This is a genomic window from Pseudomonas azerbaijanoccidentalis (assembly GCF_019145495.1).
Taxonomy (GTDB): domain Bacteria; phylum Pseudomonadota; class Gammaproteobacteria; order Pseudomonadales; family Pseudomonadaceae; genus Aquipseudomonas; species Aquipseudomonas azerbaijanoccidentalis.
Genome location: NZ_JAHSTU010000002.1, coordinates 56,976 through 170,644 on the forward strand (window position 1 = coordinate 56,976; position 113,669 = coordinate 170,644).

The window sequence follows — 113,669 nt, forward strand, 5'->3', positions numbered from 1 at the left end:
GATCACCATGCCAGCGGTGTTCTTTTGCACTTATCAGACGGGGGCGTGGTTGTTGGACGTTCCTGCACGGCATTTGCCGGATGAGTTGACCTGGGAATGGATCAGCGGCGAGCTCTCGACCTTGTGGCAGCCGTTTTTGCTGGGGTCGGTGGTGACGGGGTTGGTGTTGGGGGCTTTGGCTTATTGTCTGGTGATGATGTATTGGCGGTGGTGGGTGGCGCGGCAGTGGCGGCGGCGTAAGCAGAGTCGGATGTGATTGGCGGTTTTTGGGGTTTTGATTGTGTACATATCCGTTGCTGCGGCAACGGCTGCTAAGGGTTCCGCCCTTACGGCGGGTCACTTGGAAGAGCGGAACGCCGCCCGGCCCCAAGTAACCAAGGGCTCTTGCCCCTTGCGTTCGGTGCCTCGCTGTGGCTCGGCATGCCCTCGCTCCGGTCCTACTCCGTGGGCCCGCGAGGCGGCCTACCGGCCGGCCTGACTCTTGAGGCATGCGCGCTTCTCTGTAGGAGCTGTCGAGTGCAACGAGGCTGCGATCTTTTGATGTGATCGCCTCCGCAAGATCAAGTCGGTTGTCAGGCCGCCATCGCGGGCAAGCCCGCTCCCACAGGTATCGAGGACAGCTGCAAAATCTCGGTCGGCTGTCAAGTTGTCATCGCCAGCAGGCTGGCTCCCACAGAAGAGCAAAGCCGCGTACTCCTCAGCTTTTCACCACTCCACAGGCCGAGCGTTAGCTCGCCTGCCGCTCTTGATCCACCCTCCCCCTCGGCAGGGGTTCATCCGGGGGTGGGCGCGTAGCGCCGTGCGGCGAAGCCATGATCAGGTCCGCATCCCCCGCCCACTCACCAACAACCGCGCACAACCAAAATACAAAACCACCGTCGCCACCACCATAAAGGCAATCGCCACACTGATCCGAATATCCGACACCCCAAGAATGCCGTAACGGAAGGCGTTAACCATGTGCAACACAGGGTTGGCCAGCGACACGGTCTGCCAGAACGGCGGCAGCAACGTGATCGAATAAAACACCCCGCCCAGATAGGTCAACGGCGTCAGCACAAACGTCGGGATGATCGAAATGTCATCGAAGTTGCGCGCAAACACAGCGTTGATGAAACCCAACAGCGAGAAAATCGTCGCCGTCAGCACCACCACCAACACAGTCACCCCCAGGTGATGCACCTGCAAATGAGTGAAGAACAACGACAACAACGTCACGATGATCCCGACCATCAACCCGCGCAGCACGCCGCCCAGGGTGTAGCCGATCAGAATGGTGTGCGGTGAAACCGGCGAGACCATCAGTTCTTCGATGGAGCGCTGGAACTTGCTGCCAAAGAAACTCGAAACCACGTTGCCGTAGGAGTTGGTGATCACCGACATCATGATCAGCCCCGGCACGATGTACTCCATGTAAGTGAAGCCACCCATGTCGCCGATCTGCCGACCGATCAGGTTGCCGAAAATCACGAAGTACAGAACCATCGTAATGGCCGGCGGCAGCAGGGTCTGCGGCCAGATCCGGGTAAAGCGCCGGACTTCACGGTAAACGATGGTGTTGAGGGCAACGAGGTTGGGTTGCAGCTCGGAACTCATACCGCCACCTTCGACAGATTTTTCTCCACCAGGGACACGAACAGCTCCTCAAGGCGATTGGTTTTATTGCGCAGGCTCAGCACTTCAATGTTTTGCTGCGCAAGCTGAGTGAACAACGCGGTGATCCCCATGGACTTGTCGACCTGGACTTCCAGGGTATGGCCATCGAGCAACCGTGATGGATAGCCGAGCAATTGCGGTGGCGCGCTCAGGCTGTTCTTCAAGTCCAGCAGGAAGGTCTCGACGTGTAGTTGGCCGAGCAACTGCTTCATGCTGGTGTTCTCGACAATGGTGCCGTGGTCGATGATGCCGATGTTGCGGCACAACTGTTCAGCCTCTTCCAGATAGTGCGTGGTGAGGATGATGGTGATGCCTTTCTGGTTCAGTTCGGTGAGGAAGGTCCACATCGAGCGACGCAGCTCGATGTCCACGCCGGCAGTCGGTTCGTCGAGGATCAACAGACGCGGTTCGTGAACCAGCGCACGGGCGATCATCAAGCGGCGCTTCATGCCGCCGGACAGCGAACGCGACGGCACATCGCGCTTGTCCCACAAACCGAGCTGGGTCAGGTATTGCTCGGCGCGCTCCTTGGCCACTTTCGGCGGGATGCCGTAGTAACCAGCCTGGGTCACGACAATGTCGAAGGTCTTTTCAAACTGATTGAAATTGAATTCCTGCGGCACCACGCCGATGGAGCGCTTGAGCTGCGCAGGATTCTTGTCCAGGTCGTGACCGAAGATATTCACCGTACCGCTGGTCTTGTTCACCAGGGTCGAAAGAATGCCGATGGTCGTGGATTTGCCGGCGCCGTTGGGGCCGAGCAAGGCGAAGAAGTCACCTTCGGCGACATCCAGATCGATACCACTCAAGGCCTGGAAACCGTTGCCGTAGGTTTTGGTTAGCTGCCGGATGGACAGAGCGGAACTCATATCGGATTACGCACCAAGAAGGGAAGAAAGAGATAAATATGGGCGGGCGGCGAGCAATGCAACCGCGGCGCACGAGCGCAATGGTGCTTGTCGCCGCCACACAAGTACAGTCAAGTGTGTCGATAGTGAGTATTAAGTCAACGCGGTCATAACCGCTTTCTGATAGGCCGGACGCTGTTTCAACCGCGCGTACCAGGCCTGAAGATGTGGCAACGGCGCACGCTCGATCGGCATCTCGAACCAGGCATAAATAAAACTGCCCAGTGGAATGTCGCCCATGCCGATCTCGTCGCCCGACAGGTACGGTTTGGTCGCCAACGCCTGATCGGCCATTGCCAGCAGGCCTTCGCATTCTTTGATTGCTGCCTTAATCGCAGGCCAATCCTGCTGATCGGCCGGAGTGCGTAGCACGCCCCAGAACACGGTGCGGAACGGGCTGGCGAAACTGGAGGTGGTCCAGTCCATCCATTTGTCAGCGGTGGCGCGCGCTTGCAGGTCCGACGGATACCACGCGGTATCCGCCGCATGTCTGGCCATCAGGTAACGCACGATGGCGTTGGATTCCCACAACACAAAACCGTCGTCTTCAATCACCGGAACGCGCCCATTGGGGTTCATGGCGCGGTATTCGGGCGTATCGACAACACCAAAGGCACCACCGGCATCGATGGCTTCATAAGCCAGCCCCAACTCCTCGGCGGCCCACAATGGTTTTCTGACATTCGATGAATTTTTCCGACCCCAGATCTTCAGCATGACCGCCTCTCGATTGATGAATGCGCAGGCAGCATACGCCGGATCAGGCGCGACTCAAATCGCTCTGCATGTCGCCCAACAGTGGCGACAGTTGTTCGCCGAACAGATGCGGATAGCACTTTTCCAGGTGCTCGAAAAAGAACGCCTCAGGCACATCGGCAAACTGGCCGTGATCGACGAGGTACTCCATCAGCTTCTCGCCATGGCGATTGAACGGGTGGAAAACACTGTCGTTGATGCCATCGAATTCCAGCGGCGCCACATTGAACAGCTCGCAAAGTTTCTGGTTGAACGCGGGGGTCGCTTTGACCCAGCGATCCTGCAGATAGAACTCGGTGTAGCCGTGCATGGCGAACATGTCGCTCTTGAGCAGTTCGAGCAGGCGCGGCGTCGACAAATGATTGCGCACGTCCGCCAGGCCGATCCGCGCCGGGATGCCGCAATGTCGCGCGGCTCCGGCGAGCAACGTGGCTTTGGGTACGCAGTAACTCTCCCCCGTGGCCAGCGCGTAGCTGCCGCACAGGGTCTGCGGGTCGCGGCTGAAGGTGTAGGGGTTGTAGCGCACCGCTTCGCGCACGGCATAGTAGAGGCTGATCGCTTGCTCGATCGGATCGCGACTGCTGCCACGGTGTTTTTCGGCGAACTCCACCACCGAGGGGTGGTCACTATCGATGAAGCGGCCGGGGCTCAGATACTCGTGCATGCGCGAAATCTCCTGGGGAAGCCTCGAGTCTAACGAGAGGTTCAGCACAGAGATAACGACGTTTCGGCCAAACATGGGCGCTTAGCCGCCCGTTCAATGAACGTTTTCCCAGGCCTGTTGCCAACCGGACCTACAGAAATCATCCGGGATTTCCCACGATTTCAATCACCTCGCTCCGACCACCCCGTTTTGCGGATGCCGTCTAAGCTCTGTGGGTTGGCTCGCCCTGGTTTCACGGAGGATTAAATATGCTGCTGTTGTGGATACTGGTTCTGGTTGTCGGGATCGCTTATTTAGCCCACCGTCGCATCTCGCCCCTGCCTGCCCTGGGCATCGTGGCTGTCTACCTGCTGGCTATGGGCATCTTCAGTCACGCGCCGGGTTGGTTGCTGGTGATTTTCTGGGTGTTGCTCGCTGTGGTGGCTGCACCATTATTACTGCCGGACCTGCGTCGCAAATTCTTCAGCGCGCCGATGTTCAACTGGTTCCAGAAAACCCTGCCGCCCATGTCGCAAACCGAGCGCGACGCCATTGAAGCGGGCACCGTGTGGTGGGATGGCGAGCTGTTCAGCGGTCGTCCGGACTGGAACAAACTGCTGTCCTATCCCAAGGCGCAATTGAGCGAAGAGGAACAGGCCTTCATCGACGGTCCGACTGAAGAGCTGTGCGCCATGGTCAGTGACTATCAGATCGGTCAAACCATGGACCTGCCGGCCGAGGCCTGGGCGTACATCAAGGAACACGGTTTTTTTGCCCTGATCATTCCCAAGGAATTTGGCGGCAAGGGCTTCTCGGCGTATGCCCACTCGCAAGTGGCGATGAAACTGGCCAGCCACAGCGGCGACCTCGCGTCCACCGTGATGGTCCCCAACTCCCTCGGCCCGGCTGAACTGCTGCTGCACTACGGCACCGACGAACAACGCAACCACTACCTGCCACGCCTGGCACGCGGCGACGAAATCCCGTGCTTCGCCCTCACCGGCCCCTTGGCCGGCTCCGATGCTGGCGGCATGCCCGACACCGGGGTGATCTGCAAAGGTGAATGGGAAGGTCAGGAAACCCTCGGTCTGCGCCTGAACTGGGAAAAGCGCTACATCACGCTCGGCCCGGTGGCCACCCTCCTCGGCCTCGCCTTCAAGGCGTACGACCCGGATCATCTGCTGGGCGATAAAGAGGACCTGGGCATCAGCCTGGCGCTGATTCCGACCGACATCCCCGGCGTGGAAATCGGTCGTCGTCACCTGCCACTGGGCGCAGCGTTCATGAACGGCCCTAACTCCGGCAAAGACGTCTTCATCCCGCTGGAGTTCCTCATCGGGGGCCAGGAAATGCTCGGCAAAGGCTGGATGATGCTGATGAATTGCCTGTCGGTCGGACGTTCGATTTCCCTTCCCGCCGTTGGCACCGGCATGGCCAAGTTCACCAGCCTGGTGACGGGCCAGTACGCGCAGATTCGCGAACAGTTCAACGTGCCGATTGCGGCATTTGAAGGCATTCAGGAATCCATGGCCCGCATCGGCGGCAACGCCTGGATGATGGATGCCGCGCGGATGCTGACCGCCAATGCGGTGGATCTGGGCGAAAAACCTTCGGTGCTGTCGGCGATTCTCAAGTACCACCTCACCGAGCGGGGCCGCGAGTGCATCAGCCACGCCATGGATGTGCATGGCGGCAAGGCAATCATTCAAGGACCGAACAATTACCTCGCGCGTAAATGGTGTGGCGCGCCGATTTTCATCACCGTGGAAGGCGCAAACATCCTTTCGCGCAACTTGATGATCTTCGGTCAGGGCGCCATTCGCTGCCACCCTTTCGTGCTCAAGGAAATGGCCTTGGCCACCCGTGAGGACAAGGATCAGGCCCTGACCGAGTTCGATGGCCTGCTGCTCAAACACATCGGTTTTGCCGTCAGCAATGCCGCTAGCACGCTGGTGCTGAACCTCGGTTTTGGCCACCTGGAACATACGCCGGGCGACAAGCTCAGCCAGGGTTACTTCCGTGCCCTCAACCGTCAGGCTGCCGCATTCGCGCTGCTTGCCGATCTGAGCATGATGCTGCTGGGCGGCGAATTGAAACGTCGCGAACGCCTGTCGGCCCGCCTGGGCGACGTGCTTAGCAACATGTACCTGGCCAGCGCCGCGCTCAAACGCTACAACGACCTTGACGCGCCGGAGTACATGGAGCCGCTGTTTACCTGGGCCATGGAAGAAAGCCTTGGCCAGGCCGAACGGGCCATGGATGAATTGCTCAACAACTTCCCGAACAAAGTGCTGGCGTGTCTGTTGCGGGTGATCGTGTTCCCGTTTGGCCGCCGCCACAAAGGGCCTTCCGACAAGCTAGGCGCACAAGTGGCGGCGATTATCGGTCGGGCCAAAGGTGACCCGGCACTGGAGGAATTGCTCCTCGGTTGCTACCGCCCTCAGTCCGAGGAAGATCCGGTCGGCGCCCTGCAACATGCCAGCAATCTGACGGGCGCTGCACAAGCCCTGCAGAAAAAACTGCATGTGGCGCTCAAGAGCGGTCAAGTCAAACCGGTCGCCGGTGAACATGTGATCGATGCGGCGCTGGAGGCCGGCGTACTGCAACCGGTGGAAGCGCAAACCCTGCGGGAAGCTGAAGCAGCGAGACGCAAGGTGATCGATGTCGATGACTTCGACAAAGAGGAGCTGGCGATAGCACCCGGGAAGGTCCGCTGATCAAACCGACCCTGTACACCATGTAAAAACGGGCGCGGGGGCTTTATACTCCCGCGCCCGTTTTGCTCTTGAGGACTTATCTCGTGTCCAACATCGTTGCCGATCATCTCGTATTGCTCGACCACCTGCGCAGCATCCTGGTCGCCGTAGGTGAGGCCGAACAAGTTCCCGACGAAAGCCATGCCTTGTTCCTGGAGCGCTTCGACGAACTGCTTGCACTGCTGCCGGTCGACCCGATCGAAAGTCAGTACCTGGGCCAGGACATCCTGTGCCAGGTGATCACCCGTTACCCGCAAATCGCCCACCTGGTCCCGCGCGACCTGCTGTGGTACTTCGCCGGCGACTGCCTGCACTACATGCCCGATGATGAAATCGACCTGTATCAGGCGCTGGAAGAACGTCGCTTCGAAGCTGAACAGAACGACGAACCGTTCGACTGGAACCAGGAAAAGCAGTTGCTGGCGATGTCCAACCAGGACAGCAAGCACTGATCTGAACGTTGTAATGCAAAGAGGCCCGCATGGTTGAACATGCGGGCCTTTTTTGTATTTCCGGGCAGATCGAAAGATCGCAGCCTTCGGCAGCTCCTACCTTGAAATACGTGCTTCCTGTAGGAGCTGCCGAAGGCTGCGATCTTTTGATCTTTATTCAAAACAATCCGTCACTCTCGGGCAACTCATACTCCGATACCGCCGTCATCAGGCTGCCCGACTTGCCGGGCTTGCCCAACGTCGGCTCCTTCGCCAGGCACTCCACCAAATAATCAATCAACACCCGTATTTTCGGCGGCAAGTATCGGGTCGGCGAATGCAGCAACCAGGCACCTCCGTGGTAGGACGCCAGAAAGGTCCAATCCGGCAACACTTGCACCATCAGTCCTTTCTCCAACGCGCGACGCGCGGTGAAATACGGCAGGCTGCCAATACCGATGTGCTGCAACACTGCGCCAAACCGCACGCCCGTGTGATTGGCGGCGTATCGACCACGCACGCCAACAGTGACCGACTTGCTGCCCTTTTTGAATTTCCAACGTGCATCGCTCGGGGTTTCGCCCAGATAAATGCAGCTGTGGTTGAGCAGGTCGTGGGGATGCGTCGGCGTGCCATGCTCGGCCAGATACTGCGGTGTGGCGCAGAGCAAATGGTCGATGGTCAGCAACTGGCGCCCCACCAACCCCGCCGGCGGTCGATCGGTGATGCGAATCGCCAGGTCGACGTGATCGTCGATCAAGTCCACCTGACGATCCTCAAGCAACAGTTCCACATCGACTTTGGGATACCGGCGCAAAAACTCCGGCATGTGTGGATGAATCACAATCCGGCCCACCGCTTTCGGCACACTGAGGCGCACCACGCCCTCGGGCTCATCGGTGAACTGACCACTGATTTCCATCACCGAGCGGGCGGCGTTGACCATCTCCTGGCAGCGCTTGAAGACCTCTTCGCCACCATCGCTCAAACGCAGCTTGCGCGTGGTGCGTTGCAGCAGACGCGTGGCCAGCGCTTTCTCCAGCCGCGAGATACTGCGACTGACCGCCGAGGGTGAAGAGCCCAATTGGCGTGCCGCTTCGGAGAAACTGCCGGTCTCGACGACCTTGACGAAAATCGCCATTTCACCCAGCAGCGGCAGTGGAAGATTTATGCTCACAACGCAACAGTCCTTTGATGTTTGAACGGATTATCACGCTATTCCACCCTTCATATAATAAAAAATAGAAATTTAAATTTGGGCATGGACTATGACGCTTCGCCTTTTTTTCCATAGTGATGACCTCAAGGCCAACGTGGAAGTCCTGGACTGCACACCCCACGAGAGCGAATTCGCTGTGGTGCTGCGCGCAACACTGTTTCACCCTCAGGGCGGAGGGCAACCCTTCGATACTGGCTGGATCGGCGAAAGCCGAGTACTGCGCGTCGTTCAGGATCCGGACCGGATCATCCATTTCGTCGACCGCCCGGTAAAAATCGGCATGACCCAGATCCACATCGACGAAGAGCGCCGCCAGTTCAATACGCGGATGCATTCAGCCGGCCACCTGATCGGTCATTTTGTCCAGGCCATGGGCTGGATGCCGATCAAGGCGCATCACTGGCCAGGCGAAGGAAGGGTGCAATTCAAGCCAACGGAATCGGCCCGGGAAGTTGAAACGCAAACCCTGCAACAAGGCATTGAGCAGTGGATCACCGATGATCTGCCACGCCTGATTTCACTGCGCGAAGGCGCTCGGGAAATCGGCTTCGGCGAACTGCCCGCCTACGGTTGCGGAGGCACGCATGTACGTAGCCTGAAGGATCTGGGCGCGGTCAAGATCGAATCCCTTTCGCAAAAGAAAGGGACGCTGTCCGTTCACTACCACGTGGACTGAGCCTTTCGTTCTTTGTCGGCTATCGCGGCACCGCTTCCCCCTGACCTTCTGGAGTTGAGATGCTTTCAAATTACCTGGGCGAGTTTCTGGCGCTGGCGATCATCCACTTTCTCGCCGTGGTCGCCCCCGGCCCGGACTTCGCCGTAACCATCCGTCAAAGCGTGCGTTTCGGCCGCTGGGTAGGGATCTGCACAGCACTGGGCATCGGCGCGGGCATTTCCGTGCATGTGCTGTACACCGTGCTTGGCGTAGGCGCATTGATGCATACCACACCGTGGCTATTAACAGTGGCCAAAGTCGTGGGCGGCGCCTACATCCTGTATTTGGGTGTGACCCTGGTGCGCAGCCAACCGAAATCAGTACTGGAGGGCGATAAAGCCACTGAAGAGCCGATTATCGAGCAAACGTTGCTGAAGGCCTTCACCACCGGTTTTCTGACCAACGCCACCAACCCGAAGGCCACACTGTTTTTCCTGGCGATTTTCACCACCCTCATCAGCGCCACGACACCGCTGAAGGTTCAGGCGCTTTACGGCGTGTGGATGTGCTTTGTAAACGCCCTGTGGTTTGTGATCGTGGCGTTGTTCTTTTCCAGCCCCAAGGTCAGGTTGTTGTTCATGCGCATGGGCCACTGGTTCGAACGCAGCATGGGCGTGATCCTGATTTTGTTTGCCGGGCGATTGATGCTGTCGATGTAAAAGCGCAGGACATGAAAAGGCCCGCTCAGTCAGACTGGCGGGCCTTTTTATTTGTCGCGTACAAATCACGCGCAAACAAAAACGCCGCTCAATGAGCGGCGTTTTTGTTAAATATGGAGCGGGAAACGAGACTCGAACTCGCGACCCCGACCTTGGCAAGGTCGTGCTCTACCAACTGAGCTATTCCCGCATTGGCGTCCCCTAGGGGACTCGAACCCCTGTTACCGCCGTGAAAGGGCGGTGTCCTAGGCCACTAGACGAAGGGGACACACTACAACATTCACTCCCTGCTTCGTTTCGCTGTGTGCTTTACGCTGCAAGTGGCGCGCATTCTATGGATGGATTGAGAGGTCGTCAACCCCCTGATATAAATTTATTTAAATCAATGACTTCGCCCTGCTTTCCAGCCTCAATCCGGATTTTCCGTCGCCCGGCGTTTGACGCCTATATTCTGACACTCGCCAAGGCGTTATAGTCGGCGACATCAGTGATGGCAATCAGCCTTATAGGTGCCAGCATTTATGTAAGCAGACTGCGGCCGATACAGATAGAGCCACATCGATCCAGCTCGTCGAGCAGCCCTAGGCGCTTATATAGCAAGCCACTACACTCGCACGCGAACCCTAAAAAGAGGTCTTACCGGTGACACCACTCATGATCACCCTGCTCGTCGTAGCCGGGATCGCATTATTGATCGCCATTGGCTACATCAACCATGTGGTGGAAAACAACAAGCTGGAAAGGGCCCGTACCAAGGTTGAACTTAACGATCGCCTGCGTCGTTGCGGTGAGATCACCGAGACCTTCCCCGGTCAGCTGATGACACCCGCGCTCAAGCTGCTGATTACCCGTTTGGAACTGAACGTGTGTCAGCGTCTGCTGAACCTGGAAAAAACCAGCTCTAACCTCAAGGCACGGATTTCCGAGCTGGAGGCATTGGTGGCACAAGGCGAATCGATCCCGGTCAACAACCCGCCGGCGCCGATCCAGACCGAAGCCAAGGCCAAGGACGTGCGCTTTCTGCTTGAGGCCTTGCACGGCCAGATCACCCGCGCCGCCCAGGACGGCTTCCTGCCGCCCAATGAAGCCAAGCGCTGGGTCCGCGAAGTCCGCCATATTCTGGTGCTGCTGCACATCGAGTTCTTCAACAACCTCGGCCAGCACTCGCTGCAACAGAATCAACCCGGCCAAGCGCGGCTGGCGTTCGAGCGCGGCGTGCAGTATCTGCGCAAACAGCAGGAGCCGCAGATCTACGCCGAACAATTGGAATACCTGGAAAAACTCCTGGCCCGCGCCAACGCCCAAGTCATGGACCGCATCGCCCCGGTAGACGGCGAAGTGAACCAACTGACCGAAGGCCTCAAGGACGTCGAAGCGGATGCGGACTGGAAGAAGAAAGTGATCTACGACTGATCAGCGACAAAAGAGAAAGCCACCGGGAGGTGGCTTTTTTTTGTGCTGGATTTAGAGGCTGTATACATCCGAGGGAAATACGTCGGCTTTCAGGCCGTCATCGCCGGCAGGCTGGCTAGTTCCTTTTTGGCGTTTGAAAAAGGGACTCGCCGTAAGGGCGAAACCATAAGCAGCCGTTACCGCAGCAACGGATATGTACCCAATCAAAAAAACTCAAAGCCTGAAATGCCCCACCATCCCCTTCAGCTCAACCCCCAACTGCGCCAACTCGATACTCGATGCCGCATTGCCCTGCATCGCCACCGACGACTGATCGGCGCTGGCACGAATACTCGTGACGCTGCGATTGATCTCCTCGGCCACCGAACTCTGCTCCTCGGCCGCCGCCGCGATCTGCTGGTTCATCTGCTGAATCAGCGATACCGCCGCCGCGATACTGCCCAGCGCACTTTCAGTTTGCAGGGCATCGCTGACCGCCAGTTTCACCAGTTCGCCGCTGCTCTGGATCTGCTGCACCGACGCCTGCGCCGCTGTGCGCAAGGCGCTGACCAGCCGTTCGATTTCCTCGGTTGATTGCTGAGTGCGCTTGGCCAAGGCTCGCACTTCGTCGGCCACCACCGCAAAGCCCCTGCCCTGCTCGCCGGCACGCGCAGCTTCAATGGCCGCATTGAGCGCCAGCAGGTTGGTCTGCTCTGCCACACTCTTGATCACGCCGAGCACCGTGCCGATGTTCTGGATTTCTGCACTCAGGCTTTCGATGCTGGAACTGGCCGAATTGGCCGAGTCGGCCAGTTGCTCGATCCGCGCCATGCTTTGGCGCACCACGTGCTGGCCGCTCTCGACTTTGCCGTCCGCCGTTTGCGCAGCCTGGGCAGCCTCTTCTGCATTACGCGCAACGTCGTGAACGGTGGCGGTCATCTGGTTCATCGCCGTGGCCACCTGCTCGGTTTCTTCTTTCTGACTGCTGACTTCAAGATTGGTCTGCTCGGTCACCGCTGACAGCGATTGCGCCGAGGTTGCCAGTTGCTCGATACCCGCCTGCAAACCGCTGACAATCTGGCTAAGCCCCGCGCCCATTTGCTGCATGGCCTGCATCAGCTGGCCAATCTCATCGCGGCGGGTGACTTCGACGGTCCCGCTTAGATCCCCCGAGGCGATCTGCTGCGCTACACGGATCACGCTGCGCAACGGTGCCACGATCAACCGGGTAATCACCCAGGCGGCGATCAAACCGACCAGCAACGCCAGAGCCGAAGAGCCGATGATCAGCAGCGAGTTCTTTTGCAGTTCCGTTTGCATCGATTGATCTTCGGCGCCGTACGCCTGATCCACCCGCTCCACCACTTGGCCTGCACGTTGATGCAGTTGCAGATAAACGGTTTTTTCCTGCTCCAGCAAACCGGTGTATTCGGCAAGCTTGTCATTGAAGCTGGCTATATGACCGGTCACTTCATTGAGCACCGTTTGATAGCCCTCATCCTTGACCGTGGTTTTCAGCTGCTCGGCCTGGGTCAGCGCCTGGCTGGCCTGCTCGATCTTGCCCTGCCCGGCGCTGTCATCACCCTTGCGACTCTGGTCCAGACGCACGCGCGCTTCGTTCATGGCTTGCAGCATCAGGCGTGAAACCTGGCTGACCTGGTTGGCTTGCTCGATGAATTGTGCGCCGTCCTTGCCTTCGGAATCCTTCAGGGTATAGGCCCCGTCATCGGCAAGTCCGGCCTGCAATACGTCCAGGTTATTGGCGACGCTGGACACCGACCAACTGGCCATTTCCAGTGCCAGGTCCTTCGCCTGACTGAGCGAGACAAACTCGTCAAACGCCTTGCGATACGCCGCCAGGGACTGCTCGACGTCGGTCATCACCGGCACATTGGCTGCCGACGCAGCCTTGAGCTGATTCGCCAGCGCGACCAGACCGCCCACGCCTTCACGCAGGGCATCGGCGGTTTTCGGGTTGCCATGCAAGGCGTACTCCTGCTCCAGCAGGCGCACCTTGAGCAAACCGCTGTTGAGCGATGACATCTGCTTGAGCCCGTCGAAACGCTGGCTGATGGTTTGCAGAGACCAGACGCCGATGGCCGCCACCACAGCAGTCAACAGCAGCACGAGCACAAACCCCACACCCAGTTTCTTTGCCATACCGAGGTTGGCAAAACGTCCTTGCACGGCCGAAATCATTGCGCGTAGTCCCCTGCCATAGTCTATAGACGCAGATTCGCAACGGGCCTCTACCAACACAAGTCTCTGGCGTCGGAATAATGGCAAAAAGCTACGTCCACGTCGTTTTCAGAACGATTGAGGTCGATTCGGAGCCGTGGCCTGAAAAAATGCCCGGGCTCGTTTATCGCAAGCGCAGGCCACATTAATGCGCAGCCAATCACAGGGATCACCAAGGGGGCTGAAGGCTGTGGCAGAAGACAACGCGACGCCATGGCGTTGCGCCTGCGCTCGCACCTCGGCACCCTCCAGCCATCGTGAACGTGCCCAGATGAACAGGCCGGCAGCGGGTTTGCCGAAAACCTCCCACTCGGCATCTTCAAGCAACTGCAAAGCAGCCTGCCTGTCGCTGCTCAGGCGCTGCCTTTGGCGCTTCAGCAACTTGCGATACGCGCCATTGCCCAGCAAACATGCCAGCACTGCTTCACAAAATCGTGAAGCGCCCATGCTGCTGATCATCTTGACTTCGGCCAGTCGCGCAATCACTTCGGCACTGGCCACCACAAAGCCGACGCGCAGGGAACTGCTGAGGGTTTTGGAGTAACTGCCAACGTAGATCACACTGTCATCCAGTGCTGCGAGGCGCACACCGGTGCCGCTGTGAAGATCAGCGTAGACATCATCCTCTATCAACAGCACGCCGTGTTTTTTCGCCAGTTGCAACACCCGTTGCGCCACCACCGGCACCAGACTGCCGCCTGTAGGATTGTGATGAAAGCTGTTGATGAACAGTCCGCGTGGCCGGTGCTTCTGCAACAGTTGCTCCAGTACGGCAACGTCAGGCCCATGGGGCGTTCGCGGCACCTCCAGCAAACTGATGCCGTGCAACCTGAGCAAGTCGAACAACAGCGGGTAACCCGGGCTTTCCACCACCGCGTAATCACCCGGCTTGAACAACGTTCGCACGATCAAGTCCAACCCCTGACTGGCGCCTGCGGTGGTCATGATGCGGCTGTCTTCAACGTCGATTTCCAGCGGTTTCAGGCGCTTGAGGATTTGTTCGCGCAAGGCCGGCAATCCCAAAGGCGTGCTGTAGTTGAACAGGCCGGTCATGTCGGTGCGGCTGACCTGGCGGATCGCGTAAATCAAATCATCCGTCTCTCGCCAGCTTTCGGGCAACCCACCGCAGCCCAGTTGCAGTTCGCACAACTGTCCCGATTTGGGTTCTGCGCCTTGAAAGCACAAATCATCCTGCCGAACCTGAGCGGCAAGTGTTGGAGTGGCGACAACGAAACCAGCGCCCTGTCGTGACTCCAGTACACCCTTCACTACCAGGCGTTCACAGGCCTCGACGACACAGGACTGGCTAAGCAGATTGATTCGCGCGATCTGTCGGACCGGAGGTAAACGCGCGCCCGGCGCCACCTCGTTGCAATGCAGCCAACAGACCAGTGCATCGACGATTTGCTGTACGACCGGCACCAATGCCTGTCGATCGATTCTCAATTCCATGAGCAAGAAAACTCCTGTGGGTTCTGCCGAAAACAGTTAATCACAGGAGCAATCGACGGGATGTGCGACAACGCCGCCAAAACCCGTGGTTTTAATTATTTGAAACACACTGCCGAGGTACTCAACGCAAGCAAAAAAACCTGTGGGAGCGAGCCTGCTCGCGATGCGATGTATCAGCCAACAATGATGTCGACTGACACGCCCTCATCGCGAACAGGCTCGCTCCTACAGGTTCGGTGTTTTCTATAAGGGGGGTTAGAACGCCGTGACGCCACCATCCACAGCCAGTGAATGGCCCGTGGTAAAGGCAGCGCCATCGCTGCACAGGTACAGCACCGCGCTGGCGATTTCCTCCACCTTGCCGATACGACCCACCGGATGCATGGCGTTAGCGAACTCGCCTTTCTTCGGGTCGGCCTCGTAGGCGCGGCGGAACATGTCGGTGTCGATCACGGCCGGGCAGACCGCATTGACGCGGATCTTTTTCTTGGCGTATTCGATGGCAGCGGATTTGGTCAGGCCGATCACCGCGTGCTTGGAGGCGGCATAGATGCTCATCTTCGGCGCGGCGCCGAGGCCAGCCACCGAAGCCGTGTTGACGATCGAGCCACCGCCCTGGGCCAGCAGCAACGGCAACTGATACTTCATGCACAGCCACACACCTTTGACGTTGACGCCCATGATCGCGTCGAACTCGTCGATCGTACCCTCGGCCAACTTGCCCTTCTCGATCTCGATGCCGGCATTGTTGAAGGCATAGTCGAGGCGGCCGTAAGTATTGACCACTTCTTCCATCAGATTTTTTACTTCGCTTTCGATGGTGACGTTGCAACGCACGAAGGTCGCTTCGCCGCCCGCCGTACGAATCAGCGCAACCGTCCCCTCGCCTCCCGCCGTATCCATGTCGGCCACGACCACCTTCAAGCCCTCGGCGGCGAACGCCTGGGCGGTTGCTCGGCCGATACCATTGGCGGCGCCGGTCACTACAGCCACCTGGCCGGAAAACGTCATGCTCATTGTTATGTCCTCGAAGAGAAGTTTGCGGGGGGATCGCGTGGTCCCAGTCTAGCCACAGCAGCCCGCGGCGAGGCAGCACTATCAAGTGGCCGGTTGGCTACCCATGCGTTGCAGTGATGGAACTGCCGTACCAACTATCACTGCACTGGATCGGCCTGCATTCGCCGCATCAGCCAAACTTGCGACATCGCCCGCGAAGGTCTATCAACAAGGCTTCATTCATCTTGAGTGCCTGCCATGACATCCCAGACCAATCGCCAGTTCCTGCTCGCCAAACGCCCGGTGGGCGCCGCGACCCGCGAGACATTCACCTATCAAGAAGTACCGGTCGGCGAGCCACAGGCTGGGCAGATCCTGGTCAAGAACGAATACCTGTCCCTGGACCCGGCCATGCGTGGCTGGATGAACGAGGGCAAGTCCTACATTCCACCCGTTGGGCTAGGTGAGGTGATGCGCGCTCTGGGCGTCGGCAAAGTCGTTGCTTCGAACAACCCGCAGTTCGCCGTCGGCGACTACGTCAATGGCGCGCTGGGCGTGCAGGATTATTTCCTCGGTGAGCCACGCGGTTTCTACAAGGTCGATCCGCAACTGGCACCGCTCCCACGCTACCTGTCCGCGCTGGGTATGACCGGCATGACCGCTTACTTCGCGTTGCTCGATGTCGGCGCACCGAAGGCCGGCGATACAGTGGTGCTGTCGGGCGCGGCCGGTGCGGTGGGCAGCATTGCCGGGCAAATCGCCAAGATCAAAGGGTGTCGTGTGGTCGGTATCGCTGGCGGTGCAGACAAGTGCAAGTTCCTGATCGATGAGTTGGGCTTCGACGGCGCCATCGACTACAAGAGCGAAGACGTCCTCGCCGGCCTCAAGCGCGAATGCCCGAAAGGCGTCGACGTGTATTTCGATAACGTCGGCGGTGACATCCTCGACGCGGTGCTGAGCCGTCTGAACATGAAGGCGCGCGTGGTGATCTGCGGCGCCATCAGCCAGTACAACAACAAGGAAGCGGTCAAAGGTCCGGCCAATTATCTGTCGTTGCTGGTCAACCGCGCACGGATGGAAGGCTTTGTGGTGATGGACTACGCCGCGCAATACGCCAGTGCCGCGCAGGAAATGGCCGGCTGGATGGCCAAGGGGCAGCTCAAGAGCAAGGAAGACATTGTCGAGGGACTGGAGACGTTCCCCGAGACGCTGATGAAATTGTTCAGCGGGGAGAATTTCGGCAAGTTGGTGTTGAAGGTTTAAAGCAAAAGATCAGAAGATCGCAGGCTGCGCCAGCGCCTACATGGGACTGGATTCCCCTGTAGGCGCTGCCGAAGACTGCGATCTTTTTACGCCAGTTCAGCCACCACCGAAGCCAACGCCTTGGCCGGATCGGCCGCCTGGCTGATCGGACGGCCGATCACCAGATAGTCGGAACCGGCGTCCAGTGCCTGACGCGGGGTCAGGATGCGCCGTTGGTCGTCCTGGGCGCTGCCCGCCGGACGAATCCCCGGGGTCACCAGTTGCAGCGACGGGTGCGCCGATTTCAGGGCCTGGGCTTCCAGGGCCGAGCACACCAGACCGTCCATCCCGGCTTTTTCCGCCAGTGCGGCCAGGCGCAGCACCTGCTCCTGCGGCTCGATGTCCAGGCCGATACCCGCCAGGTCCTCACGCTCCATGCTGGTCAACACGGTCACGCCGATCAGCAAAGGCTGCGGGCCGCTGCGCTTGTCCAACACTTCACGGCAGGCCGCCATCATGCGCAGGCCACCCGAGCAATGCACGTTGACCATCCACACCCCCATTTCCGCAGCGGCTTTCACAGCCATGGCGGTGGTGTTCGGAATGTCGTGGAACTTGAGGTCCAGGAACACTTCGAAACCCTTGTCGCGCAAGGTGCCGACGATTTCCGAGGCGCAGCTGGTGAACAGCTCTTTACCGACTTTGACCCGGCACAGTTTCGGGTCCAACTGATCGGCCAGCTTCAGTGCGGCGTCACGGGTAGGGAAATCCAGGGCGACGATGATAGGAGTCTGGCAGGCGGACATGAGTGGGCTCTCAGGCAAGTCGAAATCGGCGCGCATTGTAGCGGAACCAGCGCCGCTGCGGGACCCGATGATCGGTAAATCGTCGACAGCGCTCAGGCAAGACTAGACCTTGGCGCAATTGTGTCGAGTTCGGTACATACCCGACACGCCCACAACACCCTTGCCCGCTACCCTCGCCAACCGCAATACGTCCTTACAACAGCACTTCCCGCCCCCGGGCCGGACGCCTATGCTGGAACCACAACCTCGCAGCCCATCTTTGTGGTTGGCAGCCTACCTGGCAGATGAACGCACGCATGCACAACACCCAAGCCCCCGTTAACGACGATCAAAAAGCGCCCGGCGACGACAAACGCTGGAACATTCGCGCCCTGATCGTCGACGATGACGTCCCGATCCGCGAACTGATGATCGACTACCTGGCCCGGTTCAACATCCACGCCATTGGCGTCACCGATGGCGCGGCGATGCGCCTGGCCATGCAAGCGGAACATTTCGACGTGGTGGTGCTCGACCTGATGCTGCCCGGCGAGGACGGCCTGTCGCTGTGCCGCTGGTTGCGCGCCGAGTCGGACATCCCGATCCTGATGCTCACCGCCCGCTGCGAACCCACCGACCGGATCATCGGCCTGGAACTGGGCGCCGACGATTACATGGCCAAGCCGTTCGAGCCACGGGAGCTGGTGGCACGCATCCAGACCATTCTGCGCCGGGTGCGTGACGACCGCAGTGAACAGCGAGCGAACATCCGCTTCGACAACTGGCGCCTGAACAGCGTGTTGCGCCAACTGATCGCCGCCGACGGTCTGGTGGTGCCGCTGTCCAACGCCGAATTCCGCCTGCTCTGGGTCTTCATCGAACGTCCGCGTCGGGTCCTGAGCCGCGAACAATTGCTGGATGCCGCCCGTGGCCGTTCGATTGAAGCGTTTGATCGCAGCATCGACCTGCTGGTGTCGCGCTTGCGCCAGAAACTCGGTGACGACCCCAAAGCCCCTCAGTTGATCAAAACCGTGCGCGGCGAAGGCTACCTGTTCGACGCGCGAGACATCGGCTGATGCGTGGGCGCTTCGATACGCTGTTTGGCCGCCTGTTTGGCGTGCTGTTGGTGGCGATTATCCTGGCGCACCTGTTGGCGTTTGCCTGGTTTCACTATTACGGCCCTCCGCCACCGCCGCCGCCTCCGGAGTTTTCCGAAGCGTTTGACGAACAACGTCCGGCTACCGATCCGCGAATCAACAGCCGACCACCACGGCCATGGTTCGGTGGACCGCTGGTGCCGCTGACGTTTCAGTTGATCTCGCTGATCATTGCCGCGTGGTACGGCGCCAAGTTGCTGAGCCGGCCGATCCAGCGCCTGAGCGACGCCGCCGAGCGCTTGAGCGAAAACCTCGACAGCGAGCCTCTCGACGAATCCGGCCCGCGGGAAGCGCGGCAGGCGGCCCATACGTTCAACAAGATGCAGCGCCGGATCATCGAGCAAGTGAAACAACGCTCACGCATGCTCGGCGCGGTGTCCCACGACCTGCGCACGCCACTGTCACGGTTGAAGCTGCGGCTGGAGCAAATCGACGACGACAAACTGCAAGGTCAGATGCGCCAGGATCTGGACGACATGATCAGCATGCTCGACGCCACCCTCACCTATCTGCACGAACAGCGCACCAGCGAGGCGCCGCAATGGATGGATGTGCAGGCGCTGGTTGAATCCCTGAGCGAAAACGCCCAGGACCAGGGTGCCGATGTTCAGGCCACTGGTCACTGCGCACCGCTACAGGTGCAACCCATGGCGTTGCGTTCCTGTGTCAACAACCTGCTGGACAACGCGCTGCGTTACGCGGGCCAGGCGCTGATCACCCTGGAAGACCATCGCGAGCAACTGATCATCCGGGTCATCGACCACGGACCGGGGATTGCGGCGGAACAACGTGAAGCGGTGTTTGAACCGTTCTTCCGACTGGAAGGTTCGCGTAATCGAAATTCCGGCGGAGTTGGTCTGGGCATGACCATTGCCCGTGAAGCGGCGGAGCGCCTGGGTGGGCAATTGAGTCTGGAAGAAACCCCGGGGGGCGGGCTGACCGCGATCATTCGTTTGCCGCGAATCTAAATATCGCCCCGCTCCACTGGGCAAGCGAGCCTGCTCGCGATTGCGGTATATCAGCCAACATTGATGTCGACTGACACGCCCTCATCGCGAGCAGGCTCGCTCCCACATGGACCGGGGTAACCCGAAAACTCAGCGTTTACGCAGAATCACGCTACCGATCGAGTAACCGGCGCCGAACGAGCTGAGTACCGCCAGGGAACCGGCCGGCAGATCGTCCTGGTTCTTGTGGAACGAAATCACCGAACCGGCGGAGCTGGTGTTGGCGTAGGTGTCGAGAATCACCGGCGCTTCCTGTTCGGTGGCGTCGCGACCGAGCAGTTTCTTGACGATCAGGTGGTTCATGCTGAGGTTGGCCTGGTGCAGCCAGAAGCGCTTCACGTCGCTGACGTTGAGCTGGTTTTCTTGCAGATGCTCACCGATCAGCTCGGCCACCATCGGGCAGACTTCCTTGAACACCTTGCGGCCTTCCTGCACAAACAGTTTGTCCTTGGCACCGATGCCCTCTTCCGCGGCGCGGTTGAGGAAGCCGAAGTTGTTGCGGATGTTGTTCGAGAACTTGGTCAGCAGCTTGGTGCTGACAATGTCGAACTGATACTTGGACGTCGCCAGGTCAGCACGTTCGATGATCACGGCGGTGGCCGCGTCGCCGAAGATGAAGTGGCTGTCGCGATCACGGAAGTTCAGGTGGCCGGTGCAGACTTCCGGGTTGACCATCAGGATCGCCCGGGCATGGCCCAGCTGGATGCTGTTGGCGGCGGTCTGAATGCCGAAGGTCGCCGAAGAACACGCCACGTTCATGTCAAAACCGAAACCCTGGATGCCCAAGGCTTCCTGTACTTCGATGGCGATGGCCGGGTAGGCACGTTGCAGGTTGGAGCAAGCGACGATCACACCGTCGATGTCCGCGGCGGTCTTGCCGGCGCGTTGCAAGGCTTGTTCGGCAGCGCCGATGGCCATCTGGCAGAGCACCGACCATTCGTCGTTCGAGCGCTCCGGCAGGCGTGGCGCCATGCGTTGCGGGTCGAGGATGCCTTCCTTGTCCATGACAAAGCGGCTCTTGATGCCGGACGCTTTTTCGATGAACGCTGCGCTGGACTCGGTCAACGCTTCGACTTCGCCGCGCGCAATGGCGTCTGCGTTGTCGGCGTTGAATTGCGCCACATAGGTATTGAAAGACTGCACCAGCTCTTCGTTGGAGATGCTGTTGGCCGGGGTGTACAGGCCGGTGCCACTGATGACGACGTTATGCATGGTCGTGTCTCTAATCTGTTCAGGCAGAAAGCATTGGTACCGTCGTACCAACACACAAAGGGTTCGTTCCCGTGACGGGAAAGCCAACCTGGCATCGCTTTATTCCGTACCGCCCGAACCTGAGAGGCTCAAAACCGCGGGGCCGGCGTTTATAGGCGCGAAGTTTGCCATAAACGTGGGCATTTCGCCCCTTTTTGCTGGATGGCCCCATACGCAAATGTAGGAGCTGCCGAAGGCTGCGATCTGTTGATCTGGGTTTTAAAAATCAAAAGATCGCAGCCTTCGGCAGCGCCTACAGTAGATCCCAATGGATCATGGGAGTCGCGAAGCAGTCGGGATCAGGGCTCGACCTGGCTCCACTGCTTGTTCAGGCGCTTATCGGAGATCGGCACCTTGGTCCCCAATTGCTGGGCGAACAATGAAACCCGGTATTCCTCCAGCCACCAGCGATACAACTCCAGCTGCGGATCGCGCTTGCCTTCCTGAGCGTGCTTGTTGGCGCGGGTCTGGTATTGCGTCCACAGGCCGGACAACTCGCCGCTCCAGACTCGGTCGCGTTGCACTTGGGCACCGATTTTCTCGAAGCGCTGTTCAATCGCCTTGAGATAGCGCGGCAACTCCTTGAGCCATTGCATCGGCGTTTCCCGGACAAATCCCGGATACACCAGATGGCTGAGTTGCTGCTTGATGTCGTTCAGGGCCACGGCTTGTGCCAGGTCGATTTTGCCCTTGAAGCGTTTTTGCAGACCATGCCAGAGCTTGAGGATTTCCAGGGTGAGTTTCGCCAAACGCTCGGCGTGCTCAGTCCAGGCACCGCGCTTGCGCTCGGCCAACGACGCTAAACCGGCGCCATCACGGGGCAACGGGTCTTCACCGTCGAGAATGCAGCTGTCGAGACTGGCCAGCAGAATGTCTTCGACCAACGCATCAACGCGGCCCATGTCGCGGTACAACAGACCCAGTTCAGTCAGGCCTGGCAACTTGCCGCGCAGGAACTTCGCAGGCTCGGCCAGTTGCTGCATCAGCAAACGCTGCAAGGCGCGGCGATGCTGGAACTCGGCCTCGGCCGGGGTCGAGAAACGCCCTTCCTTGACCGTACCGCCCTCTTCCACCAGCGCCGGATAGACCGTCATCGACAGCCCGGCGATCTTCTGCTGGGTTTTCTCGGCCACAGCGGCGAACACTTTCGGCTCGACCGGTTGCTGGCTTTTCGCGGTTTGCGGTACGGCCAATGCGGCTTGGCTGGCTTCGGCGAAACGCGCCGTCAGTTCGGCCAGATCGCGACCTTCGCCGAGGAACTTGCCTTGAGCATCGACGATTTCCAGGTTCATCCGCAGATGGCTTTCAACCTGCTGCGCCGCCTCGGCCCAGGCTTCATCGCTGACCCGCGCACCGGTCATGCGCAGCAACTCGCGGCCCAAGGCCTGGGGCAGCGAGCCCTCGGCAAAGGTCATGCGTTGCAGCGCGGCTTTGACGAAGTCCGGCACCGGTACGAAGTTCTTGCGCAGTGCCTTGGGCAGGTTGCGCACCAACGCAATGCACTTGGCTTCGATGACACCCGGCACCAACCATTCCAGGCGCTCCGGCGGCAACATCGGCAGCAACGGCGCCGGCACGCGCAGGGTCACGCCATCGCGCGGATGGTTCGGTTCGAAGTGATAACTCAGGGCCAACTCCAGATCACCGATGTGCAAGGTGTCCGGGTAATGCTGGGCGGTGACTTCACTGGCTTCGCGGGCCAGCACGTCTTCTTCGCGCATGATCAGCAGCTGCGGGTCTTTCTGGCTGTTGATTCGATACCAACTGTCGAAGGTCGCGGTCTGGTGAATCTCTGCCGGCAATCGTGCGTCGTAGAAGGCGTACAGGGTTTCTTCGTCGGCGAGAATATCGCGACGACGGGCCTTGGCTTCCAGTTCGTCGAGCTGTTCCAGCAGTTGTTTGTTGGCCGTCAGGCACTTGGCCTTGGACTGGATTTCGCCACGCACCAGCCCTTCGCGGATAAACAGTTCGCGGGACACCACCGGGTCGACCGGGCCGTAATGCACCGGCCGACGGCCGACCACGATCAGCCCGAACAGAGTGATTTGTTCGAAGGCCACAACCTGCCCGCGCTTCTTCTCCCAATGGGGTTCGAAGTGGTTTTTCTTGATCAGGTGCCCGGCCAGCGGTTCGATCCAGTCGGCGTCGATCTTGGCCACCATGCGCGCGTAGAGCTTGGTGGTTTCCACCAGTTCGGCGGTCATCAGCCATTGCGGGCGTTTCTTGCCGATGCCCGACGACGGATGAATCCAGAAGCGCCGCTGACGTGCGCCGAGGTAGTCGCCGTCCTCGGTTTTCTGGCCGATCTGGCTGAGCAGGCCCACCAGCACCGCTTTGTGCAGTTTCGGATAATCCGCCGGCTCTTTATTGAGGCTCAGCTGCATGTCGCGGCAGATCAGGCTCAACTGGCGATGGGAGTCGCGCCATTCGCGAAGACGCAGGTAATTCAGGAAATTCTTGCGGCACCAGTTACGCAGCGGACTGGCGGTCAGTGCCTGGCGCTGCTCTTCGAAACCGCGCCACAGGTTGACCAGCCCGGCGAAGTCCGAGTCGGTGTCTTTCCACTGGGCGTGTGCCTGATCCGCCGCTTGCTGGCGCTCCGGCGGACGCTCGCGCGGGTCCTGGATCGACATGGCGCTGGCGACGATCAGCACTTCCTGCAAGCTACCGAGCTTGGCCGCTTCGAGCAGCATACGGCCCATGCGCGGGTCTACCGGCAAGCGCGCCAACTGGCGACCGAGCGGCGTCAACTGACTGTTGCGGTCCACCGCCGAAAGCTCTTGCAGCAGGTTGTAGCCGTCGCTGATCGCCTTGCCATCCGGCGGCTCGATGAACGGGAACGCGGTGACTTCGCCGAGGCGCAGATGAAGCATCTGCAAAATAACGGCGGCGAGGTTGGTACGCAGGATTTCCGGATCGGTGAATTCCGGACGCCCCAGAAAATCTTCTTCGCTGTAGAGGCGAATGCAGATACCCGGCTCGACCCGCCCGCAGCGACCTTTACGCTGGTTGGCGCTGGCTTGGGAAACCGCTTCGATCGGCAGGCGCTGGACTTTGGCGCGGTAGCTGTAGCGGCTAATGCGCGCCGTACCGCTGTCGATCACGTAGCGAATGCCCGGCACGGTCAGCGAGGTTTCCGCGACGTTGGTCGCCAGCACCACGCGACGCCCTGGGTGCGACTGGAAAATCCGCTGCTGCTCCGCCGGCGACAGCCGTGCGTACAACGGCAGGATTTCGGTGTGTTTGAGCTGGGCTTTACGCAGCATGTCCGCAGCATCGCGAATCTCGCGCTCACCGGGCAGGAACACCAGCACATCACCGGGACTGCGGCGTTCGCTGCGTTCGTAAGCGGCGATTTCATCGAGGGTGGCGAGGATCGCTTGATCCACCGTCAGGTCGTCTTCGACGCGGTTGCCCTCTTCGTCTTGCTCAAGCGTCAGCGGGCGATACCAGGTGTCCACCGGGAACGTACGCCCGGACACTTCGACAATCGGCGCATCGTCGAAGTGCTTGGAGAAGCGCTCCAGATCGATGGTCGCCGAGGTGATGATGACTTTCAGGTCGGGGCGACGCGGCAGCAGGGTTTTCAGGTAACCGAGCAGGAAGTCGATGTTGAGGCTGCGTTCGTGGGCTTCGTCGACGATGATCGTGTCGTAGCGTTCCAGATAGCGGTCGTTCTGGGTTTCCGCCAGCAGGATACCGTCGGTCATCAACTTGATCAGGGTGTTGGAATCGCTCTGATCTTCGAAGCGCACTTGATAACCGACCAATGCGCCCAACGGCGTGCCGAGCTCTTCGGCGACCCGACTGGCGACGCTGCGCGCAGCAATCCGCCGCGGCTGGGTGTGGCCGATCAGGCCATGCTGACCGCGACCGATTTCCAGGCAGATCTTCGGCAACTGGGTGGTTTTACCCGAACCGGTCTCGCCCGCGATGATCAGCACCTGATGCTTTTCCAGCGCTTTCTTTATTTCGTCGCGCTTGGCGGCAATCGGCAGGCTGTCGTCGTAACGAATCACCGGCAGGCTGGCCTTGCGCGCCAGCACCTGATCACAGGACGCCTGCATCCGCGCCACCCACTGGGCCAGCTTGGCCTCGTCGGGTTTCTTGCGCAGCTCAAGCAACTGCCGCCGCAGCCGGTGGCGGTCGGCGAGCATGGCGTGATCGAGGTTTTTCAGCAGTTTGTCGATGGAGGGCGATTCGTCGGTCATCGGGTACGCAATTCAGTCGTCTAGTGGCGCAGGGTCGGGGATTGTCGCAGATTTGCCATGGATTGGCTGTTTCTCCTGTAGGAGCTGTCGAGTGAAACGAGGCTGCGATCTTTTGATTTCAAGATCAAAAGATCGCAGCCTTCGGCAGCTCCTACAGGGTCAGTTTTCGGCGCTTTTACGCCGATACGGAAACACATCAATCACCTTCCCCGCCCGAATCGCCTCTTGCAGGCTCTTCCAGTAATCGGCGTTGTACAGCTCGCCATGCAACTGGTCGAACAGCTTGCGCTGCCCCGAATCGGCAAACAGGAACGGTGGAAACTCTTCAGGGAACACATCCAGCGGCCCGATCGAGTACCACGGCTCCGAAGCCATTTCGTCCTCCGGAGTGCGCGGTTGCGGGATGTGGCGGAAATTGGCTTCGGTCAGGAAGCAGATCTCGTCGTAGTCGTAGAACACCACCCGACCGTGTCGGGTGACACCGAAGTTCTTCAGCAGCATGTCACCGGGAAAAATGTTGGCGGCCGCCAGTTGCTTGATTGCCAGGCCGTAATCGTCCAGGGCCTCGCGCACCTGTGCATCGTTGGCGTTTTCCAGATAGAGGTTCAGCGGCGTCATGCGCCGTTCAGTCCAGCAGTGACGGATCAGCACCGTGTCGCCTTCCACCGACACTGTCGACGGCGCGACTTCCAGCAATTCCTCAAGGCATGCCGGATCGAATTTGCTCAACGGAAAACGGAAGTCGGCGAATTCCTGGGTATCGGCCATGCGCCCGACGCGGTCGACGCTTTTCACCAAACGGTATTTTTCGATCACCGTGGCGCGGTCGACGTTTTTCGACGGCGAGAAACGGTCCTTGATGATCTTGAATACGGTGTTGAACCCCGGCAGGGTGAACACGCTCATCACCATGCCGCGCACGCCGGGGGCCATGATGAACTGGTCGTCGGTGTTGGCCAGGTGATTGATCAGCGCCCGGTAGAACTCCGACTTGCCGTGCTTGTAGAAGCCGATCGAGGTGTACAGCTCGGCGATGTGCTTGCCCGGCAGGATGCGCTTGAGGAAGCCGATGAACTCCGCCGGCACCGGCACATCCACCATGAAATACGAGCGGGTGAACGAGAAGATGATCGACACGTCCGCCTCGTCGGTGATCAGCGCATCGATCTGAATGCCGCGCCCTTCGAGGTGCAACAGCGGAATCGCCAGCGGCCATTGCTCATCGGCGGTGTAGATGCGCCCCACCAGGTACGCGCCCTTGTTGCGGTACAGCACCGAGGAAAACAGTTCGACGCTCAACTCCGGGTCTTTGCACACCCAATCCGGCAGGTTCTCGCGCAGTTGTGCTTCGAGGCGCTTCAGGTCGCCGGACAAGTCGGCGTATTCCTCGCTGAAACGATAGTCGGCAAAGATACTCGCCAGCATGCCGGACAACTGGCCCTGAGGCTTGTAGGTACGGGTTTGTGCAGCGCGAGCCCGGCGCAGGCTCGGCCGAGTGGTGTGGATGAACATGCAGCCGTCGCTGATCAGGTCATGGCTGAAGAGCCCGCAGAAGATCGAGTTGTACCAGGTCTCGGACAGTTCATCGTCGAAGCGCAGGTCGATCAGGCTGATGTAGGCACTTTTCACCAGCGGCCAGCAGCTGACGTCGAGCGTGTCGGTATCAAACGCGGTGCGCAGGCGCTCCACGGTTTCGCTGACTTTTTCTTCGTACAGACTGATCCGCGCCGCCGACGCCGATTGCGTCTCCTGCCACTTGGCCTGCTCGAAGCGTGCCCGGGCGCCGTCAGTGATCTGGCGAAAATGCTCGCGGTAATCGTCAAAGCCATCGAGGATCAAGCGGGCGATGTCGGCGGCTGGCCATTGCTGCGGCATGGTGAGACCTCTGCGGGAATTCGTGAGTCTTGAGCTTAGCCAGTGAAGCGGGTGCAGGAGAAGCGTAATTTTGCGGGTGCCGCGTCATCGACGCCGCGATGGGTTCAATGCTCGTTTTCCGGTTGCCACGGGCAAGGCTGTCAGCAACACTCTCGCCCTCATCAAGGAAGGAACACGCTGTGAACCCCGTCGATATTTTCCGTTTACTGTCCCTGGCGGCCATTTGGGGTGCGAGTTTCCTGTTCATGCGCATCATCGCCCCGGTGATTGGCAGCATTCCCACCGCTTTTTTCCGCGTATCGATTGCCGCTGCCGGGTTGCTGGTGATTCTGGGGCTGATGCGCATCAGTTGGGATTTCAAGGGCAAACTGAAAACCGTGATGCTGCTCGGGGTGATCAACTCCGGGATTCCGGCGACGCTCTATTCGGTGGCCGCGCAGGTGCTGCCCGCTGGTTACTCATCGATTTTCAATGCCACGACGCCGTTGATGGGCGTGCTGATTGGCGGGCTGTTTTTCCATGAAAGGCTCACGGGCGCCAAACTGGGTGGGGTGTTTCTGGGGCTGTTCGGTGTTGGCGTGCTGACCCGCGCCGGTCCGGTGGCGTTCGACATGGAACTGCTGATGGGTGCTGTCGCCTGTCTTCTCGCGACCACCTGTTACGGATTCGCGGGGTTTCTCGCCCGCCGCTGGCTCGATCAGGCCGGTGGTCTGGACAGCCGTTTATCGGCACTGGGCAGCATGCTCGGCGCAACGTTGTTTCTGTTGCCGCTGTTCGGCTACAGCGTGATCAGCCAGCCACCAGCGAGCTGGGGCGGCTGGAGCGTGTGGCTGTCGCTGCTGGGATTGGGCCTGGGCTGCACGGCGTTTGCCTACATCATTTACTTCCGGCTACTGAGCTCGATTGGTCCGGTGAAATCGATGACCACAACCTTTTTGATCCCGCTGTTCGGCGTGTTGTGGGGAGGGCTGTTTCTCGATGAACCGCTGTCGATGGCGCATGTGTATGGCGGGGTGTTGATTGCAGTGGCGTTGTGGATGGTGTTGAAGCCGGCTGCCGTGAAGGTGGCTGAGGTGACTGCCAACAAGTAGTTGGGTGGTGTTGCTGATGACGCCATCGCTGGCAAGCCCGCTCCCACAAGGACGCGTATAACCCTGTGGGAGCTGGCTTGCCAGCGATGGCGTCAGTTCAGACACTACAGGGCCGAAGCACTGACCTCGCCATCCACCAACCGCCGAATCCCCAGCGGATTAGCGTTCTGCAACGCCTCGGGCAGCAACGCATCCGGGTAATTCTGGAAACACACCGGTCGCAGGAAACGGTCGATGGCCAGTGTCCCCACCGACGTACCGCGAGAATCCGACGTCGCCGGATACGGTCCGCCATGCACCATCGCCTCACACACCTCGACCCCGGTCGGATAGCCGTTGAGCAGAATCCGCCCGACTTTCTCCTGAAGTATTTCAGTCAACCAGCGGTAGTCCAGTAACTCATTGGCCTCGCCGATCAACGTCGCCGTCAATTGCCCGCGCAAGCCGTGCAGCGCCGCCGCCAACTGCGCGCGATCCTCGACCTCGATGACAATGGTGGTCGGCCCGAACACCTCCTCTTGCAACAACTCATCGCCCTTGAGCAACAGGCTGACATCGGCCTTGAACACTTGCGGCTGCGCTTGATTGCCCTGTTGCGGCTTGCCCGCCAGGTGCGTCAGGCCGGGATGCTCGTGCAACTCGCCCAGGCCTCGGCTGTAACTGGCCAACGCGCCGGCGTTGAGCATGGTTTGTGGCGGTTGCTGGTTCATGCTCGCGCAGAAGGTTTCCAGGAAGGTGCTGAACTGCGGCGAACGCAAACCAATGACCAGTCCCGGATTGGTACAGAACTGACCGCAACCCAAGGTCACGGAACCGGCCAGTTGCGCCGCGATCTGCTCGCCGCGAACCGCCAGTGCCTCGGGCAACAGGAACACCGGGTTGATGCTCGACATCTCGGCAAACACCGGAATGGGTTGTGGCCGGGTCGCCGCCATGTGACTCAAGGCATTGCCGCCCTTGAGCGAACCAGTAAAGCCGACTGCCTGAATCGCCGGATGCTTGACCAGCCACTCACCGACGCCACCGCCATAAATCATGTTGAACACACCCGCTGGCATTTCCGTGCGTTCGGCGGCGCGGATGATCGCGTCCGCCACCCACTCGGCAGTCGCCATGTGCCCGCTGTGCGCCTTGAACACCACCGGGCAACCGGCGGCCAGTGCCGAAGCGGTATCGCCACCAGCGGTAGAGAATGCCAACGGAAAGTTGCTGGCGCCGAACACCGCCACCGGCCCGAGGGCGATGCGATACTGACGCAGGTCCGGGCGTGGCAACGGCTGTCGGTCCGGCAATGCCCGGTCGATGCGTGCGCCATAGAAATCGCCGCGACGCAGCACCTTGGCAAACAAGCGCAACTGGCCGCTGGTACGTCCGCGTTCACCTTGAATACGCCCGGCAGGCAACGCGGTTTCACGGCACACGGTGGCGACGAAATCGTCACCCAGTGCATCAATTTCATCAGCGATGGCATCAAGGAAGGTCGCGCGCTTTTCAGCACTGAGATTGCGGTAAACCGGGTACGCGGCATCAGCGGCTTTGGCGGCGGCATCCACTTCGGCTTCGGATGCCTGAATGAAGAATCCGGGCAGCGCTTCGCCGGTCGTTGCATCAAGGCTTTGCAGCTGCATCGTGCCGTTGGCACTGCGGCGACCGCCAATGTAGTTGTGTCCGAGAAATTGGGTCATGTCGACTCCTACAAAGGTCAGAGTGTGCGGACCTGACCGATGGCCAGCGGCTGGGCACTCTCACCGATACCGTTGACCAACGGCGCGCCGAACTCATCGAGGCTGATCTGGAAGCGATCCCCCGGCTGGGTCTTCACGCCGTCGGCAAACGACAGCGTGGCAGTGCCGAAGTAATGCACGTGGACATCACCAGGACGCAAAAACTGCGCGTATTTGAAGTGATGAAACTCAAGGTTGGCCAGGCTGTGGCACATGTTGTCTTCGCCGCTGAGAAATTCCTTCTCCCAGATCGTTTCGCCATTGCGCTTGATGCGGCTCGTGCCGACCAGGTGCGTGGGTAACTCACCGACACGCAACTCTGGCCCATAAGCGCAACTGCGCAATTTTGAATGCGCGAGATACAGGTAATTGCGCCGCTCCATGACATGGTCGGAGAACTCATTACCCAGTGCATAACCGACGCGATACGGCTGGCCATCGTCGCCAATGACGTAAAGGCCGGTCAGCTCCGGCTCTTCGCCAGCGTCTTCGGCAAACGGCGGCACCGGGAAGTCCGCACCGGGGCGTACGACGATGCTGCCGTCACCCTTGTAGAACCACTCCGGTTGCGCACCGACCTGCCCCGCCGCTGGCTTGCCACCTTCAAGCCCCCATTTGAAGATGCGCATGGTGTCGGTCATGCCGGCTTCGACTTCACCGTCATGCTGGTGCATTTTGTCCCGCGCCGATGCGCTGCCCAGATGGGTCAAACCAGTGCCGCTGATCAGGCAGTGGGCCGGGTCTTCGTGGTCCAGTGGCGGCAGGACTTTGCGTTCCTGCAACAACGTCGCGTAATCCGGTCCCGGTTCGGTGCCGCGCAAGGCGACTTCTTCTTGCAGATTGCGTTGCGCACGAATTGCCGCCAACGCCAGTTCGCGAGTGCTACGGGTATCGCGAACCCGCAGAATCTGCGCCCCGGCGACCACGCCGACCTGACGCTCGCCCTCAGTGTTTTCAAATTGAATCAAGTGCATGGTGTGCCTCCAATCAGTCAACCGAACGCCGCCCGAAAGCGGCGTTTGAAGGTCATTCGATGATGTTGAAATCGCTCAGGTACTCATCGGAGATTTCCAGGCCCAGGCCCGGTTTGTTGTCGTCGAGCTGGATGTAGCCGTTGACCGGTTGCGGCTCGCCCTTGAACACGTAGTAGAAGAGTTCGTTGCCGACTTCGACGTCGAACACCGGGAAGAACTCGGCCATCGGCGAAGCGGTGGTGGACATGGTCAGGTGGTAGTTGTGCATCTGCCCGGCATGAGGAATCACCGGCACCGACCAGGCCTCGGCCATGGCGTTGATTTTGCGCGCGGCGGTGATGCCGCCAACGCGGTTGGTGTCGTACTGGATGACGTCGACGGCGCGGCGTTCCAGCAGGTCTTTGAAGCCGTAGGAAGTGAACTCGTGCTCGCCGCCGGAGATCGGCATGATCCCCATTTTCTTCAGTTCGATGTAGCCTTCGATGTCATCGGCGATCACCGGTTCTTCAAGCCAACGCGGCTCGAACTCGGCCAGTTTCGGCAACATGCGGCGCGCATATTCCAGGGTCCAGCCCATGTAGCATTCAAGCATGATGTCGACGTCAGGGCCGGCCAGTTCACGCAAGGCACGTACTTGTTCGATGTTGCGGCGCATGCCTGCCGGGCCGTCTTTCGGGCCGTAGCCGAAGCGCATTTTCAGCGCGGTAAAACCCTGGCTCAGATAGCCCTGGGCTTCTTCGAGGAACAGGTCGAGGTTGTCGTTGGCGTAGAGCTTGGACGCGTAGGTCCAGATCTTTTCCTTGGTACGCCCGCCGAGCAGTTTGAACACGGGCTTGTTCACGGCTTTGCCCATGATGTCCCAGATCGCGATGTCGATCGCCGAGATCGCCGCCATGCCGATGCCTTTGCGTCCCCAGGCGTGGCTCTGGCGGTACATCTTCTGCCAGATGTATTCGTTGTCGAACGGGTCTTCGCCAATGGCGATCGGTGCCAGGTAAGTGTCGATGATTTCCTTGGCCACACGCGGCGCCAGGGCGCAGTTACCGATGCCGACAAGCCCGGTGTCGGTCTCGACTTCCACCACCAGCCAGCCGTGGAAACGGAACGAGCCCATGGCGTCGCCGCGTTCGAACAGGATGTCGCTGGCGTTGGTGCAGAAGTGCGCTTGAGGCGGGACGACTTTGCCTTTCCACTCGAAAACGCGGGTACGGATCGCTTTGATTTTCATGAATACAGTTCCTTGGGCTGCCGGATTCTTGTAGTTGTCGGTCGTGTGCGCAGAGCCATTGAAACGATCGGCTCCGGCATTCGATGGGCCGACTGTAGCCAGCGCCCGGGGGCTGCGGATAATCACTTATGCGTATCCGGCGATAACCTGGGGTGATAGCAAAAACCGATTAATGCATTAATCGGGTTATCAGCCGAAAAACAAAAAGATCGCAGGCTCCGGCAGCTCCTACAGAAGAATGCGATCCCCTGTAGGAGCTGCCGAAGGCTGCGATCTTTTGACACTCAGCGCTTAGTAGCTGTTGGCGCCCATTCGGCAGGCAATCTCAAACGCCTGGCGAGTCGCGCCCACATTCGCCTTGCCCTGCCCGGCAATATCGAATGCGGTGCCGTGGGCCGGGGTGGTGATCGGGATCGGCAAGCCACCCTGCACGGTTACACCACGGGAGAAGCCCATCAGTTTGATCGCGATCTGGCCCTGGTCGTGGTACATGGTCACGACCGCGTCGAAGGCACTGGCATCACCCTGGACCTTGAGGAAAATCGTGTCCCCCGGATACGGCCCTTCCGCCGCGATCCCCAGTGCCTGGGCCGAACGAACGGCTGGGCCGATGATGTCCAATTCCTCACGGCCAAACGAACCGTTGTCGCCGTTGTGCGGGTTCAAGCCGCAGACGCCGATGCGCGGTTTTTCCAGGCCGTTGCGCTTGAGCGCGGTGTCGATCAGTTGAATCGCTTCCACCACTCGTGCCTGACTGAGCAGGCCCGGGACTTCGGCCAACGCCACGTGGGAAGTCACCCGTGACGTCCACAGATTGTCGAGCACGTTGAATTCGCAGAATGGCCCGTGGAAATCCAGCAACTCGGCGAACCAGTGCAGCTCATCGTTATGCGCCATGCCGGCCATGTGCAGTGAGGTCTTGTTCAACGGCCCGAACAGGATCGCGTCGGTGGCCCCCGCTTCGGTCAGGCGCAAGGCCTGTTCCAAAGTATCGAGGCTGTAGCGACCGCCAATCACACTGGCCTCGCTGCGCGGGAATTCACCGACCGCGCCACCACGAAAGTCATAGAACAGCGGCGTGTCATCGACAAACGCTAACGACTCCAGCGATTCCACCCGACGATAAGGAAACTCGGTGCCGGCAATGCGCATGCCGCGACGCATTTCCGCTTCGTCGGCGATCAGGATGACGTTGGCCTTGCTGCGCACTTCGGGCTCGGCGAGCAGGCGTGCGATCAACTCAGGGCCAATGCCCGCCGGGTCACCCAGGACCATGGCGATAGTGGTTTTTTTCATGCTTCACTCCTCAAGGATTCAGGCCACGCCCGGTCAATGGCGCACGGCTCGCAGCGATAAACGCGCTGCGCGTTGCTGTAGAACAGTCGCTCCTGATCGGCCAGAGGCAGATCGGCGACGATGGATTTGAAACCGCTGTAGATGTCATCAAATGAACCGCACAGGCTGTCCACCGGAAAGTTGCTGGCGAACATCGCCCGATCGCTGCCGAACATGGCGATGACTTCGCGCACGATCCAGGCGTTGTCCTTGGCGCGCCAGCGTTGGCCTCCCAGCCCCAGGCCGGAAATCTTCACCTGCACGTTAGGCCACCGGGCCAGCCGCACCATCGCCAGACGCCATCCCGCCAGGCCTTCGGCAGTGCGGTCGTTGGGCAACCCGGCATGGTTGAGAATCAGGGTGATGCCGGGAAAATCCCGAGCCAGGCGTTCGGCCTCGTGCAGGTTCCACCACGGTGTCTGCAAATCGAAATGCAGGCCCAGGCCTTCCAGCGCGGCGTAACTGCGGCGCCAGTGTTCGTCGCTCATCAGGCTGCGCATATGCCCGACCTGCTCCGGCGCGGTCGGCCCGCCGGGCTTGTGGCGAACGCTGCGTACGCATTTGAAACCGGCTTGTTCGGTGAGTACATCGATAGCGTCCGGATGATCGAGCCAGGCTTGCGCAACCACGGCATTCGGCACGCCGTACCGGGCGGCCAGTTGCTCGATGAAACGGGTTTCGCCAATCGGGTCCTGCGGGTTCCATTCGGTCTCGACGTACACCGTTTGCACGACGTTGTGCGGCCCGGCATCGGCAAAGTAATCCTCGGGGAAATAGCGGCGCTTGATCGCGCTGTAGTCACCATAGCGAAACGGGATATTGGCCTGCGGCGCGAGCCACGGGTGATCGTTGATGGTCGGGTCCCAGAAGTGATGATGGGCGTCGATGATCGGGCCGCTCCATAACGGTTTAGTCATGACGCACCTCATCCAGGCTGATAAACAACGTCGCCAGTACAAACACCGCCGAGCATGCCGCGAAGAACCCCAGCACCGGGGCAAAGCCACCGGACATTTGCAGGATCACCCCCACCAGAATCGGCACCGCAATACCGCCGGTGCTGCCGGCCATGTTCATCACGCCGCCGATCAAACCGACTCGCGCCGGTGCTGCCAGTAGCGCCGGGAAGCTCCAATAGAGGCTGCCCCACATCAGGAAAAACGCGGTCATGGCCAACAACGCCACCGCCGCAAAAGGGTTGCTCAAGGTCGGCAGCAACAGGAATGCCCCCAGTGCAACCAGGCCGGAAAACGCCAGCAGGCTCTTGACCGCTACGCCGCGTTTGACGCCTTTGCGGATCAACCCGTCGCAGAGGAATCCACCGGTTAACGAACCCAGCGCACCACAGACGAAAATCACAAATGTCGCCGCACCAATGCCCTTGATATCAAAGCCGCGAGCCTGGGACAGATAGCTCGGCCCCCAGGTCAGCAGACCGAAATACACCATCGCCCAACTGGCCCGGCCGATCAGCAAACCGCTCAGGGAACGGGTGGCGATGCCCAGGCCTTTGACCGGTGCGCGTGCGGCTTCGGCGGCCGGCGTGGCGCGTCCAGCGTTGATCTTTTCCATCTCCAGTTCATTGACCTGTGGATGGCTGGCCGGGTCATCGCGCAGATAACGCCGCGCCAGCCAGGCCAGGGCCAGGGTCGCGACGCCAGCGATCACAAACGCCAAGCGCCAGGAATCGAGGGAGGCAATCAGATAGGCAATGATCAACCCGCCCAACGCCACACCCAACGGGCTGCCGCTGTCCATCAACACCGCGCCGCGACTGCGCTCACTGGGCGCCAGCCACAGGGAAATCAACTTGCCGCCGGACGGGAACAAAGGCGCTTCCGAAGCGCCCAGCGCCACGCGGGCAAACAGCAACGACAAGCCACCGGAGGCAAACGCCGCCAACACCTGGAACGTGCCCCATAACCCGGTGGACCAACTGATCACGCGGTGCGGGCCAAAGCGGTCGATCATCCAGCCGCCGGGAATCTGCAACAGCGCATAGGCCCAGAAAAAACTGCTGAGGATCAGGCCTTGCATGCTCGGCGACAGGGAAAATTCATGAGCGATGGTTGGCATCGCGATGGACAGCGACACCCGGTCGATCAGGTTGACCATGGTCAGCGCGAAGATGATCGCGAAGATCCGCCAGCGCACATTGCTGGCCTTGGCGGTGGTGGCCTGCGGGACAGCGGCGGCGGACGGAGCTTCTGCGCCGGTCATATGCAGGGAAGCACTGGGACGAGCCATGGTGCGTACCTCGTTTTATTATTTTTGTGGAGACTGCAGCGCCGCTTCACGGCGACGTTTGTAAGCACTATCGAAGGCTCAGTGATAACCGTCTAATCAAAACTTGAAATAAGGCGATAGCCTCGGGTTATGTCATGCCGTGCTTTCAATGACCTTTCAGCCACAGAATTCAACCCGTAGCAGCTGGCGAAGCCTGCGTTCGGCTGCGAAGCCGTCGTGAAATCAGGGGCACGCGTTATTTCAAGAAGAGCTCGCATACAAAATATCTGACAGCCCCCCGAACGCAGGCTTCGCCAGCTGCTACAGACTTTCACCAACACAGCTTTAGCCCAAGGTATAACCCCAGGCTATCGGTGTATGTATTGTTTTGACTAGACGCGGCGACGGCACGTTCCCACACTCAGGCCAGGCTTGCGGCTTTACCGCGCAGACAAGTCACTCATAACAACTACAAAAAACGAGGCTCTTCCATCATGCGAAATGCATTCGTCCGTCGCACATCCCGTCTGTTTCTTGGTTGCACCCTGGTCGCCGCCGGCGCCCTTCCCGCTCTGGCTCACGCCTGGCAACCGGACAAGAATGTCGAAATCGTCGTTGCCGGTGGCCCCGGTGGCGGTACCGACCAACTCGGCCGCCTGATCCAGTCGATCATCACCACCCACAAGCTGCTCGACGTCAACACCATCGTCCTCAACAAGGGCGGCGGTAACGGCGCCGAAGCGTTCCTCGACATGAAGATGAACAAGGGCGATGCCGAGAAACTGGTGATCGGCACCAACAACATTTACCTGCTGCCGCTGGTGTCCAAGCTCGGCTACCAATGGCAGGAGCTGACACCGATTGCCGCCGTGGCCGAGGACGACTTCATTCTCTGGAGCTACAAAGGCGCGCCGTGGAAAGACGCAAAAACTTTCTACGAAGCGGTCAAGGCTGACCCGTCGAATCTGCGCATGGGCGGTAGCCAATCCAAGGATGTCGACCAGACCCTGACCCTGCTACTGAACCAGACCACCAACAGCAAACTGGTGTACATCCCGTTCAAAAGCGGCAGCGAAGCCGCCACCCAACTGGCCGGCAAACACATCGCCGCCAACGTCAACAACCCCAGCGAAAGCATCAGCCAATGGCGCGGTGATCAGGTCGAACCGCTCTGCGTCTTCAGTAAAGAGCGTATGGCCTACACTGAAAAAGTCGCCGGCGACAAATCCTGGGCCGATGTTCCGACCTGTCATGAACAAGGCCTGGGCATCGATCAATACCGCTTCCCGCGCACCGTATTCATGCCCGGCGATATCAGCGCCGAACAACGGGCGTTCTATGTCGAGCTGATGCGTAAAGTCACGCAGACCGATGAGTTCAAGGCCTACGTCAAACAGAACGCGTTGGTGCCGACCTTCCTCGAAGGCGAACCGTTGACCGCCTACATCGAAAAAGACACCGCCCGCGTCACCCCGGTGTTCAAAGAAGCCGGCTGGCTGAAAAACTGACGTTGCCAGGGCCGCTCGCCCACGGGCGGCCGTCACCTGCTGGAGGTGTTTGATGTCCCATTCTTCGGATTCACCGGCGCTGGTCGGCACCCGTTGGGTCGAACTCGGCCTGACGCTGTTCACCACCCTGATCGGCGCCGTGGTGATGTTCGGCAGTGTCGAACAAGGCATCGGCTGGGGTGATGCCGGCCCCGAGCCGGGTTACTTCCCGTTCTACATCGGCCTGCTGCTGAGCGCCGCAAGCGTTGCCAATGGCGTGCTGACGCTGGTGCGCTGGCAAGCGTTGAGCGTGGCCTTCGTCAATCGCGATGCCTTCAGGCAAGTGTTGTCGGTGTTCGTGCCGATTGCGCTGTTTGTCGCGGCCATGCCGTTCACCGGTATTTACCTGGCTTCGGCGGCATTCATTGCCTGGTTCATGTGGCGTGACAAGGTCCGCGCCAAGCCTTACGGCAAGTTGATGATCGCCAGCGTGTCCCTCGGTGCGGTGCTGGCCAGTTACCTGATTTTCGCATTGTGGTTCAAGGTGCCGCTGGATGCCGGCCCAATGGGCGACTGGATTGCCCTGGCCGGGAGAAACTTCAAATGAGCGAATTCGATTCCCTGTTGCAAGGCATGAACCTGATCCTCACCCCAGGCCATATCGGCCTGATGGTGGTCGGCGTGCTGCTGGGCATTCTGGTCGGCGTTTTGCCTGGCCTCGGTGCCCCCAATGGCGTGGCGTTGTTGCTGCCACTGACGTTCACCATGTCGCCGGTGTCGGCGATCATCCTGCTGTCGTGCATGTATTGGGGCGCGTTGTTCGGCGGCTCAATCACCTCGATTCTGTTCAACATACCCGGTGAGCCCTCATCGGTGGCAACCACCTTCGACGGCTATCCGATGGCCCGCGAAGGACGTGCTGCCGAGGCGTTGACCGCTGCATTCAGCTCGGCGTTGATCGGTGCGCTGTGCGGGGTGTTGTTGCTGACGTTCCTGTCGACCAAAATCGCCGCGTTCGCCATGTCATTCAGCTCGCCGGAGTTTTTCGCGGTGTACCTCTTGGCGTTCTGCACCTTCATCGGCATGAGCAAGAACCCACCGCTGAAAACCGTGGTGGCGATGATGATCGGTTTCGCCATGGCGGCGGTCGGCATGGACACGGTTTCCGGCAACCTGCGCCTGACCTTCGACCAACCCATCCTGATGACCGGCATCAGTTTTGAAGTCGCGGTGATTGGCCTGTTCGGCATTGGCGAAATTCTCTGCACCGTCGAAGAAGGACTGGTATTTCGTGGTGAGCACGCACGCATTACACCCATGGTAATTTTGCGCACGTGGGCGAAATTGCCGCGCTACTGGTGGACCATCGTACGCAGCACCCTGGTCGGTTGCTGGATGGGCATTACCCCCGGTGGCCCGACCGCTGCGTCGTTCATGAGCTACAGCCTGGCGCGGCGTTTTTCGAAGAACCGCGACAACTTTGGCAAAGGTGAAATCGAAGGCGTGATCGCCCCGGAAACCGCCGACCACGCCGCCGGCACCAGCGCCCTGCTGCCGATGCTGACCCTGGGCATTCCCGGTTCGGCCACCGCAGCGGTGATGCTTGGCGGCTTGATGATCTGGGGCCTGCACCCTGGGCCGACGTTGTTCGTCGAGCAACACGATTTTGTCTGGGGCCTGATTGCCAGCATGTACCTGGGCAACGTGGTCAGTCTGATCGTGGTCTTGGCCACCGTGCCGCTGTTCGCTTCGATCCTGCGCATTCCGTTCTCGATCATCGCGCCGATCATCATCATGGTCTGCGCCATCGGTGCGTACTCGGTGCACAACTCGTTCTTCGACGTGGTGCTGATGCTGGGCTTCGGTGCGCTGGGTTATCTGTTCAAGAAACTCGGTTACCCGATTGCTCCGCTGGTATTGGCGGCGGTGCTGGGCGACAAAGCGGAAGATGCGTTCCGTCAGTCGATGCTGTTTTCTGACGGGCAACTGGGCATTTTCTGGTCCAACCCCCTGGTGGGCAGCCTGACCACGGCCGCACTGCTGATGCTGTTCTGGCCTCTGATTTCCAAGGCGCTGGGTGCGCTGTTGGGCTTGCGCAAATCGCCTGTCGCCAAGGCAAAATCGGTGCTGTGACACAGCAATGCTGGCAACGCCTGACATTTGTTGTCAGGCTTGCCACAGACTTTTCTGCGAGCGCGGCCCATGACCCGAATTCCTGTTGCCAATGTCATCCACAGTCGACTGCGTCTGCGCCAATTGCGGCTGATGCTGGCGTTGCAGGAATTCGGTTCATTGCGTCGCGCTGCCGATCACATCGGCATGACCCAACCTGCCGCCACCAAAATGCTCCATGAAGCCGAGGATTTGCTCGGTGTCGAACTCTTCGAACGCCTGCCCCGAGGCATGCGTTCCACCCCGTTCGGGGAAACCGTCATTTACTACGCGCGCATGGTCTTCGCCGAACTCAGCGGCATGCGCGAAGAACTGGTCGCGCTTGAATCCGGCAACCTTGGCCGGGTCGCGGTCGGTGCGATTCCGGCGCTGGCTTCGGGGTTGCTGACACGCACCATCGCGACCTTGAAACAAAGCCATCCGCGCTTGTCCATGAGCATTCAGGTCGACACCAGCGACGTGCTGGTGCAGGCGTTGTTGCAGGATCAACTGGACATCGTGCTGGGACGAATCCCCGCCGGTGCCCGCGCCGAAGAATTGCTCTTCGACAGCCTCGGCGAAGAAGCCTTGTGCGTGATTGCCGGTGCTCAACATCCGTTGGCGAAAGCCACGCAACTGAGTTGGGCCGAATTGCAGAACATGACCTGGGTCTTGCAACAGCATCCAAGCCCAATGCGCGCGATCATCAATCAGGTGTTCCACAACGCGCGGGTAGACATCCCCAGCAGCATCGTCGAAACCACTTCGATCATGACCTTGCTGTCGCTGATACAGCAGACCGACATGCTTGGCGTCACACCGGTGTCGGTGGTTGAGGACTATCCCGGTCGGGACTTGCTGGCCGTGCTGCCGATCAAGTTCGAAGCACGCTTGCCACCGTATGGTTTGATCACGCGCCGGCATCGAATCCAGTCATCGGCGATGCAGGCCTTCATGAACTCGGTGCGGGCAGAACATGCGTTGAACAAATGAAAAAAGGCCCGGAGCAATGCTCCGGGCCTTTTCAGGGTCACGCCGTTTTACGGAACACAAACACCAGGCCGACGATGATCAACAGCATGCCCAGCATGCTCAACGTTGCCAGACGATTGCCGAAAAACAGGTAATCCATCACCGCCGTCACCGCGGGCACCAGGTAGAACAGGCTGGTGACATTCACCAGATTGCCCCGGGCAATCAAGCGGTAAAGCAGCAACGTCGCCAGCACCGACACCACCAGCCCCATCCACAAAACCGGCACGATAAACCCGACGCTGTGCTCGAAGTGAAACGGCTGGAACGGCACGAAGATCCCACACAGCAACAGCCCGGCGAGGTACTGCACCGGCAGCGTGCCGAGGGGGTTATCGGTGATGCGCTTTTGCATGATCGAACCGAACGTCATGCTCGCCAGCGCCAGCAATCCGAAGAGCATCCCGGCCATCGACATGCCGGCCAGACCGATGCCCTGGTAAACCACCATGATCAACCCCGCCAAACCCAGCGACAGGCCAAACATCCGGCTCCAGGAACGCTGGCGCTCCATCAGCACCACGGTGAGGATAGGTTGCACGCCCATGATCGTTGCCATGACACCCGGTGTGACTTTCAAATCCAGGGCCAGCAGATAGAAAATCTGATAGGCCCCCAACAACACCACACCCGTGGCCATCGCATACAGCATCGGCCTGCCGCCCTTGGGCAATTTCAGTTTGAACAACGGCACCAGCAGCACCAGACCGCACAAGGCAATGACGAAGCGAAACAACAGAAACGCAAAGGGTGATGCGTGGGCCAGGCCCCATTTGGAGAAGATCGCCCCGCTGCTCCACAGCAGGACGAACAGGCTCGTGGACGCCGCCGCGAGCGCGGTTTTTTTCGAAAGGACAAACATGAATACCACCTGTAGTCAGGCAAATAGCCAATTCAGTCAAAGCTGAAATTCAGTTGTTTTTCAGGTGTGCGCGGGGTTCAGCAGAAACGCTGATCAGCCCGAAACGCCAACACCCGGCGGCGAGACCACCGCGCAAACCGGCGTGCGACTGACAGGAGGGGGGTAATGACTGATCTGCCCCGGCTGCTGATTCCCGCACGGCACGACGCCAGCGTTGACCGCTGAATCGACTACCGCGTTGATGTGGGATGCAGGCATTGGGCTGATCTTTATTGGGGGGATAAAAAAGTGAGTCCTGAAACTCACTGAGCGTCGACTATAACCACGCGCCGACACGGTTTGCAATGACTTGGTCAAAGGGCCATTCAGTTACACCGCGATGCAACCTGTAGCATTGGGATATATCCGTTCTTATGACTCTCATCACCCAAACAACCAATACCCCAACAACGCCAACACCACCGCAGCCAACACAGGCCGCAGCACTCGGTAAGCCTTGGGATTGCTGCGTTTCCACTGTTTGACTGCGCCACTGAACTTGTCGCTGGCGTTCTTGCTCCAGGCGTAAGCCTGATTGATTCCGCCTACCCGTTCATCATCAAGGTTTTGTGGTGCGGTGGCGCGGCCCAGGAAAGCGCTGATCGAACGGTTGATGCGAGTCATCAATCGATTGCTCAGGGGACGCTCGATATCGCAGAACAGGATGACCCGAGTCTTGTTGGTTTCGTTCTTGACCCAGTGCACATAGGTCTCGTCGAACATCACGTCTTCGCCGTCGCGCCAGGCATATTCCTGACCGTCGACGAAGATGCGGCAATCGTCGGAATTGGGGGTCGACAGGCCCAAGTGATAACGCAGGGAACCGGCAAACGGGTCGCGATGCGGGTTGAGATGGCTGCCGCCCGGAAGCAGCGCAAACATCGCGCCTTTGACATTGGGAATGCTGCTGACCAGCTCCACTGTTTTCGGGCACAGCAGCTCTGCCGAGGGCAAGGGTTTGTCGTACCACTTGAGATAGAAACGCTTCCAGCCTTTCTTGAAGAACGAGCCGAACCCGGCGTCGTTGTTTTTCTCGGCGGCGCGGATATACCCCTCGTCGAACAGGTGCATCGCTTCGTCGCGAATGGCTTCCCAATTGTTCTTGAGCACATCCAGTTCAGGAAACCGGCTGCGGTCCAGATAGGGTTTTGAAGGCACGCCGGAGAACAGGTACATCAAGGCGTTGTAGGGGGCAAACAACGCCGAGTGGTTGACGAACTGACGCAGGACCGGCAAACGAGCCTTGCCACGTAAATGCACATAGAGGGTACTGCCCAGAAACAGCAGCAACAACGACGCCTTCGCGGCAAAGGAAAAGGTCATCAACAACTCCTTGGTAATAAACACGTTGCACAACGCCATTTACCCGGCGTCGCAGCGCCATGATAAACATTACCCACCAAGGGAAAAAACCGCCTGAGCCAACATTCAGTGTTAACAATTGCGCAACAAAGCCATTGTTAACAGAACGGGCCTGAACGCCGGCTGACGTAAATCAGCCTTGATGGAGAAGGCTTGTGCCCCTTCTCCACCATCACCCGAATACCCAGGTTTACTGCTGGTTCTCCTGCTCGGTAAACAGATCGCTGAACAGCATGCTCGACAAGTAACGCTCCCCAGAGTCCGGCAGAATCACCACGATGGTTTTACCCTGCATTTCCGGGGTTTCGGCCAACCGCACCGCCACCGCCATCGCTGCGCCGCAGGAAATGCCGCACAGAATGCCCTCTTCCTGCATCAATCGCAGGGCCATGGCCTTCGATTCTTCGTCGCTCACCAGTTCCACGCGGTCCACGATCGACAGGTCGAGGTTCTTCGGCACAAAACCGGCACCGATACCCTGGATCTTGTGGGGGCTCGGCTTGATTTCCTGCCCGGCCAGCGACTGGGTAATCACCGGCGAAACGGCCGGTTCTACCGCCACCGAAAGAATCGGTTTGCCCTGGGTATTCTTGATATACCGCGACACACCGGTAATGGTTCCACCTGTTCCGACACCCGATACCAAAACATCCACCGCGCCATCGGTATCGTTCCAGATTTCCGGACCGGTGGTTTTTTCATGAATGGCCGGGTTTGCAGGGTTATCGAACTGTGACGGCATGAAATAAGTGGACGGATCGCTGGCGACGATTTCCCCGGCCTTTTCGATGGCACCCTTCATCCCTTTGGCCGGCTCGGTCAACACCAACTCCGCGCCCAGCGCCTTGAGCACCTTGCGTCGCTCGATGCTCATCGATGCCGGCATGGTCAGCATCAATTTATAGCCTCGTGCGGCGGCAACGAAGGCCAGGCCAATACCGGTATTACCCGACGTGGGTTCGACAATGGTCATGCCCGGCTTGAGTTTACCGGTGCTTTCGGCATCCCAGATCATGTTGGCGCCGATGCGGCACTTGACCGAATAACCGGGGTTACGCCCCTCGATCTTGGCCAGGATGGTCACCCCGCGCGGGGCAATCCGGTTGATCTGCACCAGCGGTGTATTGCCGATGGAATGGGCGTTGTCAGCAAAAATACGGCTCATGGCTGGGTCCTTAACGACAGCATTGAAATAGGGCATCAAGGTAAGCCTCTTGCCCGTAGGCGTCCAGTCAGGTCGAACGTCCGGTTGCCGGCGCAGTCAATGGCTTTAGATCGCCAGAGATTTACCACTATGAAACGTCGATACCGCTGGCCGCTATGGACCCTCGCCGGCCTCGTTGTGGTGCTGATTGCCCTGCACTTCGCGTTGCCGTACCTGGTGCGTGACTACCTGAACGACAAACTGGCGAACATGGGTGACTATCGCGGCCAGATTGTCGATGTGGACCTGGCCCTGTGGCGCGGCGCCTACAAAATCAACGGACTGAAAATCGTCAAGGTCGATGGCAAAGTCCCCGTGCCGTTCGTCAATGCACCGCTGATCGACCTCTCGGTCAGCTGGCATTCGCTCTGGTACGACCATGCCGTGGTCGCCGAAGTCCAGTTCATCAAGCCTGAAGTGAACTTCGTCGACGGTGGCGCCAACAAACAGAACTCCCAAACCGGCCAGGGCACCGACTGGCGCGCCCAACTGGGCAAATTGTTGCCGATCACTTTGAACGAGGTGCGGATCAATGACGGCAAGATCACCTTCCGCAACTTCAATTCCAAACCACCCGTGAACATGAATGCCACAAATGTCGACGCCAGCATTTTCAACCTGACCAACGTGGTCGACACCAAAGGCAAGCGCGACGCCCGTTTTGAAGGCAAAGCCCTTCTGCTGGGGCATGCACCACTGGAAACCACCGCCACGTTCGATCCCCTGAGCAACTTCGAAGACTTCGAATTTCGCATGCGGGCCAAGGATATCGAGCTCAAACGCATGAACGACTTCGCTTCCGCCTATGGCAAGTTCGACTTCAACGCCGGCCACGGCGATGTGGTCATCGAAGCCGAAGCCAACAAAGGCCGACTCAAGGGCTACATCAAACCGCTGTTGCGTGACGTCGATGTATTCAACTGGCAGCAAGATGTGGAAAACAAAAATAAAGGACTATTTCGTTCCGTGTGGGAAGCTCTGGTCGGTGGCACCGAAACCGTTCTGAAGAATCAGGGCAAAAACCAGTTCGCGACGCGGGTCGAACTCAGCGGCAGTGTGCATCAAAGCGATATCAGCGCGTTCGAAGCGTTTTTGCAGATTTTACGCAATGGTTTCGTCCAGGCGTTCAATGCGCGGTATGAACGACCGAAACCGGAGGCCGACTGAGTCAAGATGTGACGCTCCATTCAGAGACTGAATAAGCCGTCTGCGTTCACAGTCGACCGGGCAGCGCGTTATAGTCGGGGCTGACCATTTATTGCGCCCCGCCCTGCCTCGTTCAGGTCGGCGTTACCGTTCGAGGATTAGCAGATGAAGTTCGAAGGCACCCAGGCCTACGTCGCCACCGATGACCTGAAGCTGGCGGTCAACGCCGCCATCACCCTGGAGCGGCCGCTGCTGGTCAAGGGCGAACCGGGCACCGGCAAGACCATGCTCGCCGAGCAATTGGCCGAATCCTTTGGTGCCAAGCTGATTACCTGGCACATCAAATCCACCACCAAGGCCCATCAAGGCCTGTACGAGTACGATGCGGTCAGCCGCCTGCGCGATTCGCAACTGGGCACGGAAAAAGTCCACGATGTTCGTAACTACCTGAAAAAAGGCAAGCTCTGGGAAGCCTTCGAATCCGATGAGCGGGTGATCCTGCTGATCGACGAAATCGACAAGGCCGACATCGAGTTCCCGAACGACCTGCTGCAAGAACTCGACAAGATGGAGTTCTACGTTTACGAGATCGACGAGACCATCAAGGCCAAGAAACGCCCGATCATCATCATTACCTCCAACAACGAGAAAGAGCTACCGGACGCCTTCCTGCGTCGCTGCTTCTTCCACTACATCGCCTTCCCCGACCGCACCACCCTGCAAAAAATTGTCGACGTGCACTATCCGGACATCAAGAAAGACCTGGTCAGCGAAGCGCTGGACGTGTTCTTCGACGTGCGCAAAGTGCCGGGCCTGAAGAAAAAGCCTTCGACCTCCGAGCTGGTGGACTGGCTGAAGCTGCTGATGGCCGACAACATCGGCGAAGCGGTGCTGCGCGAGCGCGATCCGACCAAAGCCATCCCGCCGCTGGCCGGCGCCTTGGTGAAGAACGAACAGGACGTGCAACTGCTGGAGCGTCTGGCGTTCATGAGCCGTCGCGGCAGTCGATAAGAGGCTGATGCCATGCTGCTCAACCTCTTCAATGAAATGCGCGCAGCCAAGGTGCCGGTCTCGGTGCGTGAACTGCTCGACCTGATCAACGCGCTGAAACAGCGCGTGACCTTCGCCGACATGGACGAGTTTTACTACTTGTCCCGGGCAATCCTGGTGAAGGACGAAAAGCATTTCGACAAGTTCGACCGGGCCTTTGGTGCCTATTTCAACGGCCTGGAAAAACTCGACGATCACCTGCAAGCGCTGATCCCGGAAGACTGGCTGCGCAAGGAATTCGAGCGCTCCCTGACCGACGAAGAGCGCGCGGCGATCCAGTCCCTCGGTGGCCTGGACAAGCTGATCGAAGAATTCAAGAAGCGCCTGGAGGAACAGAAGGAACGCCACGCCGGCGGCAACAAATGGATCGGTACCGGCGGCACCAGCCCCTTCGGCTCCGGTGGTTTCAACCCGGAAGGCATACGGGTCGGCGACGCCGGCAAGCGCCAGGGCAAGGCCGCCAAAGTCTGGGACCAGCGCGAGTACAAGAACCTCGACGACTCGGTGGAGCTGGGTACGCGCAACATCAAGGTCGCCCTGCGCCGCTTGCGCAAATTTGCCCGTCAGGGTGCGGCGGAAGAACTGGACATCGATGGCACCATCGACCACACCGCCAAGGACGCCGGTCTGCTGAACATCCAGATGCGACCGGAGCGACGCAACACCGTCAAACTGTTGCTGCTGTTCGACATCGGCGGCTCGATGGATGCGCACGTAAAGATTTGCGAAGAGTTGTTCTCGGCCTGCAAGACCGAGTTCAAGCATTTGGAGTACTTCTACTTCCACAACTTCATTTATGAATCGGTGTGGAAGAACAACATGCGTCGCACGTCCGAGCGCACCTCGACCATGGACCTGCTGCACAAGTACGGCGCCGACTACAAAGTGATTTTCATCGGTGACGCCGCCATGGCCCCCTATGAAATCACCCAGGCGGGCGGCAGCGTCGAGCACTGGAACGAAGAAGCCGGTTACGTGTGGATGCAGCGGTTCAAGGAGAAGTACAAGAAGCTCATCTGGATCAACCCGTATCCGAAGGACACCTGGGGCTATACCTCGTCGACCAATATCGTGCGGGACTTGATTGACGACCAGATGTATCCGCTGACCCTTCGGGGATTGGAGGAAGGGATGCGGTTTCTTTCCAAGTAACCGAATGACGGCCTCAAAGATCGCAGCCTGCGGCAGCTCCTACAGAGATCGGTGTAGGAGCTGCCGCAGGCTGCGATCTTTTGATCTTCAACGCGTAAAACGCTGCAAATACTCGACCTGTTCACGATGGGCCACATCCTGCACCACCGGCCGCAACCGCACCTGCGCCCCCGGCAAACACTGCGCCAATCGCGCCAGCGCCAACGGCGTCAACGCCCCCAGTCGTGGATAGCCACCAATGGTCTGCCGGTCATTGAGCAACACAATCGGTTGCCCGTCCGGTGGCACTTGAACGGCACCCAACGGAATGCCCTCGGAAATCATCGGTTTACCCTGATACTGCAACGCCGTGCCCAGCAGACGAATGCCCATCCGGTCGGCGCGGCTGTCGAGGCACCATTGGCTGTTGAACGCATCGAACAGGCTCTGCCCGCTGAACTCACCGATTTGCGCACCGAGGACCAGGTCCAACGGCGCATCAAGATTCAGATTTGGCCGCTGGTCTGCAGTCAGCTCCCGCAGCAACATCACCGAATTGCCCGAATAGCTCAAACCCGCGCCTTTGCTCAGCGCCCGGCCCATGCCATCCAGCCCGCCGAGTTCTTCGCGGACCACCGTCGCGCTGCTGCCCAACACCTTCGGCGCATCGAACCCGCCCGGTGCCGCCAGATACGAACGTGCGCCCAGTAACGGCTGGGTGAACTGCAAACACTGACCTTTGTGCAGTCGGAAACTGCGCCACGGTGCGAGCGCCTCGCCGTCCACTTGAGCGCCCAGGTCCGCCCCGGCCAGCGCCAGCACGCAGTCGTCCTCGGCCACCACGGTGAACCCGCCGAGGGTGATTTCGATCGCGGGCGCATCCAGCCCGTTGCCCAGCAGCCAGTTGGCCCACGACATCGAGCGCCAATCAGCCGCGCCGCCCTGTGTCACGCCCAGATGCCGCACGCCGAATCGACCGGCATCCTGCAACAGGCACAGCGGCGTACTCGCTTCAATCATCAACCGGCTCATGCCTGGGCCTCCAAAGGTGTGTCGTCGCCACCCAGATTGATGAACTCGGCATGACCGACAGCCTCAAACCGCACAGTGTCACCCGGTTGCATCAAGCTGTAGCCATCGCGGTTGCGGTCGAACAATTTTGCCGGTGTGCGGCCGATCAGGTTCCAGCCCCCTGGTGAGACCACCGGGTAAGCTGCCGTCTGTCGTTCAGCGATGCCGACACTGCCAGCGGCGACTTTCTTGCGTGGCGTGTTCAGGCGCGGTGCGGCCAACACTTCTTCCACGAGCCCCATGAACGCAAAGCCCGGCGCAAAACCCAGGGCAAACACCTGATACTCACGCTCGCTGTGACGACGGATCACCTCCTCCACCGCCACCCCACTGCGCTGCGACAACAGGCTCAGCTCTGGGCCGACGCTCAAGTCGTACCACACGGGCAGCACGTGACAGGTGCCGCGAGTGCGCGCATTGGGCGACAGGTCGATCAACGCGTCAGCGATCAACTCCCGCGCCTGTGCCGGGCTCAAAGCGTTCAGGTCGTAATGCACCATCAATGTCGTATAGGACGGCACCAGATCGATCAAATGTTCAGCAAACGCCGCCCGCAGACTTTCGCTGGCCGCGAGCATCCACGGCATGTTGGCTTCGGCTATCTCATCGAACAGGCGCACCATCAGGCAATCGAGCGCGACCACTTCCACCCGCAGTTTCATGACGCGCTCTGCTGGTTCAAGGCTTGGCGGATGCGTTGTACGGCGGCCACCGAACTGGCGTTGTCGCCGTGCACGCAAAGGGTGTTGGCCTGCAAATGCAGGGCACTGCCGTCGCTGGCGGTGAGATTGTCGCCACGAGCAATGGTCAGCGCCTGATCGATGATTTTTTCCGGATCGTGATGCACCGCACCCGGCAGCTGTCGCGAGACCAGCATGCCCGCGCTGTCGTAGGCGCGATCGGCGAAGGCCTCGAACCACAGGGTCACGCCATATTCATCGCCCAATTGCTGCGCGGCGCTGTTGTCCTTGGTCGCCATCAGCATCAATGGCAGGTTGCGGTCATAGGACGCCACGGCTTGCAGCACGGCGCGCAATTGCGCCGGGTTGGCCATCATGTCGTTGTACATCGCACCGTGGGGTTTGACGTAGCTCACCCGACCGCCCTGAGCCCGGCAAATGCCGTCGAGGGCGCCGATCTGGTAATGCAGAATGTCCTGAAGTTCCTGGGTGGCGTAGGCCATGGAGCGGCGGCCGAACCCCACCAGATCCTGATAGGCCGGATGCGCGCCAATCTGCACGCCATGGCTCAGGGCCAGGCTGACGGTCTTGCGCATGATGCTCGGGTCACCGGCGTGAAAGCCGCAGGCGATGTTGGCGCAATCGATGAAGGGCATGACCTCGGCGTCCAGACCCATGGTCCAGTTGCCGAAGCTCTCGCCGATGTCGCAGTTCAATAGCAGGCGGCTCACGATGAACACTCCTGTAGGTTTTATTCTTTTTAGCTGCGGGACATATCTGTCAGACAGGCCCGCAGGTTATCAGTTACTGGGCGTCGAGTTGCTTGCCACGGGTTTCCGGCAGGCTCAGGGCCGCCAGAATCACCACGCCGTAGGACACTGCCGCGAAGGCACCGATGCCCACGCTCAGCGGCACGGTCTGGCTGAGCAGGCCAATCAACAGGGGAAACAACGCCGCCAGCGCCCGGCCGATGTTGTAGCAAAAACCCTGGCCCGAGCCGCGAATGCGCGTCGGGAACAACTCGGTCAGGAACGCACCCATGCCACTGAAAATCCCCGAAGCGAAGAAGCCCAGCGGAAAGCCCAGCCACAGCATCACGCCGTTACTGACCGGCAGTTGGGTGTAGAGCAGCACGATGGTGAACGAACCCACCGCGAACAGAATGAAGTTTTTCTTGCGACCGAGGATGTCAGTCAAATAAGCGCTGATGACATAGCCGACGTAGGAACCGACGATCACCATCGCCAGATAACCGCCAGTGCCGAGTACGCTCAAGCCGCGTTCGTTCTTCAGGAAAGTCGGCAGCCAGGACGTGATCGCGTAGTAACCGCCCAGCGCACCGGTGGTCAGCAGCGAAGCACGAATCGTGGTGAAGAGCATGCCGGGGGCGAAGATCTCGTAGAACTTCGACGGGTTACTCGCTTCTTGTTTGGCCTTGGCTTCGCGGTAGATTTCCGGGTCTTTCACCAAGCGACGGACAAAGATCACGAAAATCGCCGGCACGATGCCAAGGATGAACAGCGCCCGCCAGGCATCTTCCGGTGGTAATACCGAGAACAACAGCGCGTACAGAATCGCCGTCAGCCCCCAACCGAGCGCCCAACCGGATTGCACCATGCCAACAGCCTTGCCACGGTCCTGGGCGCGAATCACTTCGCCGATCAGCACCGCGCCGGCCGTCCATTCACCGCCGAAACCAAAGCCCATCAGCGTGCGGGCGATCAACAGTTGTTCGTAGTTCTGCGCGAACCCGCAGAGGAAGGTGAAGAAGGCAAACCACAACACCGTCAGTTGCAAGGTGCGCACCCGGCCGATGCGGTCGGAGAGAATGCCCGCCACCCAGCCACCAATGGCCGAAGCGATCAACGTACTGGTATGGATCAAGCCGGCCTGGCCGGTGGTGATGCCCCACATGGCAATCAGGGTCGGCACCACGAAGCTGAGCATCTGGGTGTCCATGCCGTCCAGGCCTTAGCCGATCTTGCAGCTCCAGAAGGTGCGGCGTTCCTGCTGATTGATGTTGCGATACCAGTCGAAAGGTCCCGGACGGGCCGAGGCTTTCGAGACGAAGGGGGTGTCGGGCGCACTCATGGCAAATCTCCGCGCTGATTTTATTGGTATTGTTCTGAGCCCCGACGACGCCTATCGTGGGAACCGGATGCGTCGATTTTTGGTCGCGCCGCCCTGCCCCGTCCAACTAATAAAACCCCGTCCTAGCCATAAGAAAAACTTGATCCCATGAACCTGAAGTTCCTCGAGACCTTTGTCTGGGTCGCCCGACTCAAGAGTTTTCGCCTGACCGCCGACAAGCTCTTCACCACCCAGGCGTCGATTTCCAGCCGCATCGCCGTGCTCGAAAGCGAGCTGGGGGTGAAGCTGTTTCTGCGTGATTCGCGCGGCGTGAGCCTGACGCCCGAAGGCTTGAAAGTGCTCGATTACGCCGAGCAGATGATGGACACCATGCAGGCGCTCAAGCAGTCGATCGAAACCCGTTCGAGCAAGGCCGGGCGCATACGCATCGGCGTGATGGACACGGTGATCCACACCTGGCTCAGCCCGTTGGTGGCGCAGATGACGGATCACTATCCGCTGGTGGAAATCGAATTGGTGGCCGATACCTCGCTGAACCTCTGCGATCAGCTGCAAAAAGGCTTCCTCGATGTGATCCTGCAAACCGACCTGCTGCGTCAGGAAAGTGTGCGCAGCCTGGAACTGGCAAGTCATCCGATGGGCTGGATCGTTGCCAGCAACTCCCTCTACAACCGTGAGTATTCGGGCATCGCTGATCTGGCGAACGAACGAATCATCACCTACTCGAAAAACTCTCACCCACACCAGGAAGTGCTGGCGCTGATGCAGGCCAATGGCGTGACCGCGCCGCGCCTGAACTGCGTGAACTCGGTGTCGGCGATTACCCGGTTGCTGCGTGACGGCTTTGGCATTGGCGCGTTGCCGCCGGTGCTGGTGGCCGAAGAATTGGCGCGCGGGGAATTGACCTTGCTGGATATCGATCAGCGGCCACCGGACTTGCAGGTGGTGGTGTCGTGGCGGGTGGGCGTTGAGTGGGTCGAGGAAATTGTGGCGTTGTGTCAGCAGGTGCTGGAAGGGTATGCGCGGAAGGTTGGTGAGAATTACATCGTGTTGAATCGTTGAAAATCAAAAGATCGCAGCCTGCGGCAGCTCCTACAGGGGAACGCGTCGGGGGCGGATCCCTGTAGGAGCTGCCGAAGGCTGCGATCTTTTGATGTTGATCTTACAACCCGCGCAAATCGCGCTCTTCAATCGGCCGGCTCTGGCGCAGGCGTTTGCCGCCCAGCACCACCCAGTCGATCAGCCGGAACAGGCACTCGATCCCGAACGACAGCAGCAACGCGCCGCTCATGCCCCAGATCATCGCTTCCGGGGTCAGCAGGATCTGGTAGCTGTAGCCATTCCAGGTTTCCTTGCGGATGTCCGGGTCGGCCGCCAGCACCACTTGCAGGAACCGGATGTACCACGGGCCTTGCATCGCCTGGAACTGTTTATCCAGCGCCACCTGGCGGGTCAGCAGGTTGCTCAGGCTATCGGCATCGCTGCGAAAGATCGGGTCTTCGCTGGCGCGGTAATGGGCCACCAATGCCTGCATGTCACCCTTGAAAAACTGATTGGCGGTGTTCTGAAACCCGCTCAAACCGGTCTGCGCCTCGATCAGATGCGCTTCGACCCGCTTGGCGTAATCGTTGATGAACCCCGGCACCTGGACACCAATCAACAGTCCCGCCGCGAACAACACCAGCCGTAGATAACTGAGCAACATGGGGAGTAGTCCTTAAGAGGTCTGGCCCTGACTGACGCATTCACCGCGTCGCCACAGGCTCCATTGACCCGGTTCGTAACGGGTCCAGGTTTCGTTTTCGGTCAGCGGTTCGGTGGCGATCACCGTCACCACGTCGTTGGGTGTGGTTTCGGCCTGGAAATCGACGATCACATCGACATCCTTCAAGCGGGCCGGACCAAATGGAGCACGGCGGGTGATTTGCGCCAGCTTGGTCGAGCAATAGCAAAACAACCAGTCACCGTCGCTGAGCAGGCAGTTGAACACGCCTTTGCTGCGATATTCGGCGCAAGCGGCCACCAGATCCGGCAGCAGTTCTTCGACCTCGACCGGCTCAGGGAACGCTGCCCGCACGCGATTGAGCAAATCGCAAAATGCCGCTTCGCTGTCGGTATCGCCAACCGGGCGATAGAAACTGGCTTTCGGCTGAAAGTCCGCCAGCTGGCCGTTATGGGCGAAACACCAGTTGCGTCCCCACAGTTCACGGACGAACGGGTGGGTGTTGGACAGGCAGACCTTGCCGACGTTGGCCTGGCGGATGTGCCCGATCACCACTTCGCTCTTGATCGGATAACGCTGCACCAGGTTGGCCACTTCCGACTCGCAGCTCGCTGCCGGGTCCTGGAACAGCCGCAGGCCGCGACCCTCGTAGAAGGCGATGCCCCAGCCGTCACGGTGCGGGCCGGTACGCCCGCCGCGCTGCATCAGCCCGGTAAAGCTGAACACGATATCGGTCGGGACATTGGCGCTCATGCCCAATAACTCACACATGCTCGGACTCTCGCTCAATGGCAGGGGCAATGTTACAGACGGGGTTCGACTCGCATCCGCTGGGGATTGCTCGGCACCGGCGGACGACCGTAGCGATCATCACCGGCACCGCCGAACGCGTGCTCCTCTTCCTGATCATCGGCGCGGGCAGCGGCTTTGGCGGCGGCGGCCTGTTCCTTGCGGGCATTGGCGGCGCGTTCGAAGGGGAAACGAATGGCCACGAACACCAGGTAAATGCCGAAGGCGATCATGCCGTACATGAACAGGTCGGAAATCGCCCGCCAGGCGTTGTTGCCGACCTTGAACAGCAGGTCCAGAGCGGTAATGGCAATGGCCGGGGCGACCTTTTCCTTCACTGGGTCGATGATGGTCGGGCTGAAGAGCAACACCGCCACCAGCAACCGCAGCGGCTCACGCAGCCAACGCCACATCCAGCGGGTAATGCGCATCCACACCAACAGGCAGCCCAAAGCGGCAAAGGCGTAGAGGCCCCAAGCGATCAGATAGTCGTTCTCGGTCATGGTGTCCATGGCAAGGCAGGCAAAGAGGCGCTTATGATAACGGCTTTTCGCCCGTCAGGCTCCTTCATGTAGGAACCGCCGCAGACTGCGATCTTTTGATCTTGAAAAATCAGGATCAAAAGATCGCAGCCTTCGGCAGCTCCTACAGGTTGCCAACCCCTATTCAGTACATTGTTCGAGAGCCCTTCATGCCCACATCCGCCAACATTTGCGACGCCCCGATCGCCCACAAGGCCGAAGGCTCCGACCCGTATGCCTGGCTGCAGGAGCGCGACACCGATGCGGTGCTCGACTACCTCAAGGCTGAAAACAGCTATCAGCAAGCGCAAACCGCCGATCAGGCCGAACTGCGCGAAACCCTGTTCGAGGAGATCAAGGGGCGGATTCTCGAAACCGACCTGTCCCTGCCCTCGCCATGGGGGCCCTATCTGTATTACACCCGCACCACGGCGGGTGACGAATACGCCCGTCACTACCGCTGCCCGCGCCCGGCCGACGACAGCCTGACCCTCGACGAAAGCCGGGAACAACTGTTGCTGGACCCGAACGTGCTGGCCAACGGCGGCTTCTTTTCCCTCGGGGCGTTCAGCATCAGCCCCGATCACCAGCGCCTGGCCTACAGCATCGACGCCACGGGCGATGAGATTTACACGTTGTTCGTGAAGGAATTGTCCGACGGCCGGGTCAGTGAACTGGAATTCCAGGACTGCGACGGCAGCATGACCTGGGCCAACGACAGCCTGACGCTGTTCTTCGGCGAACTGGACGACACCCATCGCCCGCACAAGCTGTACCGCTATCGACTGGATGGCACGGCGGCTGAGGAAGTGTTCCATGAGCCGGACGGCCGCTTCTTCATGCATTGCTACCGTGCAAGCTCCGAACAGCAACTGCTGCTGTCCGTTGGCAGCAAGACCACCAGCGAAGTCTGGGTGCTCGACGCCAACCAGCCGCAACAAGACTTTTCCTGTATCGCGCCAAGGGTCGAAGACCACGAGTACGACGTCGACCACGGCGCACTCGACGGCCAATGGACCTGGTTCATCCGCACCAACCGCGACGGCATCAACTTTGCGCTATACACCGCTGTCGATACCGGCGTGGCGCCGATCGAGGCGCAATGGCAAATCCTGATCCCCCACAGCGACACGGTGATGATCGATGGCATGAGCCTGAATGCCGGCGCCATGACCCTCAGTCTGCGTGAAGGTGGCCTGCCGATCATCGAAGTCCATCCGCAAGACCTGCCGAGCTACCGGGTGCAATTGCCGGACGCGGCGTACAGCCTGCATGTGCAAAACACCCTGGAGTTCGTCAGCGAGCGGATCCGCCTGCGTTATGAAGCGCTGAACCGTCCGGCGCAGATCCGCCAACTGCAACTGGATAATGGCGAGCAGCAGGTCCTCAAGCAAACGCCGGTGCTCGGCCCGTTCGACGCCGATGCCTACGTCAGCCAGCGCCTGTGGGCCACCGCGCCCGACGGCACGCTGGTGCCGATCAGCCTGGTGATCAAGCGTGAAGCCCTTGGCAAACCGGTGCCGCTGTACCTGTATGGCTACGGCGCCTATGGCGAGAGCCTCGACCCGTGGTTCTCCCACGCGCGTCTGAGCCTGCTCGATCGCGGCATGGCGTTTGCCATTGCCCACGTACGCGGCGGTGGCGAATTGGGTGAAGCCTGGTATCGCGCCGGCAAGCAGGAACACAAGCAGAACACCTTCAGCGACTTTATTGCCTGCGCCGAGCACCTGATCGCCAATGGCCTGACCACCGCGCCACAATTGGCGATCAGCGGCGGCAGCGCCGGAGGCCTGTTGATCGGCGCGGTGCTCAACCAACGCCCGGAGCTGTTCGGGGCGGCGATTGCCGAAGTGCCGTTCGTCGACGTGCTCAACACCATGCTCGACCCTGATCTGCCACTGACCGTCACCGAATACGACGAGTGGGGTAACCCGGAAGAGCCGGAGGTCTATGATCGGATCAAGGCTTACGCGCCGTATGAAAACGTCACCGCACAGGCCTATCCGGCCACGCTGGTCATCGCCGGCTACAACGACAGCCGCGTGCAGTATTGGGAGGCGGCCAAGTGGGTGGCGAAATTGCGCGCCACCAAAACCGACACTCACCCGCTGCTGCTCAAGACCGAACTGGGCGCCGGCCATGGCGGGATGAGCGGGCGATATCAGGGATTGCGTGACGTAGCACTCGAATACGCATTTTTGTTCAAGGTTTTGGGGATTAACTGAGGAACTTGATTCGATGAGCCGGTCTTAATTCCCGACACCAAACCCGAAGACGGGCTCTTCTACAAAATGTCACCCGTTGCGAAATAACAAACACAAAAGACTGTCACGACATGTCAGAACCGACCTTATTGAACAACGAAATCCGCGACTGGCTGATGGACTGCGGCCTGTTCAACCAGCTGCTGCCAGCAGACTTTGCCGCGGCTTCGGGCTACTTCAGCATCAGCACCATTGCCCAGGGCGAAGAGATTTTCCACGAGGGTGATGCCGGCAGTTTCATGTGCATCATCCACACCGGCCAGGTGGCCGTGCAGAAGACCACCAGTGACGGCCAGCAGGTGACCATTGCCACCTTGCGCAGCGGTCGCTCGTTTGGCGAGATGGCCGTGCTCGATGGCGAACGGCGTTCAGCCAGTTGCGTGGCGGCGAGCAACTGTCAGTTGCTCAACCTGGGCAAGGATTCGCTGGAAAAAATGCTCAACGACGCACCGAAAATCGCCGCCAAGATCATCCGCGCCCTCGCTGTCGCGCTTTCCAAACGCCTGCGCATGGCGGATGGGCAATTGCTGACGCAGCAAGTCTAACCACCGGGCGACTTGGCTTTCGGCGGATTCGAATCAAGGCCCGGCAACGGCTGGTCCTTGACCGGCGGGCTCGGCCTTTCAATCGGCACCAACGGCGGCCCGCCACTGCCGGGACCGACCTTGGGCAAGGGCGCCGGGCTGATTTGCGGATACGGCGTAGGCGTCGCGGTCCCCGGTGAACCGGGCATGGGGGCGGGGCTGACGGGAAGGGATTGCAGCTGTTGGGCCTGCACTGCAGTAATCGAGAGCGCGGCCAGGGCAATGACCGTTAGAATGGTGCGCTTCATCAATGGCTCCGTTGGCCTTGTTGTCATTTGCAGGCTACTCCCAACTGCGTCAGTTTGCCTTCTCCCTGTACTGCCATTTTTCTTCAAGTGAGCCCCATGAAACGTTTCGTTCTACTCGATACCGCCCCCATTCCCGAGAACGGCGGCGCTTTGTGCCTGTTCGAGTATGGCGAGGATTTCGTCATCAAGATCCAGGGCGGTGACGGCGGGCAGTTGATGAACACGCGCATGCACGGGTCCGAAGATGCCCTGGCCGAGATTCCCTGCCGCAAGGTCGCCGGTCGTCCGAACTCACGGGTGTTGATTGGTGGCCTGGGCATGGGCTTCACCCTCGCTTCGGCACTCAAGCACCTGGGCAAGACCGCCGAAGTGGTGGTCGCCGAGCTGGTGCCTGGGGTGGTGGAGTGGAACCGTGGCCCCTTGGGCGAGAAAGCCGGCAACCCGCTACAGGACCCGCGCACGGTCATCCGCATGGAAGACGTGGCCAAAGTGCTGCAAGCCGAACCGCAAGGCTTCGACGCAATCATGCTCGATGTCGACAACGGCCCCGAAGGCCTGACCCAACGCGCCAACAGTTGGCTCTATTCTGCCGGCGGACTCAGTGCCTGCGCCAAGGCCCTGCGTCCCAAAGGCGTGCTGGCGGTCTGGTCGGCCAGCGCAGACCGGCAGTTTTCCGACAAACTGAAAAAAGCCGGCTTCAAGGCTGAAGAAGTGCAGGTGTTCGCCCATGGCAACAAGGGCACCCGCCATACCATCTGGATTGCCGAGAAGCTCAAGGGCTGAGCTAAACTGGTTGCATAACCGTCATTAGTCTTTCTACAAAGGTGAACCCATGAGTTCGTCCACCCCAACCAACACCTCGAAGCTGGATCGCATCCTCGCCGACAACCAGCGCGACAAGGAAATGGGTTACCGCGACAAGGCCCTGAAAATGTACCCGCACGTGTGCGGCCGTTGTGCCCGCGAGTTCTCCGGCAAGCGCCTGAGCGAACTGACCGTGCACCACCGCGACCACAACCACGACAACAACCCGCAGGACGGTTCGAACTGGGAATTGTTGTGCCTGTACTGCCACGATAACGAGCACTCGCGTTACACCGACCAGCAGTACTTCGGCGAAGGCTCGCTGAGCACGCCGAAAATCGCCAAGGCGACGCACAACCCGTTTGCCGCGTTGGCCGGGTTGATGAAGAAAGAAGACTGAAGCTCCTCATTGCTGATCCGGCCTCATCGCCAGCAGGCTGGCTCCCACACTGGATCTCTGGTGCACTGAAAATCCCCTGTGGGAGCCAGCCTGCTGGCGATGGCGGCCGCGCCTGCACCGTCAATCTCCGATCTGACCGCAGCTCCTCAATCCCCGTATAATCGCGCTTTTTTCCTGAAAGGCACCCCGCTCGTGGCAGACAAACGGTACAGCTGCATTGGTTTGTATAACCCCAAATCACCGGAGAACGTCGGTTCGGTGATGCGCGCCGCTGGCTGCTATGGCGTGGCTTCAGTGTTCTACACCGGCAAGCGTTATGAACGCGCCGCCGATTTCGTCACCGATACCAAGCGTGTCCACTACGACATCCCGCTGATCGGTATCGACGACCTGAAGAAAATCCTGCCGCTCAACTGCGTTCCGGTCGCCGTGGAACTGGTCGAGGGCGCCCGCCCATTGCCCGAGTACACTCACCCGGACCGCGCGCTGTACATCTTCGGCCCGGAAGACGGTTCGCTGGATAAAGAGATTCGCGACTGGTGCGAAGACGTGGTCTACATCCCGACCACCGGCTGCATGAACCTCGCCGCCACGGTCAACGTCGTGCTCTATGACCGCATGGCCAAGGGTCTCAATACCCGCTCCGGACCAAAATTCCGCTGAGAGGCCGCACATCCGATGGAACAAGCTGCCCGCTCGCGCAGTCAGCTTAACTATCGGTTACTTCCTGCCTGGAGACAGATCATGAGCGAACTCAAACGTGTAGAACGCATTGAATCCACCCCGTTCCAGAGCCACTCCGAGCAAAACGTCGAGGGCTGGGAGCGCATCGGCTCGCTGGCGGGTGGCGTCGTGATGGTCGGCAAGGGCCTGCGTCGCGGCGGCATCTTCGGTTTGATTCAAGTGGCCATCGGCGGCGTGGCCCTGGCCCGTGGCATCACCGGCCACAGCTCGGCGAAAAGCCTGCTGGAAAAAAGCCGTCAGGACATGAACAACGTGCGGGCGAAGATTCAGCGCGCGGGCGAAGAGTTGAACCGGCTGAAAGCCAATGCCGAGGCAGCGACCAACACCGCGACCGTCACCGGCAACGATTCCTTGAAGTCGCCTAAAACCGGGGTTTGATCGGGAATTTGCGCTAAGGCTTATGGCCTCATCGCCAGCAGGCTGGCTCCCACAGGGGATCTTCTTTGTTGCACAGGTTGTGTGAACAGCGAAGATCACTGTGGGAGCCAGCCTGCTGGCGATGGCGGTGTTACTGAAGCAACCCGGTATCCAGGACCTTGGAAGACTCACCAAGCACGCTCTCACTGAGCTGCACGAATTCCTTGGTATCAATGCCCCCCAGATGCATCGCACCGCGCAGCACATCATCCAGCGAACGCTTGTTACGCGTCTTCAAGCGAATCTCGCGATCCAGTTCCTGTAGCAACAACACCGCCTTGGCCACCTGCGCAGCATTGATCTGCTCGCCGCGCAAGGTGGTGACTTTCTGGCTGTCCTTGACCAGCTTCCCGTGCAAGCCCTCATACCGCTCATCACTCATGCCACCGGCCCGGCGCACCAGTTCGATGGCGTAGTATTCGGCAAAACCTTCACTGATCCAGTCGCTGCGCTGCTGATCGTTGATTCGCCCGAACACCTGGGCCAACTCGCGCACAACCGGGCTGGTCCCGCTTTCGCTGACCAGCGGCAGGCGACTATTCAGGTAGATCGATTCGTGCGCCGACAGGCTGCCGCGCCACATCGGATCGTTGGCGCCGACAATCAGCAACTTGGTCGGGTGACGAGGAAACACCGCCTGTACCTGGGGCCAAACAAACGTCAGCAGCGTCAGCACATCCATGCGCCGCATGCCCTGGCCACGCGGTGAAGCGACGGTGACTTCGGTTTCGCCCAAGCGGGTGCGACGGCTGCCGAGATGCCCGGCGAGCATCCAGCCCGTGGGCCGATCGAACAGCCGGGAAACGTTATCGATGCGGAACTTGTTCTTGCCGATGCGCGGCCAGGCGGTTTCGACGCTTTGCCAGCCAGTGGGCAACTCGAATTCAAGGCGTGAAACCAGCTCGATGCCGTCCTGCTGATCGAGCCTGGCCGGCGGCACCAGATCGTCGCCGCGCATCAGCGCCCAGGTCGGAGTCATGCGCGTGTCGAAGCTGCCGCTTTTGCGACCCTGGCTGATGCGCACGCGGTAGGTCAGGCTGGCCTTGTCGGCGGCCGGGTGCCAGATACCACGGGCCTGTTTGCCCGGCGTGAGCTGCCATTGGCCGTCGGCCTTGAAGTCGCTGTAACGGCTGCCGTCGCCGAGGGAAAAATCCAGGCTGCGTACCGCCGAGCCTTGGGCCAGAGTCAGGCGCACTTCCGCCTGATCACTCTGCGGCAACAGGCGCACGTGGTAGTCCAAATCGACCTTCTTCGCCGCCCACACCGGAAAGCTCAAGACCCACAACCCAACGATCAGCGCCCGCCGCCATCCCACAGCCATACACACTCCTTGGTGAAACCGTTGATTTGCGGGTGGGCTTAACCCGCGCGGAAAATCAGGTGATCTTCCCAATCATCTTCTGGCACGCTGCCTTCGGCGAGCATGCGTCCGGATTGGGAAATACGCTCGTGGTGCACCGCGTCGCGATCGCCACAAACCAGGTGATGCCACAGCGGCAGATCCTTGCCTTCACTGACCAGACGATAACCGCAGGTTGGTGGCAACCACTTGAACTCGTCGGCCTTGCCTGGCGTGAGCTGGATGCAATCGGGCACCGAGTCGCGGCGGTTCGGGTAGTCCGTGCACTGGCAGGTTTTCAGGTCCAGCAGTTTGCAGGCGATGCGCGTGTAATAGACGCTGTTGTCGTCTTCATCTTCAAGCTTTTGCAGGCAGCACAGGCCACAACCGTCGCACAGCGATTCCCATTCCTCTTGATCGAGCTGATCGAGGGTTTTGCGTATCCAGAACGGTTCTACTTTGGCGGCCATGGTTCGAGCATCAACATCAGGTGGTGAAAAGGCCGCCAGTCTAGTGCCCACAGCCCTGCGGGCCAAGCATTGGCGACTGTCGGTACAACGGGACTTGTCAGGTTGGGTGCCGCCACGTAGCTTGGCGGTCGCAAGGAGCCAGACCTGCATGCCATTAACGCACGTCCGCGTTGCATTGCGGTGAACCGCCACGGCTCCCGAAAACCTTATCGCTCAGCCCAACTGCGCCGGCAGGTTTCAGACGACTCTCACTTTCAGACGTAGCAAGGAATCTCTTGATGAGTGCAAACCCACGCGTTGCCGATTATGCCATTCACCCGCAATTCACTGATCGCTGGTCGCCCCGCGCCTTTACCGGCGAAGCCATCCCGGAAGAAACCCTGCTGAGCTTCTTCGAAGCCGCGCGTTGGGCGCCGTCGGCGTACAACTCGCAGCCTTGGCGCTTTCTTTACGCGCGTCGCGATACGCCAAACTGGGAGCGTTACCTGGGCCTGCTGAACGAGTTCAACCGCAGCTGGGCGCAACACGCGTCGGCATTGGTGATCGTGATTTCGAAAACCACCTTTACGGCGCCTGGCGCCAGCGAAGAGACCCCGGCGCTGTGGCACACCTTCGACACCGGTTCGGCCTGGGGTCATCTGGCACTGCAAGCGAGCCTGGCCGGCTGGCACACCCACGGCATGGCCGGTTTCGACCAGGAACTGACCCGCAAGGAGCTGAACATTCCTGAAGGCTACGCCCTGCACGCGGCTGTCGCGGTGGGCAAGCTGGGCGATAAGGCAACTTTGGCGGACTACCTGCAAGCCCGCGAAGAGCCGAGCCCGCGTCGTCCGTTGAGCGAGTTGGCGGCGGAAGGTAATTTCACCCTCTAAAAGTAAAAGATCGCAGCCTGCGGCAGCTCCTACAGGTGTACACACACCCCTGTAGGAGCTGCCGCAAGCTGCGATCTTTTTCGCTGCGCCTCAATACCCGCGATTGAAATCCACTTCCCCGCGCAACGCCTGACCCGCCTCGTACGCCCGCAGGTTCTCGACAAACAGTTTGACCATCAACGATGGCGACGTCGGTGCCGAGCTGTGCCCTGTCAGCAACAAGCCCCAGGCCGTCCAGAACGGATGGCGCTGCGGCAGCGGCTCCTGTCGGCAGACATCGATGACCGCACCCGCCAGATGCCCTTCTTTCAAGGCATCGACCAGGTCCGCATCGACCACCGCAACACCACGCCCGACGTTGATGAACAACCCTGTCGGCTTGAACCGTTTGAACAGTGCCGCATCATAAATATCGTGGGTGTTCGGTGTATTTGGCAGCAGATTGACCACGTAATCCACTTCACCAACCAAGCGCGGTAAATCCGCCATCGCGCCCACTTCGATAAACGGCGCCTGCTCCCGGGCACTGCTGGCAATGCCATACAACTCAACGCCAAATGGCAGCAGGAACTGCGCGACAGTCTGGCCAATATCGCCCGTACCGACGATCAGCACCTTGCGCCCCGCCAGGCTCTGGCCGTGGCGACTGTCCCATTTGCGTTCGACCTGGCTGACCAACCGCGCCAGTACTTCGCGCTCATGCCCCAGCATGTAGGTGAGCACGAACTCGGCCATCACCTGGCCAAAAATCCCCACTGCGCGGGTCAGGCGATAGTGCCGTGGCAGACCATCGGCCAGCAGCGGCGTTATACCGGCCCAGGTCGATTGCAACCATTGCGGCTGGTGCCCCTGACGCAGCAATGTCGCCAGTAAATCGGGCTGGCCGAGCCAGACCGGGCAATCAGCAGCCTGGCGGGCCAGTTCGGCGGAGTCGCCACTGGTCAGTACTTCCAGATCAGGCGCGGCCTCACGCAACAGTTGGGCGTACACCGGGTGGTCGTGTTCAGCAATCAGAACGCGCATGCATCAAACCTTTCGAAAACAGTGCAAACGGCCGCCGACAGAGCTTCGCTCCGTCATCGCGACCATCGCCAAAATCATTCCAGTGTTTCATCAAGACCCTGAACAGAGCCTGTCTGCCGATCACATAGGGTCGTTGCGTCGCAACAACTCTTCCGGCAAATGCTCGATGTACTCGTCTTCAGCCGGCGGCATTTGCAGGTGATAGCCCTGCGTTTCCAGATTTTCCAGCACGACCGCGATGTCTTCGCGCGACAGTTTGCGCTCGGGCGACAGCACCAGGTCGAAGGCGTGGATGGCCTTGCCGAACGCGACCATCAAGGGTTCCGGTACGCGCTCCAGAGCATCGCTCTTGAGCACATAGAGGTACATCTCGTTTCTCTTCGAACTGCGGTAGATGGAGCAAATACGTTTCAAGGCTGTTCTCCGGCGGTGGCCAGGCTGTCGAGCAGCGCCTGGCCCATCAATTCGCGGCGCCAGCCACGCAGCGAATCAGGCAATTGGTAAGGACCATTGGGGAAGCCGCTCTTGAGCAGCGCTTCCAGGGTTTTCTTGCGCAGCATCAGTTCTGGCGCCATGTTCAGGCGCTCGGCTTCAGCCTGACCGATGGCTTTCAGTTGCTTGAGCAGTGCGGCGGCGTCCACCGGCAAAGGCTCCGGCACGGCTGGCGGCCATTGATCTGGCGACACACTGCCAGAGCGTTTGATCAGATCAAGCAGAAATTCGCCGTCCTGACGCACGGTGCGCGGGTGCATGTCTTCGATTTTCGCCAATGCACCAAGGTTGTCCGGCTGGGTGCGCGCCAGCGGCCACAACGAATGCTCGCGGATGATGCGGTTGCGCGGCAGGTCACGGGCACGGGCTTCTTTCTCGCGCCAGGCGCAGAGTTCACGCAGCACGGCGAGTTGGGCGCGCGAGAGTTTCCAGGCCAGCTTGGCGTCGCGATAGACCTCGAACGGGTCGATCTCGCGGCGCAGGTTGGCCACCAGCTCGGCGCCGTCTTCCAGGACCCAGGCGTATTTGTCATCGGAAAGCTTCGGACGCAGTTTTACGAAAACTTCCGCTAGATGTACGGCATCTTCGGCGGCGTAGCTGATCTGGGTTTCGGAAAGCGGACGTTGCAGCCAGTCGGAACGGGTCTCGCCCTTGGGCAGGTCGATGCCGAGCACTTCCTGCACCAGCCGCGAATAACCCATCGAGAAGCCGAGGTTCAGGTAAGCGGCGGCCAGTTGCGTGTCGAACAGCGGCGCCGGCAGGCTGCCGGTCAGGCGCAGCAAAACTTCCAGGTCTTCACTGCAGGCGTGGACGACTTTGACCACTGCCGTGTTTTCCAGCAACGCGGCCAAGGGTTGCCAGTTGTTGATGGTCAGCGGGTCAATCAAGTAAGCGCGTTCGCCATCGCCGATCTGCAGCAGGCCTGCGATCGGATAAAAGGTGTCGACCCGCATGAATTCGGTGTCGAGGGCAACGAATGGCAGCTTTTGCCACTCGGCGCAAAATTGACCGAGGCTATCGTTGTCGCGAATCCAGTGAATATCGATGGCCACACAGCTCTCCCTTGAAGAATGGCCCGCAGTATATATCGCCCCCGGCGATTTCCGCGCATCCACTGAACAAGAGCTTTAGCGAAAACACCCGACATTCACCAAGAATAGCCCGTGATCCCTCATTTAACCGGCCTTGCAAGGCCTGCAAACCAGAAAAACTAAAGGTCACGCTGGCACTATTTATCAGCCAACACGCCATCGATCACCGCCCCACGGCATCCGGCAAACATATCCAGGTCCTGGTTGTAGACCTTGCTGTTGACCTCCAGCAGCCCCAGCATCGAGTGGAACAGGTTGTCCTGGCTCAGGGGTTTTTCGCGGCTCAGTTGCAAGCAGTGCGTGTCCACGGAGAACGACTTTTGATAACTGTCGGAGAACCAGGCCAGCATCGCCACGTGCTTCTGTTGATCCGGCGCCAACATGTACGGCGTGCCGTGGAGAAAAAGGTTGTACTCGCCCAGGGACTCACCGTGGTCCGACAGGTAAAGCATCGCGGTATCGACCTTGTCCTGATTGCTGCGCAGCAAATCGATCAGCGTCGACAGCACATGGTCGGTGTACACCAGGGTGTTGTCGTAGCCGTTGACGATACTGTCGCGACTGCAATTGTTCAGCGCATTGCTTTCACACACCGGGGTAAAACGCTCGTACTCTTTCGGGTAGCGCTTGAAGTACTCCGGACCGTGACTGCCCATCTGGTGCAGCACCAGTACCGTGTCTTTATCCAGGTTATCAATGAAGTGCTGAAGGCCTTGCAGCAGGATCTCGTCGCGGCACTCGCTGTTGGCGCACAACACCGGGTCCTTCAACTTGCTGACATCTTCGAGCGTGACCCGATCACAAGTCCCTTTGCAGCCAGACTGGTTGTCGCGCCAGATGACGTCCAGACCCGCACGCTTGAGCACGTCCAGCAGCCCCTCTTCATTCTTGGCCTTGCTGGCGTTGTAATCCTTGCGTCCCATGTTGGAAAACATGCACGGCACCGACACGGCGGTTTCAGTGCCGCAGGAATGCACATCGGTGAAGGCGATCAGACCGGCTTCCTGGCTGAGCTTCGGCGTTGTATCGCGGTCATAACCGAGAATGCCAAAGTTCTCTGCCCGGGCACTTTCGCCCACCACCAGTACGGTCAGGGATTTACGGCCATGAGTTTGCCATGCTGGATTTCGCTGGGCGTCCTGGCCCACGGCAATGAAGGGTTGCCGGGCAGACGCAACCTGCTCACTCAAATAACCAAACGAAGCCCCGATGTAGTTGCTCGGCACCACCATCAGGCGCAACTCGTGGTGATTACGAAACAGCGAAGACAAGCCTTGGTAGTTAACTAACGCAACAGTTCCAATTACCGCAACCGACGCAACACCGACCAAGACCTTACTCAACAACTCACGATGCCAGCGACGATAATTAACAGGTGTTTTCCACAACAACCACGAAGGCAGCACACCGAGCAAAACAATATAAAAAAGCAACTTCAGCGACAGTAAATCACGAACTTCCGTTGCATTGGTTTCCGCAAAATTACGAAACATGCCAGCGTCGATCAACACGCCATACTGAGCCATGAAATAAGCCACGCCAGCGCTGACCATGAACAACAGGGTCAAGACCGGCTTCATCACTGGACGGAACGCCAGCAGGGTCAACACAATGTTGAAGGCTGCGAAGATCATCGCCCCGAACGCCACACGCATGACGATCCCCGCACCATCGGATGCGGTGATTTCAAACAGGTGCTTCCACAAAACCAGGTTAAATCCGGTCAAGAGAAAGGCACTGGCAATCAGTGTCACCCACTCGGGGCGCACGGCTTTAATCTTCAACATGATGATCGGCTGTTCCTGAAAAGAAGTGCCTGCTGTAAATGTGAAAATTTCATTTACTGCGACAGCACTAACTCTAGGCAGCCATCCATCAATTTTTTGTGAAAAAGACGCCAACGATTAGTTGCCACCCATGAACACATTGAAACTTTCGACTTATTTGAGAATGGTTCAGCCTGGGTTCAGCGATTGATTCCCACAACTCGTTCGCGGGGATATTGAATTTCTAGATACCCCAGCGGACTTTCTGATTTGCGGCCCTTTGAAGGTGAGCGCCTAATCACCTCCCGGCTTCCCAAGGTCCGATGATGGAAAACGTTCGCGCCACTACCCGCCCTGCATTCCTGTTGATGCTCAGCATCATCCTCGTCGCCCTGAACCTGCGCCCCTCCATGGCCGCGATCGGGCCATTGCTGTCGGCCATTCGCCTCGACATCCCGCTGAGTTTCAGCCTCGCGGCACTGCTAACCATGTTGCCGGTGATGGCGATGGGATTGGCGATGTTTTTCGGGCTTGCGATCAGCCAGCGTCTTGGTGAACACCGCACAGTGGTGCTTTCACTGCTGATTGTCGCGATTGCCACCGTTTCGCGGCTGTTCCTCGACTCAGCGGCAGAACTGATCTTCAGCGCCGTGCTGGCGGGTATCGGCATCGCCTTGATCCAGGCCCTGATGCCGGCCCTGATCAAATCCCGTTTCAGCGACAACGTTGCCCTGTGCATGGGGCTCTACGTCACATCGATCATGGCCGGTGCCGCCATCGCCGCCTCTTTTGCGCCAGTGGTCATGAACCGTACCGGAAGTTGGCGCGTGGGCCTGGCGATCTGGGCAACACTGGCGGTCATCGCATTGCTGTTCTGGTGTGCCCAGCGCGTGGGGATGTCGACGCCGCCTGCAAAACCAACGACGAAAGAAAACTTCTTTACCAATTCCCGGGCCTGGCTGCTCGCCCTCTTCTTTGGCCTGGGCACGGCGTCCTACACCTGCGTCCTGGCCTGGCTGGCTCCTTACTACGTGGAAAAAGGCTGGAGCGAACAGAATGCCGGTTTACTGTTGGGCTTCCTGACTGCCATGGAAGTGTTGTCCGGTCTGCTGACTCCGGCCATCGCCAATCGCAGCCGCGAACGGCGCTGGGTACTGGCGGTATTGCTGGTGCTGATCATCGCCGGTTTTTTCGGGCTGATACTCAGCCCCCAGTCTCTGAGTCTGCTGTGGCCGTGCCTCTTGGGGCTGGGGATTGGTGGGTTGTTTCCCATGAGCCTGATCGTGGCGCTGGATCATTTGGATGAGCCCCGCCGCGCCGGTGGCCTTACCGCCTTCGTGCAAGGTATCGGCTACCTGATCGCCGGCCTCTCGCCACTGATTGCCGGGGTGATCCGTGATCAGCTCGGCAGCTTCGAATGGGCCTGGTGGTCACTGACCGGAGTGATGGCGCTGATGCTGATGATGGTGGTGCGCTTCAACCCTCGGCACTACGCCCGACACATTCACTGAGCCGCCAACCCCATCTGTGCCGTGAATGCCTGCAAGACATTCTCCCGCTGCCTTCATTCCGTTAGGATCTTTCGCACAAGATTGCGCATGATCAGCGCAATGGTTACCGCGGGACGGAATGGATGCTGAGCAGTAACGTACTAAGAAAGCTGGATATGCAGGACCTCATGGTGTTTATCGCCGTGTATGAGCAAAACAGCGTCACGGGGGTGTCCGAGGCGTTATGCGTCAGCCAGTCCACCGTAAGTTACTGCCTGAAAAAGCTGCGGACAGGGTTTGAAGACGAGCTGTTCATCAACACCCGCACAGGCATGCGCCCTAGTCATAAGGCCGGGACGATGTACCACCATGTGTTGAAGATCCTCGAAAGCATCAACTTGTGTCACGCCGGTGCCACCGCATTCGATCCGGCCTTGCAGCCGGTGACCTTCAACATCTGCGCACCGGAATACTTCGAACAACTGATCCTGCCACGCCTGCTGAAGAACTTCGCGGTTGCCGAACTGCCAGTCATGGTCAACGTGCACAAGCTGGAAACCGACATCCCGGCAGAAGCGTTGCGCGATGGCAGTCTTGATCTGGTGATTGGTTTCGGCCCGAACTTCCATCGAAACCACGGCGACTTCAACACACGAACCCTGCTGGAAGACGACCTCGTCTGCGTCTTCGACAAACGCGCCGCCCCGCCGGAGCCACGCCTGAGCCTGCAAGGTTTCATCGAGCGACGACACGTGTTCCCGACACCGTGGACGTCCATCACCAACATGGTTGACGGCTGGCTGGCGAAGCAGGCCCGGCAACGGCAGATCGTTGCGCGGGCCAATAGCTACAGCGCGGCACTGAAAACCATTACCGGCACCGACTTCATCCTGACCCTGCCCCGGCGCATCCAGCAGTTGTTGGCCAACGAAGCTGTGTTCAAGCACTGTGAAGCGCCCAAAGGGCTGCCGAGCTTCACCCTCGATATGCAGTGGAGCCAACGTGTCGATCAGGACAGCGCCAACACCTGGTTGCGTGAGCAGTTGATCAAGGCCTGTGCCGAGCCGGAAATCTGAAATTCAGACGCCGACAGTGGCTTTGGCGTACGACTCACGGTCGATGTCGAGGATTTCCACACACAACTGGATTTCAACGCCTGCCGGCCATTCACACAGGTCCTTGACCACCGCCAGCAGGCTTTCGGACAACTGCCGCTTGATCTGCGGCGAACGACCGCTCAACAACGCCAGCTTCACATGCACGAACGCCCGCTCCGCCAGCGCTGTTCCAACTTTGAATGTTTCGACTTTTACCGCACGACCCTTGATATCGAACTCGGCACCGAACTGACCGGACCCCACCAGCGCATTGTTCAGCCGCATCAATGCCACATCGGCGTTCAGATCTTTCAGGTTCGCGGTGTATTCCAGGTGCAGGTGAGGCATGGTTTCACTCCTGTAGGTCGGTGCAAAGATTGTAGATATAACACAGCGCTGCCCGGCTCATTGCGACAACGACAGCAGATTGCGCTCGCCCATGAATGCTTCAAGTCGTGACCGCAACCAGCGCTCGGCGGGATCGCTGTCGACATGGCTAAGCCAGACCATGGACAGTTCAAGGGTCGGCGTCTTGAACGGAAATGGCTCCTTGAACAACTGCCCGGAGGCGGCCATGGCTTCGGCAGTGTAATCAGGCAGGCTGGCGATCAGATCAGTCCCGGCCAGCAGCGCCGGTAACGAACTGTATTGCGGCACCGAGAGCACCACCTGACGCGAGCGCCCGATTGCCGCCAGCCATTCATCAGCGAAGCCACTGACATTGGCAATATGGGACACCAACACATGCGGACGCGAGCAATACTCATCGACCGTCAGCGGCTTATCGCTGGCATCGGCACGCAGGACACACGGATGAATGTGCCGAAGTAACTTGCGCTTGGCATTGGCCGGCAAACCGCGCGTCTGGCTGACACCGACCGTTATATCCCCTGAGGCCAGCAAGTCGGGAATCCGCCAGTAATCGACGTTCTGCACCACGAACACCACGTTCGGCGCTTCCTGGCGCAACGCCCTCAGCAACGGCGGCAACAGGCCGAATTCGACATCGTCAGACATGCCGATACGGAACGTCATGGTGCTGCTGCCGGGGTCGAAATCGTGGGTCAGGCTCAAGGCCACCGACAACGAATCCAGTGCCGGTGACAAGTGCCGGAAAATTTCCTCCGCCCGTGCCGTCGGCTCCATGCGATGGCCGACGCGAATGAACAACGGATCGTTGAACATCGTACGCAAGCGATTGAGCGCCGAGCTGATCGTCGGCTGACCGAGAAACAGCTTCTTCGCCACCTTGGTGACATTGCGCTCAAGCATCAGTGCTTCAAACACCACCATCAGGTTGATGTCGGCCTTGCGTAGTTCGTTGCGATTCATCCATTGCCCCCGCGCCCTAAAACTGCCGACAGTTTAGGGAGATGTCGCGATCGGCGTCTATGCGACTCACGGCGTGCTGCGAGCATTTTTACGTTTAATGCAAATACGCTCACACGACGAGTCCTACAGCCCCTTCCTAATTTGCTGATTCACCTGGCGAGATGATTCAGCGCCCCTAAGCTCTGGAAGCCCGACCCCACCGGTCCGGCCACCTCCAACCCAGCAAACTCAAAAGGAGCTACACAATGGCTAGAGATAAAGCGAAAGACGACAAGCACTTCAATTGCACCCAGCCTCACGAAGCCGATTACGTTGCCGGCCTCTACCCTCATGCGAAGGAGGAGGTAAAAACCTTCCTGGCATTAGCCTGCAAGAGCAACACCTTGCACAACTCGACCCACAAGGAAGTTTATGACCTGATCAAAACAAAACTGGGTCACTCACAGCCGTAAGACCGCCCGGTTGAAACGAAGCTGCTCTGATTGAGCAGCTTCACCACCTTGAGCCTAGATCTCCTTGATCGGCGTCACGTCACACGTTCCCTTGATCAAACCGATAGCATGCACGCAATCCGCCTTATTGACGTACGCCTCACCACTGGCAATCGTTTCATGGTTCCCTGCCCGCAAACGCCACCTCCACTGGCCTTTGCCAGTCAGGATGGAGCCGCGGGTTTGCCTGTAAATCTCAAAATACATTGTTCGCTCCTTGCGATGGCTGGTTCGACAGATCAATGACCTGTGAACGCCAGAGTAGATGAGGTTCTTTTGAAGTGAAGCAGCGGGATGTCAGAGGATATTTCGGTAGAAAACCTTGAACGGCGGTGGCGACCAATGAATTCGGGGGGCAGTAAATTCAGCGACAGCGCTGAGTAATTTTTCCGGTAAATCGGCATATTTTTCTGACAGAGGAATGTCGCGTGGTCCGACACTCAATTATCGAGAAAAAACCCGGACAAACAAAAAAGCCCCGCAGCTTATTCAGCTACGGGGCTTTTTCTATGTAATGGCGGAGAGATAGGGATTCGAACCCTAGGTACCGGTGAAGGTACAACGGATTTCGAATCCGTCCCATTCGGCCACTCTGGCATCTCTCCAACGGCGCGCATCATAACAACACTTTCGCCGGAAGCGAACCCCCTGAGCGAAATATTTCTGTGCTATCAGATGCTTGCGTCGGTTAAAGCGGTACGCCCAGACGATTGGCGACTTCTTCGTAGGCTTCGATGACGTCACCGAGGCCCTGACGGAAGCGGTCCTTGTCCATTTTCTTGCCGGTGGCCTTGTCCCACAGGCGGCAGCCGTCCGGGCTGAATTCGTCGCCCAGGACGATGGAGCCGTCGTGGAACACGCCGAACTCCAGTTTGAAGTCGACCAGCAGCAGGCCGGCGTCGTCAAACAGTTTGCTCAGGACTTCGTTGACCTTGAGCGACAGTTCTTTCATGCGAACCAGTTGCTCGGCGGTACCCCAACCGAACGCCACAACGTGGGATTCGTTGATGAACGGGTCGCCCTTGGCGTCGTCTTTCAGGAACAGTTCGAAGGTGTAAGGGTTGAGCTTCATGCCCTCCTCAACACCCAGACGCTTGACCAGGCTGCCGGCGGCGTAGTTACGTACGACGCATTCAACCGGGATCATGTCCAGCTTCTTCACCAGGCACTCGTTATCGCCCAGCAGCTTGTCGAACTGGGTCGGCACGCCGGCGGCTTCGAGTTTCTGCATGATGAAGGCGTTGAACTTGTTGTTCACCATGCCTTTGCGGTCGAGCTGCTCGATACGCTTGCCGTCGAACGCCGAAGTGTCGTTGCGAAACAGCAGGATCAGACGGTTAGCGTCGTCGGTCTTGTAAACCGACTTGGCTTTGCCGCGGTAGAGTTCTTCACGTTTTTCCATGATGGGCTCCGCTTGCTAAGTAGATGGGCTAGGCGATGTGTCGCCAGTCGAGCCCTGAATCTTGATCGGCCAATTGCAGCCAGTCCGGGTCGCACCCGAGGGTGTCGACAAAACATTGCCGGGCCAGCTGCGGCAGGTTGTTCTTGCTGCTCAGATGGGCCAGGACCAGGTGTTGCAGGCCTTGCCAGCCCAACTCGGACACCAGGAATGCCGCCTGGTGGTTGTTCAAATGTCCCAGTTCACCGCCTACCCGCTGCTTGAGAAAATACGGGTAGTGACCGCGAGCCAGCATGTCACGGCAATGGTTGGCCTCGATCATCAACGCATCGAGGTCCCGATAGCCGTCCAGCACCTTGTCGCAATACGACCCCAGGTCGGTCAGCAGGCCGAAACGCCGCTCACCATCACTGAACACATATTGCGTCGGTTCTTGAGCATCGTGGGCCACGGCAATGACACCAATGCTCAGGTCACCGATTTGCAGTTGCTCGCCGCCAGCCAGAAGGCCTGCGGGTTCAATCGGTTTGCGCATCCCGCGCAGGGTCCCGCGACTGAGGTAGACAGGCAGATTGTAGCGCCGAGACAGCAAACCCACGCCATGCACGTGGTCGGCATGTTCGTGGGTCACGAGTATCGCGCTCAGCTGCGCAGGGTTCACACCCAGACGCAGCAGGCGTTTTTCGGTCTCCCGCAGGGAGAAACCACAATCCACCAGCACATACGTATCAGCGCTGGCTATCAGCGTGCCGTTCCCTTGGCTACCGCTGCCGAGAACGGCAAAACGCATGTGATCAGCCCAGATTATCCTGAATCACGCTCAACACTTTGCGTGCTACATCAGCAGGCGCGACGGTATTGATGTTTTTCTCGACGGTGACCTGAACGTTTTCGCCAACCTTGCTCAGGCGAACCTGATAACGCTCGGCGCGGGCTTCAACTTCTTCCTTGTTCGGCGCGCTGCCGAACAGGCTGCTGAAGAAGCCTGGCTTGTCGTCTTTCTTCTCGGCTTTTTCAGCCAGGTTGATGTAGTACAGGCCCAGGCTGCGGTTGATGTCTTCAACGCGCCATTCGCCCTGTTCCAGCGCACGACCGACGCTCGACCAGGCACGATCCAGATCGGTGCCGACGTTCAGCACAGGGTTGCCACTGCCGTCTTCGCTCAGGCTGACACGGCTAGGTGCGTCGAAATCACGCGAAGCCAGCATGGAAACCGAACCGCCCTTCTCGGAGATCCGGCTCATGCTCGCGAGCATGTCGTCGACCAGTGCTGCGTCCAGGCCAGTGTTGACCGAACGGTTGGTGAACGCGACGTCGGCCGTGCTGCCGGCAGGACGCTCAGCGCTGACCACGTAGACTTCACTGGTGTTGCGCTGCACGCCCGGTTCGATGCGTACCCGCACGCGGGTTTCGCTGTCGGTGCTGACACCGGCGGCGCTCAGGCGCTTGGCCATGGCGGCGGACAATTCGTCGGAATGCTGCCAGGTGGTGGTGAACTCGCCGGTTTGCGGGCGCTGTTCATCCAGGCGGTAACCGTTGTCCTGGAAGAACTGCACGGCCACAGGCCAGACTTCGGCCGGAGGGTTCTGCGCCAGGATCGAGCGGGTATCGCCGCTTTTTTGCAGGGAGTAGGCACTGGCATCGACAGCGGCCGACAACGGCTGCGGACGAGGCACGATGTACTCGCCCTTGGCGGTATCATCAGCGACGTTGCGCGGGATCGGCAGAAGCGGATCCAGACGTTTGGCGGTGTTGATGTCGGGTGGCAGCTGCATCGGTGCAGTCTGTTGCGCTTCCAGGTAATCACTACCACGGTCACGGAAATAACCTTCCGGGCCCCAGATCCATCCGCAGCCACTGGTGCTGGAGATAATCAAGGCAAGTGCGGAAAGTCCGGCCATTCGCTTCATGCGTAGTACTTCCTCAATTAAACCAGGACGCTGCACTGGCGCAGGGCCGTGCGAAGCGTTTCATGACAAGGTGCGCTCAGCCAGGTCAGCGGCAGGCGGATGCCTTCGTGCATCAGGCCCATTTCAACCAAAGCCCACTTCACCGGAATCGGGTTGGCTTCGATGAACAGGTCTTTATGCAGCGGCATCAGTTTTTCGTTGATGGCACGAGCGGTCGCGGCATCGCCCTTGAGAGCGGCCTCGCACAGATCGGCCATTTCACGCGGAGCGACGTTGGCAGTCACGGAAATGTTGCCCTTGCCGCCGAGCAGAATCAGCTCGACCGCCGTCGGATCATCACCGGAAAGAACGATGAAGTCCTTGCTTACGCCATCGATGATCGCCTTGGCGCGCACCAGGTCGCCAGTGGCTTCCTTGATGCCGATGATGTTCGGCACGGTGGACAGGCGGATCACGGTCTCGGCCTGCATGTCGCAGGAGGTGCGGCCAGGAACGTTATAGAGGATCTGCGGGATGTCGACGGATTCGGCGATGTGCTTGAAGTGCTGGTACAGGCCTTCCTGGGTCGGCTTGTTGTAATACGGCACCACCAGCAGGCAGGCGTCGGCGCCGGCTTCCTTGGCATTGCGGGTCAACTCAACGGCTTCGCGGGTCGAATTGGCGCCGGTACCGGCAATTACCGGGATGCGACCATTGACCTGCTTGACCACTGCCTTGATGACGGCAATGTGTTCATCGACATCAAGGGTCGCCGATTCGCCGGTGGTACCGACGGCGACAATGGCATGGGTGCCGTTTTCAAGGTGGAAGTCCACGAGTTTGCTGAGGCTGTCCCAGTCAAGACGCCCCTGTGCATCCATGGGTGTGACCAGTGCCACCATACTGCCCGCAATCATGAAACCGCTCCTGCCGGAAAAAGAGAGCCGTAATGGTACTGGCGCCAAGTTGCTTGCACAAGCGAAGTACTGTGCCGCCGCCATTCCCCTTGGCGCCCATTTTCGCTACCCTTCAGACTTTGATCGATACTGACAAGCTCGTTCATCGGGTTTGAGCCTCCAATTTCGGCATCACAAGCCCCATTCCAGCGTTGCCACGCCTCGCTCCTGCCATACTGGAGCACGTTGCAACCTGCGCCCGGAGCTTTCTGAATTCGCATTCGCAGGCCCACACCCGGCAGAACAAGCCGATAGAAGTACCGACCGCTCATCGCTTTAGGAATGCTGCATGTCCACCCCCACAGTTCGCGAACAATTCCTTGTCATCAGTGCCCTCGGCGCCAACCCCATGGAGCTGACCAACGTCCTGTGCCGTGCCAGCCATGAAAACCGCTGCGCCGTGGTCACTTCCCGCCTGACTCGTCATGGCGAGTGCAGTGCGCTGGTCCTCGAAATCTCCGGTAGCTGGGACGCCCTGGCGCGCCTGGAGGGCAGCCTGCCGGTGCTGGCCAAACGTCATGCGTTCACTGTCAATGTGGTGCGCAGCGCAGCCCTGGAGAACCGCCCCCAGGCTCTGCCCTACGTCGCTTATGTCAGCTCGGCCTACCGCTCGGACATCATCAACGAGCTGTGCCAGTTCTTCATGGACCACAACGTCGAGCTGGAAAACCTGACCTGTGACACGTACCAGGCACCGCAAACCGGCGGCACCATGCTCAATGCCACGTTTACCGTGACCTTGCCGGCCGGCGTGCAAATCAGCTGGCTGCGCGATCAGTTCCTGGACTTCGCCGACGCGCTGAACCTGGACGCCCTGATCGAACCGTGGCGTCCACAGAACCCAATGTAAGGAAGCTTTTCATGGCCGTTGCTATCGACCAACCGGTTGCCGATTTCGAAGCACCCGCCACCAGCGGGCAGACCGTCAGCCTGGCAAGCCTCAAAGGCAAGCAAGTGGTGATCTACTTCTACCCGAAGGACAGCACACCGGGTTGCACGACCCAGGGCCAGGGCTTTCGTGATCAGTTGGAGGCATTCAAAGCCGCCAATACCGAAGTCTTCGGCGTTTCTCGCGACAGTCTCAAATCCCACGAGAACTTCAAGGCCAAGCAGGCGTTCACGTTCGAGTTGATCAGCGATAAAGAAGAAGCGCTTTGCCAACTGTTCGACGTGATCAAGCTGAAGAAGCTGTACGGCAAGGAATACATGGGTGTGGATCGCAGCACATTCCTGATCGACAAGAATGGCGTTTTGCGCCAGGAATGGCGTGGTGTGAAAGTGCCGGGGCATGTTGATGCGGTATTGGCTGCGGCTCAGGCACTGAACAAGGCCTGATCCTAAAAGATCGCAGCCTGCGGCAACTCCTACAGGATTACGTTCCTCTAGTAGGAGCTGCCGCAGGCTGCGATCTTTTTACAATCTAAAGCAACGGCGCCACCACCGGTTCCTTGCGCGGCCACGCATCGAGCACAGCCTTGAACAGCGTCGCCAGGGGAATCGCAAAGAACACGCCCCAGAATCCCCATAGCCCGCCAAACAACAGCACCGCACAGATGATCGCCACCGGGTGCAAGTTGACGGCCTCGGAGAACAGTAGCGGCACCAGCACGTTGCCATCCAGCGTCTGAATGATCCCGTACACCGCCATCAAGTAGATGAACTGATCACTCCAGCCCCACTGGAAAAGTGCAATCAGAAACACCGGCACGGTCACCACGACCGCCCCGACATACGGCACCACGACCGAAATCCCCACCAGCAACGCCAACAGCGCCGCGTAGTTGAGTTCCAGAACAACGAAGGCGATGTAGGTCACGCCGCCGCAAATGAAGATCTCGATGACCTTGCCGCGAATGTAGTTGGCGATTTGCCGGTTCATGTCATGGGCGACCCGGGTGATCAACGCCCGCTCGCGCGGCAGGTAGCCGCGCACCCATTGGCCGATCATCGCCCGGTCCTTGAGAAAGAAGAACACCAGGATCGGCACGAGGACCAGGTAGATCATGATGTTGACCAACAGCGGCAGACTCGACAGCGAGAATGTCAGCGCCCACTGGCCGAACTTGCCGATCTCGCCCCGCGCGACTTCGATGGCCCGCAGCACCTGCTCGTCGGACACCAGATGCGGATAACGCTCGGGCAATAGCAACAACAACGACTGCCACTTGGCGAGCATGCCCGGCAGTTCATTGAACAGGGTAATCAGTTGGTGCCACAGCAGCGGGACGACCACTACGATGAAGACCAGCAACAACCCCATGAACAAGGCAAAAACCAGCCCCACCGCCACCCAGCCCGGCACGCGCATTCGTTCAAGTGCCACTACCAAACCTTGCATCAGGTAAGCCAGCACCATCCCCGCCAGCACCGGCGCAAGCATGCCGCCCAGCGTCAGGACCGCGGTGAACGCGAGAAACAGCAGAACCGCCAATACCACCGCTTCTTCGTCTGAGAAATAGCGCTGAATCCAGTCGCGTAACACTTTGAACATCAATAATCCTTAAGAACAAATGCCGCAGGTTTCAGGCCTTTTTCAACCAGTAGCGGTAAACGCCGGCCTCGTCTTCTTCACGAAGCAGCGTATGACCGGCCAAACGGGCAAAGGTGCGAAAGTCGCGCTGCGAACCCGCATCGGTGGCAATGACCTTGAGTATCGCGCCGCTGGCCATCCGATTGAGTTCCATCTTGGCCTTGAGCAACGGCAGCGGACAATTCAGGCCACTGGCGTCCAGCTCAACGTCATGGGCTACAGCATCGATCATTGCATCACTCCGGGTCACGTAGTCGAGTTGCCTAGAATATCTGGTCGCAAGGCTGGTGTCCGGCTACAGTAAGGTCTTTGTCGACTAAGGCTTTGTGCATGACTTTTTTGCGCCCTACCCTGCTGACGCTCGCTTGCCTGCTCGCCTCACCGGGCTTCGCCGACGACCTGCCGTCACTCGGCGACGCCAGTTCTGCCATCGTCTCGCCACAGCAGGAATACCAATTGGGCCGTGCCTGGCTTGCGCTATTGCGCAGCCAGGTGTCACAACTCAACGATCCGCAACTCAAGGACTATGTCGAATCCAGCGTTTATCGCCTGGTGGAAACCAGCCAGGTCAATGACCGGCGTCTTGAGTTCATCCTGATCAACAGCCCGCAGCTCAACGCATTCGCAGCGCCGGGCGGGATTGTCGGGGTCAACGGCGGCTTGTTCCTCAACGCCCAGACCGAAGGTGAATACGCCTCGGTACTGGCGCACGAATTGGCTCACTTGTCGCAACGCCACTTTGCTCGTGGCGTCGAAGCCCAACAGCGTATGCAAGTGCCGATGATGGCGGCGCTGCTGGCCGGGATCGTCATTGCTGCCGCCGGTGCCGGTGATGCCGGGATCGCGGCCATTGCGGGTACGCAGGCAGCGGCGATTCAGGAACAACGACGTTTCTCTCGACAGAACGAACAGGAAGCCGACCGTATCGGCATTCTCAATCTGGAAAAGGCCGGTTACGACCCGCGCTCGATGCCCACCATGTTTGAGCGCCTGGGCCGTCAGTACCGTTTTGATGCCAAGCCACCGGAATTCCTGCTGACTCACCCGGTGACCGAATCGCGGATCGCCGACACCCGCAACCGTGCCGAACAGGCTCCACAAGGAGGCATCGAGGACACCGTGCGCTATCAACTGATTCGCGCACGCGTGCAATTGATTTATGAGGAGACTCCGGGCCTGGGCGCCAAGCGCTTCCGCGCCCAGCTGGATGAAAACCCGAAAAGCGATGTCGCTCGCTACGGACTGGCCATTGCCCAGGTCAAGGGTGGCCAACTGAACGAGGCACGGGAAAATCTCAAATTGCTGCTGGCCAAGGCGCCCAACGAGATTATCTACAACCTCGCCCAGATTGATCTGGACATCACCAACAACCGTCTGCCGGATGCGCAGTCCCGCGTTGACCGAATGCTGACTCAGTACCCCGGCAACTATCCGCTGAACCAGGTGCGTGTCGACCTGCTGCTGAAACAGAACCGCGCCGCGGACGCCGAGAAAGCACTGGAAGGGTTGCTCAAGTCCCGCCCGGACGATCCGGACGTGTGGTATCAGGTGGCAGAAACTCGCGGCTTGTCAGGCAACATCATTGGCCTGCATCAAGCTCGCGCCGAGTACTTCGCACTGGTCGGCGACTATCGCCAGGCCATCCAGCAACTGGACTTCGCCAAGCGCAAGGCCGGCTCCAACTTCCCGCTGTCATCACGTATCGATGCCCGCCAGCGAGAGCTGATGGAGCAGGAACGCATGATCAAAGACATGATGGGCTAGTTTGTTTCAGGCACAAAAAAACCGCCTCTTTCGAGGCGGTTTTTTATTCAACCTATAACCGGATTATTCAGCCAGTTTGAAGGTGATGAAGCTGGCACGACCCTGACGCAATACGCGCATCGACACCGAACGATTCTTCGGCAGCGCCTTGGCGATGTCAGTGAATTGCTTGGTGGACTCGATCGCCTGATTGTTCAGGTGAGTGATGACGTCGCCCGGTTGCAGGCCGATCATCGAGGCAGGACCGTCCTGCACTTCCTTGATCACCACGCCACCTTTGAGGTCGTAGGTTTTCTTCTGCTCGGCGGTCAATTCACTTACCGATACACCCAGACGATTGCTGCTGGTCTCTGCGCCAGACTTCGGCAAGGCATCGAGCTCTTTGTCTTCGTCAGGAATGGCACCGACCGTCAGCTCGACGTTCTTGCGCTTGCCCTCGCGGATCACTTCCAGATTGGCCTTGGACCCTGCTTTCAGTGCGCCCACCAGATGCGGCAGATCGGCGGACATAACGATTGGCTGACCGTTCATGGTCAGGATCACGTCACCCACTTGCAGGCCACCCTTGGCAGCCGGACCGTCATCCTGGATCTGGGCAACCAGCGCGCCGGCCGGCTTGTCCAGGCCGAACGACTCAGCCAGATCCTTGTTCACTTCCTGAATCACTACACCCAACCAGCCACGGCTGACTTTGCCGCCGCTCTTGAGCTGATTGGAAACGTCCATGGCCACATCGATCGGAATCGCGAACGACACGCCCATGAAACCGCCGGAACGGGTGTAGATCTGCGAGTTGATGCCGACCACTTCACCGTTGAGGTTGAACAACGGACCACCAGAGTTACCCGGGTTGATCGGCACGTCGGTCTGAATGAACGGCACGTAGTTTTCATTCGGCAGGCTGCGACCTACAGCACTGACGATGCCCTGGGTCACGGTGTGGTCAAAGCCGAACGGAGAACCGATCGCCACGACCCACTGGCCAGCTTTCAGATCCTGGGATTTGCCGAGTTTCAAAACTGGCAGATCCTTGCCCTCGATTTTCAGCAGCGCCACGTCGGAACGTGGATCGGTGCCGACCAGCTTGGCTTTCATTTCACTGCGATCCGCCAGGCGCACGAGAATTTCATCGGCATCCGCGATGACATGGTTGTTGGTCAGGATGTAGCCGTCAGGCGAAATGATGAAGCCCGAACCGAGGGATTGGGCTTCACGCTGACGATCGCCGCGAGGCGAGCGCGGTTGTGGCGGCATACCGCGCTCGAAGAACTCGCGCAGCATTGGCGGCAGGCCTTCAAGGTCAGGCATCTGCTGGTTCACTTTGCGATCCGGCAGCTTCTGCGTGGTACTGATGTTCACGACCGCGGGCGACGCCTGCTCAACCAGTTGCGTGAAGTCAGGCAAGTCGACTGCTTGCGCAGCGACCGACTGACCGAGCACCAGCACGGTGGCAAAAATGGAAAGATAAGTCTTCAAGCGTGGTATCGACATACGGCTCCCGTTACGACGAGCATGGTTAAGCGATATGGATCAAGGAACACCGGGAAAGATACGCCGGTATTTTTGTTCCGGGAACAACAAACAAGGCCAGAGCCGAGGGGCTCTGACCTATAAAAAATTTTGGGGGTATTTGCAAACTGAAATGCTCACGAAACATTTCGATTTCAGCTCACTGCTTGGTTGCAGTGGCGTCAGTGCGCATGGACAAGGCAATCCGTTCAGCGGTGCCGACCGGAATTTCACCCACCACCGTCACCATCATTTCACCTTGCGGGGTAGTCAGTCGCCGGGATACAGCCACCGTTGGTCCCAACTGAGTGCGGGTATCGGTGACGGCTGCGCCGTTCAAAGGCTCAAGGAAAACAGAAAAACGCGCCAGACCATCGTCATACATCAGGCTGTTGACCTGGGTTTTGGTCTCGGGGTCCTTGCGTGCCGTGCTGCTGGTTAGCTCGAACCCTGGCGGCAACCAGTCTGAGCGCCAGACCTGGGCCGTTTTGATCGCCGAGGCCTTATCGCTGGCGAGGTTGACTGCCTTGCAGTCGCTGCCTGGCTGCAGATCGGCTTCGGACGGCACATCGGCGGTGTCCAGTTGCGTGAACTGGAATCGCTCAAGCAGGCGTCCTTTGTCATCAAGCAACAACGACTTGAGTGGCAGGCCGGTCTGTTTGTCCAGATGCAGCTCAAAACCGTAGCGATGCTGGTCGCGAGGTGTCAGTGAAACAATCACTGCCTCTCGCCCGGCCACACGCGACTTGCCGATGACAGCAAGGTCATACCAGCTCTTGAGCTTTTGTGGATCGAGTGCACGAGCGGCGGAATTGGGAGAGTCCCCAAGCCCTGCAATCAGGGTGCCGCTGACACATTGCGTGTGGCCATCAACGCGCACAACCTCCTGAGCGGATCCGTCGAGCTGAAGCAAACGCTCGCGGACCTTGCCATCCTGGACGCGGTGCCAGATGTTATGGGTAGAAAAACTACCGTTACGCTCGTAGACGAAGGTACCGTGAAAGCTTTGCTGTTGCTCGGCCTGACCAAGACGGGTCAACCAGTCCTGGGCTTCATTGGCGTGGGCTGGAACAACAAACCAGCCACTGAGCAGAAGCGAAAGTAGAGGTATGGCGCGCATGATCCTCCTTAACGGTTTTCCAGGCTTGCTGCACGAGCGTAAGGCAGAGCGCTCTCAGTACCTTTCAATGCAGCCTGTTGAGCATGTTGACGCAGGTAGCTCGGCAGACGCTGATCGTGCCAGCCTGGCTGACCTTGCAATACGCCGTTGGCCATAGGGCCAGTGGCTTCCGAACTCTCATTGTAGCCTGCCAAAACAGCCGGGCCCTTCACTTGAGGTGCGGCCAGATTCTGTTGGCTGGATTGCTGAGCCAGTTCGACACCGGCGATCTCGTCCTGGTTGTACAGGCGAACACCGGCCAGTACGGCCACCGTTACCGAAGCTGCGACCGCCAGACGACCCAGGCTGCGCCATGGACCACGGGAGGCTTTTGCCGGTACGGCCTCGTCAGCCAAGGCTGCGGAAACGGCCGCGGCGATGTCCAGACGTGGAAGCAGCAGATCCTTGTGCATTGCTGCCCGAGCGATCTGATAACGAGCCCAGGTTTCACGGGTTTCAACATCGTCACAGGCACTGAGTACCCGACGCAATTCCAATTCGTCCGCTTCGTTATCCATCACTGCGGACAGCGATTCCTGCAGGGCTTCACGACTCATGGCGTTCCTCTCTTGGCTGTCGCCGCTGTCTTTAGTTTTCCTGCAACAACGGCTGCAGGGCTTTATCGATGGCCTCCCGGGCGCGGAAAATCCGGGAGCGCACGGTGCCCACCGGACATTGCATGACGCTCGCAATGTCCTCGTAACTCAGACCATCGAATTCACGTAAAGTTAAAGCCGTACGCAAATCTTCTGGCAGTTGCTGAATGGTTCGATGGACGGTGCCTTCGATCTCATCCCGCAGCAAAGCCCGTTCTGGCGACTCGAGATCCTTGAGGCCATGATCGCCATCGTAGAACTCTGCATCCTCGGAACTGACATCGCTATCCGGCGGCCGACGGCCGCGTGAAACCAGATAGTTTTTCGCCGTGTTAATGGCGATGCGGTAAAGCCACGTATAAAACGCGCTGTCTCCGCGAAAATTTCCAAGTGCACGGTATGCCTTGATAAAGGCTTCTTGTGCCACATCCTGGGCTTCATGGGTGTCGTGCACAAAACGCACGATCAACCCGAGAATTTTGTGCTGGTATTTCAGCACTAGCAGATCGAACGCGCGCTTGTCGCCGCGTTGAACGCGCTCGACCAGCTGCTGATCCTCTTCCTGGGTTAGCATGAACACTCCTCGATAAGCTCGGAGGAGGCTTGCATAACTAAACGACCGGACTTGCAAACATAGACTCGGGCTTTTCGCAAAAGTTCTCCCCCTCCAGGCAAGTTTCCTGCGGGCTCTGATTCGGCACGCACGAAAAACGCAGCGCGAGATTCCCCGGCTGCGCGAATAATCTTGTCATCGGTTTCGCTGGCAAGGATCCAAAGCTGATCCCGCGCTGAAGCCGACACTGTCCCTTGAATCAGGCAACCGTCTATTGATCTTGGGCCTTTGGCAAAAGTTCCAAATATTTATAGCTGCCTGAAACCGACATTGTGCAACCGTGTAGCGAAAAAGACTGTTAAATCCACGATACAGTTCACTTGTCGCTGAATCAGTCGAAAAAACATCCGACGAAGCGTCGGGTCTTTTCCGTCACAGTAGTTTCACAATGCCATATGGGCTCGGCTATTGTGCCGCTCCCCCCCTCTATATACTAGTGGGCTGTGTACAAACCTGACTCGCCTGTCCAGTTGTCCAGCGCCGCCCCCGAACCGGGTCGCCTTGAGCGGAATCCTGAAATGAGCCAACAGTTTCAACACGATGTTCTGGTAATTGGCAGCGGTGCTGCCGGCTTGAGCCTTGCGCTGACCTTGCCCGGTCATTTGCGCATCGCCGTACTGAGCAAAGGCGACCTCGCCAACGGCTCGACGTTCTGGGCGCAAGGTGGTGTGGCTGCCGTTCTGGACGACACCGACACGGTCGAATCTCACGTCGACGACACCCTCAATGCCGGTGGCGGCCTGTGTCATGAAGATGCCGTGCGCTTTACTGTCGAACACAGCAAAGAGGCGATCCAGTGGCTGATTGACCAGGGCGTACCGTTTACCCGGGATGAGCATTCCGGCGTCGAAGATGGCGGTTTCGAATTCCACCTGACCCGAGAAGGCGGCCACAGTCATCGACGCATCATTCATGCTGCCGATGCTACAGGCGCTGCTATTTTCAGGACATTGCTGGCTCAGGCCAAAGAACGGCCGAACATCGAGTTGCTGGAACAGCGGGTGGCGGTCGACCTGATTACCGAAAAACGCCTCGGCCTGGAAGGTGACCGCTGCCTGGGCGCCTACGTGCTCAATCGCGGTACCGGCGAAGTCGATACCTATGGCGCCCGCTTCGTGATCCTCGCTTCCGGTGGCGCTGCCAAGGTCTACCTCTATACCAGCAACCCCGATGGCGCCTGCGGTGACGGCATCGCCATGGCATGGCGTTCGGGCTGCCGGGTGGCGAACCTGGAATTCAACCAGTTCCACCCCACCTGCCTTTACCACCCGCAAGCCAAAAGTTTCCTGATTACCGAAGCCCTGCGCGGCGAAGGCGCACATTTGAAGCTGCCCAATGGTGAACGCTTCATGCCCCGTTTCGACCCTCGGGCCGAACTGGCGCCTCGCGACATCGTCGCCCGGGCCATCGACCATGAGATGAAGCGTCTGGGTGTCGATTGCGTGTATCTGGATATCAGCCACAAGTCCGAAGATTTCATCAAGACGCACTTTCCGACCGTGTATGAACGCTGCCTCGAATTTTCCATCGACATCACCAAGCAACCGATTCCGGTGGTTCCGGCAGCGCATTACACCTGCGGCGGCGTCATGGTCGACCAGCAAGGTCGCACCGATGTACCCGGGCTGTACGCGATTGGCGAAACCAGCTTCACCGGCTTGCATGGTGCCAACCGCATGGCCAGCAACTCGCTGCTGGAGTGCTTTGTCTACGCGCGCTCGGCGGCTGCGGACATCGTTGAGCAATTGCCGCAGATTTCCGCCCCCATCGCCCTGCCCGCCTGGGATGCGAGCCAGGTGACCGATTCCGATGAAGACGTAATCATCGCGCACAACTGGGATGAACTGCGGCGTTTCATGTGGGACTACGTGGGCATCGTGCGCACCAACAAGCGCCTGCAACGGGCTCAGCACCGGGTGCGGTTGCTGCTGGATGAAATCGATGAGTTCTATAGCAACTATAAAGTCAGCCGGGATTTGATCGAGTTGCGTAACTTGGCCCAGGTGGCCGAACTGATGATTCTGTCAGCCATGGAACGCAAGGAAAGTCGTGGTCTGCATTACACCCTCGACTACCCGAACATGCTGCCAGTGGCGCTGGACACTATTCTGGTGCCGCCCACCTACGCCGACTGAACTTGAGCCGAACCCGCAGGCGTCGGTGCACCTCCGCCGCCTGCGAATCCCGGGGCACGCAAATGGCCCGGACCCGTCGCTCACCTTGCAGACGAAAGCGCAGCACCACCACCAACGGCAGCGCCAGGCTGTCCGGCCGCAGCTGCACCGGTTGCCATCCGGCAGCCTGATTCCATAACTGCCAACCATCAGCGTCGCGACGCAAGCCGCAAAAGGCCTGTGGGTGCGTCAGCAGAATCTGCCGGGGCAACAGCCAAACGCCATGCAACAGGCAGCACAAAGCGCCGAGCAGACTGGCCCACGCTGGAATGGCGAGAAGAAACAGCGAACCCAGCGCGAACAGCTGGGCCAATAGATACACCGCCAGCAACTGCCGCGAGGCGTGCCAGCGGCATTCGAACGAATTACTTGGGCTGGACACGATCCAGGATCATGCGGACCATGCGCTGAAGTTCCGGATCTTCCGATTCGTTACGTTCCATGAACCAGCGGAACATGTCCTGATCCTCGCATTCCAGCAGGCGGACGTACAACGCGCGATCCACCTCGTTCAGACCTGCGTAAACCTCTTTGACGAATGGCACCAGCAACACGTCAAGCTCAAGCATGCCGCGGCGGCTGTGCCAGTAGAGGCGATTCAGTTCAACATCTTCGACCATGGAGCGCTCCTCAAATAGGCCGCAAGTATACAGCCCCGCGCCGCGCCGAACACTCGGCTTTGGTCGGGCACCGACGATCCTTTGTGAACTACCCATTTCGAAGGCGCCCCCTTATCATGTCCACCAGACTCTTTACCCTGCGATGACCCATGGCCGATTCTGCTTTTTTCTGCACGCTGTCTCATGAAGGTATTCTGGCGGTCCGCGGCGCGGACGCCGGCAAGTTCCTGCAAGGCCAATTGACCTGCAACCTCAATTACCTGAGCGACACACAGGCCAGCCTCGGCGCGCGCTGCACCCAGAAAGGCCGGATGCAGTCGAGCTTCCGTATTCTGCTCGAAGGTGACGGCGTGTTGATGGCGATGGCCAGTGAGTTGCTGGAGCCACAACTGGCGGACCTGAAAAAGTACGCCGTGTTCTCCAAATCCAAACTGACGGACGAAAGTGCTGCCTGGATTCGTTTTGGCATTGAGCATGGCGATGCTGCGCTGAAGAGCCTCGGCCTTGAGTTGCCGGCAGAAATCGATAGTGTCGCGCGCCATGACGGTTTGATCGCCATTCGCGTGTCAGCCGATCGAGCGGAACTCTGGGCGGCTGCCGATCAAGCCGACAGTCTCAAGGGCAAACTGTCCGCCCTGCTGGCAGAAGGCGACCTGAATCAATGGCTGCTGGGCCAGATCCGCGCAGGGATCGGTCAGGTAATGCCCGGCACCCGCGAGCTGTTCATTCCGCAGATGCTCAATCTGCAAGCCGTCGGTGGCGTGAGTTTCAAAAAAGGTTGCTACACCGGCCAGGAAATCGTCGCGCGGATGCAGTACCTCGGCAAACTCAAGCGTCGCCTGTATCGGGTAAAGCTGGATGCCGGCGACCTGCCTGAACCTGGCACCCAGCTGTTTTCCCCAAGCCACAGCAGTGCAATCGGTGAAGTGGTGCTGGCCGCCAGTGCCGAAAATCACATTGAACTGTTGGCCGTGTTGCAAGCCGAAGCTGCGGAAGGTGGCGATATTCATCTGGGCGCAATCGACGGCCCGGCGCTGCTTTTGCTCGATCTGCCTTACCAACTGGACCGCGATCGCGAGATCCAGCGTTAAACGCAGTACCTTTTTGCGACACCTAGAGAAACTAAATGAGTGAGCTGGCGGAAAAGGTCCAACAGGATTTGGTTGAGGCCATCGATAACGATGACCTGGTTCTGCCAACATTACCGGAAGTGGCTTTGCAGATTCGCAAGGCCGCTGAAGACCCGGAAATCAGTATCAGCAGCCTGAGCAAAGTGATCGGCCGCGATACTGCGCTGTCGGCGCGCCTGATCAAAGTGGTCAACAGCCCCCTGCTGCGTGCGACTCAGGAAGTCACTGACTTGCACACGGCCATCACACGCCTGGGCATCAACTACAGCAGCAACCTGGCGATTGGTCTGGTCATGGAGCAGATATTCCATGCTCGCTCCGAGGTGGTGGAACAAAAGATGCGCGATGTCTGGCGCAAGAGCCTGGAAATTGCCGGCGTCAGTTATGCCCTGTGCCGCACCTACACCCAACTCAAGCCTGATCAGGCAGCCCTCGGCGGGTTGGTGCATCAAATTGGCGTGTTGCCGATCCTGACCTATGCCGAAGATCACTATGAATTGCTGTCCGACCCGGTCAGCCTCAACCATGTGATTGAGAAGATTCACCCGCTGCTCGGTGACAAGCTGCTCAGGGTCTGGGAATTTCCGGAGTTGCTGGTGCAGGTGCCGCTGCTGTATCAGAACTTCAAGCGACAATCAGCCCAGATTGATTATGTCGATCTGGTACAAGTGGCCAGCCTGTACTGCCACAAAGACACCGACCACCCGATTTCGAGGATTGATCCGCTCAGCGTTCCGGCTTTCGTCAAACTCGGGATCGATCTGGACAACAAGGTGAAGTGCGCGGAACTGGAAGAAACGCGGTCGATGTTTTACTGATCGAGACCGCGTTGCCTCCATCGCCAGCAGGCTGGCTCCCACAGGGATTTGTGGTGTAACAAAGGTCCAATGTGGGAGCCAGCCTGCTGGCGATGGGGCCAGAACAGCCCCCCTCACTCCCCGGCAATAAAACTCACCCGCACTTTCAACCCCGCCAGCTCACCATCGTGCAGGCTAATCTGCGCCAGGTGCGCGCGGCAAATCTCGCCGACAATCGCCAACCCCAAGCCTGATCCCGCCACTTGCTGGTTGCGTCGGTAAAAACGTTCGAATACCCGATCCCGCTCATCCAGCGGAATCCCGGGACCATCATCTTCAACCTCCAGCACCGCCGGTGCCGAGACTCGCAAAATGACATTGCCGCCTGGCGGTGTGTGGGCCAGGGCGTTGTCCACCAGATTACTCAACAGCTCGTTCAGCAGCGTCGGTTCACCGCGCAACCAGACCGGCTCATCCGCCTCCAGCGCCAGTGCCACGCCACGTTTATGGGCCAACGGTGCCATGGCCATACCCAGCTCACGCGCCAATTGACTGAGATCCAGCAACTGCGCTCCACCTTCGGCAATTGCCCGGGCGCCGTTTTCGACCCGCGCCAACGAGAGCAACTGATTGGCCAGATGCGTCAGGCGGTCGGTGCCCTGCGCAGCGGTTTCCAGCGTGCTGCGCCAGATTTCGGGTTCGCTTGCTCGCAGGCCCAGTTCCAGTCGCGCCTTGAGGGCTGCCAATGGGGTACGCAATTCATGGGCGGCATCGGCGATGAACTGCGCCTGTCGTTCGAACTGTTCGCGCAGGCGTTCAGTAAAGTGATTGAGCGCGCGCACCAGCGGCCACAACTCGCGCTGGACTTCCACCAACGGTAGCGGACGCAAATCGTCGGACTGCCGCTCCTCCACCGCCGTGCGCAAACGCTCCAGCGGACGCAACGCCGCACTGACCGCAAACCATACGATCATCAGTGCACCGATTGCCAACATGCCCAGACGCAACAAGGTATCGGCCGCCAGACTGCGGGCCATGCTGACCCGTGCTTCATCGGTTTCCGCCACGCGAATTTCCGCCATGCCGTTCATGTTCGGTTCACTGACCGGTTTGAGCAGGCTGACCACGCGCACGTTCTGTCCGCGATAAGTGGCGTTGTAGAAACTCGCCAGTGCCGGGTAATCGTCGGTGCGCGGGGTGCCGGGCGGCGGAGCCGGAAGGTTTTCGTAGCCGGAAATCAAGTTCTGGTGGATGTCGTTGACCAGATAGAAAATCCGCCCGGCACTGTCGTAGGCGAAGGTATCGAGGGCCACGTACGGCACGTCGGCACTGAGGGTGCCATCGCGCTGGGATACACCGGCGGCAATGGTTCGTGCGGACGCCAGCAGCGTCCGGTCATAGGCGGTGTCGGCGGCTTCGCGACCGTTCCAGTAGGCGCTCAAACCGCTGGCCAGCATCAACACCACCAGCAGCAGCGCCAGGTTCCACAGCAACCGCCAGCGCAGACTGCTGGGCTTATGCATCACGGCTTTCCAGTAAGTAGCCGAGACCACGGAAGGTCACAATAGCGACCGGCTGGCCATCGAGTTTCTTGCGCAAGCGGTGCACGTAGATTTCGATGGCGTCGGGGCTGGCCTCTTCGTCGAGGCCGAAGACCTGGGAGGCCAGTTGCTCCTTGCTCATCACTCGTCCGGGTCGAGCGATCAGCGCCTCCAGCACGGCTTGCTCGCGGGAGGTCAGGGTCAGCAGTTCCTCGCCAAGCGTGAAGCGCCGAGTCTCCAGATCGTAAGCCAGCACGCCACAGCGTTGCAGACGCTCACCGCCCAGCACGCTACGGCGCAGCAAGGCTTTGACCCGGGCTTCGAGCTCGGTGAGTTCGAAGGGCTTGGCCAGGTAATCGTCGGCACCGAGGTTCAGGCCATGCACCCGATCCTTGACGTCACTGCGCGCCGTCAGCATCAACACCGGCAGGTTTTTGCCGCGTGCGCGCAACCGTGCGAGCACTTCGAAACCATCCATGCGCGGCAAGCCAACGTCGAGAATCGCCATCGCGTATTCCTCGCTACTCAACGCCAGGTCGGCGGCCACGCCATCGTGCAGGACATCCACGGTCAAGCCGGTGCTCTTGAGCGCCTGGGCGACACTTTCGGCGAGCTGCAGATGGTCTTCGACGAGCAGGACACGCATGGACAGTTACCTCGTTCAGGGATGGTCGACGCCATTCTTTGGCGCGGAGTTTACAGCGGCATCCGCCGCTGTGAAGCCCGAAAAACCGTGAAAGCCCGATGAAAGGTTAGCGAAAGGTTCGACCGTTAGAGTCGATTTACGGATGGTTTCGATCGCAGCCATCGATCCTGCTTTGAAATGTAGCTCCCGAAAAACGCCTCGATGCGTTTTCGCCAATAAGAACAATAACGAGGTACTTCGCCATGCTGTCCACCCAGCTCCAGATTTGCCCGCCGCGCGACTTTTCCCGCTCCCCATCGTTTACGCTTGCCGGCGCCGTCAACGGCTGCGCGAAGCGAAACCGCCGCACCTGAAACATCCCCAAAAACAACAACTCCCGTGGAGACAAAAATGAATCGATCACTGCGCCGTTTCGCCCTCGCCGCCAGCTGCATGCTGTTTGCTGGCCAACTGATGGCCGAGCCCAAACGCCCCGAGTGCATCGCCCCGGCCTCGCCGGGCGGTGGTTTCGACCTGACCTGCAAACTGGCGCAGAGCGCGCTGGTCAACGAAAAACTGCTGACCAAACCGATGCGCGTGACCTACATGCCCGGCGGTGTCGGCGCGGTGGCCTACAACGCAGTGGTCGCCCAGCGGCCGGCCGATGCAGGCACCCTCGTGGCCTGGTCCAGCGGTTCGCTGTTGAACCTGGCGCAAGGCAAGTTCGGTCGTTTCGATGAAACCAACGTACGCTGGCTGGCCGCCGTCGGCACCAGCTACGGCGCCATCGCGGTGAAAAGCGATTCGCCCTACAAGACCCTCGACGACCTCGTTCAGGCACTGAAGAAAGATCCGAGCAAAGTGGTGATCGGTTCCGGCGGCACCGTCGGCAGCCAGGACTGGATGCAAACCGCGCTGATCGCCAAGGCCGCCGGGATCAACCCGCGTGACCTGCGTTACGTCGCCCTCGAAGGCGGCGGCGAAATCGCCACCGCCCTGCTCGGCGGCCACATCCAGGTTGGCAGCACCGACATCTCCGACTCCATGCCGCACATTCAGAGCGGCGACATGCGCCTGCTGGCGGTGTTCTCCGACAAGCGTCTGGACGAGCCGGAAATGAAAGACATTCCGACCGCTCGCGAGCAGGGCTACGACATCGTCTGGCCGGTGGTTCGCGGCTTCTACCTGGGGCCAAAAGTCAGCGACGAAGACTACGCCTGGTGGAAAGACTCCTTCGACAAACTGTTGGCCTCGCCCGAGTTCGCCAAGTTGCGTGATCAGCGTGAACTGTTCCCGTTCGCCATGACCGGCCCGGAACTGGACACGTACGTGAAGAAGCAAGTCGCCGACTACAAAGTGCTGGCCAAAGAGTTCGGCCTGATTCAGTGATCGCCTCTGTCTAGCGGCTGCGACTCCGTTTGGCGGAGCCGCGGCACAGGAGTTCCCCATGCTCTTACAACGCATTTTTGCTTCGGTGCTGTTGCTGGCCTGTGTCAGCCTGGTGTTGATGGCTTTGCCCTATCAGGCACCGTTTTCCTACGAACCGATCGGCCCGCGCGCGTTTCCCCTGTTGATGCTGGGGCTGATGGGGCTGGCGCTGGTTTACATGGTGTATCGCCCCTCGCCGATCAAGCACACCGATGAAGATCCACCGATGGATCGCGAGACGCTGACCAAGATTGGTGTCTGCGTGCTGTTGCTGCTGGTGTTCGCCGGGTTGTTCGAACCGCTGGGCTTCATCCTCAGCAGCATGCTGGTTGGCATTCCGATGGCTCGTCTGTACGGCGGACGCTGGCTGCCGGGCGTGATCATCATCAGCCTGATGAGCGTCGGCCTGTACCTGCTGTTCGACAAAGTCATGGACGTGCCACTGCCTCTGGGCCTGCTCGACGTTCTGGAGAACTGATATGGATACGCTTGGTTATTTGAGTCACGGCTTCGGCGTCGCGCTAACCCCTTACAACCTGGTGACGGCACTCAGCGGCACATTGATCGGTACGGTTGTCGGCCTGCTTCCGGGGCTGGGCCCGATCAATGGTGTGGCGTTGTTGATCCCGATCGCCTTCGCGTTGGGCCTGCCACCGGAGTCGGCATTGATCCTGTTGGCGGCGGTTTACCTCGGTTGCGAATATGGCGGGCGGATCAGTTCGATCCTGCTGAACATCCCGGGCGAAGCATCAACCGTGATGACTACTCTCGATGGCTACCCGATGGCCCGTCAGGGATTGGCCGGTGTGGCGTTATCGCTGTCCGCGTGGAGTTCATTCATTGGCGCATTTATCGCGACCTGCGGGATGGTCGTGTTCGCGCCGATGCTGGCGAAATGGGCGATTGCCTTCGGTCCCGCGGAATACTTCGTGCTGATGGTTTTCGCGATTGTCTGTCTCGGCGGCATGGCGGGGGATCGGCCGCTCAAGACGTTCATTGCGGCGCTGATCGGCCTGTTCCTGTCGACCGTCGGCATCGATGCCAACAGCGGCGTGTACCGCTTCACGGGTGACAACATCCACCTCACCGACGGCATTCAGTTCGTGGTGTTGGTACTGGGTCTGTTCTCCATTAGCGAAATTCTGTTGCTGCTGGAAAAAACCCACCGTGGCCAGGAAGCCTTCCAGGCCACCGGCCGAATGTTGTTCAATTTCAAGGAAGCGGCTTCGGTGTTCTGGGTGAACATGCGTTGCGGCGTGCTCGGGTTCATCATGGGTGTGCTGCCGGGTGCTGGCGCAACGCTGGCCAGTGCCGTGGCCTACATGACCGAGAAACGCATCGCAGGCCCAAGCGGAAAATTCGGACAAGGCGACAAGCGCGGCCTGGCAGCGCCGGAAACCGCCATTGGCGCAGAAGCGTGCGGCGCACTGGTGCCGATGCTGACCCTCGGCGTTCCCGGCTCGGGCACCACGGCGGTGATGATCGGCGCGTTGTCGCTGTACAACATCACACCGGGTCCGCTGCTGTTTCAGCAGCAACCAGACATCGTCTGGGGCCTGATCGCCTCGTTGTTCATCGCCAACATCATGCTGGTGATCCTCAACATCCCGATGATCCGCATCTTCACCAAAATCCTCGCTGTGCCGAACTGGGCGCTGGTGCCGATGATCGCCATCATCACCGCCATTGGCGTGTACGCCGTGCATGCCACGACCTTCGATCTGTTCCTGATGATCGGCATCGGCATCTTCGGCTACATCCTGCGTAAGCTGGACTTCCCGTTGTCGCCGGTTTTGCTGGGTTTCATCCTCGGTGGCTTGATGGAGCAGAATCTGCGTCGGGCGCTGTCGATTTCCAATGGCTCGCTGGATATTCTCTGGTCGAGCGGTATCACCGTTGGTGTCTGGGGGTTGATCGTGGTCATGTTGCTGGTGCCGATTGTGCGCATCTGGCGTAAACGTTCGGTTGCGCGGCGCGTTGTTGCCGATGTCTGATCGAACACCTTTCAAAGCCTGGTGGGGAACCCCGCTGGTCGGCCTGCTGGGCGGTTATCTCGCCAGCCAGGTCGGCTGGCCTTTGCCGTGGATGGTCGGCTCGTTGCTGGCGATCATCCTCGTGCGTTGCCTGACACCCTGGCAACTGGCGGAAATCCCTGGCGGCCGCAAGTGCGGCCAGTGGATCGTCGGCATCGGCATTGGCCTGCACTTCACCCCGGTGGTGATGGACCAGGTGCTGAGTCATTTCGGTCTGATCTTCTTCGGTGCGTTGGTCACCAGCCTGTCGGCGGTCGTCGGCGTGTGGCTGATGCGGCGCACCGGTGAAGATCGCGCCACCGCTTTCTTTTCCAGCATGCCCGGCGGTTCCGGGGAGATGGTCAACCTCGGCGCGCGTAACGGCGCGGTGCTCAGCCGTGTGGCGGCAGGGCAGAGTTTGCGTGTCCTGGTCGTCGTTTTGTGTGTGCCGGCAGCGTTCAAATACCTGCTGGGCGATGGTGCACCGATTTCCCACGCTGGCAGCATCGATTGGCGCTGGCTGGCGATTTTATTCCCCGCCGGCGCATTGGCGGCGTGGATCTGGGAGCGCCTGCGTCAACCCAACCCTTGGCTGTTCGGGCCGTTGCTGGTCAGTGCGGCGGTCAGTATCAGCTGGGATCTGCACATTGGCCTGCCCAACGGCGGCAGCCAGATCGGCCAGTGGTTGATCGGCAGCGGGCTGGGTTGTCACTTCAATCGACAGTTTTTCCGTCGCGCGCCGTCGTTCATGGGCCGGACGCTGATTGGCACGGTGCTGACCATGTTGATTGCTACGGCAGCGGCATTGGGTTTGAGTGCGCTGACCCACCTGGATCTGCGTTCGCTGACGTTGGGCATGATGCCCGGCGGGATTGCGGAGATGAGCCTGACCGCGGAGACCCTGCAATTGTCGGTGCCGCTGGTAACGGCGATGCAGGTGATGCGGCTGTTGTTTGTGTTGTTTCTGGCGGAGCCGTTGTTCAAGTATTGGAACCGCGATCCAGAGTAAAGACCGGGTTGAATTCATCGCCAGCAGGCTGGCTCCCACAGGTGTTGTAAACACCGCAAAATTAATGTGGGAGCCAGCCTGCTGGCGATTTTTTCATACTGGCGGCAAGCGCCACTCGATCGGCGTCTCGCCATTCTGCTCCAGAAACTTGTTGGTCCGGCTGAAGTGCCCGCAACCAAGGAAGCCGCGATACGCCGACAGCGGTGACGGGTGCACCGACGTCAGCACCAGGTGCTTGGTGGCATCGATCAGTTTCTGTTTGCTCTGCGCATGGGCGCCCCACAGCATGAACACCAGATGCGGTTGCTGCTGGCTGACCACTTCAATGATCCGGTCGGTGAAAAACTGCCAGCCTTTGTCCTTGTGCGCATTGGCATTGGCGCGCTCAACCGTCATGGTGGTGTTGAGCATCAACACGCCCTGCTCGGCCCAGCTCTGCAAGTAGCCGTGGCTGGGGATGTCGATGTTCAGGTCGCGCTTCAACTCTTTGTAGATGTTTACCAGTGATGGCGGCGCCGGCACGCCTGGTTGCACCGAGAAGCACAAGCCATGGGCCTGGCCCGGGCCGTGGTACGGGTCCTGACCGAGGATGACAACCTTGACCTTCTCCAGTGGCGTGGAATTGAGCGCGTTGAAGATCATCGGGCCCGGTGGATAGATCTCCTTGCCGGCCGCCCGCTCCTGTTGCAGAAAGTTTCGCAACTCTTTCATGTAGGGCTGGTCGAATTCGGCACGCAGGGCCTCCTTCCAGCTCGGTTCGAGTTTGATACGGTCGTCAGCAGTCATGGTTACATCCGGCAAAAACAATGGGGCGAACCCTAGGAAAGCGCATCACGCTTGTCAATTGATCTGACGCAGATCCGGCACTTTCCCACACAGCGATCATACTTAACCTTCAAATTTCCGATCGAGGTCACGATGAATCTGCACTTCGAAGAACTTACCGGCACCGACGGCGCCCGCATCGGCATTGCCACGCTGGATGCCGAAAAGTCGCTGAACGCGCTGTCCCTGCCGATGATAAGCGCCCTGCGCGATCAACTGGACGCCTGGGCCAAAGAACCGCAAGTCGTTTGTGTTTTATTGCGCGGCAACGGCGCCAAAGCCTTCTGCGCCGGTGGTGAAGTGCGCAGCCTGGTGGAAGCCTGCCGCGCCCATCCAGGCGAAGTGCCACCCTTGGCCGCGCACTTCTTTGCCGCGGAATATCGCCTGGACTTCAGCCTGCACACGTATCCGAAACCACTGATCTGCTGGGGGCACGGCTATGTGCTTGGCGGCGGCATGGGGCTGCTGCAAGGGGCGAACATCCGCATTGTCACGCCGAGCAGTCGGCTGGCCATGCCGGAGATCACCATCGGCCTGTATCCTGACGTCGGCGCCAGTTGGTTCCTGTCGCGCCTGCCCGGCAAGCTCGGACTGTTTCTCGGCCTGACCGGTGCCCACATGAACGCTCGCGATGCGATCGATCTGGACCTCGCCGACCGTTTCCTGCTCGACGACCAACAAGCAGCGCTAATCGAAGGCCTGCTGCAATTGAACTGGCAGGAACAGACGCCCATACAACTCAACAGCCTGCTCAAGGCCTTGCAGCAAGAAGCCGTGGCGCAAATGCCCGAGCCTCAGTGGCTGCCACGCCGCCAGCGCATCGATGAACTGCTGGATGTCAGTGACGTGCGTTGCGCGTGGAAGGCCATCAGCCATTTGCGCGATGACACCGACGTGTTGATGAGCCGCGCCGCTCGGACCATGAGCGAGGGCTCGCCATTGACCGCGCATCTGGTCTGGGAACAGATCGCCCGCGCCCGGCACCTGTCACTGGCTGAAGTCTTTCAGATGGAATACACGTTAAGCCTCAACTGCTGCCGCCATCCGGAATTCAGTGAAGGCGTGCGCGCGCGGTTGATCGACAAGGACCAGAAGCCGCATTGGCATTGGCCGGATATCAACAATGTGCCGGATGCGGTGGTAGAAGCGCATTTCCATAAGGTCTGGGAGGGTCGGCATCCGTTGGCGGATTTATCGGAGTACTGAAATGCGAGCACAAAAAAAGCGGCGCTTGATGCGCCGCTTTTTTGTGGGTGACTAACGGTGACTACCCCGCCCATCGCGATCGCCACGACCGTTGTGGTCGCCTCGACCGCCATGGTTGTTGTTACGGCCGCCATTGTTGCCGCGGTAGTCATTATTCCAGCCGCCACGGTTGCGGCCGTCCCAGCCGTGATTCTGATGCGCGCGGTAATCGGGGCGCGCCTGATAGTGACGCGGTGCCGCCTGGTAATAGCGCGGTGACGGTTGATAGACCCGCGGCTGCGAGTAGTAGCGCGGCGTTGGCTGGTAATAGCGCGCTGGTGGCGCGTAGTAACGGGCTGGCGGCGAGTAATAACCGTCATTGGAATAGTAGCGATTGCCACCGGCGTAATAGGCCGGCGCGGGCGAGGTGTAGACCTCGGAACTGTAGTAGCTGACTCCTCCATCGGAATAAGGCACGCATGCACCAAGGGACAAACCCAACACAGCAATCAGTAGAATTCGAGAGAGCATGGCGGCCTCCTGGACCGCGGGTGAGCCACACCAGCGACGCTGGCAGGCGACAGTCAATTATTCGGTGACTGTCGAAAGATCAGACATCGATTTCGGAATCTGGTGCGTTCTCGCAACAAGTTGAAACATCTCGCCGATGAAAGGTTTTTCATCCATTCACGCGCTGATTAAGGCTGAAGGTGGATATATCACCGCGGTAATAACGACCGCTCACGCCACATCACAGTGCACCGATGCACCATCACAAAGCAGCCCTTCCCCACTGCACTCACCGAGAATCGACTCTTTCCCTTGCGCTAGACGCGTTCTGCGAACTTGGCACGCCTCTCGCTTTAACAAACCCGTGCAGGAGTCATCACAGGTTCGCAGCACCACAATTTGCAATGGCTGACTAGGGTTCCGGCTCGCAATCGCGAGTGACTGGTCCGAGAGTTGGCGACCTCCAGTTGAGGTTACACGGCGGGACAAAAGCCCGGGAGACAAAGCCACCGCTAACGGTGCCGCGTTGCCTCCTGCCCGCCCCTGATCAACTGGAGAACCACCATGTCCCAGCTTCGTTTACCCGCCGCCCTGCTCGCTGCTGCTTTTGCAGCCCTCGTCAGCGTCTCATCCCATGCCGCGCAAAAAGACCACTTCAGCGTCTGTTGGACGATTTATGCCGGCTGGATGCCTTGGGAATATGCCGGCAGCCAAGGCATCGTCGACAAATGGGCGAAGAAGTACGGCATCAAGATCGATGTGGTGCAGCTCAACGATTACGTCGAATCGATCAACCAGTACACCGCCGGCCAGTTCGACGGCTGCACCATGACCAACATGGATGCGCTGACCATCCCGGCCGCTGGTGGCGTCGACAGCACCGCACTGATCGTCAGCGACTTCTCCAACGGCAACGACGGCATCGTGCTCAAGGGCGAAGGCAAGAAAGTCGCCGACCTCAAGGGCATGGACGTCAATCTGGTCGAGCTCTCGGTTTCTCACTACCTGCTGGCCCGGGCTCTCGATTCGGTAGACCTCACCGAGAAAGACCTGAAAGTGGTCAACACCTCCGACGCCGATATCTCGGCTGCCTTCAACACCGATCAGGTCAACGCCGTCACTACCTGGAACCCGATGCTCTCGGACATCAAGGCCAAGCCTGCGGTAACCGAAGTCTTCAACTCCAGCCAGATCCCCGGCGAAATCATGGACATGATGGTGGTCAACAGCGCCACCCTCAAAGACAACCCGGCCCTGGGCAAAGCGCTGACCGGCGCGTGGTTCGAAGTGGTCGAGTTGATGAACGCGAAAAACGCCGCCAGCAAAGCCGCCCTCGAACACATGGCCAAAGCCTCGGGCACTGACCTCGCCGGTTTCCAGGCTCAACTGGACACCACCAAGCTGTTCGCCACCCCCAAGGAAGCACTTGCGTTCAGCACCAGCAAACAACTGCCGGAAACCATGCGCAAGGTCGCCGAGTTCTCCTTCCAGCACGGCTTGCTGGGTGAGGGCGCCAAGGACACCAGCGCGGTCGGCATGGCCTTCGCCAACGGCGTAACCAGCGGCGACAAAGGCAACCTCAAGCTGCGTTTCGACCCGAGCTACGTGCAAATGGCTGCCGACGCCCAGTTGTAAGAAGAGGACTTGGCCATGCGCCTGATCAATCGCCACCCGGATCGCCCGAGTCGCCTGTTGCTGGTGATCCTGCCGTTCGCCCTGGTGCTGTTCGCCTACTTCATGGGCTCGGCCGAGCGACTGGCAGACAACCCCAACGACAAACTGCTGCCCAGTGCCGTGCAGATGACGGACGCGGTGAAACGCCTGGCGTTCGTCGCCGACAGCCGCACCGGTGAATACCTGCTCTGGCAGGACAGTGCTTCGAGTCTGCGACGCCTGGCTATTGGCTTGGGTATCAGCGCCCTCGCCGGCTTATGCCTCGGTATGGCCGCCGGCACCCTGCCGCTGTTCAGTGCGCCGTTGTCGCCGTTGCTGACAGTGCTGTCGATGGTGCCGCCGCTGGCGATCCTGCCAATTCTGTTCATCGTGTTCGGGTTAGGCGAGTTGTCGAAAGTGATGCTGATCGTGATCGGCATCACCCCGGCGCTGGCCCGGGACCTGGAACAGCGCGCCCGGGAAATTCCCGTGGAGTTGCTGATCAAGGCCCAGACCCTGGGCGCTTCCACCTGGACCTTGATGCTGCGCGTGGTGCTGCCGCAATTGCTGCCACGGTTGCTGATTTCGCTGCGCCTGATGCTCGGCTCGGCGTGGTTGTTCCTGATCGCTGCCGAAGCCATTGCCTCCACCGACGGCCTCGGCTACCGGATTTTCCTGGTGCGCCGCTACCTGGCGATGGACGTGATTTTGCCGTACGTGGTGTGGATCACCCTGCTCGCATGGCTGATGGATTGGGGGCTCAAGCAACTGACCCGTCGCGCATTTCCTTGGTATGAAGGAGCGGCCAAATGAGCTTCATCACGGTGAAAAACGTCTGGCAGCAATACGCCGATCAGGTGGTGCTCGAAGGCCTCAACCTGAGCGTCAACGAGGGTGAGTTCTGCACCCTGGTCGGCGCTTCCGGTTGCGGCAAATCGACCTTCCTGCGTTTGCTGCTCGGCCAGGAACAAGCCAGTCGCGGCGAGATCCTGCTCGACGGCCAACCGCTGGCCGCTGAACCGGATGCCAGTCGTGGCGTGGTGTTCCAGCGCTACTCGGTGTTCCCGCACTTGAGCGTGCTGGACAACGTCGCCCTCGGCCTCGAACTCCCGCGCTCGCCGTTGCTTGGTCGCTTGTTTGGCAGCGCGAAAAAAGAAGCTCGCGAACAGGCTTCGGTGCTGCTGCACAAAGTCGGCCTCGGGCATTCGCTGGACAAGTACCCGGCGCAGCTCTCCGGCGGCATGCAGCAACGACTGGCCATCGCCCAGGCGCTGATCATGAAACCTCGGGTGTTGCTGCTCGACGAACCGTTCGGCGCCCTTGATCCGGGCATTCGCAAAGACATGCATGCCTTGCTGCTGGAGCTGTGGCGCGAAACCCGACTGACCGTGTTCATGGTCACCCATGACCTGTCCGAAGGTTTCAGCCTCCGCACGCGTTTGCTGGTGTTCGACAAGGTCCGCCTCGACCCGCATGCACCCGGCCGCTATGGCGCGCGCATCACTTACGACATCCCTTTGAACAGCGACCGCCGCGCCACCCGTGCCGCCGTCGACGCCTTGCCGGTGCAACTGGCGGGCACGCTTCGTATCGCTTAGAGGAGTTTTGAAAATGACAGATTCGACTCAACTGTTCCCACCGTTCGCCGAAGAAATGCTCCCCGGCGGCGGCCATCGTTCCTTCGTCTTGAAGCGCGGCCAACTGCTGCGCCTGACCGACATTCGCGGTGGCGCCAACGTCAGCCTGACGCTGCTCAACGCCAATGAAAAAACCGAACGTCTGAACCTGCCCGACAGCCTCAAATGCCAACACACCGCCAAGCTCACCACCGGCCATTGTCTGTACTCGGACATGGGCCGCGTACTGGCCGCGATCACCGCCGACACCTGCGGCTGGAGCGACAGCCTCGGCGGCGTGCTCTGCGCTGAAGAAGTCGCCGAAAAATACGGTGCGGGTCGCTATCAGGAACTGCGCAACGGCTTCTTCCGCAACGGCACCGACAACCTGTTGGTGGAGCTGGGCAAGTGGGGATTGGGCCTGTCGGATTTGCTGATGACCCTCAACCTGTTCAGCCGCGTGAACGTCGACGACGCCGGGCGTTTCCACTTTGTCGAGGGCAACTCCAAGGCTGGTGATTACATCGAGCTGTACGCGCCGATGGACACGCTGGTGGTGCTTACCGCCCTGCAACACCCGATGGACCCGTCGCCGGAGTACGCGCCGAAACCGCTGAAGCTCAGCTGGATGAATGCCGACGCCAGCGTCGCCGAACACTGCCGTACCTCGCGCCCGGAAAACGAGCGCGGCTTCATCAACACCGACCGTTTGTTCGCCTGAGGATCGCTGTCATGTCACTCGCCATCGTCAATACTGAAAAGCATCCAGAAGCCGCAATCTACCGCGCCACCATTCCGGCCGGCGAACCCTGGCTGATGGAGGTCAAGGCCGGCCAGACCTTGCGCATCCTTGATCTGGAAGGCAACCAGGCCGTCGACACCTTGTTCTACAGCGTCGCCAATCCCAAGGAACGCTACGACGTGCAGCGTACCCTGCGTCGACAGAACAGCGTGTACCTGAGCACAGGCAGCGTGCTGTATTCCAACCTCGGCAAACCGATGCTGACCATCGTCGCCGACACCTGCGGGCGTCACGACACCCTCGGTGGCGCCTGCGCGCAAGAGAGCAACACCGTGCGCTACGCCCTGGAAAAACGCTACATGCACAGCTGCCGCGACAACTACCTGCGCGCCTGCGTGCATGACGGACGGCTGGGCAAAGGTGACATCGGGCCGAACATCAATTTCTTCATGAACGTGCCGGTCACCGCTGACGGCGGGCTGACGTTCGAAGACGGGATTTCCGCACCGGGCAAGTACGTTGACCTGCGCGCCGAGATGGACGTGATCGTGCTGATCTCCAACTGCCCGCAGCTGAATAACCCGTGCAACGCCTACAACCCGACCCCTGCGGAGCTATTGGTATGGAACTGAAATTTTCGCGGTTGCGGCGTTGGTTGTTTGCACTGTGCCAGGCCCGTTCGAGCCAGTGCATCAAAAAGCTCTGACACCACACCGGATCTGTGGGAGCGGGCTTGCCCGCGATGGCGGTGTATCAGGCAACGTCAAGGTTGAATGTCCTGGCCTCATCGCTGGCAAGCCAGCTCCCACAGGGTTCGATGGTGATCTGAAGAGAACTGATTCTGCCGCCGTGGACGACCCCGGCGCTCATCGAAAAACTGCGGGACGGCCCGCATCCCCATCAGGGGTTATGCCATGTTCGAAAAAGTCCTGATTGCCAACCGTGGCGCCATTGCCTGCCGCATCCTGCGCACCCTGCGTGAACTGCAGGTCAACGGCGTTGCCGTCTACTCCGAAGCCGATGCCGCGAGCCTGCACATCCTGCAAGCCGATGAAGCCCACAGCCTCGGCGATGGTGCTGCCGCCGGCACTTACCTGGCGGTCGATAAAATCCTCGCCATTGCCAAAACCACCGGCGCTACCGCGATCCATCCTGGCTACGGTTTTCTTTCGGAAAACGCCGCATTCGCCGAAGCCTGCGAAGCCGCCGACATCGCCTTCATCGGCCCGACGCCAGAGCAACTGCGGGTGTTCGGCCTCAAGCACACCGCCCGCGCGTTGGCCAAACAACACGGCGTGCCGATGCTCGAAGGCACCGAACTGCTCGACAGCCTCGACGCAGCCCTGATCGCCGGCGAACACGTCGGCTACCCGGTGATGCTCAAGAGCACCGCGGGCGGTGGCGGCATTGGCATGCGCGTGTGCCGCAGCGCAGCGGAGTTGAGCGAGTCCTTTGAGGCGGTCAAGCGCCTGGGCCAGAACAACTTCAGCGACGCTGGCGTGTTCATCGAAAAATACATCCAGCGTGCCCGGCATCTGGAAGTGCAGGTGTTCGGCGACGGTCACGGTGAAGTGATCGCCCTGGGCGTGCGCGATTGCTCGGTGCAGCGCCGCAACCAGAAAGTCCTCGAAGAAACCCCGGCGCCGAACCTGCCCGACGGCATGGCCGAAGAGCTGTGCGCGGCGGCGATCAAACTGGCCAAAGCGGTGAATTATCGCAGCGCTGGCACTGTGGAATTCGTGTTCGACAGCGAGGCGCAGCGCTTTTATTTTCTGGAAGTGAACACTCGGTTGCAGGTGGAGCACGGCGTCACCGAACAGGTGTGGGGCGTGGACCTGGTGCGATGGATGGTGCAGCTGGCAGCCGGTGACTTGCCGCCGCTGAGCGAGCTGCTGCAGGGCTTGAAACCTGAAGGCCATGCGATTCAGGCGCGTTTGTATGCCGAAGATCCGGGCCGGGATTTTCAGCCGAGCCCGGGCTTGCTTACTGCCGTGAATTTCCCGACCGCCAACGGCATCCAACTGCGCATCGACACTTGGGTCGAAGCGGGTTGCGAGATCCCTCCGTACTTCGACCCGATGATCGCCAAGGTCATCAGCTGGGCGCCGACTCGCGAAGAAGCCCGCGCCGATTTGCATCAAGCCCTCGGCGACAGTCAGCTCTATGGCGTAGAAACCAACCGCGATTATCTGCGGCAGATTTTGCTCGATACGCCCTTCGCCAGCGGCCAGCCTTGGACCCGTTGCCTGGAAGGCCTGGTGTATCAGGCCAATACGTTCGAGGTGATCAGCGCCGGCACCCAGACCAGTGTGCAGGATTATCCCGGTCGCCTCGGCTACTGGGCAGTCGGCGTGCCGCCGTCGGGGCCGATGGACAGTCGCGCGTTGCGTCTGGGCAACCGTTTGCTGGGCAACGACGAGGGTGCGGCGGCGCTGGAAATCACCATGAGCGGGCCGTTGTTGCGCTTCAATTGCGACGCGGTGGTGGCGGTGACCGGGGCGGCGATCCCGTTGGCATTGAACGGCGAAAGCGTACCCATGAACACAACGCTGCTGATTCCGGCAGGCGCGACGTTGAGCCTCGGCACCATCGCTGGCGCCGGTGCGCGCAGTTACCTGTGCCTGCGCGGCGGCCTGCAAGTACCGGACTATCTGGGCAGCAAAAGTACTTTCACCCTGGGCCAGTTTGGCGGGCATGGCGGTCGTGCCCTCCGGGCTGGTGACGTATTGCATGTGCCAGCGCTTAAAGACCACAGCGTCGGTCAGCAACTGACTGAAGAACACGTCACCGAGTTGCCGACCGTCCGGCAGATCCGCGTGATCTACGGCCCCCACGGCGCCCCGGAATACTTCACGGAAAGCTATATCGGCACCTTCTTCGCCACGCAGTGGGAAGTGCATTTCAACTCCAGTCGCACAGGCGTACGCCTGATCGGGCCGAAACCGGAATGGGTGCGGGCCGACGGTGGCGAGGCGGGTCTGCACCCATCGAATATTCATGACAATCCGTATGCGATTGGCGCGGTGGATTTTACCGGTGACATGCCGGTGATCCTCGGCCCGGATGGCCCGAGCCTGGGCGGTTTTGTATGCCCGGTGACAGTGATCGAGGCGGATCTTTGGCAGTTGGGGCAGCTCAAGGCTGGGGACAAGGTGCAGTTCTGCCCGGTCGACCTGAATAGCGCCCGCACCCTCGCCTTGAAATGGAATCAATGTGGGAGCTGGCCTGCCAGCGATGAAGTTGATGCGGTGTCTGATCGGGCCCCATCGCTGGCAGGCCAGCTCCCACAGGGAATTGTGTCGCCTGTGGTGTTGGATTTGGGCCAAGACGATACGCGACTGGTGGCACGTCTTTCCGGTGACACCCACCTGCTCCTGGAAATCGGCGCCCCGGAACTGGACCTCGTTCTGCGCTTTCGCGCCCACGCCCTCATGCAGGCCCTGGAAAGCAAGAATCTGCACGGCGTGATCGACCTCACGCCCGGCATCCGCTCGCTGCAAGTCCACTACCAACCCGAGCAACTGCCGCTCGCCGATCTGCTCGGCATCGTCGCCGGGGAATGGGACGCGGTGTGCGCCGCCAAAGACCTGCAAGTGCCGTCGCGCATCGTGCATTTGCCGCTGTCCTGGGACGACCCGGCGTGCCAGTTGGCTATCGAAAAATACATGACCACCGTGCGCAAGGACGCGCCGTGGTGCCCGAGCAATCTGGAGTTCATTCGTCGCATCAACGACCTGCCGAACCTCGATGAAGTGCAGCGCACAGTGTTCGACGCCAGCTATCTGGTCATGGGCCTGGGCGACGTTTACCTCGGCGCCCCCGTCGCCACCCCGCTCGACCCGCGCCATCGCCTGGTCACCACCAAGTACAACCCGGCGCGCACCTGGACCGCCGAGAACTCGGTCGGCATCGGTGGCGCTTACATGTGCGTGTATGGCATGGAAGGCCCCGGTGGCTACCAGTTCGTCGGCCGCACCTTGCAGATGTGGAACCGCTACCGCGACGTCGCCGCATTCGATGGCAAACCGTGGCTGCTGCGCTTCTTCGATCAGATCCGTTTCTACCCGGTCAGCGCTGATGAACTGCTGCGTATTCGCCGGGATTTCCCCCTCGGTCGATTCGACCTGAACATCGAACACAGCCAGTTGAACCTGGCGGATTACCAGGCATTCCTGGCGCAGGAAGCCGAAACCATCGGCGCTTTTCGCGAGCAACAACAAGCCGCGTTCAACGCCGAACGCGAGCGCTGGATCGCCAGCGGCCAGGCGCATTTCGACAGCGAGGAACTGGCCCCGGAAGTGACCGAAGACGCACCGCTGGGCGACGGCCAACTGAGCATCGACAGCCATATTGCCGGCAACCTCTGGCAGGTGCAGGTGGACGTCGGCAGCCGGGTTGAGGCCGGCGATGTGCTGGTGATTCTGGAGTCGATGAAGATGGAAATCCCCGTGCTCGCGCCGATGGCCGGCGTGGTCCGCGAGATTCGCGTGCAACCCGGTTCCGCCGTGCGCGCCGGACAGCGTGTCGTGGTGCTGGCACTCGACTGAACCCATTTTGAAAAGGACGCACACCATGAACATCAATCTGCAACTCGACGCCCTGCGCAGCGCTTATCGCGACGGCAGCACCACGCCCCGGCAACTGCTGCTGAGCCTGCGGGACAAAGCCGCGGCGCTCAACCCGGACTATCACTTGTTCATCCACTTGCTGAATGTCGAGGAACTGGAACCGTACCTCGCCGCCCTCGACGGTCGCGATATCGACAGCTTGCCGCTGTACGGCGTACCCTTCGCGATCAAGGACAACATCGATCTGGCGGGCATTCCAACCACGGCAGCCTGCCCGGCGTTTGCCTACGTACCCGAACGCTCGGCAACCATCGTCGAGCAACTGCTGGCGTTGGGTGCGGTGCCGTTGGGCAAGACCAATCTCGATCAATTCGCCACCGGCCTCAACGGCAGTCGTTCGCCGTATGGCGCGTGCCCGAACAGCGTGTTGCCGGAGTATCCATCGGGTGGCTCCAGCGCCGGTTCTTCATTGGCGGTGGCCCTGGGTGTTGCGAGTTTTTCGTTGGGCACCGACACCGCAGGCTCCGGACGCGTGCCGGCAGGCCTGAATAATCTGGTGGGTATGAAAGCCACCAAAGGTTTGATTTCCACCGCTGGAGTGGTGCCGGCCTGTCGCACGCTGGATTGCGTGACCACCTTTACTGCGACCGCCCGGGAAGCCAGTCAGTTATTGGCATTGACCGCCAAACTCGACCCACGGGACGAGTACAGCCGTAGCAATCCGCTGTGGAATGACGGCTCGGCGTTCGGCGCACCGCGTCCGTTCCGCTTCGGCGTGCCCCGCGCGCAAGACCTGGAATTTTTCGGTTGCGCCGAAGGACCGGCGTTGTTCGGTGATGCGATCGATGAACTCAAGCGTCTGGGTGGCGAAGCCGTGGAACTGGACCTGACGCCGTTCCTTGAAGCGGCACGTCTGCTTTATGAGGGCCCTTGGGTGGCTGAACGCTACAGCGTGGCCGGCGAACTGATGGAGCAAAACCCCGAAGCCGTGTTGCCGGTAATCCGCGCCGTACTCGCCAAGGCGCCGGCCGTCAGCGGCGTGCAAACCTTCCGTGCCCAATACCGCCTGCAAGCGTTGAAAGCCCTGTGCGACAAGGCGCTGGAAAACCTCGATTGCGTGGTCACGCCGACCATTGGCCGCCCGGTCACCCTGGCAGAACTCGCAGCCGAACCGGTGCTGCGCAACTCCGAACTGGGCTACTACACCAACTTCATGAACCTGCTGGACTACGCCGCCATCGCCGTGCCAAGCGGTTTCATGGGCAACGGTTTGCCGTGGGGCGTGACGTTGTTTGGCCGAGCGTTTACCGATCAATATCTATTGAGCGTGGCCGATGGTTTGCAGCGTCAGCAAGGTTCGGCTACGCCAGCTCCGATCAACGTTGCACGCAACGACCGTGCGCGGCTGGTGGTCTGCGGTGCACACCTGGACGGATTGGCGCTGAACTGGCAGCTCAAGCAGCGCGGCGCCCGGTTGGTGGAAACGACATCCAGTTCATCCGACTATCAACTGTACGCCCTGGCCGATGGTCCGCCGTTCCGTCCAGGCATGGTCCGGGTAAAGGACGGCGGCGTATCGATTGCCGTGGAAGTGTGGGAGTTGCCGAGCAGTGAGCTGGGTTCGTTCCTGACCGGGATTCCGGCACCGCTGGGGCTGGGCAAGGTGCAACTGGCGGACGGTCGCTGGGAAAGCGGGTTCATCTGTGAGCCGTATGGCCTGGAGGGCGCCACCGACATCAGCCACCTCGGCGGATGGCGTGCCTACCTGAAAACCCTCGCCTGACAGTAATCCTGTAGGAGCTGCCGAAGGCTGCGATCATTTGATTCTGTTTTTAAAGATCAAAAGATCGCAGCCTTCGGCAGCTCCTACAGGGACGGGTGTGATGTAGGAACGACCATTCGCGGCGCACATAGAGCAGTTATTTCCCGGCAGTGACACTAGAATGCATGCCATCGGATTACTGACAACGGAATTGCCATGCCGCTTCGCTCGCCGCTGTATTCTCAACGTTCGTTGGTCCTCACGCTGGTCGCGTTGCTCGGCGCGGGTTTCCTCGCCACTTCATTGCTCAGTTACTACGCCTCGCGGGCGTCGATCCGCGACAACATCGTCAACACCGAATTGCCGCTGACATCCGACACGGTCTATTCGGAAATCCAGAAAGATCTTGTCAGACCGATCCTGATTTCCTCGATGATGGCCCGCGACACCTTCATGCGCGACTGGGTGGTCAACGGTGAAAAAGACTCCGACCAGATGACCCGCTACCTCAACGAGGTCATGACCCACTACGGCGCCTACACCGCGTTTTTCGTCTCCAACACCAGCCTGACTTACTACCACGCCAAGGGCGTACTCAAGCAGGTCAAGGCCACCGAGCCGAGGGATGCCTGGTACTTCCGCGTGCGCGACATGAAGGACCCGTACGAGATCAACGTCGATCCGGACCTCGCCAACAAAGACAACCTGACCGTCTTCATCAACTACAAAGTCTATGATTACAACGACCGCTTCATCGGCGCCGCCGGTGTCGGGCTGACGGTCGATGCGGTGATCAAACTGATCGACAAGTACCAGCAGCATTACCAGCGCAGCGTGTACTTCGTCGACACCTTTGGGCGGTTGGTGCTCACCGGTGCCGAAGGTGGCCCGCAAGGCGCGCTGGCCGGGCAGCCGCTGAGCGAGCTTGAAAGCATGAAGAACCTGGTCAGCCAGTTGCCCAAGCCGCACAGCGGCAGCTACGAATATTCCGGTCAGGGCCAGGGACATTTCCTCAACGTGCGGTTCATCCCGGAGCTGAACTGGTACCTGTTTGTCGACAAGCTCGAAGACGGCGACCTCAGTGACATCCGCCGCTCGCTGTACCTCAACCTGCTGATCTGCCTGGTGGTGACGCTGACGGTGCTGGCCCTGCTAAACCGGGTGATCAAGCGCTATCAGAACAAGATCCAGGCCCAGGCCACCCTCGACAGCCTGACGGAACTGCCCAACCGTCGCGGCTTCGACCTGTTGGCCGCGCAAGCCATGCATGAAGCTCAACGCGAGCCGAAACCGCTCACGGCGCTGTTGCTGGATCTGGACCACTTCAAGGCCTTGAACGACACCTACGGTCACCTGGCCGGCGATCAGGTGCTGATCGGCTTCGCCCGCGACCTGGAGAGCTGCCTGCGCCATTCCGACATCGTCTGTCGCTGGGGCGGTGAAGAATTCATCGTGCTGCTCAAGGACACTGACGGTGAGACCGGTCTGATGATCGCCGAGAAAATTCGTCATCATGTTGAACAACAGCGATATGCCTACAACGGCAGCACCCTGCATCTGACCGTCAGCATCGGCCTGACCACCCTGCAAAGCGACGACACCTTGCACACACTGCTGTCGCGGGCCGATCATGCGATGTACCGGGCCAAACAAAGTGGCCGTAACCGCACCTGCGTGGAAATGCCTCACTCCAGTTATGAACCCGCCTGACCTCTGCCCCGCCTGCGGCGCACCCAACGACTGCGCCCTGGCCGACCCGCGAACCGCTGACCAAGCGTGCTGGTGCTACGGCGTCAGCATCGACCCGGCGGTGCTTGAAGCGCTGCCCGCCGAACTGCGCAACGCCGCGTGCCTGTGCCCGCGATGTGCCGAGGTCGAGGCGCAGTTGCAAGCAGCGTCCGGGTCGATCAAGTAAGATGCGCGGCCCTTTCTTTACCGATCCTTAAGTCATGCGCGTCGACCGTTTTCTCAGCAACCTGCCCCGCTTCAACCGTAAGCAGGTGCGCCTGTTGCTGGTAGAAAAGCGCATCAGGATTGACGGCAAAATCGTCAGCGACCCGCACAGCGACGTCCGCGAGTTCAGCCGCGTCGAGGTCGACGACGAAGTGCTGCAAGTCGGCAAACCGTTGCGCCACTTCATGCTGCACAAACCCGCCGGTTGCGTCAGCGCCACCCGCGATCCGCAGCACCCGACCGTGCTCGACCTGATCCATGAACCGGACAAGGACGAACTGCACATCGCCGGACGCCTGGATTTCAACACCACCGGCCTGATGCTGATTACAAATGACGGCAGCTGGTCGCGCCGCCTGACCCAACCGCAGACCAAGCTGCCGAAGATCTACTACGTCGAAACCGAGCAAGACATCGGCCCCGAATACGCGATCACCTTCAATGAAGGGCTGTACTTCGCCTTCGAAGACCTCACCACCCAACCGGCCGGGTTAGAGCTGCTGGGGCCGAAATCGGCGCGCCTGAGCATCATTGAGGGCCGCTATCATCAGGTGAAGCGCATGTTCGGTCACTTCAACAACAAAGTGCTACGCCTGCACCGCGAACGCATGGGGCCGCTGGTGCTCGACGATGCGTTGAAACCGGGCGAATACCGCCCGCTGACCGATGATGAGATCGGATTGATCTAAGCAGCCTACCGCTGAGCAGAAGTTGTCGAACAATTTACCAACGGCACTTGCGCAATGATGTGACCCCTGCTTGAATCAGGACGTCGGCCGAAATGTGACCGACGAGTCACCAAATACTTCTAAGAAACTTTTTGCCGGTAGGAACCCTTGGGTTCCGGCCTCACCCGGCAAACTGCCCGCCAATAACAATACCCGTCGACCGGACTGCACTGGATCGACATGGGCCTGCAAATTCCAAGGCATATGCCTACCTGTCACAAAGCTCGTGCAATCTCTTTTGCGCGCATACCCGCTTGCCAGGAGTCTTATGACATGAGGCCAGAAATCGCTGTGCTGGATATACAGGGTCAGTATCGGGTTTACACGGAGTTCTATCGCGCAGACGCCGCAGAGAAGACCATTATCTTGGTCAACGGCTCGATGGCCACGACTGCGTCGTTTGCACAAACCGTGAAAAACCTTCATCCGCAGTTCAACGTGGTTTGCTACGACCAGCCCTACGCGGGCAAGTCAAAAGCCCACAACCTGCATGAGAAAATGCTCACCAAGGAAATCGAAGGGCAGATCCTCCTGGAGCTGATCGACCACTTCGCCGCCGAACACGTGCTGTCGTTTTCCTGGGGTGGTGCGGCGACCATGGTCGCGCTGTCGCAACAACCACGACGCATCGAAAAAGCCGTGATCAGTTCGTTCTCGCCGGAAATCAACGCGCACATGCTCGATTACCTTGAGCGCGGCGTCGATTACCTCGGCAGCCGGGATGGCGACCGGGTCGGCAACCTGGTGAATAGCACCATCGGCAAGCACCTGCCAACGTTGTTCAAGCGCTTCAACTATCGGCACGTCAGTTCCCTGGCCGAGCATGAATACGGGCAGATGCACTTCCACATCAGCGACCTGCTGCACAGTGATCGTCAATGCTTCTTCAAAGCCGCACAGAAAATCAACGTGCCGGTGCTGTTCATGAACGGCGAATGGGACGAATACACCGCCGCCGATGGCGCCCGGTTGTTCGCCAATCACGTGCAACAAGCCACCTTCACCACTCTTGAAGCCACCGGCCACTTTCTCGACATGGAACACAAAGCCGCCTGCCGAGACAGCCGCAATGCACTGATGGGCTTCCTGAAACCGGCGCAACACGAAAGCCGACCGCGTTACCACTACGTCCAGGACCACCATGCATTGGCCATCTGAAACAGCGTCATCGCGAGCAAGCTTCGCTCTACAGAGTTGAACGCATTCCTGTAGCCCGAAGCTTGCCCGCGACAGACCGTCATCCGGTCGTTGCTCCGTGTCATCTGCGCTAAACCCGTCTGGCGCAAAGAAAAACTTCATTTCCACGCGCACATCTGGTACAAAGTCACCGCTCTGAGCGGGTGTCGTATAATGGCATTACTCCAGCTTCCCAAGCTGATAACGAGGGTTCGATTCCCTTCACCCGCTCCAATCGAATTTTGGTCTCACGTTAAGAGGGTTTTGACGGGGGATGTAGAGACAAAAAAAACCGGCCTTGATGGCCGGTTTTTTTATGGGCGCGATTTGGTTCGCTTTTCCATAGGCGGAAAATTAGCGTTTTTCCGCAAGATCTGCGTTTTGTTAACGTTTTACTTGTCCCGGTAACGAATTTCTTTCTTGAAATCGGTCCTATCGCTGCATCACCGAACCAGGAAGGTTTGGTGGTTATAGTGTTGATTACAAAAAATCAGTAGGTATAGTAACCACAAGCTCACCACAGGGAGGTGATGTGAATAGCCGATTTTTGATAAGCCAAATCGTTGCGGACGGCTGGTATCTGGTACGAATCAGAGGCAGTCATCACCATTTCAAGCACCCGACCAAGCCGGGGTTGGTGACCGTCCCTCATCCCAAGAAAGATCTGCTCAAGAAAACGGCCATCAGTATTTTGCAACAGGCGCTGCTCTAACGAGCGCTAGGCGCTGAGTCCTCGGAGGACAATGAACATGCTTTACCCAATTGCGATTTCAATGGGCGACGACGAGCACGCCTGGGGCGTTGAAGTCCCCGACATTCCGGGCTGCTTTTCCGCCGGGGAAGATCTGGATGACGCGATGGCGATGGCCCGGGAAGCCATTGAAGGCCATTTCGAGATTCTGGCCGAAGAGGGTTCGCCCATTCCGCCCGCCACCAAAGTGACCTTGCACGCGGCTGATCCAAAATACGCGGGATGTGCGTGGGCGTTGGTGGACATTGACGTGACCAAATACCTGGGCAAAGCCCAGAAACTGAACATTACGCTGCCCGGCTACCTGCTCAACCGTATTGATGAATATGTACTGCACCATCCGGAGGAGAAAAGCCGTTCGGGCTTTCTGGCGTCGGCGGCACTCAAGGTGTTGCAGCAGGGCTGATGTGGTTGCTGCAGAAATAAATCAACCGGTCCTTGGTGGCCGGTTTTTTTATGGCCGGCATTTAGTGAATCGCCGGTTCCACCCCCGAACTTAGAGCGCTCAAACGAAGCCGTTTTTCAGAAAAAGCAACGTCCTACAATAGTCTGGGAAATGTCCGTACACTTGCGCATTGCTGTGCCTTTGTCATGAGCCCTATAGTCCGAACGCGCCCAAATGGCGTGTCGGGTTTGGCGACTCGATGTTCAATGGCATAGAACCTCCGAGTCTTACCCGGAGCGTTTCTAGTCGCACTTTGCTGCCCCTTTTTGGTAGCTGTGCGTGGGAGACCTTCGGGTCTGCCGGTTTGCCACTTGTCCGGTTCGCCAACCCGCGTGCAGCTACCACCCTATTGTTTGGCGACAATTGCGTGGTAGGTCCTCGACCTACAATTGGTAATCACTCATGAAAGAATATATGGCTTTAACCAGCAACGCCGACGATCTCCCCTCCTTTTACGTCAACACCACCCAACCGCTGCACTCACTGCTCAGCAGCGCCCGATACCGAATCGGTGCCGTGACGCAGGTTCTCGAAAACCTCGCGATGCGCGGTGAAATTAGCACTGACTCGGTCATTCTCAGCGACTTCGCATTGCTGTGCTGCATACCGCTGCGCGATGGTTGCGATGTGCTGGATGTGATCGCCCGGCGCATGGATGCAGAAACGTCCTGACGATAATTCGGGCGCCTTTGAAGGCGCTCGTATATTTTTCGTATGGATTTTCGAGTGGCAGTAAAGAATCCGTAGCCAGGCGTTGAGCCCAAAGAAAGATCAATTACTCTCTCGGCTCACCTTTCGCTAAGAGATCAACATG

At 59.5% G+C, this 113,669-nt stretch carries 107 protein-coding genes, 4 tRNA genes, 2 pseudogenes and 1 riboswitch (1 of these 114 only partly in view); of the genes and pseudogenes, 54 read left to right on the forward strand and 59 right to left on the reverse strand.

Annotation, left to right across the window (positions count from 1 at the left end; genetic code table 11):
* On the forward strand, positions 1–256 hold the final stretch of the coding sequence (locus tag KVG88_RS06780; protein WP_150705357.1) for a DUF2062 domain-containing protein. It extends 260 nt beyond the left edge of the window; only the last 256 of its 516 coding nucleotides appear in the window; its start codon lies beyond the left edge, outside the window; the stop codon is at positions 254–256.
* 560 nt (positions 257–816) lie between these two features.
* Here KVG88_RS06780 and KVG88_RS06785 read toward each other — a convergent pair.
* The 4 genes from KVG88_RS06785 to KVG88_RS06800 all read right to left on the reverse strand — a co-directional run bounded on the left by KVG88_RS06785 (position 817) and on the right by KVG88_RS06800 (position 3,984).
* Positions 817–1,596 carry an ABC transporter permease gene (locus tag KVG88_RS06785; RefSeq protein ID WP_150705358.1) on the reverse strand — a complete coding sequence of 260 codons (780 nt, stop codon included), beginning with the start codon at positions 1,594–1,596 and terminating at the stop codon, positions 817–819.
* A complete protein-coding gene (locus KVG88_RS06790; RefSeq protein WP_217870926.1) occupies positions 1,593–2,525 on the reverse strand; it encodes an ABC transporter ATP-binding protein in 933 nt (310 codons plus the stop codon). Before KVG88_RS06790 ends, KVG88_RS06785 begins: the two co-directional genes overlap by 4 nt.
* Positions 2,526–2,657: 132 nt before the next feature.
* On the reverse strand, positions 2,658–3,281 hold the full coding sequence (locus KVG88_RS06795) for a glutathione S-transferase family protein (RefSeq protein ID WP_217870927.1): 624 nt from the start codon (positions 3,279–3,281) through the stop codon (positions 2,658–2,660).
* 43 nt (positions 3,282–3,324) lie between these two features.
* Positions 3,325–3,984, reverse strand: coding sequence for a transglutaminase-like domain-containing protein (locus tag KVG88_RS06800; RefSeq protein ID WP_217870928.1), 660 nt, complete (start codon positions 3,982–3,984; stop codon positions 3,325–3,327).
* Between the two features lie 248 nt (positions 3,985–4,232).
* Here KVG88_RS06800 and KVG88_RS06805 point away from each other — a divergent pair, with 248 nt between their 5' ends.
* Both KVG88_RS06805 and KVG88_RS06810 read left to right on the forward strand, forming a co-directional pair.
* Complete coding sequence (locus KVG88_RS06805; protein ID WP_217870929.1) at positions 4,233–6,680, forward strand: acyl-CoA dehydrogenase; 2,448 nt, start codon at positions 4,233–4,235, stop codon at positions 6,678–6,680.
* 83 nt (positions 6,681–6,763) lie between these two features.
* Positions 6,764–7,171, forward strand: a complete 408-nt coding sequence (locus tag KVG88_RS06810) for a PA2817 family protein (RefSeq protein WP_150705363.1) — start codon at positions 6,764–6,766, stop codon at positions 7,169–7,171.
* Between the two features lie 157 nt (positions 7,172–7,328).
* On the opposite strand, the gene KVG88_RS06815 is transcribed toward KVG88_RS06810, so the two are convergent.
* A complete protein-coding gene (locus KVG88_RS06815; protein WP_150704676.1) occupies positions 7,329–8,327 on the reverse strand; it encodes a LysR family transcriptional regulator in 999 nt (332 codons plus the stop codon).
* 91 nt (positions 8,328–8,418) lie between these two features.
* On the opposite strand from KVG88_RS06815, the gene KVG88_RS06820 reads away from it, so the two are divergent.
* Both KVG88_RS06820 and KVG88_RS06825 read left to right on the forward strand, forming a co-directional pair.
* Positions 8,419–9,045 (forward strand): alanyl-tRNA editing protein, encoded by a 627-nt coding sequence (locus KVG88_RS06820; RefSeq protein WP_150704675.1) that lies wholly within the window; start codon positions 8,419–8,421, stop codon positions 9,043–9,045.
* Between the two features lie 59 nt (positions 9,046–9,104).
* Positions 9,105–9,743, forward strand: coding sequence for a LysE family translocator (locus KVG88_RS06825; RefSeq protein ID WP_217870930.1), 639 nt, complete (start codon positions 9,105–9,107; stop codon positions 9,741–9,743).
* A gap of 114 nt (positions 9,744–9,857) precedes the next feature.
* Here the strand turns inward: KVG88_RS06825 and KVG88_RS06830 are convergent.
* Together KVG88_RS06830 and KVG88_RS06835 are read right to left on the reverse strand one after the other, a co-directional pair.
* Positions 9,858–9,933 (reverse strand) — tRNA-Gly (locus KVG88_RS06830).
* Between the two features lie 2 nt (positions 9,934–9,935).
* Positions 9,936–10,011: transfer RNA gene (locus tag KVG88_RS06835), tRNA-Glu, on the reverse strand.
* 386 nt (positions 10,012–10,397) lie between these two features.
* On the opposite strand from KVG88_RS06835, the gene KVG88_RS06840 reads away from it, so the two are divergent.
* The gene (locus KVG88_RS06840) at positions 10,398–11,156 is read left to right on the forward strand and encodes a hypothetical protein (RefSeq protein WP_217870931.1); all 759 of its coding nucleotides are present in this window, start codon (positions 10,398–10,400) and stop codon (positions 11,154–11,156) included.
* Positions 11,157–11,369: 213 nt separating this feature from the next.
* Here KVG88_RS06840 and KVG88_RS31305 read toward each other — a convergent pair whose 3' ends face one another.
* From KVG88_RS31305 to KVG88_RS06855, 4 genes and pseudogenes are all read right to left on the reverse strand, one after another.
* Complete coding sequence (locus tag KVG88_RS31305; protein ID WP_437179941.1) at positions 11,370–12,251, reverse strand: methyl-accepting chemotaxis protein; 882 nt, start codon at positions 12,249–12,251, stop codon at positions 11,370–11,372.
* 24 nt (positions 12,252–12,275) lie between these two features.
* Positions 12,276–13,334 (reverse strand): annotated as a pseudogene (locus tag KVG88_RS31310) (methyl-accepting chemotaxis protein); the annotation flags it as partial.
* Between the two features lie 108 nt (positions 13,335–13,442).
* Positions 13,443–14,825 (reverse strand): aminotransferase-like domain-containing protein, encoded by a 1,383-nt coding sequence (locus tag KVG88_RS06850; RefSeq protein WP_217870933.1) that lies wholly within the window; start codon positions 14,823–14,825, stop codon positions 13,443–13,445.
* Positions 14,826–15,080: 255 nt separating this feature from the next.
* Positions 15,081–15,842, reverse strand: coding sequence for an SDR family oxidoreductase (locus KVG88_RS06855; protein WP_217870934.1), 762 nt, complete (start codon positions 15,840–15,842; stop codon positions 15,081–15,083).
* 237 nt (positions 15,843–16,079) lie between these two features.
* Between KVG88_RS06855 and KVG88_RS06860 the strand changes: the two genes are divergently transcribed.
* Positions 16,080–17,084 (forward strand): NADP-dependent oxidoreductase, encoded by a 1,005-nt coding sequence (locus KVG88_RS06860; protein ID WP_150704669.1) that lies wholly within the window; start codon positions 16,080–16,082, stop codon positions 17,082–17,084.
* Positions 17,085–17,170: 86 nt separating this feature from the next.
* Here the strand turns inward: KVG88_RS06860 and pyrF are convergent, their stop codons facing one another.
* Complete coding sequence (gene pyrF, locus KVG88_RS06865; RefSeq protein WP_172668695.1) at positions 17,171–17,869, reverse strand: orotidine-5'-phosphate decarboxylase; 699 nt, start codon at positions 17,867–17,869, stop codon at positions 17,171–17,173.
* Positions 17,870–18,165: 296 nt separating this feature from the next.
* On the opposite strand from pyrF, the gene KVG88_RS06870 reads away from it, so the two are divergent.
* Both KVG88_RS06870 and KVG88_RS06875 read left to right on the forward strand, forming a co-directional pair.
* Complete coding sequence (locus tag KVG88_RS06870) at positions 18,166–18,924, forward strand: response regulator (protein ID WP_217870935.1); 759 nt, start codon at positions 18,166–18,168, stop codon at positions 18,922–18,924.
* Positions 18,924–19,973 carry a sensor histidine kinase gene (locus KVG88_RS06875; RefSeq protein ID WP_217870936.1) on the forward strand — a complete coding sequence of 350 codons (1,050 nt, stop codon included), beginning with the start codon at positions 18,924–18,926 and terminating at the stop codon, positions 19,971–19,973. Before KVG88_RS06870 ends, KVG88_RS06875 begins: the two co-directional genes overlap by 1 nt.
* A 129-nt stretch (positions 19,974–20,102) precedes the next feature.
* Here KVG88_RS06875 and KVG88_RS06880 read toward each other — a convergent pair whose 3' ends face one another.
* The 3 genes from KVG88_RS06880 to aceK form a co-directional block, all read right to left on the reverse strand.
* Positions 20,103–21,224 (reverse strand): beta-ketoacyl-ACP synthase III, encoded by a 1,122-nt coding sequence (locus KVG88_RS06880; protein ID WP_217870937.1) that lies wholly within the window; start codon positions 21,222–21,224, stop codon positions 20,103–20,105.
* Positions 21,225–21,562: 338 nt separating this feature from the next.
* The gene (gene hrpA, locus KVG88_RS06885) at positions 21,563–25,474 is read right to left on the reverse strand and encodes an ATP-dependent RNA helicase HrpA (RefSeq protein WP_217870938.1); all 3,912 of its coding nucleotides are present in this window, start codon (positions 25,472–25,474) and stop codon (positions 21,563–21,565) included.
* Positions 25,475–25,633: 159 nt separating this feature from the next.
* Complete coding sequence (gene aceK / locus KVG88_RS06890; protein WP_217870939.1) at positions 25,634–27,349, reverse strand: bifunctional isocitrate dehydrogenase kinase/phosphatase; 1,716 nt, start codon at positions 27,347–27,349, stop codon at positions 25,634–25,636.
* 179 nt (positions 27,350–27,528) lie between these two features.
* On the opposite strand from aceK, the gene KVG88_RS06895 reads away from it, so the two are divergent.
* The gene (locus KVG88_RS06895; protein ID WP_150704663.1) at positions 27,529–28,440 is read left to right on the forward strand and encodes a DMT family transporter; all 912 of its coding nucleotides are present in this window, start codon (positions 27,529–27,531) and stop codon (positions 28,438–28,440) included.
* A gap of 104 nt (positions 28,441–28,544) precedes the next feature.
* Here KVG88_RS06895 and KVG88_RS06900 read toward each other — a convergent pair whose 3' ends face one another.
* From KVG88_RS06900 to KVG88_RS06925, 6 genes are all read right to left on the reverse strand, one after another.
* Positions 28,545–30,125, reverse strand: a complete 1,581-nt coding sequence (locus KVG88_RS06900; RefSeq protein WP_217870940.1) for an aldehyde dehydrogenase (NADP(+)) — start codon at positions 30,123–30,125, stop codon at positions 28,545–28,547.
* A gap of 17 nt (positions 30,126–30,142) precedes the next feature.
* A complete protein-coding gene (gene araD1 / locus KVG88_RS06905; RefSeq protein ID WP_150704661.1) occupies positions 30,143–31,138 on the reverse strand; it encodes an AraD1 family protein in 996 nt (331 codons plus the stop codon).
* A gap of 52 nt (positions 31,139–31,190) precedes the next feature.
* Positions 31,191–32,366 (reverse strand): L-rhamnonate dehydratase, encoded by a 1,176-nt coding sequence (locus tag KVG88_RS06910; RefSeq protein WP_015096352.1) that lies wholly within the window; start codon positions 32,364–32,366, stop codon positions 31,191–31,193.
* A gap of 291 nt (positions 32,367–32,657) precedes the next feature.
* Positions 32,658–33,662: a 4-hydroxythreonine-4-phosphate dehydrogenase PdxA gene (locus tag KVG88_RS06915; RefSeq protein WP_150704660.1), complete on the reverse strand. Its 1,005-nt coding sequence runs from the start codon at positions 33,660–33,662 to the stop codon at positions 32,658–32,660.
* Positions 33,659–34,618: an amidohydrolase family protein gene (locus KVG88_RS06920; protein WP_150704659.1), complete on the reverse strand. Its 960-nt coding sequence runs from the start codon at positions 34,616–34,618 to the stop codon at positions 33,659–33,661. Before KVG88_RS06920 ends, KVG88_RS06915 begins: the two co-directional genes overlap by 4 nt.
* Positions 34,611–35,921 (reverse strand): MFS transporter, encoded by a 1,311-nt coding sequence (locus KVG88_RS06925; protein ID WP_217871309.1) that lies wholly within the window; start codon positions 35,919–35,921, stop codon positions 34,611–34,613. Before KVG88_RS06925 ends, KVG88_RS06920 begins: the two co-directional genes overlap by 8 nt.
* A 500-nt stretch (positions 35,922–36,421) precedes the next feature.
* On the opposite strand from KVG88_RS06925, the gene KVG88_RS06930 reads away from it, so the two are divergent.
* The 4 genes from KVG88_RS06930 to KVG88_RS06945 all read left to right on the forward strand — a co-directional run bounded on the left by KVG88_RS06930 (position 36,422) and on the right by KVG88_RS06945 (position 40,558).
* Positions 36,422–37,435, forward strand: a complete 1,014-nt coding sequence (locus tag KVG88_RS06930; RefSeq protein WP_150704657.1) for a Bug family tripartite tricarboxylate transporter substrate binding protein — start codon at positions 36,422–36,424, stop codon at positions 37,433–37,435.
* 52 nt (positions 37,436–37,487) lie between these two features.
* Positions 37,488–38,021, forward strand: a complete 534-nt coding sequence (locus KVG88_RS06935) for a tripartite tricarboxylate transporter TctB family protein (protein ID WP_217870941.1) — start codon at positions 37,488–37,490, stop codon at positions 38,019–38,021.
* Positions 38,018–39,547: a tripartite tricarboxylate transporter permease gene (locus KVG88_RS06940; protein WP_217870942.1), complete on the forward strand. Its 1,530-nt coding sequence runs from the start codon at positions 38,018–38,020 to the stop codon at positions 39,545–39,547. Before KVG88_RS06935 ends, KVG88_RS06940 begins: the two co-directional genes overlap by 4 nt.
* 69 nt (positions 39,548–39,616) lie before the next feature.
* On the forward strand, positions 39,617–40,558 hold the full coding sequence (locus KVG88_RS06945) for a LysR family transcriptional regulator (RefSeq protein WP_150704654.1): 942 nt from the start codon (positions 39,617–39,619) through the stop codon (positions 40,556–40,558).
* Positions 40,559–40,595: 37 nt separating this feature from the next.
* Here KVG88_RS06945 and KVG88_RS06950 read toward each other — a convergent pair whose 3' ends face one another.
* The 4 genes from KVG88_RS06950 to cysK all read right to left on the reverse strand — a co-directional run bounded on the left by KVG88_RS06950 (position 40,596) and on the right by cysK (position 44,025).
* Complete coding sequence (locus tag KVG88_RS06950) at positions 40,596–41,459, reverse strand: DMT family transporter (RefSeq protein ID WP_217870943.1); 864 nt, start codon at positions 41,457–41,459, stop codon at positions 40,596–40,598.
* A gap of 93 nt (positions 41,460–41,552) precedes the next feature.
* On the reverse strand, positions 41,553–41,717 hold the full coding sequence (locus KVG88_RS06955) for a hypothetical protein (protein WP_191630533.1): 165 nt from the start codon (positions 41,715–41,717) through the stop codon (positions 41,553–41,555).
* Between the two features lie 165 nt (positions 41,718–41,882).
* Entirely contained in the window at positions 41,883–42,821 is a 939-nt protein-coding gene (locus KVG88_RS06960; protein ID WP_217870944.1) for an aspartyl/asparaginyl beta-hydroxylase domain-containing protein, read from the reverse strand.
* A gap of 229 nt (positions 42,822–43,050) precedes the next feature.
* Positions 43,051–44,025, reverse strand: a complete 975-nt coding sequence (cysK, locus tag KVG88_RS06965; protein WP_217870945.1) for a cysteine synthase A — start codon at positions 44,023–44,025, stop codon at positions 43,051–43,053.
* 99 nt (positions 44,026–44,124) lie between these two features.
* Here cysK and KVG88_RS06970 point away from each other — a divergent pair, with 99 nt between their 5' ends.
* The 3 genes from KVG88_RS06970 to KVG88_RS06980 all read left to right on the forward strand — a co-directional run bounded on the left by KVG88_RS06970 (position 44,125) and on the right by KVG88_RS06980 (position 47,412).
* Positions 44,125–45,231, forward strand: a complete 1,107-nt coding sequence (locus KVG88_RS06970; protein ID WP_437179939.1) for a DUF748 domain-containing protein — start codon at positions 44,125–44,127, stop codon at positions 45,229–45,231.
* Between the two features lie 144 nt (positions 45,232–45,375).
* Positions 45,376–46,221, forward strand: a complete 846-nt coding sequence (locus KVG88_RS06975; protein WP_150704649.1) for an AAA family ATPase — start codon at positions 45,376–45,378, stop codon at positions 46,219–46,221.
* 12 nt (positions 46,222–46,233) lie between these two features.
* Entirely contained in the window at positions 46,234–47,412 is a 1,179-nt protein-coding gene (locus tag KVG88_RS06980; protein ID WP_056855987.1) for a vWA domain-containing protein, read from the forward strand.
* Positions 47,413–47,499: 87 nt separating this feature from the next.
* Here the strand turns inward: KVG88_RS06980 and KVG88_RS06985 are convergent, their stop codons facing one another.
* The 4 genes and pseudogenes from KVG88_RS06985 to KVG88_RS07000 all read right to left on the reverse strand — a co-directional run bounded on the left by KVG88_RS06985 (position 47,500) and on the right by KVG88_RS07000 (position 51,233).
* Positions 47,500–48,423 carry a 5-oxoprolinase subunit C family protein gene (locus KVG88_RS06985; RefSeq protein WP_217870946.1) on the reverse strand — a complete coding sequence of 308 codons (924 nt, stop codon included), beginning with the start codon at positions 48,421–48,423 and terminating at the stop codon, positions 47,500–47,502.
* Positions 48,420–49,124 carry a 5-oxoprolinase subunit B family protein gene (locus KVG88_RS06990; protein WP_217870947.1) on the reverse strand — a complete coding sequence of 235 codons (705 nt, stop codon included), beginning with the start codon at positions 49,122–49,124 and terminating at the stop codon, positions 48,420–48,422. Before KVG88_RS06990 ends, KVG88_RS06985 begins: the two co-directional genes overlap by 4 nt.
* A complete protein-coding gene (locus tag KVG88_RS06995) occupies positions 49,121–49,873 on the reverse strand; it encodes a 5-oxoprolinase subunit PxpA (protein WP_150704646.1) in 753 nt (250 codons plus the stop codon). Before KVG88_RS06995 ends, KVG88_RS06990 begins: the two co-directional genes overlap by 4 nt.
* A 73-nt stretch (positions 49,874–49,946) precedes the next feature.
* Positions 49,947–51,233 (reverse strand): annotated as a pseudogene (locus KVG88_RS07000) (MFS transporter).
* A gap of 147 nt (positions 51,234–51,380) precedes the next feature.
* Between KVG88_RS07000 and KVG88_RS07005 the strand changes: the two are divergent.
* Complete coding sequence (locus tag KVG88_RS07005; protein WP_217870948.1) at positions 51,381–52,295, forward strand: LysR family transcriptional regulator; 915 nt, start codon at positions 51,381–51,383, stop codon at positions 52,293–52,295.
* Between the two features lie 100 nt (positions 52,296–52,395).
* Here the strand turns inward: KVG88_RS07005 and KVG88_RS07010 are convergent, their stop codons facing one another.
* Genes KVG88_RS07010 through KVG88_RS07020 form a run of 3 tightly spaced genes read right to left on the reverse strand, consistent with a single transcriptional unit; the run spans position 52,396 to position 54,257 of the window.
* On the reverse strand, positions 52,396–52,938 hold the full coding sequence (locus KVG88_RS07010; RefSeq protein WP_217870949.1) for a DUF2937 family protein: 543 nt from the start codon (positions 52,936–52,938) through the stop codon (positions 52,396–52,398).
* Between the two features lie 12 nt (positions 52,939–52,950).
* Positions 52,951–53,727 carry a class II glutamine amidotransferase gene (locus KVG88_RS07015; protein ID WP_150704642.1) on the reverse strand — a complete coding sequence of 259 codons (777 nt, stop codon included), beginning with the start codon at positions 53,725–53,727 and terminating at the stop codon, positions 52,951–52,953.
* 32 nt (positions 53,728–53,759) lie between these two features.
* Entirely contained in the window at positions 53,760–54,257 is a 498-nt protein-coding gene (locus KVG88_RS07020; RefSeq protein WP_150704641.1) for an MFS transporter, read from the reverse strand.
* Positions 54,258–54,436: 179 nt separating this feature from the next.
* On the opposite strand from KVG88_RS07020, the gene KVG88_RS07025 reads away from it, so the two are divergent.
* Both KVG88_RS07025 and KVG88_RS07030 read left to right on the forward strand, forming a co-directional pair.
* On the forward strand, positions 54,437–56,491 hold the full coding sequence (locus tag KVG88_RS07025) for a S9 family peptidase (protein ID WP_217870950.1): 2,055 nt from the start codon (positions 54,437–54,439) through the stop codon (positions 56,489–56,491).
* 110 nt (positions 56,492–56,601) lie between these two features.
* Complete coding sequence (locus tag KVG88_RS07030; protein ID WP_150704639.1) at positions 56,602–57,075, forward strand: cyclic nucleotide-binding domain-containing protein; 474 nt, start codon at positions 56,602–56,604, stop codon at positions 57,073–57,075.
* Here the strand turns inward: KVG88_RS07030 and KVG88_RS07035 are convergent.
* Positions 57,072–57,362, reverse strand: a complete 291-nt coding sequence (locus tag KVG88_RS07035; protein WP_150704638.1) for a hypothetical protein — start codon at positions 57,360–57,362, stop codon at positions 57,072–57,074. The two genes, KVG88_RS07030 and KVG88_RS07035, sit on opposite strands and share 4 nt — an antisense overlap.
* 96 nt (positions 57,363–57,458) lie before the next feature.
* Between KVG88_RS07035 and KVG88_RS07040 the strand changes: the two genes are divergently transcribed.
* The 4 genes from KVG88_RS07040 to KVG88_RS07055 all read left to right on the forward strand — a co-directional run bounded on the left by KVG88_RS07040 (position 57,459) and on the right by KVG88_RS07055 (position 59,688).
* Positions 57,459–58,145: a spermidine synthase gene (locus KVG88_RS07040; protein ID WP_150704637.1), complete on the forward strand. Its 687-nt coding sequence runs from the start codon at positions 57,459–57,461 to the stop codon at positions 58,143–58,145.
* A gap of 49 nt (positions 58,146–58,194) precedes the next feature.
* Positions 58,195–58,566, forward strand: a complete 372-nt coding sequence (locus KVG88_RS07045) for a YajD family HNH nuclease (protein ID WP_007944009.1) — start codon at positions 58,195–58,197, stop codon at positions 58,564–58,566.
* A gap of 192 nt (positions 58,567–58,758) precedes the next feature.
* Positions 58,759–59,229 carry an RNA methyltransferase gene (locus KVG88_RS07050; RefSeq protein ID WP_007911337.1) on the forward strand — a complete coding sequence of 157 codons (471 nt, stop codon included), beginning with the start codon at positions 58,759–58,761 and terminating at the stop codon, positions 59,227–59,229.
* An 81-nt stretch (positions 59,230–59,310) separates the two neighbouring features.
* A complete protein-coding gene (locus tag KVG88_RS07055) occupies positions 59,311–59,688 on the forward strand; it encodes a YgaP family membrane protein (protein WP_150704636.1) in 378 nt (125 codons plus the stop codon).
* 130 nt (positions 59,689–59,818) lie between these two features.
* Here KVG88_RS07055 and KVG88_RS07060 read toward each other — a convergent pair whose 3' ends face one another.
* Together KVG88_RS07060 and KVG88_RS07065 are read right to left on the reverse strand one after the other, a co-directional pair.
* A complete protein-coding gene (locus tag KVG88_RS07060; protein WP_217870951.1) occupies positions 59,819–61,048 on the reverse strand; it encodes a hypothetical protein in 1,230 nt (409 codons plus the stop codon).
* Positions 61,049–61,086: 38 nt separating this feature from the next.
* Positions 61,087–61,536: a YcgN family cysteine cluster protein gene (locus KVG88_RS07065; protein WP_008015986.1), complete on the reverse strand. Its 450-nt coding sequence runs from the start codon at positions 61,534–61,536 to the stop codon at positions 61,087–61,089.
* 278 nt (positions 61,537–61,814) lie between these two features.
* Between KVG88_RS07065 and KVG88_RS07070 the strand changes: the two genes are divergently transcribed.
* Positions 61,815–62,408: a nitroreductase family protein gene (locus KVG88_RS07070; RefSeq protein ID WP_217870952.1), complete on the forward strand. Its 594-nt coding sequence runs from the start codon at positions 61,815–61,817 to the stop codon at positions 62,406–62,408.
* A gap of 90 nt (positions 62,409–62,498) precedes the next feature.
* Here KVG88_RS07070 and KVG88_RS07075 read toward each other — a convergent pair whose 3' ends face one another.
* The 4 genes from KVG88_RS07075 to KVG88_RS07090 all read right to left on the reverse strand — a co-directional run bounded on the left by KVG88_RS07075 (position 62,499) and on the right by KVG88_RS07090 (position 66,801).
* The gene (locus KVG88_RS07075) at positions 62,499–63,431 is read right to left on the reverse strand and encodes a D-2-hydroxyacid dehydrogenase (protein ID WP_217870953.1); all 933 of its coding nucleotides are present in this window, start codon (positions 63,429–63,431) and stop codon (positions 62,499–62,501) included.
* A gap of 120 nt (positions 63,432–63,551) precedes the next feature.
* Entirely contained in the window at positions 63,552–63,845 is a 294-nt protein-coding gene (locus tag KVG88_RS07080; protein WP_217870954.1) for a YcgL domain-containing protein, read from the reverse strand.
* Positions 63,842–64,975, reverse strand: coding sequence for a ribonuclease D (gene rnd / locus KVG88_RS07085; RefSeq protein ID WP_150704631.1), 1,134 nt, complete (start codon positions 64,973–64,975; stop codon positions 63,842–63,844). The genes KVG88_RS07080 and rnd overlap by 4 nt, the downstream gene beginning before the upstream one ends.
* A 176-nt stretch (positions 64,976–65,151) precedes the next feature.
* A complete protein-coding gene (locus tag KVG88_RS07090) occupies positions 65,152–66,801 on the reverse strand; it encodes a phosphoethanolamine transferase (protein ID WP_150704630.1) in 1,650 nt (549 codons plus the stop codon).
* 305 nt (positions 66,802–67,106) lie between these two features.
* Here KVG88_RS07090 and KVG88_RS07095 point away from each other — a divergent pair, with 305 nt between their 5' ends.
* Together KVG88_RS07095 and KVG88_RS07100 are read left to right on the forward strand one after the other, a co-directional pair.
* Complete coding sequence (locus KVG88_RS07095) at positions 67,107–68,291, forward strand: cyanate transporter (protein WP_217870955.1); 1,185 nt, start codon at positions 67,107–67,109, stop codon at positions 68,289–68,291.
* Positions 68,292–68,413: 122 nt separating this feature from the next.
* Complete coding sequence (locus tag KVG88_RS07100; protein WP_217870956.1) at positions 68,414–69,346, forward strand: LysR family transcriptional regulator; 933 nt, start codon at positions 68,414–68,416, stop codon at positions 69,344–69,346.
* A gap of 3 nt (positions 69,347–69,349) precedes the next feature.
* Here KVG88_RS07100 and KVG88_RS07105 read toward each other — a convergent pair whose 3' ends face one another.
* Both KVG88_RS07105 and KVG88_RS07110 read right to left on the reverse strand, forming a co-directional pair.
* Positions 69,350–69,715 (reverse strand): 5-carboxymethyl-2-hydroxymuconate Delta-isomerase, encoded by a 366-nt coding sequence (locus KVG88_RS07105; RefSeq protein ID WP_150704627.1) that lies wholly within the window; start codon positions 69,713–69,715, stop codon positions 69,350–69,352.
* A gap of 57 nt (positions 69,716–69,772) precedes the next feature.
* Positions 69,773–70,699 carry a LysR family transcriptional regulator gene (locus tag KVG88_RS07110; protein ID WP_150704626.1) on the reverse strand — a complete coding sequence of 309 codons (927 nt, stop codon included), beginning with the start codon at positions 70,697–70,699 and terminating at the stop codon, positions 69,773–69,775.
* A gap of 245 nt (positions 70,700–70,944) precedes the next feature.
* Here KVG88_RS07110 and KVG88_RS07115 point away from each other — a divergent pair, with 245 nt between their 5' ends.
* Positions 70,945–71,151 (forward strand): hypothetical protein, encoded by a 207-nt coding sequence (locus KVG88_RS07115; RefSeq protein ID WP_150704625.1) that lies wholly within the window; start codon positions 70,945–70,947, stop codon positions 71,149–71,151.
* Between the two features lie 54 nt (positions 71,152–71,205).
* Here the strand turns inward: KVG88_RS07115 and KVG88_RS07120 are convergent, their stop codons facing one another.
* The 6 genes from KVG88_RS07120 to dapA all read right to left on the reverse strand — a co-directional run bounded on the left by KVG88_RS07120 (position 71,206) and on the right by dapA (position 75,395).
* Positions 71,206–71,397 (reverse strand): YegP family protein, encoded by a 192-nt coding sequence (locus KVG88_RS07120; RefSeq protein WP_150704624.1) that lies wholly within the window; start codon positions 71,395–71,397, stop codon positions 71,206–71,208.
* A 308-nt stretch (positions 71,398–71,705) separates the two neighbouring features.
* Positions 71,706–71,795: transfer RNA gene (locus KVG88_RS07125), tRNA-Ser, on the reverse strand.
* A gap of 83 nt (positions 71,796–71,878) precedes the next feature.
* Entirely contained in the window at positions 71,879–72,592 is a 714-nt protein-coding gene (gene purC / locus KVG88_RS07130; protein WP_007944067.1) for a phosphoribosylaminoimidazolesuccinocarboxamide synthase, read from the reverse strand.
* Positions 72,593–72,620: 28 nt separating this feature from the next.
* Positions 72,621–73,379 carry an MBL fold metallo-hydrolase gene (locus tag KVG88_RS07135; protein ID WP_150704622.1) on the reverse strand — a complete coding sequence of 253 codons (759 nt, stop codon included), beginning with the start codon at positions 73,377–73,379 and terminating at the stop codon, positions 72,621–72,623.
* A 4-nt stretch (positions 73,380–73,383) separates the two neighbouring features.
* Entirely contained in the window at positions 73,384–74,499 is a 1,116-nt protein-coding gene (bamC, locus tag KVG88_RS07140; RefSeq protein WP_217870957.1) for an NlpB/DapX family lipoprotein, read from the reverse strand.
* A 17-nt stretch (positions 74,500–74,516) separates the two neighbouring features.
* Positions 74,517–75,395 (reverse strand): 4-hydroxy-tetrahydrodipicolinate synthase, encoded by an 879-nt coding sequence (gene dapA, locus KVG88_RS07145; RefSeq protein ID WP_150704620.1) that lies wholly within the window; start codon positions 75,393–75,395, stop codon positions 74,517–74,519.
* A gap of 328 nt (positions 75,396–75,723) precedes the next feature.
* Here dapA and KVG88_RS07150 point away from each other — a divergent pair, with 328 nt between their 5' ends.
* Positions 75,724–76,284 carry a glycine cleavage system transcriptional repressor gene (locus KVG88_RS07150; RefSeq protein ID WP_007979776.1) on the forward strand — a complete coding sequence of 187 codons (561 nt, stop codon included), beginning with the start codon at positions 75,724–75,726 and terminating at the stop codon, positions 76,282–76,284.
* A gap of 11 nt (positions 76,285–76,295) precedes the next feature.
* Entirely contained in the window at positions 76,296–76,769 is a 474-nt protein-coding gene (locus KVG88_RS07155; RefSeq protein WP_150704619.1) for a peroxiredoxin, read from the forward strand.
* An 85-nt stretch (positions 76,770–76,854) separates the two neighbouring features.
* Here the strand turns inward: KVG88_RS07155 and KVG88_RS07160 are convergent, their stop codons facing one another.
* Both KVG88_RS07160 and KVG88_RS07165 read right to left on the reverse strand, forming a co-directional pair.
* Entirely contained in the window at positions 76,855–77,925 is a 1,071-nt protein-coding gene (locus KVG88_RS07160) for an AI-2E family transporter (RefSeq protein ID WP_150704618.1), read from the reverse strand.
* A gap of 31 nt (positions 77,926–77,956) precedes the next feature.
* Positions 77,957–78,196, reverse strand: coding sequence for a sulfurtransferase TusA family protein (locus KVG88_RS07165; protein WP_056856016.1), 240 nt, complete (start codon positions 78,194–78,196; stop codon positions 77,957–77,959).
* A gap of 98 nt (positions 78,197–78,294) precedes the next feature.
* On the opposite strand from KVG88_RS07165, the gene KVG88_RS07170 reads away from it, so the two are divergent.
* Positions 78,295–79,728, forward strand: a complete 1,434-nt coding sequence (locus KVG88_RS07170) for a M48 family metalloprotease (protein WP_150705045.1) — start codon at positions 78,295–78,297, stop codon at positions 79,726–79,728.
* Positions 79,729–79,791: 63 nt separating this feature from the next.
* Here KVG88_RS07170 and KVG88_RS07175 read toward each other — a convergent pair whose 3' ends face one another.
* From KVG88_RS07175 to rpoE, 4 genes are all read right to left on the reverse strand, one after another.
* Positions 79,792–81,219 carry a DegQ family serine endoprotease gene (locus KVG88_RS07175; RefSeq protein ID WP_150705046.1) on the reverse strand — a complete coding sequence of 476 codons (1,428 nt, stop codon included), beginning with the start codon at positions 81,217–81,219 and terminating at the stop codon, positions 79,792–79,794.
* A gap of 178 nt (positions 81,220–81,397) precedes the next feature.
* Positions 81,398–82,357, reverse strand: a complete 960-nt coding sequence (locus KVG88_RS07180; protein WP_217870958.1) for a MucB/RseB C-terminal domain-containing protein — start codon at positions 82,355–82,357, stop codon at positions 81,398–81,400.
* An 8-nt stretch (positions 82,358–82,365) separates the two neighbouring features.
* Complete coding sequence (locus KVG88_RS07185) at positions 82,366–82,953, reverse strand: sigma-E factor negative regulatory protein (protein WP_150705048.1); 588 nt, start codon at positions 82,951–82,953, stop codon at positions 82,366–82,368.
* A gap of 31 nt (positions 82,954–82,984) precedes the next feature.
* Positions 82,985–83,566 (reverse strand): RNA polymerase sigma factor RpoE/AlgU, encoded by a 582-nt coding sequence (rpoE, locus tag KVG88_RS07190; protein ID WP_003172477.1) that lies wholly within the window; start codon positions 83,564–83,566, stop codon positions 82,985–82,987.
* 557 nt (positions 83,567–84,123) lie between these two features.
* Here rpoE and nadB point away from each other — a divergent pair.
* Complete coding sequence (nadB, locus tag KVG88_RS07195) at positions 84,124–85,740, forward strand: L-aspartate oxidase (protein ID WP_217870959.1); 1,617 nt, start codon at positions 84,124–84,126, stop codon at positions 85,738–85,740.
* Here the strand turns inward: nadB and KVG88_RS07200 are convergent.
* Positions 85,709–86,161 (reverse strand): protein YgfX, encoded by a 453-nt coding sequence (locus tag KVG88_RS07200; RefSeq protein WP_217870960.1) that lies wholly within the window; start codon positions 86,159–86,161, stop codon positions 85,709–85,711. The genes nadB and KVG88_RS07200 overlap by 32 nt on opposite strands.
* Entirely contained in the window at positions 86,145–86,399 is a 255-nt protein-coding gene (locus KVG88_RS07205; RefSeq protein WP_217870961.1) for an FAD assembly factor SdhE, read from the reverse strand. Before KVG88_RS07205 ends, KVG88_RS07200 begins: the two co-directional genes overlap by 17 nt.
* Before the next feature lie 149 nt (positions 86,400–86,548).
* Here KVG88_RS07205 and ygfZ point away from each other — a divergent pair, with 149 nt between their 5' ends.
* Positions 86,549–87,490, forward strand: a complete 942-nt coding sequence (gene ygfZ, locus KVG88_RS07210) for a CAF17-like 4Fe-4S cluster assembly/insertion protein YgfZ (RefSeq protein ID WP_217870962.1) — start codon at positions 86,549–86,551, stop codon at positions 87,488–87,490.
* Between the two features lie 35 nt (positions 87,491–87,525).
* Entirely contained in the window at positions 87,526–88,347 is an 822-nt protein-coding gene (locus KVG88_RS07215) for an HDOD domain-containing protein (RefSeq protein ID WP_150705053.1), read from the forward strand.
* Between the two features lie 113 nt (positions 88,348–88,460).
* Here KVG88_RS07215 and KVG88_RS07220 read toward each other — a convergent pair whose 3' ends face one another.
* Complete coding sequence (locus tag KVG88_RS07220; protein WP_217870963.1) at positions 88,461–89,849, reverse strand: sensor histidine kinase; 1,389 nt, start codon at positions 89,847–89,849, stop codon at positions 88,461–88,463.
* Complete coding sequence (locus tag KVG88_RS07225) at positions 89,842–90,513, reverse strand: response regulator (RefSeq protein WP_150705055.1); 672 nt, start codon at positions 90,511–90,513, stop codon at positions 89,842–89,844. Before KVG88_RS07225 ends, KVG88_RS07220 begins: the two co-directional genes overlap by 8 nt.
* A gap of 390 nt (positions 90,514–90,903) precedes the next feature.
* Between KVG88_RS07225 and KVG88_RS07230 the strand changes: the two genes are divergently transcribed.
* Genes KVG88_RS07230 through KVG88_RS07245 form a run of 4 tightly spaced genes read left to right on the forward strand, consistent with a single transcriptional unit; the run spans position 90,904 to position 94,941 of the window.
* Entirely contained in the window at positions 90,904–91,881 is a 978-nt protein-coding gene (locus KVG88_RS07230) for a Bug family tripartite tricarboxylate transporter substrate binding protein (RefSeq protein WP_077184197.1), read from the forward strand.
* Between the two features lie 58 nt (positions 91,882–91,939).
* Positions 91,940–92,398, forward strand: a complete 459-nt coding sequence (locus tag KVG88_RS07235) for a tripartite tricarboxylate transporter TctB family protein (RefSeq protein ID WP_217870964.1) — start codon at positions 91,940–91,942, stop codon at positions 92,396–92,398.
* A 1-nt stretch (position 92,399) separates the two neighbouring features.
* On the forward strand, positions 92,400–93,914 hold the full coding sequence (locus tag KVG88_RS07240) for a tripartite tricarboxylate transporter permease (RefSeq protein WP_150705057.1): 1,515 nt from the start codon (positions 92,400–92,402) through the stop codon (positions 93,912–93,914).
* Positions 93,907–94,941 carry an AbrB family transcriptional regulator gene (locus KVG88_RS07245; protein ID WP_150705058.1) on the forward strand — a complete coding sequence of 345 codons (1,035 nt, stop codon included), beginning with the start codon at positions 93,907–93,909 and terminating at the stop codon, positions 94,939–94,941. Before KVG88_RS07240 ends, KVG88_RS07245 begins: the two co-directional genes overlap by 8 nt.
* A 93-nt stretch (positions 94,942–95,034) precedes the next feature.
* Here the strand turns inward: KVG88_RS07245 and ung are convergent, their stop codons facing one another.
* Entirely contained in the window at positions 95,035–95,727 is a 693-nt protein-coding gene (gene ung, locus KVG88_RS07250) for a uracil-DNA glycosylase (RefSeq protein WP_217870965.1), read from the reverse strand.
* A gap of 132 nt (positions 95,728–95,859) precedes the next feature.
* Between ung and dspII the strand changes: the two genes are divergently transcribed.
* Positions 95,860–96,972 carry an enoyl-CoA hydratase/isomerase DspII gene (gene dspII / locus KVG88_RS07255; RefSeq protein WP_217870966.1) on the forward strand — a complete coding sequence of 371 codons (1,113 nt, stop codon included), beginning with the start codon at positions 95,860–95,862 and terminating at the stop codon, positions 96,970–96,972.
* Positions 96,973–97,023: 51 nt separating this feature from the next.
* Here the strand turns inward: dspII and KVG88_RS07260 are convergent, their stop codons facing one another.
* Positions 97,024–97,482 (reverse strand): hypothetical protein, encoded by a 459-nt coding sequence (locus tag KVG88_RS07260; RefSeq protein ID WP_217870967.1) that lies wholly within the window; start codon positions 97,480–97,482, stop codon positions 97,024–97,026.
* Between the two features lie 380 nt (positions 97,483–97,862).
* A riboswitch (guanidine-I (ykkC/yxkD leader) is annotated at positions 97,863–97,963 on the forward strand.
* Positions 97,964–98,025: 62 nt separating this feature from the next.
* Here KVG88_RS07260 and KVG88_RS07265 point away from each other — a divergent pair.
* The 15 genes from KVG88_RS07265 (at position 98,026) to KVG88_RS07335 (ending at position 113,527) form a co-directional block, all read left to right on the forward strand.
* Positions 98,026–99,096: a putative urea ABC transporter substrate-binding protein gene (locus KVG88_RS07265; RefSeq protein ID WP_217870968.1), complete on the forward strand. Its 1,071-nt coding sequence runs from the start codon at positions 98,026–98,028 to the stop codon at positions 99,094–99,096.
* Positions 99,097–99,111: 15 nt separating this feature from the next.
* On the forward strand, positions 99,112–99,927 hold the full coding sequence (locus KVG88_RS07270; RefSeq protein WP_150705063.1) for an ABC transporter permease: 816 nt from the start codon (positions 99,112–99,114) through the stop codon (positions 99,925–99,927).
* The gene (locus tag KVG88_RS07275; protein ID WP_217870969.1) at positions 99,924–100,712 is read left to right on the forward strand and encodes an ABC transporter ATP-binding protein; all 789 of its coding nucleotides are present in this window, start codon (positions 99,924–99,926) and stop codon (positions 100,710–100,712) included. The genes KVG88_RS07270 and KVG88_RS07275 overlap by 4 nt, the downstream gene beginning before the upstream one ends.
* 13 nt (positions 100,713–100,725) lie before the next feature.
* On the forward strand, positions 100,726–101,451 hold the full coding sequence (locus KVG88_RS07280) for an urea amidolyase associated protein UAAP1 (protein WP_217870970.1): 726 nt from the start codon (positions 100,726–100,728) through the stop codon (positions 101,449–101,451).
* 11 nt (positions 101,452–101,462) lie between these two features.
* A complete protein-coding gene (locus tag KVG88_RS07285; protein WP_150705066.1) occupies positions 101,463–102,104 on the forward strand; it encodes an urea amidolyase associated protein UAAP2 in 642 nt (213 codons plus the stop codon).
* A 282-nt stretch (positions 102,105–102,386) separates the two neighbouring features.
* The gene (gene uca, locus KVG88_RS07290; protein WP_217870971.1) at positions 102,387–106,019 is read left to right on the forward strand and encodes an urea carboxylase; all 3,633 of its coding nucleotides are present in this window, start codon (positions 102,387–102,389) and stop codon (positions 106,017–106,019) included.
* A gap of 25 nt (positions 106,020–106,044) precedes the next feature.
* Positions 106,045–107,823 carry an allophanate hydrolase gene (atzF, locus tag KVG88_RS07295; RefSeq protein ID WP_217870972.1) on the forward strand — a complete coding sequence of 593 codons (1,779 nt, stop codon included), beginning with the start codon at positions 106,045–106,047 and terminating at the stop codon, positions 107,821–107,823.
* 195 nt (positions 107,824–108,018) lie between these two features.
* On the forward strand, positions 108,019–109,512 hold the full coding sequence (locus tag KVG88_RS07300) for a sensor domain-containing diguanylate cyclase (protein ID WP_217870973.1): 1,494 nt from the start codon (positions 108,019–108,021) through the stop codon (positions 109,510–109,512).
* Positions 109,499–109,717, forward strand: coding sequence for a cysteine-rich CWC family protein (locus KVG88_RS07305; RefSeq protein ID WP_150705070.1), 219 nt, complete (start codon positions 109,499–109,501; stop codon positions 109,715–109,717). Before KVG88_RS07300 ends, KVG88_RS07305 begins: the two co-directional genes overlap by 14 nt.
* Before the next feature lie 34 nt (positions 109,718–109,751).
* On the forward strand, positions 109,752–110,444 hold the full coding sequence (locus tag KVG88_RS07310) for a pseudouridine synthase (RefSeq protein WP_217870974.1): 693 nt from the start codon (positions 109,752–109,754) through the stop codon (positions 110,442–110,444).
* A 312-nt stretch (positions 110,445–110,756) separates the two neighbouring features.
* On the forward strand, positions 110,757–111,641 hold the full coding sequence (locus tag KVG88_RS07315; protein WP_150705072.1) for an alpha/beta fold hydrolase: 885 nt from the start codon (positions 110,757–110,759) through the stop codon (positions 111,639–111,641).
* Positions 111,642–111,819: 178 nt separating this feature from the next.
* A tRNA-Gly gene (locus KVG88_RS07320) sits at positions 111,820–111,893 on the forward strand.
* A 298-nt stretch (positions 111,894–112,191) separates the two neighbouring features.
* A complete protein-coding gene (locus tag KVG88_RS07325; RefSeq protein WP_007984690.1) occupies positions 112,192–112,371 on the forward strand; it encodes a type II toxin-antitoxin system HicA family toxin in 180 nt (59 codons plus the stop codon).
* A 37-nt stretch (positions 112,372–112,408) separates the two neighbouring features.
* Positions 112,409–112,816 carry a type II toxin-antitoxin system HicB family antitoxin gene (locus tag KVG88_RS07330; RefSeq protein ID WP_217870975.1) on the forward strand — a complete coding sequence of 136 codons (408 nt, stop codon included), beginning with the start codon at positions 112,409–112,411 and terminating at the stop codon, positions 112,814–112,816.
* A 441-nt stretch (positions 112,817–113,257) separates the two neighbouring features.
* Positions 113,258–113,527 (forward strand): short-chain dehydrogenase, encoded by a 270-nt coding sequence (locus KVG88_RS07335; protein ID WP_217870976.1) that lies wholly within the window; start codon positions 113,258–113,260, stop codon positions 113,525–113,527.
* Positions 113,528–113,669 lie beyond the last annotated feature (142 nt).

Coding starts and splice junctions, on each gene's coding strand:
- KVG88_RS06785 (WP_150705358.1), bottom strand. CDS start 1,596: ATGAGTTCCGAGCTGCAACCCAACCTCGTTGCCCTCAACACCATCGTT.
- KVG88_RS06790 (WP_217870926.1), bottom strand. CDS start 2,525: ATGAGTTCCGCTCTGTCCATCCGGCAGCTAACCAAAACCTACGGCAAC.
- KVG88_RS06795 (WP_217870927.1), bottom strand. CDS start 3,281: ATGCTGAAGATCTGGGGTCGGAAAAATTCATCGAATGTCAGAAAACCA.
- KVG88_RS06800 (WP_217870928.1), bottom strand. CDS start 3,984: ATGCACGAGTATCTGAGCCCCGGCCGCTTCATCGATAGTGACCACCCC.
- KVG88_RS06805 (WP_217870929.1), top strand. CDS start 4,233: ATGCTGCTGTTGTGGATACTGGTTCTGGTTGTCGGGATCGCTTATTTA.
- KVG88_RS06820 (WP_150704675.1), top strand. CDS start 8,419: ATGACGCTTCGCCTTTTTTTCCATAGTGATGACCTCAAGGCCAACGTG.
- KVG88_RS06825 (WP_217870930.1), top strand. CDS start 9,105: ATGCTTTCAAATTACCTGGGCGAGTTTCTGGCGCTGGCGATCATCCAC.
- KVG88_RS06840 (WP_217870931.1), top strand. CDS start 10,398: ATGATCACCCTGCTCGTCGTAGCCGGGATCGCATTATTGATCGCCATT.
- KVG88_RS31305 (WP_437179941.1), bottom strand. CDS start 12,251: ATGCAGGCCATGCAGCAAATGGGCGCGGGGCTTAGCCAGATTGTCAGC.
- KVG88_RS06850 (WP_217870933.1), bottom strand. CDS start 14,825: ATGGAATTGAGAATCGATCGACAGGCATTGGTGCCGGTCGTACAGCAA.
- KVG88_RS06855 (WP_217870934.1), bottom strand. CDS start 15,842: ATGAGCATGACGTTTTCCGGCCAGGTGGCTGTAGTGACCGGCGCCGCC.
- KVG88_RS06860 (WP_150704669.1), top strand. CDS start 16,080: ATGACATCCCAGACCAATCGCCAGTTCCTGCTCGCCAAACGCCCGGTG.
- pyrF (WP_172668695.1), bottom strand. CDS start 17,869: ATGTCCGCCTGCCAGACTCCTATCATCGTCGCCCTGGATTTCCCTACC.
- KVG88_RS06870 (WP_217870935.1), top strand. CDS start 18,166: ATGCACAACACCCAAGCCCCCGTTAACGACGATCAAAAAGCGCCCGGC.
- KVG88_RS06875 (WP_217870936.1), top strand. CDS start 18,924: ATGCGTGGGCGCTTCGATACGCTGTTTGGCCGCCTGTTTGGCGTGCTG.
- KVG88_RS06880 (WP_217870937.1), bottom strand. CDS start 21,224: ATGCATAACGTCGTCATCAGTGGCACCGGCCTGTACACCCCGGCCAAC.
- hrpA (WP_217870938.1), bottom strand. CDS start 25,474: ATGACCGACGAATCGCCCTCCATCGACAAACTGCTGAAAAACCTCGAT.
- aceK (WP_217870939.1), bottom strand. CDS start 27,349: ATGCCGCAGCAATGGCCAGCCGCCGACATCGCCCGCTTGATCCTCGAT.
- KVG88_RS06900 (WP_217870940.1), bottom strand. CDS start 30,125: ATGACCCAATTTCTCGGACACAACTACATTGGCGGTCGCCGCAGTGCC.
- araD1 (WP_150704661.1), bottom strand. CDS start 31,138: ATGCACTTGATTCAATTTGAAAACACTGAGGGCGAGCGTCAGGTCGGC.
- KVG88_RS06910 (WP_015096352.1), bottom strand. CDS start 32,366: ATGAAAATCAAAGCGATCCGTACCCGCGTTTTCGAGTGGAAAGGCAAA.
- KVG88_RS06915 (WP_150704660.1), bottom strand. CDS start 33,662: ATGAAAAAAACCACTATCGCCATGGTCCTGGGTGACCCGGCGGGCATT.
- KVG88_RS06920 (WP_150704659.1), bottom strand. CDS start 34,618: ATGACTAAACCGTTATGGAGCGGCCCGATCATCGACGCCCATCATCAC.
- KVG88_RS06925 (WP_217871309.1), bottom strand. CDS start 35,921: ATGACCGGCGCAGAAGCTCCGTCCGCCGCCGCTGTCCCGCAGGCCACC.
- KVG88_RS06930 (WP_150704657.1), top strand. CDS start 36,422: ATGCGAAATGCATTCGTCCGTCGCACATCCCGTCTGTTTCTTGGTTGC.
- KVG88_RS06935 (WP_217870941.1), top strand. CDS start 37,488: ATGTCCCATTCTTCGGATTCACCGGCGCTGGTCGGCACCCGTTGGGTC.
- KVG88_RS06940 (WP_217870942.1), top strand. CDS start 38,018: ATGAGCGAATTCGATTCCCTGTTGCAAGGCATGAACCTGATCCTCACC.
- KVG88_RS06945 (WP_150704654.1), top strand. CDS start 39,617: ATGACCCGAATTCCTGTTGCCAATGTCATCCACAGTCGACTGCGTCTG.
- KVG88_RS06950 (WP_217870943.1), bottom strand. CDS start 41,459: ATGTTTGTCCTTTCGAAAAAAACCGCGCTCGCGGCGGCGTCCACGAGC.
- KVG88_RS06955 (WP_191630533.1), bottom strand. CDS start 41,717: ATGCCTGCATCCCACATCAACGCGGTAGTCGATTCAGCGGTCAACGCT.
- KVG88_RS06960 (WP_217870944.1), bottom strand. CDS start 42,821: ATGACCTTTTCCTTTGCCGCGAAGGCGTCGTTGTTGCTGCTGTTTCTG.
- cysK (WP_217870945.1), bottom strand. CDS start 44,025: ATGAGCCGTATTTTTGCTGACAACGCCCATTCCATCGGCAATACACCG.
- KVG88_RS06970 (WP_437179939.1), top strand. CDS start 44,125: ATGGCTTTAGATCGCCAGAGATTTACCACTATGAAACGTCGATACCGC.
- KVG88_RS06975 (WP_150704649.1), top strand. CDS start 45,376: ATGAAGTTCGAAGGCACCCAGGCCTACGTCGCCACCGATGACCTGAAG.
- KVG88_RS06980 (WP_056855987.1), top strand. CDS start 46,234: ATGCTGCTCAACCTCTTCAATGAAATGCGCGCAGCCAAGGTGCCGGTC.
- KVG88_RS06985 (WP_217870946.1), bottom strand. CDS start 48,423: ATGAGCCGGTTGATGATTGAAGCGAGTACGCCGCTGTGCCTGTTGCAG.
- KVG88_RS06990 (WP_217870947.1), bottom strand. CDS start 49,124: ATGAAACTGCGGGTGGAAGTGGTCGCGCTCGATTGCCTGATGGTGCGC.
- KVG88_RS07005 (WP_217870948.1), top strand. CDS start 51,381: ATGAACCTGAAGTTCCTCGAGACCTTTGTCTGGGTCGCCCGACTCAAG.
- KVG88_RS07010 (WP_217870949.1), bottom strand. CDS start 52,938: ATGTTGCTCAGTTATCTACGGCTGGTGTTGTTCGCGGCGGGACTGTTG.
- KVG88_RS07015 (WP_150704642.1), bottom strand. CDS start 53,727: ATGTGTGAGTTATTGGGCATGAGCGCCAATGTCCCGACCGATATCGTG.
- KVG88_RS07020 (WP_150704641.1), bottom strand. CDS start 54,257: ATGGACACCATGACCGAGAACGACTATCTGATCGCTTGGGGCCTCTAC.
- KVG88_RS07025 (WP_217870950.1), top strand. CDS start 54,437: ATGCCCACATCCGCCAACATTTGCGACGCCCCGATCGCCCACAAGGCC.
- KVG88_RS07030 (WP_150704639.1), top strand. CDS start 56,602: ATGTCAGAACCGACCTTATTGAACAACGAAATCCGCGACTGGCTGATG.
- KVG88_RS07035 (WP_150704638.1), bottom strand. CDS start 57,362: ATGAAGCGCACCATTCTAACGGTCATTGCCCTGGCCGCGCTCTCGATT.
- KVG88_RS07040 (WP_150704637.1), top strand. CDS start 57,459: ATGAAACGTTTCGTTCTACTCGATACCGCCCCCATTCCCGAGAACGGC.
- KVG88_RS07045 (WP_007944009.1), top strand. CDS start 58,195: ATGAGTTCGTCCACCCCAACCAACACCTCGAAGCTGGATCGCATCCTC.
- KVG88_RS07055 (WP_150704636.1), top strand. CDS start 59,311: ATGAGCGAACTCAAACGTGTAGAACGCATTGAATCCACCCCGTTCCAG.
- KVG88_RS07060 (WP_217870951.1), bottom strand. CDS start 61,048: ATGGCTGTGGGATGGCGGCGGGCGCTGATCGTTGGGTTGTGGGTCTTG.
- KVG88_RS07065 (WP_008015986.1), bottom strand. CDS start 61,536: ATGGCCGCCAAAGTAGAACCGTTCTGGATACGCAAAACCCTCGATCAG.
- KVG88_RS07070 (WP_217870952.1), top strand. CDS start 61,815: ATGAGTGCAAACCCACGCGTTGCCGATTATGCCATTCACCCGCAATTC.
- KVG88_RS07075 (WP_217870953.1), bottom strand. CDS start 63,431: ATGCGCGTTCTGATTGCTGAACACGACCACCCGGTGTACGCCCAACTG.
- KVG88_RS07090 (WP_150704630.1), bottom strand. CDS start 66,801: ATGTTGAAGATTAAAGCCGTGCGCCCCGAGTGGGTGACACTGATTGCC.
- KVG88_RS07095 (WP_217870955.1), top strand. CDS start 67,107: ATGGAAAACGTTCGCGCCACTACCCGCCCTGCATTCCTGTTGATGCTC.
- KVG88_RS07100 (WP_217870956.1), top strand. CDS start 68,414: ATGCTGAGCAGTAACGTACTAAGAAAGCTGGATATGCAGGACCTCATG.
- KVG88_RS07105 (WP_150704627.1), bottom strand. CDS start 69,715: ATGCCTCACCTGCACCTGGAATACACCGCGAACCTGAAAGATCTGAAC.
- KVG88_RS07110 (WP_150704626.1), bottom strand. CDS start 70,699: ATGAATCGCAACGAACTACGCAAGGCCGACATCAACCTGATGGTGGTG.
- KVG88_RS07115 (WP_150704625.1), top strand. CDS start 70,945: ATGGCTAGAGATAAAGCGAAAGACGACAAGCACTTCAATTGCACCCAG.
- KVG88_RS07120 (WP_150704624.1), bottom strand. CDS start 71,397: ATGTATTTTGAGATTTACAGGCAAACCCGCGGCTCCATCCTGACTGGC.
- purC (WP_007944067.1), bottom strand. CDS start 72,592: ATGGAAAAACGTGAAGAACTCTACCGCGGCAAAGCCAAGTCGGTTTAC.
- KVG88_RS07135 (WP_150704622.1), bottom strand. CDS start 73,379: ATGCGTTTTGCCGTTCTCGGCAGCGGTAGCCAAGGGAACGGCACGCTG.
- bamC (WP_217870957.1), bottom strand. CDS start 74,499: ATGAAGCGAATGGCCGGACTTTCCGCACTTGCCTTGATTATCTCCAGC.
- dapA (WP_150704620.1), bottom strand. CDS start 75,395: ATGATTGCGGGCAGTATGGTGGCACTGGTCACACCCATGGATGCACAG.
- KVG88_RS07150 (WP_007979776.1), top strand. CDS start 75,724: ATGTCCACCCCCACAGTTCGCGAACAATTCCTTGTCATCAGTGCCCTC.
- KVG88_RS07155 (WP_150704619.1), top strand. CDS start 76,296: ATGGCCGTTGCTATCGACCAACCGGTTGCCGATTTCGAAGCACCCGCC.
- KVG88_RS07160 (WP_150704618.1), bottom strand. CDS start 77,925: ATGTTCAAAGTGTTACGCGACTGGATTCAGCGCTATTTCTCAGACGAA.
- KVG88_RS07165 (WP_056856016.1), bottom strand. CDS start 78,196: ATGATCGATGCTGTAGCCCATGACGTTGAGCTGGACGCCAGTGGCCTG.
- KVG88_RS07170 (WP_150705045.1), top strand. CDS start 78,295: ATGACTTTTTTGCGCCCTACCCTGCTGACGCTCGCTTGCCTGCTCGCC.
- KVG88_RS07175 (WP_150705046.1), bottom strand. CDS start 81,219: ATGTCGATACCACGCTTGAAGACTTATCTTTCCATTTTTGCCACCGTG.
- KVG88_RS07180 (WP_217870958.1), bottom strand. CDS start 82,357: ATGCGCGCCATACCTCTACTTTCGCTTCTGCTCAGTGGCTGGTTTGTT.
- KVG88_RS07185 (WP_150705048.1), bottom strand. CDS start 82,953: ATGAGTCGTGAAGCCCTGCAGGAATCGCTGTCCGCAGTGATGGATAAC.
- rpoE (WP_003172477.1), bottom strand. CDS start 83,566: ATGCTAACCCAGGAAGAGGATCAGCAGCTGGTCGAGCGCGTTCAACGC.
- nadB (WP_217870959.1), top strand. CDS start 84,124: ATGAGCCAACAGTTTCAACACGATGTTCTGGTAATTGGCAGCGGTGCT.
- KVG88_RS07205 (WP_217870961.1), bottom strand. CDS start 86,399: ATGGTCGAAGATGTTGAACTGAATCGCCTCTACTGGCACAGCCGCCGC.
- ygfZ (WP_217870962.1), top strand. CDS start 86,549: ATGGCCGATTCTGCTTTTTTCTGCACGCTGTCTCATGAAGGTATTCTG.
- KVG88_RS07215 (WP_150705053.1), top strand. CDS start 87,526: ATGAGTGAGCTGGCGGAAAAGGTCCAACAGGATTTGGTTGAGGCCATC.
- KVG88_RS07220 (WP_217870963.1), bottom strand. CDS start 89,849: ATGCATAAGCCCAGCAGTCTGCGCTGGCGGTTGCTGTGGAACCTGGCG.
- KVG88_RS07225 (WP_150705055.1), bottom strand. CDS start 90,513: ATGCGTGTCCTGCTCGTCGAAGACCATCTGCAGCTCGCCGAAAGTGTC.
- KVG88_RS07230 (WP_077184197.1), top strand. CDS start 90,904: ATGAATCGATCACTGCGCCGTTTCGCCCTCGCCGCCAGCTGCATGCTG.
- KVG88_RS07235 (WP_217870964.1), top strand. CDS start 91,940: ATGCTCTTACAACGCATTTTTGCTTCGGTGCTGTTGCTGGCCTGTGTC.
- KVG88_RS07240 (WP_150705057.1), top strand. CDS start 92,400: ATGGATACGCTTGGTTATTTGAGTCACGGCTTCGGCGTCGCGCTAACC.
- KVG88_RS07245 (WP_150705058.1), top strand. CDS start 93,907: ATGTCTGATCGAACACCTTTCAAAGCCTGGTGGGGAACCCCGCTGGTC.
- ung (WP_217870965.1), bottom strand. CDS start 95,727: ATGACTGCTGACGACCGTATCAAACTCGAACCGAGCTGGAAGGAGGCC.
- dspII (WP_217870966.1), top strand. CDS start 95,860: ATGAATCTGCACTTCGAAGAACTTACCGGCACCGACGGCGCCCGCATC.
- KVG88_RS07260 (WP_217870967.1), bottom strand. CDS start 97,482: ATGCTCTCTCGAATTCTACTGATTGCTGTGTTGGGTTTGTCCCTTGGT.
- KVG88_RS07265 (WP_217870968.1), top strand. CDS start 98,026: ATGTCCCAGCTTCGTTTACCCGCCGCCCTGCTCGCTGCTGCTTTTGCA.
- KVG88_RS07270 (WP_150705063.1), top strand. CDS start 99,112: ATGCGCCTGATCAATCGCCACCCGGATCGCCCGAGTCGCCTGTTGCTG.
- KVG88_RS07275 (WP_217870969.1), top strand. CDS start 99,924: ATGAGCTTCATCACGGTGAAAAACGTCTGGCAGCAATACGCCGATCAG.
- KVG88_RS07280 (WP_217870970.1), top strand. CDS start 100,726: ATGACAGATTCGACTCAACTGTTCCCACCGTTCGCCGAAGAAATGCTC.
- KVG88_RS07285 (WP_150705066.1), top strand. CDS start 101,463: ATGTCACTCGCCATCGTCAATACTGAAAAGCATCCAGAAGCCGCAATC.
- uca (WP_217870971.1), top strand. CDS start 102,387: ATGTTCGAAAAAGTCCTGATTGCCAACCGTGGCGCCATTGCCTGCCGC.
- atzF (WP_217870972.1), top strand. CDS start 106,045: ATGAACATCAATCTGCAACTCGACGCCCTGCGCAGCGCTTATCGCGAC.
- KVG88_RS07300 (WP_217870973.1), top strand. CDS start 108,019: ATGCCGCTTCGCTCGCCGCTGTATTCTCAACGTTCGTTGGTCCTCACG.
- KVG88_RS07305 (WP_150705070.1), top strand. CDS start 109,499: ATGAACCCGCCTGACCTCTGCCCCGCCTGCGGCGCACCCAACGACTGC.
- KVG88_RS07310 (WP_217870974.1), top strand. CDS start 109,752: ATGCGCGTCGACCGTTTTCTCAGCAACCTGCCCCGCTTCAACCGTAAG.
- KVG88_RS07315 (WP_150705072.1), top strand. CDS start 110,757: ATGAGGCCAGAAATCGCTGTGCTGGATATACAGGGTCAGTATCGGGTT.
- KVG88_RS07330 (WP_217870975.1), top strand. CDS start 112,409: ATGCTTTACCCAATTGCGATTTCAATGGGCGACGACGAGCACGCCTGG.
- KVG88_RS07335 (WP_217870976.1), top strand. CDS start 113,258: ATGAAAGAATATATGGCTTTAACCAGCAACGCCGACGATCTCCCCTCC.